At 40.6% G+C, this 115,343-nt stretch carries 99 protein-coding genes, 2 tRNA genes, 1 rRNA gene, 1 other RNA gene and 2 pseudogenes; 68 read left to right on the top strand and 37 right to left on the bottom strand.

Features of this window, described 5'->3' with window-relative positions; genetic code table 11:
- Positions 1–13 precede the first annotated feature (13 nt).
- The gene (locus CZ809_RS15560) at positions 14–724 is read right to left on the bottom strand and encodes a tRNA1(Val) (adenine(37)-N6)-methyltransferase (RefSeq protein WP_080158486.1); all 711 of its coding nucleotides are present in this window, start codon (positions 722–724) and stop codon (positions 14–16) included.
- A gap of 398 nt (positions 725–1,122) precedes the next feature.
- On the opposite strand from CZ809_RS15560, the gene brnQ reads away from it, so the two are divergent.
- Positions 1,123–2,442 (top strand): branched-chain amino acid transport system II carrier protein, encoded by a 1,320-nt coding sequence (gene brnQ, locus CZ809_RS15555; protein ID WP_080158485.1) that lies wholly within the window; start codon positions 1,123–1,125, stop codon positions 2,440–2,442.
- An 81-nt stretch (positions 2,443–2,523) separates the two neighbouring features.
- Here brnQ and fldB read toward each other — a convergent pair whose 3' ends face one another.
- The gene (gene fldB / locus CZ809_RS15550) at positions 2,524–3,045 is read right to left on the bottom strand and encodes a flavodoxin FldB (protein WP_080158484.1); all 522 of its coding nucleotides are present in this window, start codon (positions 3,043–3,045) and stop codon (positions 2,524–2,526) included.
- A gap of 212 nt (positions 3,046–3,257) precedes the next feature.
- Between fldB and xerD the strand changes: the two genes are divergently transcribed.
- From xerD to CZ809_RS15520, 6 genes are all read left to right on the top strand, one after another.
- Positions 3,258–4,154, top strand: coding sequence for a site-specific tyrosine recombinase XerD (gene xerD, locus CZ809_RS15545; protein WP_080158483.1), 897 nt, complete (start codon positions 3,258–3,260; stop codon positions 4,152–4,154).
- 159 nt (positions 4,155–4,313) lie between these two features.
- On the top strand, positions 4,314–5,042 hold the full coding sequence (gene dsbC / locus CZ809_RS15540; protein WP_080158482.1) for a bifunctional protein-disulfide isomerase/oxidoreductase DsbC: 729 nt from the start codon (positions 4,314–4,316) through the stop codon (positions 5,040–5,042).
- Positions 5,043–5,164: 122 nt separating this feature from the next.
- Positions 5,165–6,889, top strand: coding sequence for a single-stranded-DNA-specific exonuclease RecJ (gene recJ, locus CZ809_RS15535; protein WP_080158481.1), 1,725 nt, complete (start codon positions 5,165–5,167; stop codon positions 6,887–6,889).
- A gap of 168 nt (positions 6,890–7,057) precedes the next feature.
- A protein-coding gene (gene prfB, locus CZ809_RS15530; protein WP_107276911.1) for a peptide chain release factor 2 occupies positions 7,058–8,156 on the top strand; the annotation gives its coding sequence in 2 pieces (ribosomal slippage) (positions 7,058–7,132 and positions 7,134–8,156; 1,098 coding nt in all).
- A gap of 32 nt (positions 8,157–8,188) precedes the next feature.
- Complete coding sequence (gene lysS / locus CZ809_RS15525; protein WP_080158480.1) at positions 8,189–9,697, top strand: lysine--tRNA ligase; 1,509 nt, start codon at positions 8,189–8,191, stop codon at positions 9,695–9,697.
- A gap of 233 nt (positions 9,698–9,930) precedes the next feature.
- Positions 9,931–11,274, top strand: a complete 1,344-nt coding sequence (locus tag CZ809_RS15520; protein ID WP_210434292.1) for a sigma-54-dependent transcriptional regulator — start codon at positions 9,931–9,933, stop codon at positions 11,272–11,274.
- Positions 11,275–11,297: 23 nt separating this feature from the next.
- Here CZ809_RS15520 and mutH read toward each other — a convergent pair whose 3' ends face one another.
- Positions 11,298–11,978 (bottom strand): DNA mismatch repair endonuclease MutH, encoded by a 681-nt coding sequence (gene mutH, locus CZ809_RS15515; protein ID WP_199190797.1) that lies wholly within the window; start codon positions 11,976–11,978, stop codon positions 11,298–11,300.
- A gap of 730 nt (positions 11,979–12,708) precedes the next feature.
- Between mutH and rppH the strand changes: the two genes are divergently transcribed.
- The 4 genes from rppH (at position 12,709) to CZ809_RS15495 (ending at position 17,328) form a co-directional block, all read left to right on the top strand.
- Positions 12,709–13,230: an RNA pyrophosphohydrolase gene (gene rppH, locus CZ809_RS15510; protein WP_080158479.1), complete on the top strand. Its 522-nt coding sequence runs from the start codon at positions 12,709–12,711 to the stop codon at positions 13,228–13,230.
- Between the two features lie 44 nt (positions 13,231–13,274).
- The gene (gene ptsP, locus CZ809_RS15505) at positions 13,275–15,533 is read left to right on the top strand and encodes a phosphoenolpyruvate--protein phosphotransferase (protein WP_080158478.1); all 2,259 of its coding nucleotides are present in this window, start codon (positions 13,275–13,277) and stop codon (positions 15,531–15,533) included.
- Between the two features lie 37 nt (positions 15,534–15,570).
- Positions 15,571–16,374 (top strand): sulfite exporter TauE/SafE family protein, encoded by an 804-nt coding sequence (locus CZ809_RS15500; RefSeq protein WP_080158477.1) that lies wholly within the window; start codon positions 15,571–15,573, stop codon positions 16,372–16,374.
- Positions 16,375–16,476: 102 nt separating this feature from the next.
- Positions 16,477–17,328: a thymidylate synthase gene (locus CZ809_RS15495; RefSeq protein WP_080158476.1), complete on the top strand. Its 852-nt coding sequence runs from the start codon at positions 16,477–16,479 to the stop codon at positions 17,326–17,328.
- 121 nt (positions 17,329–17,449) lie between these two features.
- Here CZ809_RS15495 and CZ809_RS15490 read toward each other — a convergent pair whose 3' ends face one another.
- A complete protein-coding gene (locus CZ809_RS15490) occupies positions 17,450–18,592 on the bottom strand; it encodes a Na/Pi symporter (protein WP_080158475.1) in 1,143 nt (380 codons plus the stop codon).
- A 525-nt stretch (positions 18,593–19,117) separates the two neighbouring features.
- Here CZ809_RS15490 and nhaA point away from each other — a divergent pair.
- The 3 genes from nhaA to nhaR all read left to right on the top strand — a co-directional run bounded on the left by nhaA (position 19,118) and on the right by nhaR (position 21,522).
- Positions 19,118–20,275: a Na+/H+ antiporter NhaA gene (gene nhaA / locus CZ809_RS15485; protein ID WP_080158474.1), complete on the top strand. Its 1,158-nt coding sequence runs from the start codon at positions 19,118–19,120 to the stop codon at positions 20,273–20,275.
- A gap of 1 nt (position 20,276) precedes the next feature.
- Complete coding sequence (locus CZ809_RS15480; protein WP_080158473.1) at positions 20,277–20,519, top strand: hypothetical protein; 243 nt, start codon at positions 20,277–20,279, stop codon at positions 20,517–20,519.
- 118 nt (positions 20,520–20,637) lie between these two features.
- A complete protein-coding gene (gene nhaR, locus CZ809_RS15475; RefSeq protein WP_080158530.1) occupies positions 20,638–21,522 on the top strand; it encodes a transcriptional activator NhaR in 885 nt (294 codons plus the stop codon).
- 72 nt (positions 21,523–21,594) lie between these two features.
- Here the strand turns inward: nhaR and CZ809_RS15470 are convergent, their stop codons facing one another.
- Both CZ809_RS15470 and rpsT read right to left on the bottom strand, forming a co-directional pair.
- Positions 21,595–22,248, bottom strand: coding sequence for a DUF502 domain-containing protein (locus CZ809_RS15470; protein WP_080158472.1), 654 nt, complete (start codon positions 22,246–22,248; stop codon positions 21,595–21,597).
- Positions 22,249–22,397: 149 nt separating this feature from the next.
- Entirely contained in the window at positions 22,398–22,658 is a 261-nt protein-coding gene (gene rpsT / locus CZ809_RS15465) for a 30S ribosomal protein S20 (protein WP_036796485.1), read from the bottom strand.
- 207 nt (positions 22,659–22,865) lie between these two features.
- Here rpsT and murJ point away from each other — a divergent pair, with 207 nt between their 5' ends.
- From murJ to CZ809_RS15410, 11 genes are all read left to right on the top strand, one after another.
- Positions 22,866–24,428, top strand: a complete 1,563-nt coding sequence (gene murJ / locus CZ809_RS15460; RefSeq protein WP_199190798.1) for a murein biosynthesis integral membrane protein MurJ — start codon at positions 22,866–22,868, stop codon at positions 24,426–24,428.
- Between the two features lie 186 nt (positions 24,429–24,614).
- A complete protein-coding gene (gene ribF / locus CZ809_RS15455; protein ID WP_080158528.1) occupies positions 24,615–25,577 on the top strand; it encodes a bifunctional riboflavin kinase/FAD synthetase in 963 nt (320 codons plus the stop codon).
- A 5-nt stretch (positions 25,578–25,582) separates the two neighbouring features.
- On the top strand, positions 25,583–28,423 hold the full coding sequence (gene ileS / locus CZ809_RS15450; protein WP_080158471.1) for an isoleucine--tRNA ligase: 2,841 nt from the start codon (positions 25,583–25,585) through the stop codon (positions 28,421–28,423).
- Entirely contained in the window at positions 28,423–28,947 is a 525-nt protein-coding gene (lspA, locus tag CZ809_RS15445) for a signal peptidase II (protein ID WP_080158470.1), read from the top strand. The genes ileS and lspA (CZ809_RS15445) overlap by 1 nt, the downstream gene beginning before the upstream one ends.
- Positions 28,948–29,105: 158 nt before the next feature.
- Positions 29,106–29,612 (top strand): signal peptidase II, encoded by a 507-nt coding sequence (lspA, locus tag CZ809_RS15440; protein WP_080158469.1) that lies wholly within the window; start codon positions 29,106–29,108, stop codon positions 29,610–29,612.
- A 112-nt stretch (positions 29,613–29,724) separates the two neighbouring features.
- A complete protein-coding gene (fkpB, locus tag CZ809_RS15435; RefSeq protein WP_080158468.1) occupies positions 29,725–30,159 on the top strand; it encodes an FKBP-type peptidyl-prolyl cis-trans isomerase in 435 nt (144 codons plus the stop codon).
- A gap of 12 nt (positions 30,160–30,171) precedes the next feature.
- Positions 30,172–31,116 carry a 4-hydroxy-3-methylbut-2-enyl diphosphate reductase gene (gene ispH / locus CZ809_RS15430; protein WP_080158467.1) on the top strand — a complete coding sequence of 315 codons (945 nt, stop codon included), beginning with the start codon at positions 30,172–30,174 and terminating at the stop codon, positions 31,114–31,116.
- 113 nt (positions 31,117–31,229) lie between these two features.
- A complete protein-coding gene (gene dapB / locus CZ809_RS15425) occupies positions 31,230–32,039 on the top strand; it encodes a 4-hydroxy-tetrahydrodipicolinate reductase (protein WP_080158466.1) in 810 nt (269 codons plus the stop codon).
- A gap of 567 nt (positions 32,040–32,606) precedes the next feature.
- Positions 32,607–33,746 carry a glutamine-hydrolyzing carbamoyl-phosphate synthase small subunit gene (carA, locus tag CZ809_RS15420; RefSeq protein WP_080158465.1) on the top strand — a complete coding sequence of 380 codons (1,140 nt, stop codon included), beginning with the start codon at positions 32,607–32,609 and terminating at the stop codon, positions 33,744–33,746.
- Between the two features lie 17 nt (positions 33,747–33,763).
- On the top strand, positions 33,764–36,982 hold the full coding sequence (gene carB, locus CZ809_RS15415; protein WP_080158464.1) for a carbamoyl-phosphate synthase large subunit: 3,219 nt from the start codon (positions 33,764–33,766) through the stop codon (positions 36,980–36,982).
- 566 nt (positions 36,983–37,548) lie between these two features.
- Complete coding sequence (locus CZ809_RS15410; RefSeq protein WP_080158463.1) at positions 37,549–38,406, top strand: magnesium transporter; 858 nt, start codon at positions 37,549–37,551, stop codon at positions 38,404–38,406.
- A gap of 154 nt (positions 38,407–38,560) precedes the next feature.
- On the opposite strand, the gene dacB is transcribed toward CZ809_RS15410, so the two are convergent.
- A complete protein-coding gene (dacB, locus tag CZ809_RS15405; protein WP_080158462.1) occupies positions 38,561–39,964 on the bottom strand; it encodes a serine-type D-Ala-D-Ala carboxypeptidase in 1,404 nt (467 codons plus the stop codon).
- Positions 39,965–40,118: 154 nt separating this feature from the next.
- Complete coding sequence (locus tag CZ809_RS15400; RefSeq protein ID WP_080158461.1) at positions 40,119–41,183, bottom strand: porin; 1,065 nt, start codon at positions 41,181–41,183, stop codon at positions 40,119–40,121.
- A gap of 607 nt (positions 41,184–41,790) precedes the next feature.
- Here CZ809_RS15400 and greA point away from each other — a divergent pair.
- On the top strand, positions 41,791–42,264 hold the full coding sequence (greA, locus tag CZ809_RS15395; RefSeq protein WP_080158460.1) for a transcription elongation factor GreA: 474 nt from the start codon (positions 41,791–41,793) through the stop codon (positions 42,262–42,264).
- 145 nt (positions 42,265–42,409) lie between these two features.
- Here greA and yhbY read toward each other — a convergent pair whose 3' ends face one another.
- On the bottom strand, positions 42,410–42,706 hold the full coding sequence (yhbY, locus tag CZ809_RS15390) for a ribosome assembly RNA-binding protein YhbY (protein ID WP_080158459.1): 297 nt from the start codon (positions 42,704–42,706) through the stop codon (positions 42,410–42,412).
- 212 nt (positions 42,707–42,918) lie between these two features.
- On the opposite strand from yhbY, the gene rlmE reads away from it, so the two are divergent.
- The 15 genes from rlmE (at position 42,919) to nlpI (ending at position 59,131) form a co-directional block, all read left to right on the top strand.
- Positions 42,919–43,548, top strand: coding sequence for a 23S rRNA (uridine(2552)-2'-O)-methyltransferase RlmE (rlmE, locus tag CZ809_RS15385; protein WP_080158458.1), 630 nt, complete (start codon positions 42,919–42,921; stop codon positions 43,546–43,548).
- Positions 43,549–43,597: 49 nt separating this feature from the next.
- The gene (gene ftsH / locus CZ809_RS15380; protein WP_080158457.1) at positions 43,598–45,541 is read left to right on the top strand and encodes an ATP-dependent zinc metalloprotease FtsH; all 1,944 of its coding nucleotides are present in this window, start codon (positions 43,598–43,600) and stop codon (positions 45,539–45,541) included.
- Between the two features lie 69 nt (positions 45,542–45,610).
- Positions 45,611–46,444: a dihydropteroate synthase gene (gene folP / locus CZ809_RS15375; protein WP_080158456.1), complete on the top strand. Its 834-nt coding sequence runs from the start codon at positions 45,611–45,613 to the stop codon at positions 46,442–46,444.
- A 96-nt stretch (positions 46,445–46,540) separates the two neighbouring features.
- Entirely contained in the window at positions 46,541–47,878 is a 1,338-nt protein-coding gene (gene glmM / locus CZ809_RS15370) for a phosphoglucosamine mutase (protein WP_080158455.1), read from the top strand.
- A gap of 266 nt (positions 47,879–48,144) precedes the next feature.
- Positions 48,145–48,537 (top strand): preprotein translocase subunit SecG, encoded by a 393-nt coding sequence (gene secG / locus CZ809_RS15365; RefSeq protein ID WP_080158454.1) that lies wholly within the window; start codon positions 48,145–48,147, stop codon positions 48,535–48,537.
- Between the two features lie 11 nt (positions 48,538–48,548).
- Positions 48,549–48,633: transfer RNA gene (locus CZ809_RS15360), tRNA-Leu, on the top strand.
- Positions 48,634–48,690: 57 nt separating this feature from the next.
- Positions 48,691–48,767, top strand: a tRNA-Met gene (locus CZ809_RS15355).
- Positions 48,768–48,955: 188 nt separating this feature from the next.
- Positions 48,956–49,411, top strand: coding sequence for a ribosome maturation factor RimP (gene rimP, locus CZ809_RS15350; RefSeq protein ID WP_080158453.1), 456 nt, complete (start codon positions 48,956–48,958; stop codon positions 49,409–49,411).
- 22 nt (positions 49,412–49,433) lie between these two features.
- The gene (nusA, locus tag CZ809_RS15345) at positions 49,434–50,921 is read left to right on the top strand and encodes a transcription termination factor NusA (RefSeq protein WP_080158452.1); all 1,488 of its coding nucleotides are present in this window, start codon (positions 49,434–49,436) and stop codon (positions 50,919–50,921) included.
- A gap of 28 nt (positions 50,922–50,949) precedes the next feature.
- Complete coding sequence (gene infB / locus CZ809_RS15340; RefSeq protein WP_080158451.1) at positions 50,950–53,682, top strand: translation initiation factor IF-2; 2,733 nt, start codon at positions 50,950–50,952, stop codon at positions 53,680–53,682.
- 98 nt (positions 53,683–53,780) lie between these two features.
- Complete coding sequence (gene rbfA, locus CZ809_RS15335) at positions 53,781–54,182, top strand: 30S ribosome-binding factor RbfA (protein WP_080158450.1); 402 nt, start codon at positions 53,781–53,783, stop codon at positions 54,180–54,182.
- 2 nt (positions 54,183–54,184) lie between these two features.
- Entirely contained in the window at positions 54,185–55,132 is a 948-nt protein-coding gene (truB, locus tag CZ809_RS15330) for a tRNA pseudouridine(55) synthase TruB (RefSeq protein WP_080158449.1), read from the top strand.
- Between the two features lie 198 nt (positions 55,133–55,330).
- On the top strand, positions 55,331–55,600 hold the full coding sequence (gene rpsO / locus CZ809_RS15325) for a 30S ribosomal protein S15 (RefSeq protein WP_006646210.1): 270 nt from the start codon (positions 55,331–55,333) through the stop codon (positions 55,598–55,600).
- A gap of 393 nt (positions 55,601–55,993) precedes the next feature.
- The gene (pnp, locus tag CZ809_RS15320; RefSeq protein ID WP_080158448.1) at positions 55,994–58,117 is read left to right on the top strand and encodes a polyribonucleotide nucleotidyltransferase; all 2,124 of its coding nucleotides are present in this window, start codon (positions 55,994–55,996) and stop codon (positions 58,115–58,117) included.
- A gap of 111 nt (positions 58,118–58,228) precedes the next feature.
- Entirely contained in the window at positions 58,229–59,131 is a 903-nt protein-coding gene (nlpI, locus tag CZ809_RS15315) for a lipoprotein NlpI (protein ID WP_080158527.1), read from the top strand.
- 89 nt (positions 59,132–59,220) lie between these two features.
- Here the strand turns inward: nlpI and CZ809_RS15310 are convergent, their stop codons facing one another.
- The 3 genes from CZ809_RS15310 to CZ809_RS15300 form a co-directional block, all read right to left on the bottom strand.
- Positions 59,221–60,096 carry a U32 family peptidase gene (locus tag CZ809_RS15310; protein WP_080158447.1) on the bottom strand — a complete coding sequence of 292 codons (876 nt, stop codon included), beginning with the start codon at positions 60,094–60,096 and terminating at the stop codon, positions 59,221–59,223.
- A gap of 9 nt (positions 60,097–60,105) precedes the next feature.
- Complete coding sequence (gene ubiU, locus CZ809_RS15305; protein ID WP_080158446.1) at positions 60,106–61,113, bottom strand: ubiquinone anaerobic biosynthesis protein UbiU; 1,008 nt, start codon at positions 61,111–61,113, stop codon at positions 60,106–60,108.
- Positions 61,114–61,254: 141 nt separating this feature from the next.
- Positions 61,255–63,294 (bottom strand): sensor domain-containing protein, encoded by a 2,040-nt coding sequence (locus CZ809_RS15300; RefSeq protein ID WP_080158445.1) that lies wholly within the window; start codon positions 63,292–63,294, stop codon positions 61,255–61,257.
- Positions 63,295–63,516: 222 nt separating this feature from the next.
- Here CZ809_RS15300 and ubiT point away from each other — a divergent pair, with 222 nt between their 5' ends.
- From ubiT to rimI, 5 genes are all read left to right on the top strand, one after another.
- Positions 63,517–64,038, top strand: coding sequence for a ubiquinone anaerobic biosynthesis accessory factor UbiT (gene ubiT, locus CZ809_RS15295; protein ID WP_080158444.1), 522 nt, complete (start codon positions 63,517–63,519; stop codon positions 64,036–64,038).
- Positions 64,028–64,534 (top strand): GNAT family N-acetyltransferase, encoded by a 507-nt coding sequence (locus tag CZ809_RS15290; RefSeq protein WP_080158443.1) that lies wholly within the window; start codon positions 64,028–64,030, stop codon positions 64,532–64,534. Before ubiT ends, CZ809_RS15290 begins: the two co-directional genes overlap by 11 nt.
- Before the next feature lie 237 nt (positions 64,535–64,771).
- Positions 64,772–65,869, top strand: coding sequence for a glycerol dehydrogenase (locus tag CZ809_RS15285; RefSeq protein WP_080158442.1), 1,098 nt, complete (start codon positions 64,772–64,774; stop codon positions 65,867–65,869).
- 161 nt (positions 65,870–66,030) lie between these two features.
- Positions 66,031–66,432, top strand: coding sequence for a DNA polymerase III subunit psi (locus CZ809_RS15280; RefSeq protein WP_080158441.1), 402 nt, complete (start codon positions 66,031–66,033; stop codon positions 66,430–66,432).
- Positions 66,422–66,877: a ribosomal protein S18-alanine N-acetyltransferase gene (gene rimI / locus CZ809_RS15275; protein WP_080158440.1), complete on the top strand. Its 456-nt coding sequence runs from the start codon at positions 66,422–66,424 to the stop codon at positions 66,875–66,877. The genes CZ809_RS15280 and rimI overlap by 11 nt, the downstream gene beginning before the upstream one ends.
- Before the next feature lie 91 nt (positions 66,878–66,968).
- On the opposite strand, the gene prfC is transcribed toward rimI, so the two are convergent.
- Positions 66,969–68,558 (bottom strand): peptide chain release factor 3, encoded by a 1,590-nt coding sequence (gene prfC / locus CZ809_RS15270; protein WP_080158439.1) that lies wholly within the window; start codon positions 68,556–68,558, stop codon positions 66,969–66,971.
- A 101-nt stretch (positions 68,559–68,659) separates the two neighbouring features.
- Between prfC and CZ809_RS15265 the strand changes: the two genes are divergently transcribed.
- The 6 genes from CZ809_RS15265 to deoD all read left to right on the top strand — a co-directional run bounded on the left by CZ809_RS15265 (position 68,660) and on the right by deoD (position 76,135).
- Entirely contained in the window at positions 68,660–69,529 is an 870-nt protein-coding gene (locus tag CZ809_RS15265; protein WP_235865961.1) for a TatD family hydrolase, read from the top strand.
- 218 nt (positions 69,530–69,747) lie between these two features.
- Entirely contained in the window at positions 69,748–71,040 is a 1,293-nt protein-coding gene (locus tag CZ809_RS15260) for a NupC/NupG family nucleoside CNT transporter (protein ID WP_080158438.1), read from the top strand.
- Between the two features lie 603 nt (positions 71,041–71,643).
- A complete protein-coding gene (gene deoC, locus CZ809_RS15255; protein ID WP_080158437.1) occupies positions 71,644–72,420 on the top strand; it encodes a deoxyribose-phosphate aldolase in 777 nt (258 codons plus the stop codon).
- A gap of 228 nt (positions 72,421–72,648) precedes the next feature.
- Positions 72,649–73,980 carry a thymidine phosphorylase gene (gene deoA, locus CZ809_RS15250; RefSeq protein ID WP_080158436.1) on the top strand — a complete coding sequence of 444 codons (1,332 nt, stop codon included), beginning with the start codon at positions 72,649–72,651 and terminating at the stop codon, positions 73,978–73,980.
- A 10-nt stretch (positions 73,981–73,990) separates the two neighbouring features.
- Positions 73,991–75,211, top strand: a complete 1,221-nt coding sequence (locus CZ809_RS15245) for a phosphopentomutase (RefSeq protein ID WP_080158435.1) — start codon at positions 73,991–73,993, stop codon at positions 75,209–75,211.
- 204 nt (positions 75,212–75,415) lie between these two features.
- Entirely contained in the window at positions 75,416–76,135 is a 720-nt protein-coding gene (deoD, locus tag CZ809_RS15240; RefSeq protein ID WP_080158434.1) for a purine-nucleoside phosphorylase, read from the top strand.
- A 99-nt stretch (positions 76,136–76,234) separates the two neighbouring features.
- Here the strand turns inward: deoD and CZ809_RS15235 are convergent, their stop codons facing one another.
- Positions 76,235–76,849, bottom strand: coding sequence for a YtjB family periplasmic protein (locus CZ809_RS15235; protein WP_080158433.1), 615 nt, complete (start codon positions 76,847–76,849; stop codon positions 76,235–76,237).
- A 266-nt stretch (positions 76,850–77,115) separates the two neighbouring features.
- Between CZ809_RS15235 and serB the strand changes: the two genes are divergently transcribed.
- Positions 77,116–78,081: a phosphoserine phosphatase gene (gene serB / locus CZ809_RS15230; protein WP_080158432.1), complete on the top strand. Its 966-nt coding sequence runs from the start codon at positions 77,116–77,118 to the stop codon at positions 78,079–78,081.
- 80 nt (positions 78,082–78,161) lie between these two features.
- Here the strand turns inward: serB and CZ809_RS15225 are convergent, their stop codons facing one another.
- Positions 78,162–80,516, bottom strand: coding sequence for a PilZ domain-containing protein (locus CZ809_RS15225; protein WP_080158431.1), 2,355 nt, complete (start codon positions 80,514–80,516; stop codon positions 78,162–78,164).
- A 151-nt stretch (positions 80,517–80,667) separates the two neighbouring features.
- On the opposite strand from CZ809_RS15225, the gene radA reads away from it, so the two are divergent.
- Entirely contained in the window at positions 80,668–82,059 is a 1,392-nt protein-coding gene (radA, locus tag CZ809_RS15220) for a DNA repair protein RadA (RefSeq protein ID WP_080158430.1), read from the top strand.
- Positions 82,060–82,151: 92 nt separating this feature from the next.
- Here radA and CZ809_RS15215 read toward each other — a convergent pair whose 3' ends face one another.
- Together CZ809_RS15215 and ettA are read right to left on the bottom strand one after the other, a co-directional pair.
- Complete coding sequence (locus tag CZ809_RS15215) at positions 82,152–83,129, bottom strand: M23 family metallopeptidase (RefSeq protein WP_080158429.1); 978 nt, start codon at positions 83,127–83,129, stop codon at positions 82,152–82,154.
- 268 nt (positions 83,130–83,397) lie between these two features.
- Positions 83,398–85,065, bottom strand: coding sequence for an energy-dependent translational throttle protein EttA (gene ettA, locus CZ809_RS15210; protein WP_080158428.1), 1,668 nt, complete (start codon positions 85,063–85,065; stop codon positions 83,398–83,400).
- 289 nt (positions 85,066–85,354) lie between these two features.
- Between ettA and sltY the strand changes: the two genes are divergently transcribed.
- On the top strand, positions 85,355–87,292 hold the full coding sequence (sltY, locus tag CZ809_RS15205) for a murein transglycosylase (RefSeq protein ID WP_235865960.1): 1,938 nt from the start codon (positions 85,355–85,357) through the stop codon (positions 87,290–87,292).
- 156 nt (positions 87,293–87,448) lie between these two features.
- On the opposite strand, the gene CZ809_RS15200 is transcribed toward sltY, so the two are convergent.
- Positions 87,449–88,336, bottom strand: coding sequence for an ATP-grasp fold amidoligase family protein (locus CZ809_RS15200; protein WP_080158426.1), 888 nt, complete (start codon positions 88,334–88,336; stop codon positions 87,449–87,451).
- A gap of 572 nt (positions 88,337–88,908) precedes the next feature.
- Between CZ809_RS15200 and trpR the strand changes: the two genes are divergently transcribed.
- Complete coding sequence (trpR, locus tag CZ809_RS15195; RefSeq protein WP_080158425.1) at positions 88,909–89,226, top strand: trp operon repressor; 318 nt, start codon at positions 88,909–88,911, stop codon at positions 89,224–89,226.
- Positions 89,227–89,283: 57 nt separating this feature from the next.
- On the opposite strand, the gene yjjX is transcribed toward trpR, so the two are convergent.
- The 6 genes from yjjX to CZ809_RS15165 all read right to left on the bottom strand — a co-directional run bounded on the left by yjjX (position 89,284) and on the right by CZ809_RS15165 (position 94,941).
- Positions 89,284–89,799 (bottom strand): inosine/xanthosine triphosphatase, encoded by a 516-nt coding sequence (yjjX, locus tag CZ809_RS15190; protein ID WP_080158424.1) that lies wholly within the window; start codon positions 89,797–89,799, stop codon positions 89,284–89,286.
- Positions 89,800–89,925: 126 nt separating this feature from the next.
- Positions 89,926–90,564, bottom strand: coding sequence for a helix-turn-helix domain-containing protein (locus CZ809_RS15185; RefSeq protein WP_080158423.1), 639 nt, complete (start codon positions 90,562–90,564; stop codon positions 89,926–89,928).
- A 761-nt stretch (positions 90,565–91,325) separates the two neighbouring features.
- Positions 91,326–92,906 carry an alkyl hydroperoxide reductase subunit F gene (gene ahpF, locus CZ809_RS15180; RefSeq protein ID WP_080158422.1) on the bottom strand — a complete coding sequence of 527 codons (1,581 nt, stop codon included), beginning with the start codon at positions 92,904–92,906 and terminating at the stop codon, positions 91,326–91,328.
- Between the two features lie 253 nt (positions 92,907–93,159).
- Positions 93,160–93,717, bottom strand: a complete 558-nt coding sequence (gene ahpC / locus CZ809_RS15175; RefSeq protein ID WP_080158421.1) for an alkyl hydroperoxide reductase subunit C — start codon at positions 93,715–93,717, stop codon at positions 93,160–93,162.
- A gap of 278 nt (positions 93,718–93,995) precedes the next feature.
- Positions 93,996–94,412, bottom strand: coding sequence for a universal stress protein (locus CZ809_RS15170; RefSeq protein WP_080158420.1), 417 nt, complete (start codon positions 94,410–94,412; stop codon positions 93,996–93,998).
- Positions 94,405–94,941 carry an HPP family protein gene (locus tag CZ809_RS15165; RefSeq protein WP_080158419.1) on the bottom strand — a complete coding sequence of 179 codons (537 nt, stop codon included), beginning with the start codon at positions 94,939–94,941 and terminating at the stop codon, positions 94,405–94,407. The genes CZ809_RS15170 and CZ809_RS15165 overlap by 8 nt, the downstream gene beginning before the upstream one ends.
- Positions 94,942–95,158: 217 nt before the next feature.
- Between CZ809_RS15165 and CZ809_RS15160 the strand changes: the two genes are divergently transcribed.
- Positions 95,159–95,536, top strand: coding sequence for a hypothetical protein (locus tag CZ809_RS15160; protein WP_080158418.1), 378 nt, complete (start codon positions 95,159–95,161; stop codon positions 95,534–95,536).
- Between the two features lie 597 nt (positions 95,537–96,133).
- Here CZ809_RS15160 and CZ809_RS15155 read toward each other — a convergent pair.
- Genes CZ809_RS15155 through CZ809_RS15150 form a run of 3 tightly spaced genes read right to left on the bottom strand, consistent with a single transcriptional unit; the run spans position 96,134 to position 97,143 of the window.
- Entirely contained in the window at positions 96,134–96,826 is a 693-nt protein-coding gene (locus CZ809_RS15155) for a hypothetical protein (protein ID WP_080158417.1), read from the bottom strand.
- A 59-nt stretch (positions 96,827–96,885) separates the two neighbouring features.
- Positions 96,886–97,020 (bottom strand): hypothetical protein, encoded by a 135-nt coding sequence (locus CZ809_RS21485; RefSeq protein ID WP_258179316.1) that lies wholly within the window; start codon positions 97,018–97,020, stop codon positions 96,886–96,888.
- 3 nt (positions 97,021–97,023) lie between these two features.
- Positions 97,024–97,143, bottom strand: coding sequence for a hypothetical protein (locus tag CZ809_RS15150; RefSeq protein ID WP_045032638.1), 120 nt, complete (start codon positions 97,141–97,143; stop codon positions 97,024–97,026).
- Positions 97,144–97,521: 378 nt separating this feature from the next.
- Between CZ809_RS15150 and CZ809_RS15145 the strand changes: the two are divergent.
- Positions 97,522–98,129 (top strand): annotated as a pseudogene (locus CZ809_RS15145) (recombinase family protein).
- Between the two features lie 82 nt (positions 98,130–98,211).
- On the opposite strand, the gene CZ809_RS15140 reads toward CZ809_RS15145, so the two are convergent.
- From CZ809_RS15140 to smpB, 6 genes and pseudogenes are all read right to left on the bottom strand, one after another.
- A complete protein-coding gene (locus tag CZ809_RS15140; RefSeq protein WP_080158416.1) occupies positions 98,212–99,195 on the bottom strand; it encodes a GTP pyrophosphokinase in 984 nt (327 codons plus the stop codon).
- Positions 99,192–100,292, bottom strand: a complete 1,101-nt coding sequence (locus CZ809_RS15135) for a nucleoid-associated protein (RefSeq protein WP_080158415.1) — start codon at positions 100,290–100,292, stop codon at positions 99,192–99,194. Before CZ809_RS15135 ends, CZ809_RS15140 begins: the two co-directional genes overlap by 4 nt.
- A 3-nt stretch (positions 100,293–100,295) precedes the next feature.
- A complete protein-coding gene (locus tag CZ809_RS15130) occupies positions 100,296–100,787 on the bottom strand; it encodes an SLATT domain-containing protein (RefSeq protein WP_080158414.1) in 492 nt (163 codons plus the stop codon).
- Positions 100,788–101,028: 241 nt separating this feature from the next.
- Positions 101,029–101,535, bottom strand: a pseudogene (locus CZ809_RS15125) (tyrosine-type recombinase/integrase); the annotation flags it as partial.
- A gap of 168 nt (positions 101,536–101,703) precedes the next feature.
- Positions 101,704–102,073: a transfer-messenger RNA gene (ssrA, locus tag CZ809_RS15120) on the bottom strand.
- Positions 102,074–102,184: 111 nt separating this feature from the next.
- A complete protein-coding gene (smpB, locus tag CZ809_RS15115; RefSeq protein ID WP_036795915.1) occupies positions 102,185–102,661 on the bottom strand; it encodes an SsrA-binding protein SmpB in 477 nt (158 codons plus the stop codon).
- A 205-nt stretch (positions 102,662–102,866) separates the two neighbouring features.
- Here smpB and CZ809_RS15110 point away from each other — a divergent pair, with 205 nt between their 5' ends.
- Both CZ809_RS15110 and CZ809_RS15105 read left to right on the top strand, forming a co-directional pair.
- Positions 102,867–103,301 (top strand): SRPBCC family protein, encoded by a 435-nt coding sequence (locus tag CZ809_RS15110; protein ID WP_080158413.1) that lies wholly within the window; start codon positions 102,867–102,869, stop codon positions 103,299–103,301.
- Entirely contained in the window at positions 103,291–103,599 is a 309-nt protein-coding gene (locus tag CZ809_RS15105; protein WP_080158412.1) for an RnfH family protein, read from the top strand. The genes CZ809_RS15110 and CZ809_RS15105 overlap by 11 nt, the downstream gene beginning before the upstream one ends.
- Positions 103,600–103,685: 86 nt before the next feature.
- Here CZ809_RS15105 and bamE read toward each other — a convergent pair whose 3' ends face one another.
- The 3 genes from bamE to nadK form a co-directional block, all read right to left on the bottom strand.
- Positions 103,686–104,042 (bottom strand): outer membrane protein assembly factor BamE, encoded by a 357-nt coding sequence (bamE, locus tag CZ809_RS15100; protein ID WP_036795911.1) that lies wholly within the window; start codon positions 104,040–104,042, stop codon positions 103,686–103,688.
- Positions 104,043–104,212: 170 nt separating this feature from the next.
- On the bottom strand, positions 104,213–105,880 hold the full coding sequence (recN, locus tag CZ809_RS15095) for a DNA repair protein RecN (protein WP_080158411.1): 1,668 nt from the start codon (positions 105,878–105,880) through the stop codon (positions 104,213–104,215).
- 181 nt (positions 105,881–106,061) lie between these two features.
- Entirely contained in the window at positions 106,062–106,943 is an 882-nt protein-coding gene (gene nadK / locus CZ809_RS15090) for an NAD(+) kinase (RefSeq protein WP_045032489.1), read from the bottom strand.
- 193 nt (positions 106,944–107,136) lie between these two features.
- On the opposite strand from nadK, the gene grpE reads away from it, so the two are divergent.
- The 3 genes from grpE to dnaJ all read left to right on the top strand — a co-directional run bounded on the left by grpE (position 107,137) and on the right by dnaJ (position 111,146).
- A complete protein-coding gene (gene grpE, locus CZ809_RS15085; protein ID WP_080158410.1) occupies positions 107,137–107,751 on the top strand; it encodes a nucleotide exchange factor GrpE in 615 nt (204 codons plus the stop codon).
- Between the two features lie 235 nt (positions 107,752–107,986).
- Positions 107,987–109,903, top strand: a complete 1,917-nt coding sequence (dnaK, locus tag CZ809_RS15080) for a molecular chaperone DnaK (protein ID WP_080158409.1) — start codon at positions 107,987–107,989, stop codon at positions 109,901–109,903.
- A 100-nt stretch (positions 109,904–110,003) separates the two neighbouring features.
- Positions 110,004–111,146: a molecular chaperone DnaJ gene (gene dnaJ / locus CZ809_RS15075; RefSeq protein ID WP_080158408.1), complete on the top strand. Its 1,143-nt coding sequence runs from the start codon at positions 110,004–110,006 to the stop codon at positions 111,144–111,146.
- Positions 111,147–111,417: 271 nt separating this feature from the next.
- On the opposite strand, the gene CZ809_RS15070 is transcribed toward dnaJ, so the two are convergent.
- Positions 111,418–111,813: a type IV pilin protein gene (locus tag CZ809_RS15070; RefSeq protein WP_080158407.1), complete on the bottom strand. Its 396-nt coding sequence runs from the start codon at positions 111,811–111,813 to the stop codon at positions 111,418–111,420.
- Positions 111,814–111,947: 134 nt separating this feature from the next.
- Here CZ809_RS15070 and CZ809_RS15065 point away from each other — a divergent pair, with 134 nt between their 5' ends.
- The 5 genes from CZ809_RS15065 to CZ809_RS15045 form a co-directional block, all read left to right on the top strand.
- Complete coding sequence (locus tag CZ809_RS15065; protein WP_080158406.1) at positions 111,948–112,520, top strand: GspH/FimT family pseudopilin; 573 nt, start codon at positions 111,948–111,950, stop codon at positions 112,518–112,520.
- Positions 112,492–113,121: a PilW family protein gene (locus CZ809_RS15060; protein WP_080158405.1), complete on the top strand. Its 630-nt coding sequence runs from the start codon at positions 112,492–112,494 to the stop codon at positions 113,119–113,121. Before CZ809_RS15065 ends, CZ809_RS15060 begins: the two co-directional genes overlap by 29 nt.
- Complete coding sequence (locus CZ809_RS15055; RefSeq protein WP_080158404.1) at positions 113,121–114,383, top strand: hypothetical protein; 1,263 nt, start codon at positions 113,121–113,123, stop codon at positions 114,381–114,383. The genes CZ809_RS15060 and CZ809_RS15055 overlap by 1 nt, the downstream gene beginning before the upstream one ends.
- Positions 114,373–114,804: a type IV pilus modification PilV family protein gene (locus CZ809_RS15050; protein WP_080158403.1), complete on the top strand. Its 432-nt coding sequence runs from the start codon at positions 114,373–114,375 to the stop codon at positions 114,802–114,804. The genes CZ809_RS15055 and CZ809_RS15050 overlap by 11 nt, the downstream gene beginning before the upstream one ends.
- A gap of 424 nt (positions 114,805–115,228) precedes the next feature.
- Positions 115,229–115,343, top strand: a 16S ribosomal RNA gene (locus CZ809_RS15045); the annotation flags it as partial.

Below are 115,343 nucleotides of genomic sequence, written 5' to 3'. Positions count from 1 at the left end.
ATACGTTAACCGATTACATTTTTAAGTAAAAATCTTTAGTAAGTTTAATAAAATCAGTGGAATAGGTGTTATCAGTATGAATGCAAAGTTGTTGTTGCTCAGTAATGACGCAATTTTTAGTTAATTCGATTAATGTGCGCATTATTGGTTTATGCATGGTTGTGCGAACGTCGCAACGACGCTGGCAGTATAACCCATAAGCAGATGTTTGGTTGATCAGTTGTTGACCTTCATAGGCGGGTAGAATAATGCTAGCACTACCATCTGTTGTTAATAAATAGCGAAGGGTTTCTAGTAATTGTTGATGACTAAAGCTGTCGGTATGACGTGCTGTGGCGCGATGTTGCTGGTGTGCTTGTTGACCTGCATTAAAATAGGGTGGGTTACAAATAATACTATCAATAGATGCTGGGGCAATATGCTGACACCAATGGGTAATGTTATTTTCAATACATTGTAAGCGTGATGACCATGGCGACGCGGAAAAATTTGCCGTTGCTGCCATTGCCGCGTTGGAATCTAATTCAATGGCAGTGATTGTTGTTGCTTGGGTGCGCTGTGCCGCCATTAGTGCTAATAAGCCACTACCTGTACCGATATCAACAATATGCCCTTGCTGCGGTAAACCTGCCCATGCACCTAATAAAACGCCATCAGTACTAATAGGCATGCCGCAACCATGATCATTGATGGTGAATTGTTTGAAGTTAAAGCTGCGACTCATTGTTTATTCCCTTGGTTTTTGGATAGTTACCATGTTGATAAAACACACAAAAGCATATAAAGCGAAGGTTATATAATCAAACTATAATTAATGACGTTGATTTTGTTAAAATTCTGTTTTTATATCGATATTTAAGTGTTATGTGTTTTTTATAAGTATGGTTGTTTTACTCTGTACTGGTTTTTTGTTTTGTTTTGATTTTAAAAACCAGTGTTTAGTTCTGGTTTTTTGGCGATCAAGCTGAATTATATGGTGTTTTTCGCTACTCTATTGCTAAGGTTAACCTTTTTGGTCATTATGCTGCAAGGCACGTAATTAATAGCAACATATAACTCGTGCTACTTATTATAAAAAATGCAGACACAATATATAACCCATTAGAGAGTGGAAGGTGCAGTTTGAAAAAAACACTCAAAATAACAGATATCATTGCGCTAGGCTTTATGACCTTTGCGTTCTTCCTTGGTGCAGGTAACATTATTTTTCCACCGTTAGCCGGACAGCTTGCGGGTGAGAATATGTTATCAGCAATGTCAGGGTTCTTAGTAACAGCCGTAGGCTTACCGTTAATTGGAATTATCGCGGTAGCAATAGCGGGTGGTGGTTGGACGGGACTGACTCGTGATTTACCATCAAAGGTCGCAACGTTAATGGCGGTATTGATTTTTATCATTATTGGCCCTGCGTTTGCCGCTCCTCGTACCGGTCTTGTTGCTTATGAAATGGCAGTAAAACCTTTTCTTACTGATGCAAGCCAAACCAGTTTAACCCTCTTTTCTATTATCTTCTTTTCGGTAGCACTGTTCTTTGCTTGGTCTCGCGGTAAATTAATCGACATGATTGGCAAATTTTTAACTCCCGCTTTATTTGTGGTGTTAACGGTGTTGGCGATTGCGGTCTTTATTAATCCACAAGGAACCATCATTGCAGCACAAGGTGAATATATCTCTCAACCGTTTACTACTGGTTTCCTTGAGGGTTATAACACCATGGATACCTTTGCTGCACTGATGTTCGGTATGCTGATTGTTGATGTTATTCGTAGCAAAGGCGTGACGGATGATAAGACAACTTGTACTTACCTTATTTATGCAGGCTTGATTGCAGCTGCCGGTTTAGCCTTTGTTTATGTGTCATTATTTTATCTTGGCGCAACCAGTGCAGGCATTGCTGCTGGCGTTGGTAATGGTGGTGCAATTTTAACGACTTATGTGATGGCGCTGTTTGGTTCAACCGGACAAATTATTTTATCAACGATTGTATTACTTGCATGTTTAACAACGGCAATTGGTTTAATCAGCGCGTGTGCTGATTACTTTAGTACCCTAACGCCAATGTCTTATAAAAAGTGGGCTGTGTTGTTAGCCATAATCTGTGCGGTAGTCGCAAATGTTGGCTTAAATATGCTGATTTCTCTGTCGATACCAGTGTTGTTTGCATTGTACCCTGTTGCTATCGCATTAGTGGCATTGACCTTGATTCGCAAGTGGTTGCCTAATCCACGCTTAGCATACCGAGTGGTGTTATTGGTATCACTGATTTTCAGTATGATTGATGTGGCTAAATACCTGAAGTTTGATATGTCGTTGTTTAGTTCATTGCCAATGTTTAATTATGGTATGGCATGGGTATTACCAACGGTTATTGCTTTAGTGATAACGCGTTTCATCGGTGGTAAACAATCTAAAGATGAAAATAAGCACACCGTTGTTATATAAAACAGTGCAATAACAATGTAGCTGTTGAAATATAAAAAAGGGATGCATGAGCATCCCTTTTTTTATGAATATGATCCAAGTTTAGATAAGTTGAGCGTATTCGAGCATGATTTGCTCACACCATTGATGAATACGATCATCACTTAATTCGTATTGGCTATCTTCATCTAAAGCGAGACCCACAAACAATGATTCATCGGCTGTTAATGCTTTTGATGCCTGAAATTGATAGCTATCATCATTAGGCCAATAACCGATAAATTGTACTCCAGTTGAGCTGAGTTGGTCATGCAACATACCCATTGCATCTAAAAACCACTCGGTATAGCCTTCTTGATCACCGAGCCCAAATAAGGCCACGGTTTTTTGTTGTAATTGTAAGCCATCTAATTGTTGCCATACCGCTTCCCAGTCTTCTTGGATTTCACCAAAATCCCAAGTTGAAATGCCTAAAATTAGCATGTCATACTGGTTCATTTCCGTTAATGGCGTGTGTTTAATATTGTGTAATTCAACCAGATCAGCCCCTAGGCATTCACGAATTTTTTCTGCCGCCATTTCGGTATAACAGGTCGTTGAGCCATAAAACAAACCAATTTTCATGCTGTGTATCCTCTGTTTTTATTTTTAACCAAAGTGTACTCGCTATTGATCGTTGAGCTCAAGGTTAGCGTGGTCTTGAACGGTATAATATTCCGTTGAATTAATAGATAACGAGGTTACTTTTTAGTACAAATATCCTATCATGCGCTGAGTACTGTGTTTTTATCCATGTATTTAAACCGTCTTATGACACAGCTTATGATGAGGTAAAAATGGTAACCGACGATGTTATTATTGAACGCTTTCTTGATGCGATGTGGATGGAACGAGGGTTATCCGACAATACTCTTGCCTCTTATCGTAATGATTTAAAAAAATTACAACAATGGATGCAGCAACAAGCGATTACTGTTTCTCACGCCTCGGTTGATGATTTACAACGTTATCAATTATGGCTGTTTGATCAAAACTATAAGCAAACATCACGCGCACGTATGGTGTCGGCGATTCGACGTTTATTTCAATATTTATACCGTGAAAAAGTACGGATTGATGATCCGAGTGCAATGTTAGTAACGCCTAAGTTACCTAAACGGTTGCCAAAAGATCTCAGTGAAGCACAAGTAGATGCGTTATTAGAAGCCCCCGATGTTAATGATCCACTTGAATTACGCGATAAAGCGATGCTGGAATTGTTATATGCCACCGGATTACGTGTGACCGAATTAGTTACATTAACCATGGATAAAGTTAGCTTGCGCCAAGGTGTGGTGAGAGTGACCGGTAAAGGTGATAAAGAACGTTTAGTACCGATGGGGGAAAATGCCGTTGATTGGATTGAACAGTTTATTGAAAGTGGGCGCCCCGTATTATTAGGCGAGAAAAGCTCAGATGTATTGTTTCCAAGTCGACGCGCACGTCAAATGACCCGCCAAACATTCTGGCATCGAATTAAATATTATGCCGTATTAGCCGGTATTGATGCTGATACATTATCACCCCATGTCATGCGCCATGCTTTTGCTACCCATTTACTTAATTATGGAGCTGACTTACGAGTGGTACAAATGTTGCTGGGTCATAGTGATCTCTCAACAACCCAGATTTATACTCATGTCGCCACTGAAAGATTGAAACAATTGCACCAAAGTCATCATCCTCGTGCATAATTATGAGATGTTGTTAGCTAAAACTAGCGATAATATTTGTATTTAGGGATACTTCATTTATGCTGCGCGGATAAAAATAATAGCGCAATTGAAACTATTTAGTCGAAATCTCGGTCTGTTTTATATCGAGATTGTCATCATTTGAAAAGGGATAACAAGATGCATTTTATTCGTCGCACCGTGCTAGCCACTACTATTGCACTCACTGCTTTTTCTGCGGTAGCAAAGCCTGACGTAACGGCTATCACCAAGCAACTATCAACCATTGGTTTAACGCCAAGCTCAATTACGGCTTCGCCAATGGCGGGTGTAAATGAAGTTGTGACTGAACGTGGTGTTGTTTATACCTCTGATGACGGACAATATTTTTTAGCGGGTCATTTATACCAAAACACGGGGGCTGAGCCTGTGAATTTAACTGAGCAAAAAATGGCACAGTTAAACAAAGCTAAATTAGCGGGAATGGATAAAGACATGATTGTTTATCCAGCTAAAAATGAAAAATATGTGGTAACCGTGTTTACTGATACTAGCTGTGGTTATTGCCGTAAATTGCATAATGAAATGCAAGGTTATAACGATGCTGGCATTACGGTACGTTACCTTGCTTTCCCTCGCGGTGGTGAGCGTTCAAGTAACTTCAATCAAATGAGTGCTATTTGGGGAGCGAAAGATCGTGTTAAAGCTATGCATGATGCAAAGAGCGGTACTTTTGATGAATCAAAAATTACTCCTCGTCCTGATTTAGTGATGGAACAATACCAATTAGGTGTTGCGATGGGCGTGAATGGTACCCCTGCAATCGTGCTTGAAGATGGCACTATGATTCCAGGTTACCAACCGCCAGCAGCATTACTGCAATTATTGGATAGCAAAGCGAAAAGCTAATCACGACCATTAATTAACATTGGTCATCGTGAATAAAAGCCTGATAGTGATATCAGGCTTTTTTGTTGGCGGTGATTTGGTTAAGATGAAAAGATAATCATTCCACTAAAGAAGCCGTTATTATGATAGAAATCAAACGTCGTCCTGTTGTCGATCCTCAAGGCTTCTCGAATGAGATCCCCGCTATTTTACAACGCATTTATGCGAGCCGTGGCATTACAAATGATGCAGAACTTGAACGCGGCGCGAAAGGATTACTTAATTATAATCAGCTTTATGGTATGGCTGATGCAGTAACATTATTAGTTACCGCACTTACCAATAATACTCGCATTATAATTGTGGGTGACTTTGATGCCGATGGTGCCACCAGTTCTGCATTATCAGTGTTGGCGTTGAAAATGTTGGGGTGTCGCAATGTTGATTACCTAGTGCCAAATCGTTTTGATGATGGTTATGGTCTTAGTCCTGAAGTGGCGCAGCAAGCGATTGATCGTGGTGCAGAACTTATCATGACGGTGGATAATGGCGTCTCTTCGATTGCTGGTGTGGCAGCAGCAAAGGCACAAGGGGTACAAGTGCTGGTTACTGATCATCACCTACCGGGGGACTGTTTACCTGCTGCTGATGCGATGGTGAATCCTAACCTTGATCAATGCGGTTTTCCCTCAAAAGCATTATGTGGGGTTGGGGTCGCGTTTTATTTGATGCTGGCTTTACGAGCAGAACTGCGTAATAACTGTTGGTTTGAACAACAAGCGCTGGCCGTGCCTAATTTAGCTGAACTGCTTGATTTAGTGGCACTGGGTACGGTTGCTGATGTGGTGGCTTTAGATGGTAATAACCGCATTCTCGTCCATCAAGGTTTACAACGTATTCGTGCTGGTAAATGCCGCCCTGGTATTCAGGCATTAATCGAAGTGGCTAATCGTGATCCTGCTCGATTAGTGGCGAGTGATCTTGGCTTTGCACTTGGGCCGCGAATTAATGCTGCAGGACGATTAGACGATATGTCATTCGGAGTGGAGTTACTGCTGTGTGACAATATTCAAGCAGCACGACGTATGGCGTCAGAGCTTGATGCGCTTAATCAAACTCGTAAAGAAATAGAACAAGGGATGAAAGAAGAAGGTCTCGCGATTTGTGAACGGTTACAGTTTAATCAGCAAGATATGCCTTATGGTTTAGTGCTGTTTCAACGTGATTGGCATCAAGGGGTGATCGGTATTTTAGCCTCGCGGATCAAAGATAAATATCATCGCCCAGTGATTGCTTTTGCTGATGCAGGCAACGGTGAAATTAAAGGATCTTGTCGCTCTATTGTCGGATTACATATGCGCGATGTGTTAGATGTGGTTGATACACAACATCCTGGTATGATTTTAAAATTTGGTGGTCACGCGATGGCGGCTGGATTGACCATCCCTGAGTCTCAATTGGACGCCTTCAGTCTCGCTTTTGATGCCGCAGTACGTAAAGTGTTAGATGAAGATGCATTGCAAGGTGTATTACTCAGTGATGGTGAACTACAACCCCATGAACTAACGCTTGAGACTGCTGAAATATTACGCGCAGGTGGGCCATGGGGACAACAATTTCCTGAACCGACGTTTGATAGTTCGTTTCGATTATTACACCAAAAGCTGGTGGCAGGAAAACATCTAAAAATGATGGTTGAGCCGTTAGCGGGGGGAAGTGTGATCGATGCGATAGCATTTAATGTTGATCTTAAACGGTGGCCAGATGCTTCAGTACAGCAAATTGAATTGGTGTATCGCCTCGATGTTAATGAGTTTCGCGGCAATCGTAGCGTGCAATTGATGGTTGAACATTTAGTTGCAAAATAATGCCAGCATGAGAACTTAGCCGAAAGTGGTGAGGATCTTGGCGTCGACAGCCTAGATTGTCACCATATTTCGATTAATTTTCTGATAACCTTTCACTCCCCCTGTATATTCTATCTACAATTCGATAGAATCTTGCGGTTATGTCCATTTCGGTAATGAAGCGTGGCGATGTTCGAAATTAATCCTATTAAAAACCGACTTGAGGATGTGTCAGCACGTACTGACATCCTTAGGGGGTACCTTTGACTATGATGCTAAAAAAGAGCGTCTAGAAGAGGTCAATGCAGAGTTAGAGCAACCAGATGTATGGAGTGAACCTGAACGCGCTCAAGCGTTAGGTAAAGAACGTGCAGCACTGGAAGCGGTAGTTGAAACGATTGACTTATTAGACCAAGGCGTTGAAGACGTTGCGGGTCTACTTGAGTTAGCGGTTGAAGAAGACGATCAAGAAACCTTTGATGAGATTGAACCTGAGTTAGCTGAGCTTGAAGCTAAGTTAGCTAAGTTAGAATTTCGTCGAATGTTTGCTGGTGATCATGATAGTTCTGATTGCTATCTTGACCTTCAAGCAGGTTCTGGTGGTACTGAAGCACAAGATTGGACATCAATGATGCTCCGCATGTATTTGCGTTGGGCTGATGCCAAAGGCTTTAAGAGCGAGATCATTGAAATTTCTGATGGCGATGTTGCCGGTCTGAAATCTGTCACAGTACGTATTAGCGGTGAGTATGCTTATGGTTGGTTACGTACCGAAACAGGTGTTCACCGTTTAGTGCGTAAATCACCGTTTGACTCAGGCGGCCGTCGTCATACTTCGTTCGCATCAGCATTTGTGTATCCAGAAATTGATGACAATATCGTTATTGATATCAATCCTTCTGATTTACGTATTGACGTATACCGCGCATCAGGTGCGGGTGGTCAGCACGTAAACACCACTGAATCTGCGGTACGTATTACACACTTACCAACAAACCTTGTTGTACAGTGTCAGAACGATCGCTCTCAGCATAAGAACAAAGATCAAGCAATGAAGCAATTAAAAGCGAAATTGTTTGAATATGAAATGCAGAAGCAAAATGCTGAAAAGCAAGCCAGTGAAGATACCAAATCAGACATTGGCTGGGGCAGTCAAATCCGTTCTTATGTATTGGATGACTCCCGCATAAAAGATTTACGTACTGGGGTGGAAAATCGAAACACCCAAGCAGTATTGGACGGTGATTTAGACCGTTTTATTGAAGCTAGCTTGAAATCAGGTCTTTAACCGAATTTCAGTAAAATTTTAAGGGATACCCCATGACTGACCAAGTACAAGATGAGAATAAACTGATTGCTGAACGTCGTGCTAAATTAGACATGATCCGCAAAGGTTGTAAAGCAAATGGCCACCCAAATGATTTCCGTCGTGATAGCTTAGCGGCAGATCTAGAAGCAAAATACGGTGAGATGACTAAGGAAGAGCTTGAACAAGCCGGTCATGTGTTTGCAATCGCTGGCCGTGTAATGGCTAAGCGTGGTCCTTTCCTTGCAATTCAAGATGTATCTGGCCGTATTCAGGCTTATGCATCTAAAGATGTTCAGAAAGAGCTAAAAGAAAAATATTCTGGTCTAGATATCGGTGACATCATCGGTGTTAAAGGGGCGCTACATAAATCTGGTAAAGGTGATCTTTACATCGAAATGGATAGCTACGAGTTGCTAACAAAAGCACTGCGTCCATTACCAGAGAAATTCCATGGTCTAACTGACCAAGAAATGCGTTACCGTCAACGTTATGTTGATCTGATTGTAAATGACGATTCTCGTCGTGCATTTATCATTCGTTCAAAAGTGGTTTCAGCGATCCGTAATTTCATGGTAACAAAAAACTTCATGGAAGTTGAAACGCCAATGATGCACGTGATCCCTGGTGGTGCAACAGCACGTCCATTTGTGACTCACCATAATGCATTAGACATCGACATGTACCTACGTGTTGCGCCTGAGCTTTACCTTAAGCGTCTAGTGGTTGGTGGTTTTGAGCGTGTATTTGAAATTAACCGTAACTTCCGTAATGAAGGTCTATCTCCACGTCATAACCCTGAATTCACTATGATGGAATTCTACATGGCGTACGCTGATTACCATGATCTAATGGATCTTACTGAAGAAATGCTAAGCAGCGTTGCGATTGACGTTCTAGGTTCTTCAAAAATGCCTTATGGTGAGTTTGAAGTTGAATTTGCTGGCCCTTACGCGCGTATCAGCATGCTAGATGCAATCAAGCAATACAACCCAGATCATGCAGAAATCCAAGCATTAACTTACGAAGGCGTTGCTGATCGTGAGCTAATGGTTAAGATTGCTAAGTCTGTGCATGTTGATGTTGAAAGCTTCTGGACGTGTGGTCAGTTATTAGAAGAGATCTTTGGCGAAACCGCTGAACCTCAACTAATGCAACCAACATTCATTACTGAATACCCAGCAGATATCTCACCACTTGCTCGTCGTAACGATGAAAACCCATTCATTACTGATCGTTTTGAATTCTTCATCGGTGGTCGTGAAGTAGCGAATGGTTTCTCTGAGCTTAACGATGCTCAAGACCAAGACCAACGCTTTAAAGCACAAGTTAATGCTAAAGATGCGGGCGATGATGAAGCTATGTACTATGATGCAGACTACATTACTGCGCTAGAGCATGGTTTACCGCCAACAGCAGGTCAAGGTATCGGTATTGACCGTTTAGTAATGCTATTTACTAACACACATACAATTCGTGACGTTATTTTGTTCCCGGCAATGCGCCCACAACTAAATAATTAATCGTGTCGTAATATAAAAAAACCATCGCCTAATGCGGTGGTTTTTTTTTGTCTCGAAAAAAGAGTCAAAAAAGCGACAAATAGCGATTTGTTTTATAAAAATTCGAGTTACATCAACAGATTATATTACCAAAACCACATTATACTAAACAAGTTGCACTTGTTCGTATATTATTAATAAAGCAGTTGTTAAATACCACTAAAGAGATAATTGCGTTATTAATGGAGGGAAGAATGACTATCGGGATGGTAAAAAAAGCTAAGGCTGTTATTCCTAATACCTTAGTTATTTTTGGCGGTAATAATCAGCAGTGGTTACCAGCAATGGAAAGTGCTGGTTGGTTATGTCATCGTTGTTATGATTTACGAACAGCAGAAACATTACTGTTAGAAATCGGCCCTTGCATTGGTGTTGTTGACCTTAGCCATGATGATTTTAGTATTCATAGCTTTTCTGCAATGGTAAATCGTAATAAACAAGTACGCTGGATTGCGATAGTGCGTGATGAGCAACTTGCCAATGAAGCGATAGGCCAATTTATCGTTAATTTCTGTCTTGATTATTTTTCAGTCCCCGTTCCGCCAGAGCGATTATTACAAACGATCGGCCATCAGATTGGTATGCTTAATTTAGAGCGTAAGGTATGGCCACAATTAGGTAATTTTGGCCAGCAAGGGCTACAAGGCTCTACGGCAGTGATGAAAAAATTGCGCGATCAAGTAAAGCGGATTGCATTAAGTGATGTCTCTGCTGTGATTAGTGGTGAAATTGGAACCGGAAAAATATTAGTTGCTGATGCTATTTTTAAAGCTTCAGCGCGTGCAAAACAGCAGGTAATACGGGTTAACTGTGAAACCATGACCGCTGATTGGATAATAGAGACAGAACATGGTCCCCAATCTGTTTTTGAAGCGGCCAATAATGGGGTGTTAGTGCTTGAAGAGTTTACCGTATTAACAGACGCTTGCCAGCAATCTCTGTATCAAGTGTTAGCTGAAGGGAGTTACTACGACCCTGATGGTAATGCGATTGCCGTTGATATGCGGGTTATCTCAGTAACACATCACTCGCTTGATAATCTGGTGACATTAGCGACGTTACGACGTGAGTTATATTTCCGCTTAAATGTCGTTTCTATTACTGTGCCGCCGCTACGTGAGCGCAGTGATGATATTATTTTCTTGGCTGAGTTTTTATTATTAAAATATGCACGTCAATATAACAGCGTCGCTAAATACTTATCTGAACAGGCGCAAGCGATGTTATTACAATATCCATGGCCGGGTAATGTGCAGGAGCTTATTTGCCAAATAAAGCGGGCAGTATTGCTTGCGGAAAATAAATGCATTGAAGCGGATCAGTTAGATATTCCTCGCGTAATTGACGATAAATTAAGTTTAAAAAAAGTGCGTGAAGAATCTGAGCGAAATGCATTATTAACCGTATTAGAAAATAATAAAGGGCAGATATCAGCAGCGGCACGTGAACTTGGTGTCTCACGTGCGACGATGTATCGTTTATTAAATAAGCATCAATTAATTCCACCACCGCGGTGTTTTCGTCAAAGTCACGCCTGATTAATCTATTGGAATCAATATGACTAAATAAAATGCCGTTGCAGCAATTGCGCGGTAAATTGTTTTTTTAAGTAGAAGCCACGCGGTAAGGTTTTAATCGGTTGACCATTTGCGCCATAAGCTTCGGTGAGGACTTTACTGTTGGCGGCTTTTGGGCGTAATTGCAGTACTTCACCATGACGGGCGGTGATGGTTTCTACTTGCCCTAACACGATCATATCCATTAACTCTTCCCAATCTTGCTGTAGTTGTGCTTCTTCTTCGGCACTCGGACTCCACAGTAATGCTGAACCAACATGGCGATCTTCAAGTGGAATATCCCGCTCTCCTTCGACGGGGACCCACAATACCCGTGCCAGTTTTTGTCTGATATGACTGCTGTGCCATTGTAAGCCCTGCACTCCAATCAAAGGGGCAACACAAACAAACGTTGTCTCAAGTGGCTTCCCCTGATAACTGATCGGTATGGTTTTTAGTTCTATGCCGAGCTCAATAAAATCGGGAACCGGTTTACTGCCCGCCGTTGCACCGAGGTGCCATTCTAATAATTGACCAACCCAACCTTTATCACGTTTAAGATCCGGAGGGGGAATGATGCCCGCGATTGCGGCTAATTCACCAAGAGTCATGCCAGCCAATTGTTGGGCTCGATTGAGTAATTCAGCTTCTGTTTTTGGCGTTGAACGGATGATTTTTATATTCATAAAGTGTCGTGATAGTCAGTTATATTCAATTTTTTATCGCAATTAATACTATCATATTCGTATGGGTTGGTGGATGAGGATCGGTGTTGATCATTGGTAGTGAATGTTGATTGTGGTTGATCATTGCTGCTGAATAGGCGTTGTAGCAGGGGTTGAGGCTTTTATCTTTGATGACAGGTCGATGTTATTTAATACGAAGTTTAAAATAAAAAGATATCCACAGCTTTTTTTTTGAAAATATTTCATAATAGTATAACTGAGTATTTATACAGTAATAAGTTGTAAAAATAACCATTGTGATGCGGTGTTGTTCACAGTGAGGAGGCGGTAATTGTGGGTAACGTCATTATTGGTTGATATTTAACCGATCGTTTTTTGGTGATGTGAAAGTTGTCTTTATTTTATTTTATTATAGAGGTGAGTTGGTTTTATATTGATGTTTTTAATGATAAAAATAAAAATTAATTCAATTATAGTGATGCGTGACTAAGGTGTCGTTTGTTACTAAAATCGGCTTTTTTTAGGTTTCTGCACAAATCTATCCACAGAAAGAGTGAATAAATGTGGGACATGTCTCATTTGGCTGTCTGTAAAGTAATCAGTGTGCAAAGTTATCCAGAATCTGGTTTTTATTGTGTAAAACTCGGCGATATTGATGAATGTTTGTTTACCGATCACGTCTACTATGAAAAAATCACTATTAATAGATATTTATACTTGAGGTCGTCCAGTGATTGATGGCGATGGATACCGCCCTAATGTAGGGATCGTTATCTGCAATGGCCATGGCCAGGTATTTTGGGCTCGACGATATGGACAACATTCTTGGCAATTTCCGCAAGGTGGCATTGATGAAGGTGAAACCCCTGAGCAAGCTATGTACCGTGAATTGTATGAAGAAGTAGGATTAACCAAAAAAGATGTCAGGATAATTGCGTCAAGCCGACACTGGTTACGTTATAAATTACCGAAGCGTCTTGTGCGGTGGGATTCAAAACCTGTTTGTATCGGTCAAAAGCAAAAGTGGTTTTTGCTGAGTTTGGAATGCGATGAGTCCAAGGTCAATATGCAGCGTGGTGTAACACCTGAGTTTGATGGTTGGCGCTGGGTAAGTTATTGGTACCCAGTAAGGCAAGTTGTCTCTTTTAAGCGTGACGTATATCGTCGAGCATTAAAGGAGTTTGCAGCTGTTGCAATGCCATTTAAAGAATGGAAAGAACGTAAATTTAAGCGCATTAAAAAACGTAATTAGCAAGTCGAGGTTATTGGCTCACAGGGAACAATTAAAGGCTCGTTATGCTGACACAGCTAAGAGAAATTGTTGACAAGGTTGTCAGCGCCCACACATTGATTGATGCATTGGATCAATTAGTTTCCAATACTACTTTGGTAATGAAAACCGATTGTTGTTCGGTGTACATTGCCGATCATCAGCGTCAGGTTTATACCCTGATGGCGACACAGGGATTGAATAAATCTCGACGACGCATTAGCTTACGCTTTGATCAAGGATTAGTAGGATTAGTGGGTCAACGAGCTGAGCCATTAAATGTTGCAGATGCTCGAGTACATCCCCGCTTTAAACATTTACCAGGGATCGGAGAGGAATCTTTTCGATCTTTTTTTGGTACTCCCATTATTCATCAACGCCAAGTTCTCGGCGTTATTGTTGTCCAGCAGCGCGAGCAACGTGAATTTACCGAAAGTGAAGAGTCTTTTTTAGTTACGCTAGCAGCTCAGTTGGCGGGTATTTTAGCGCATGCGAAAGCACAAGGGATGTGGTTTGAAAAAGGCCACCGATTACACCTCACGGGATCAGCTGCATCAACTGGGGTCGCGATTGCCAAAGCATGGTGGGATGACACACAGCCATTATTAGAGCATGTAGCGCCAGCATCATGTTTAGACTGCCATGCTGAACAAGAACGCTTAACCATTGCGATAGATTCTGCGGGTAAAGAATTTCGACGGTTGCGAAAGCGGTTTGATAGCGACTTACAAAAAGAAACTCTCGCCATTTTTGACTTATTTAGTCACTTGCTTAATGATCCTTTGTTACGTAAGGATCTTAAACACCATATAGCTGGAGGGGATCAAGCCGAATGGGCTGTACGGCAAGTGGTTGAAACATATTCAAACCGTTTTGCTAACATGAAAGATCTTTATCTTAAAGAGCGCGCGCGTGATATTCGTGAGTTAGGACAACGGCTATTATATTTTTTATGTGATGATAAGCCTAATGAACAACAATGGGATGAACCGATTGTCTTGTTGACTCGTGAATTAACGGCGGCAATGTTAGCCACTGTACCTGCTGGAAAACTAGCAGCAGTGGTTGCTCAAGAAGGCGCGGCTAACTCTCATGCCGCCATTTTATCGCGAGCATTAGGTATTCCGACCATCATGGGAGTCGATTTTACACCTCAAACTGTACACAACAATTTGGTGGTGGTTGATGGTTATCGTGGCGATTTACTGGTTAACCCTAATCGGCATGTGTTGGCTGAGTATCGTCGTTTATTGCGTGAAGATGATGAGCTTGAAAAGATCGTTGAATGCAATCAACAGCAACATGCAGTAACCAAAGATCAGCAGCGGATCATGGTACATATTAATGCCGGATTAAGTGCTGATTCACATTTAGCATTAAACAAAGGCATTGATGGGGTGGGTTTATACCGCACTGAAGTGCCGTTTTTGCTACAACGCAGTTTTCCTTCCGAAGAAGAACAAATTAACCAGTATCGTGCAATTTTGCACACTTACCCCGATCAACCCGTGGTGATGCGAACATTAGATATTGGTGGCGATAAACCATTACCTTATTTATCCATTGAAGAAGATAACCCGTTTCTTGGTTGGCGTGGCATTCGGTTTACGCTTGATCATCCTGAAATATTTATGATTCAAGTACGTGCCATGCTGCGAGCCAGTATTGGGCTGACTAATTTAGATATTTTATTGCCGATGATTTCGGGGATAAATGAACTCGATGATGCTAAAGCCATAATTGAACGAGCATATACCGATGTCGCTCAAACGGCATTAGCGGCAGGACAACAGCTGCATAAGCCTCGAATTGGGATCATGATTGAAGTGCCGTCGATGTTATATCAATTGCATGCTTTAGTTGGACGGGTCGATTTTATCTCAGTGGGGAGTAATGATTTAACCCAATATTTATTGGCTGTTGATCGTAATAATGCGCGGGTAGCGAATGTCTATGATGCGCTTCATCCTGCAGTTTTACATGCCTTAAAACATATTGTCGATAGTGCTAAACGGTATCAATTACCTGTGTGTGTCTGTGGTGAGTTGGCAGGCGATCCTGTTGGAGCGGTGTTGTTAGTCGGTATGGGATATCGTTCGTTGAGTATGAATGCGCGTAATGTCGCGAAAATTAAATATATTTTACGGCATATTAATGGTTCAGATATGACATCATTAGCAACTCAGGCGCTACAAGTTGATGTTGCTGATGATGTTCGTCAATTAACGACAGCATTTATTGAACAATATCAGCTGGGTGGTTTTATTCGTGCAGGTAATAAATAACGGTGGTGTAGTGTGAAAAAATGTGTGGGTGATTATGATGCATGAAAGCGTGATGTGGCTGTTTTTGATGTGTTTAATCTTAGGCTCCGTTGTCGGTTTATTAGCTGGATTATTGGGCATTGGCGGTGGTTTGCTGGTGGTACCAGCATTGGTATGGTTGTTACCGCAAATAGGTATTGAGCCAGCAATGTTAATGCATATTGCACTTGCAACTTCACTCGCAAGTATCGTAATGACATCAATGGCTTCTGCCCGCAATCACTTTAGATTGGGAAATGTTGATTTTTCAGTAGTTAAAGTGTTGGCGCCTGGCATTATTATTGGTGGCCTTGGCGGCAGTGTGGTGGCGGAATTAGTGCCTGCGCAGTATTTGCCAAAAGTGTTTGCAGTGATCGTATTGCTGCTTGCTCTACAAATGATGTTATCGTTGCGAGTTACCCATTCTCGACCACTTCCGAGTCCGCTGGCATCAGCGATTGGCGGCGGTGTAATTGGCTTATTATCTAGTTTAGCGGGTATTGGTGGCGGGTCATTAACTGTGCCGTATTTAAGCTATTTTGGCATTGAAATGCGACGAGCTATTGGTTCGGCCTCACTGGTTGGGTTCTTGATTGCCATTTCGGGCATGATTGGTTTTATTTTTGCTGGTGTCGGTAGTGCCGATTTACCGGCATATAGCCTTGGTTATGTATATTTACCTGCATTAGTAGGGATTGCCGCCACTTCAATGATGACCACGCGCTATGGTGCGGCATTGGTGACGCGTTTACCAACAGCAACGCTTAAAAAGCTGTTTGCGATACTGCTGCTTATTATCAGTATTAAAATGTTCTTGAGTTGATATCGGCTAGATTTAATTTTGTTATCTTCTGATAGAATTAAGAGTAACGACTTTTCGACGCCTAGCTTTTGCTGGGCGTCATTAATTTAACGGGTAGGATAAATGAAACAGTACTTGGCGTTGTGTCAGCGGATCGTTGATGACGGTGTGTGGATTGAAAATGAACGAACTGGCAAACGTTGCCTGACAGTGATTAATGCTGATTTAACCTATAATGTTGCTAATAATCAGTTTCCGCTAATTACTACCCGTAAAAGCTTTTGGAAAGCCGCGATTGCTGAATTGCTAGGTTACTTACGCGGTTATGATAACGCGGCACAATTTCGTGCTATTGGTTGTAATACGTGGAATGCCAATGCCAATGATAACCAAGCATGGCTCGATAATCCGCACCGTAAAGGCGCAGATGATATGGGGCGCGTTTATGGCGTTCAAGGTCGTCGCTGGCAAAAAGCCGATGGTACAGTCATTGATCAATTAAAAAAGATTGTTGATGATTTAACCAAAGGCATTGATGATCGTGGTGAAATTCTGACGTTTTATAATCCAGGTGAGTTTGATATGGGTTGTTTGCGTCCATGTATGCATACCCACACGTTTTCATTGTTAGGGGATACGTTGTATCTCACCAGTGCTCAACGTTCTTGCGATGTGCCGTTAGGGCTTAATTTTAACCAAGTCCAAGTATTTACTTTGTTGGCGTTAATGGCGCAAATTACGGGTAAAAAACCAGGTCAGGCTTACCATAAAATTATTAATGCTCATATTTATGAAGATCAATTACCATTAATGCGCGATGAGCAACTAACCCGTACACCATTTGCATCACCACAATTAATTATTAACCCTAAGATCACTTCGTTAGAAGATTTAGAAACATGGGTAACCTTAGATGATTTTGAGGTGGTGGGTTATGAGCATCATGCGCCAATTCAATACCCATTTTCAGTATAACAATACGATTATCTAGCTCGATGATCATAATTTATTGATGGTGAATTAGAGATAACAAAAAGCCCCGCACAATTACTTGTGCGGGGCTTTTTATTTTGTGCTATTTAACTTAGCGTAACGATTAAGCAGTAAACGCTAGGATTGAACCTGGGATTGCAATGAACACTAGGCCAAGGTAACCCGCAACAGCGGCTTTATTCTTCGTTGCTAAATCGCTAAGGAAGAACGCGCACTTAAGTGGAATTTCACGTAAGAACGGTACGCCGTAAATCAATACTGTCGCTAACACGTTAAAGCATAAGTGCACCAGTGCAATCTGTAGTGCAAACACTGAATGTTCGCCTGATACTGCCGTTGCTGCTAGTAGAGCTGTGATACACGTACCGATATTTGCACCAAGGGTAAACGGGTAAACTTCACGTACTGTTAATACACCTGTACCAACAAGAGGTACCATCAAACTTGTTGTTGTTGATGATGACTGCACAAGTACGGTTACCGCAGTACCAGAAGCAATACCATGTAATGGACCACGACCGATTGCGCTCTTTAGAATATCACGTGCACGACCTACCATTAGGCCTCGCATTAGGCGACCCATTAACGTGATAGAGACAAAAATTAACGCAATACCTAGAACGATCAGACCAAAACCACCGTTATGACCAAATACTTCTAGTGGACCTTTTACTAAATCAACGGCTGGTTGCGTTAACGGCTTCATGAAATCCATGCCGTTCATGCTCATGTCACCCGCTTTTAAGAACGGTGACACTAACCAACCTGATAACTTATCAAGAATACCAAACATCATTTCCAATGGTAGGAAAATGGCAACCGCTAATAAGTTAAAGAAATCGTGTACCGTCGCACTTGCAAATGCGCGGCGGAATTCTTCTTTACAACGAGCGTGACCTAAACTAACTAATGTATTTGTTAATGTGGTGCCAATGTTAGCACCCATTACCATTGGAATAGCCGTTTCGACAGGTAAACCACCCGCCACAAGACCAACGATAATTGAGGTTACTGTACTTGATGATTGAATAAGTGCGGTAGCAATCAGACCAATCATTAAGCCTGCAACAGGGTGAGAGGCAAACTCAAATAATGTTTTTGCTTGTTCGCCTACAGACCATTTAAAGCCGCCGCTGACCATAGATACAGCAACGAGTAACAAATATAGCATGAACGCTAGGTTGGCCCAGCGGACCCAACGCATAGAGCTGAACTTAGATGCAGCAGTAGTGGCTTGGGTAGTCATAATCATTTCTCCATGACAGGAATATGTCGTTTTGGTGTCATTTTGTTGAAATCTGCGTGAATAGTAGTTTGGTTATATTTCAGAAATATTACACTGAGTGTCATAAATGGATATTTGTTTGGGGTTTGTCAGGGAAATGAGAGGGCAACCGATTAAATTATACAATGTCAGGTTGCATTAATATGCCCTAGTAGATTGTTTCTAATTGGTTTTTAATAGTTTTCAATATTTTTTGTTTTTAGCGTTAAAAATTACAAAAATATACTTATTAAAAGTAAAATTTTGCGATTTATTTTGTTTTTAGTATAAAGATAATGAAAAACGACAACTTAACAGTACGGATATAGTAGCGCTATAACCACAACCTTTCGGTTTTACCGAGTATTTATATCTATACAAACGATTTTTCAGTTAGTAAGACTGCCGTTTACACTAAATTTAATTGAGATGACCAAGTATTTAGCTAACCTATAAGTTAGGGTTGCTTGGATCGCGTGAACAATATAGTTAAAGGAGTAACGGTTGATGACCGATGCTATTCGTAAGTTTCTTAAATTAGAATCAGCTGGCGGTATTATTCTTATTATCGCCGCATTAATTGCAATGGTTATTGCTAACTCACCATTGGCATCGTTATATACCGATACGCTACATAGCTATATTGCAGGATTATCAGTAGCACATTGGATCAATGATGGTCTGATGGCGATTTTCTTTTTCTTGATTGGATTAGAAGTGAAGCGTGAGCTGATTGAAGGTGCGCTAAATACTAAAGAAAAGGCTATTTTTCCTGCTATTGCTGCGGTGGGCGGTATGATTGCCCCTGCGTTAATCTATACCGCATTTAATTACGGCGATCCAATGGCGGTTAAAGGCTGGGCGATTCCAGCGGCAACCGATATTGCTTTTGCATTGGGTGTGATGGCATTACTGGGTAACCGTGTTCCGGTAAGTCTAAAAGTGTTCTTATTAGCATTAGCCATCATTGATGACTTAGGCGTGATTGTTATTATCGCTTTATTCTATAGTTCTGATTTATCAACTATTGCGCTCACCGTGGCCTTTGCTGCAACAGCGACACTGGTTATTATGAACCTGAAGAATATCACCAGCATTCCACTGTACTTAATTGTCGGTGCTATTTTATGGTTCAGCGTGCTGCAATCAGGTGTTCACGCCACATTAGCGGGTGTTGTGTTAGGTTTTGCAGTGCCATTAGCGGGCAAAGATGGCCGTACAGATACCCATTCACCGCTTAAAACAATTGAGCATGCATTACACCCTTATGTTGCTTTCTTAATCTTGCCATTATTTGCATTTGCAAATGCGGGAATTTCATTAACAGGGGTATCACTGGCAAGCCTATCGTCAATGTTACCTGTGGGTATTGCGGCTGGATTATTTATTGGTAAACCTGTCGGCATATTTACTGCATGTGTTATTGCAGTGAAAACAGGATTAGCTAAATTACCAGATGGAATTAACTTTAAGCATATTTTTGCAGTGTCAGTACTGTGTGGCATCGGTTTTACCATGTCGATCTTTATTTCATCACTGGCATTTGTTGGTGCAGACGAGAGTTTTGCAACTTATTCACGACTTGGAATCTTATTAGGTTCAACAGTTGCCGCTGTCGTTGGTTACATAATGTTGAGTAAAACACTACCTAAATCAGAGGTGTAATATGAAAACGTTGCTAGTTATTATCACGTGTTTATTTTCACTACCCAGTGTTGCTGCAGATTATCAGCAGTGTATTAATGGCGATCGTTCTGAGTTATGCCAAGCGTACTTACAAGGGATCAACGACGCCAAAGCGACAGTCGTTAAAACCACGACAGTTGATAATGAAAGTACATTTCGTCAACGAGCATTAGAACAGCGTGGCGGCGAACGAGTACGTAACTTAGAACGACAGCAACGTTAATTATAATTTAAATACGATCTTGGTTTGATTTTATTGTAATTTATGCCGTCAAAGATTGAACAGCCCAGAGGCACAGCGTAAGCTTTGCCGCTGGGTTTTTTTATTTAAAATAGCGGCAATGTCTCACTTAAATTATAACCATCTTTATTATTTTTGGATGGTCTGCAAGCAAGGTTCAGTAACGAAAGCTGCTGATGCATTATTTCTAACCCCACAGACGGTGACGGGTCAGATTCGATCATTAGAAGATCGCCTCAAAGGTAAGCTAACTAAACGCGTTGGACGTAATATTGAACCAACAGAGCTTGGTCAATTAGTGTTTAAATATGCTGATAAGATGTTTGATTTAAGCTATCAAATGCTCGATCGCATTAATTACACTCAACGAGATAACCAATTATTTGAAGTGGGCGTGGCTGATGCGTTGTCAAAACGGTTAGTGAGTCAAGTGTTGTTAGAAGGCATTCCTAACGATCAACGCATTCAATTAAGTTGCTTTGAATCAACCCACGAAATGTTGTTAGAGCAGTTATCTCAACATAAATTGGACATGATTTTATCGGATTGTCCGGTGAGCTCGACCCAAAATCCAGGTTTATACAGTAAAAAATTGGGTGAATCAGCGATGAGTTTTTTTTGTACCGACGATTTATCTGATGCAGATTTTCCGGCGTGTATTGAAGATTATAAGTTGTTGGTACCTAGTCGCCGTTCCGCAATGGGACGCAAATTGCATCAATGGTTTGATCAACAAGGTATTACGCCAAATATTTTAGGTGAGTTTGATGATGCTGCGCTAATGAAGGCGTTTGCCTGTTATCATAAATCGATGTTTATCGCGCCGTCTATTTATGCCGATGAATTGACTAGCAATAGTCGCCTTTATGAAGTAAAGCGAGTGACAGATATTTGTGATGAATATTTTGTTATTTTTGCTGAGCGAATGATCATGCACCCAGCAGTAAAACGCATTTGTGCCGCTGATTTTAGTACATTATTTTAATGTATTGATGATCTATTAACGCCTTATACATTTCAATTAGAAACAATAATAGTAAGGCGTTAATCGTTGCTACTATAACGGTGCTTTTGTCGTGGTAGCGTCGGTAGTGGTTTTTTCTTTCTCTTTCTCTTTCTCTTTCTCTTCTTTATCTTTGGCTGAAATTGAAATGCCGGCCGTTAAGTTATAACGCATTGCATCTTCAAACGACCAATCAACGAGCGTTAAGTCCTCACGTTTCACCAGCGTTGTAATCCCCGCGATTTGATAGCTAAGTGGAAACAATACCGGTACCCAATTTCCATCAGGTAATGCGTTTGTAAGCGGTTCTGGCGTGTCGTTAGACATAATGAACCCTACTACGTAGGTATTATTAGCTTGATGCACTAGCACGGTTTGCTGGCTCTTATTTTTATTGTCACTGCTCATCAGTGAGGCAATATCATTAATACTGCTATAAACCGTTTTAAAAAATGGAAATCGCATCAATTGGCGAATCACAAAATCATATAGCCATGCGATAGGGCTGACAGAAAAAAGTAATCCAGCAACGAACAATAAGATCAAAATGAGTAAAAAACCCGCACCTTTGAAGAGTTCGGTAATGTGAACTAGACCAAATAAAAAATTGCCTACTTCATCTAATGACTCAAAAAGTGACCAGAATAACCAAATACTTAATACTAGCGGCAGAACGTTGAACAAGCCGCGTAACAGCGTTTTTTTCATTTTATGCTCGAAGATGTGAAATAAATTCAGCTATAAAATTAACAAGATTTTGTCTCTAAATGCTAGTTTTATAGGCAATGGTTAATAAATAGACATAAAAAAACCGACCCTAAGGTCGGTTTTTTTTAATCTAGACTCATTAATTAAAATTAAAGAGCTTTGATTTTCGCTGTTAGACGAGCTTTGTGACGTGCAGCTTTGTTCTTATGGATCAGGCCTTTAGTAGCCATGCGATCCATAACAGGTTGCATTTCAGCGAAAGCTTGTGTTGCAGCTTCTTTATTACCAGCTTCAATAGCGATAATTACTTTCTTGAAGAAAGTGCGCATCATAGAACGACGGCTAGCGTTATGCTGACGACGTTTTTCTGAAGTTAGTGCACGTTTCTTAGCAGATTTGATATTTGCCAAGGGTGTAACTCCCAAATCTTGGTATGGTGACAATTTAAGGCCGAGGACTATGCCCTTAATCTTAATCATTGTCAAATGATTCGTGCAAATAACCGCCATACCAATCTAGTTGGCACTTGCGGATTAACACGGTTAATATGGCGACAGATTTTACCAGTATTTCGATTCAGAAGTCACCTTTCTGAACATCTTTTATGAGGTTTTTTTGTGAGTAAGCGTCTTTTACGCTCTGGAATGATAGTTAGCGCCATGACTTTAGTGTCTCGCGTGCTCGGTTTGGTCCGAGATGTGGTAGTGGCTAACCTCATGGGAGCAGGGGCTGCGGCCGATGTTTTTTTCTTTGCCAACAAAATTCCTAACTTTTTACGCCGTCTTTTTGCTGAAGGGGCTTTTTCGCAAGCCTTCGTACCAGTATTAACTGAGTACCATGCAGCTGGCGATGTTGATCGAACCCGATTATTAATTGCACGTGCTGCAGGTACACTGGGTGGTATTGTTACCATAGTGACCTTGCTCGGGGTATTAGGATCTGGTGCCGTTACGGCATTATTTGGTTTTGGTTGGTTTTGGGATTGGATGCAAGGGACGTCTCCCGGAGCTGAAAAATTTGAGTTAGCCAGTTTATTGCTGAAAATTACTTTTCCCTATCTGTGGTTTGTGACTTTTGTAGCATTATCAGGTGCTATTTTAAACACATTGGGTAAATTTGCGATTTCATCGTTTACGCCGGTGTTTCTTAATATCGCCATTATTGGCTGTGCGGTATTTATTGCGCCTCATCTAGCCAAGCCAGAAATTGGTTTAGCACTTGGTGTTTTTATCGGTGGTTTAGTGCAGTTTTGTTTTCAATTGCCATTTTTATATCGAGAAGGGTATTTAGTTCGACCACAATGGGGCTGGAATGACCCTGGGGTGACGAAAATACGTAAATTAATGCTACCAGCACTGTTTGGTGTTTCGGTTACGCAAATCAATTTATTGCTCGATACGTTAATTGCCAGTTTTCTAATGACCGGTTCAATCAGTTGGTTATATTACTCTGATCGTTTATTAGAATTCCCGTTAGGTTTATTTGGTATTGCGATTGCCACCGTGATCTTACCTGCCTTGTCGCGTAAACATGTTGATAAATCACCTCAACAATTTGCAGATACGATGGATTGGGGAGTGCGAATGGTGTTGATCTTGGGTATTCCTGCGATGCTCGGTATGATCACCTTAGCCAAACCGATGTTGATGGTGATGTTCATGCGCGGTGAATTTGATCTTTATGATGTCAATCAAACCGCAATGTCACTGTGGGTGGTATCAGCTGGTTTACTTAACTACATGTTGATTAAAATTTTTGCCCCTGGTTATTACGCTCGTCAAGATACCAAAACGCCAGTGAAAATTGGTATTATTGCCATGGTTAGCAATATGGTCTTTAACGGTATCTTTGCACCATTTTATGGTTATGTCGGCCTTTCCATTGCGAGTGTGTTATCAGCATTGCTAAATGCAGGGTTGTTATACCGAGGTTTACATAAAGAAAATATTTACCGAGTGAGTCGCCAGACATTATTGTTTGTACTGCGATTAGTCATTGCAGGCGCAGTCATGGTCAGTGGATTATTATGGTTCAGTCCTTCTACCGAGCAATGGCTAGCGTTCCATTTATTTGAGCGTGTTGTATGGCTCTTTGGCTTGATTTTAGGCGGTAGTAGTATTTATCTGTTGTGTGCCATTGTTTTGGGTGTTCGCCCGCGTCATCTGCGTGCAGAGAGCTGATTGAAACCGCCGAGTAGTATATAATTCACCAGCGTTACGCTAAAAAGTGGTTTTTAACCGTAATGGTGGTGGATTAGTTACCGCAGTTATTAATTTTTTTGGCTGTTATTGGTCATCATATAAACAAGTGATCTTATTGTAGGATGAGCAAATAGCCTTATGAGTACTGACATAGTTAAATTACCTATGGAATTAATTCGAGGTATACCCAATATTCAGCCACGCCATCATGGTTGTGTGCTGACCATTGGCAATTTTGACGGTGTCCATCTTGGCCATCAAACGTTGCTTAAACAAGTCATAGCCAAAGCGCACTCAATGGGGTTAGCCGCCACGGTAATGACGTTTGAACCGCAACCACAAGAGCTTTTTGCGGGTAATAAAGCCCCAGCAAGGTTGACCCGTTTTCGCGAGAAATATGTAGAATTGAAAAAAGTCGGTATTGATCGATTATTGTGTGTTAATTTTAATCATCATTTTGCATCAATGACTGCTGAATATTTCGTCGAATGCTTGTTGGTAAAGCAATTGGGTGTTAAATTTCTGGTTATTGGTGATGACTTTCGTTTTGGTCAAGAGCGACGTGGTGATTTTGCGATGCTGGTGGCCGCTGGTAAGAAATACGGATTTGAAGTAATTAGTACAACAAGTTTTTGTGTTTCTGAGCAGCGAGTAAGCAGTACTGCAATTCGTCACGCTTTAGCGAATAATGAATTAGATCAAGTAGAACAAATGCTTGGTCGACCATACAGTATTCGTGGCCGTGTCTCACACGGAAGAAAATTAGGCCGTACTATCGGCTTTCCAACAGCGAATATTCCACTTAAACGTCGCGTAACACCTGTCGCAGGGGTTTATGCGGTTGAAGTATTGGGTATTACCGCCGCGCCTATTGCTGGTGTGGCTAATGTTGGCCACCGACCAACGGTAAAAGGTGTACGACAGCAACTTGAAGTACACCTATTTGATTATCAAGCGGATCTTTATGGTCGTCAGCTTGAAGTCGTGTTGCGCCATAAGTTGCGTGACGAAAAAAAATTTGAATCATTCGATGCGCTGAAATTACAAATCGAACGAGATGCTCAAGCAGCACGGGTGTGGCTGTCTGAGCGTAATAATGTCCAACTTCGCCCAAGTAACGGAATCTAGAATCCATGAGTGACTATAAAGATACCCTGAACCTGCCTGAAACAGGGTTTCCGATGCGAGGCAACCTAGCTCAACGTGAGCCTGCAATGCTTAAGCGTTGGTATGATGAAGATCTTTACGGTGAAATTCGTAAAGCTAAGAAAGGTAAAAAATCTTTCGTATTACACGATGGCCCTCCTTACGCTAACGGTGATATTCACATCGGTCACGCGTTAAACAAGATTCTTAAAGATATTATTATTAAATCAAAGACGCTTTCTGGCTTTGATTCACCGTATATCCCAGGTTGGGACTGTCACGGTCTACCAATTGAATTAATGGTAGAAAAGAAATTTGGTAAGCCGGGTCAAAAATTAACGGCAGCTGAATTCCGCGAGAAATGTCGTGCTTACGCGGCAGGCCAAGTTGAAGGTCAAAAAGAAAGTTTCATGCGTCTAGGTGTTCTAGGTGAGTGGGACAAGCCATACCGTACAATGGATTTCGGCACTGAAGCGAACATCATTCGTGCACTAGGTAAAATCGCAGATAAAGATCACCTACTTAAAGGTTTTAAACCTGTTCATTGGTGTACTGATTGTGGTTCTGCATTGGCTGAAGCTGAAGTTGAATACCAAGATAAAGTATCGCTATCTATCGACGTTAAATTTAAAGCGGTAGACGAAGCTGCGGTATTAGCGAAGTTTGGCTGTGTTGCTGACCAAGGTGAAGGCGACGTGTCGATTGTTATTTGGACAACGACACCATGGACAATGCCTGCTAACCGCGGTGTTGCTGTGAGTGCTGATCTTGAATACGCATTGGTACAAACACCTGTTACAGATGTACACACTCAACCACAACGTTTAATCGTAGCGGCAGAGCTTGTAAAAGAAGTAATGGCACGTGTTGGCTTTGAAGAGTCAGAAATCCTAGGTTTCTGTAAAGGTGAAGAATTAGAGCTAATGCGCTTTAATCACCCATTCTACAGCTTTGATGTACCAGTTGTGCTTGCTGATCACGTTACCACTGAATCTGGTACAGGTTGTGTACATACTGCACCTGGCCACGGTCAAGAAGACTTCGTGGTAGGTCAAAAATACAATCTTGAAATTGCTAACCCTGTAGGTAGTAACGGTGTTTACTTACCTGATACTGAGATCTTTGCTGGTCAACACGTATTTAAAGCAAACGAAGTGGTTGTAGATGTATTACGTGAACATGGTTCATTATTACATTTCTCTAAGATCACTCACAGCTACCCACATTGCTGGCGCCATAAAACGCCAATTATCTTCCGTGCAACGCCACAGTGGTTTATCTCAATGGAGAAAGCTGGTCTGCGTGCAAAAGCATTAGGAGAAATCAAGAGCGTACAATGGATGCCTGAATGGGGCCAAAGCCGCATCGAAGGTATGATCGAAGGTCGCCCTGAGTGGTGTATCTCTCGTCAACGTACTTGGGGTGTGCCAATTGCCTTATTTATCCATAAAGAAACGCAAGAGCTTCACCCACAAACATCTGAGCTAATTGAAAAAGTAGCACAGCTTGTTGAGCAAAAGGGTATTCAAGCTTGGTGGGATCTAGAACTGACTGACGTAATGAGCGCAGAAGATGCAGCGATTTACGAGAAAGTACTTGATACTCTTGATGTATGGTTTGACTCAGGTGTTACCCATTTCTCTGTGGTTGATAGCCGTCCTGAATTTCATGGTCATTCAGCAGATCTTTACCTAGAAGGTTCAGATCAACACCGTGGTTGGTTCCAGTCATCATTGATTTCATCTGTAGCGATGAAAGACAAAGCCCCGTACAAGCAAGTGTTAACACACGGCTTCGTGGTTGATGGTCAAGGCCGTAAGATGTCGAAATCAGTGGGCAACGTGGTTGCACCGAAAGATGTCACTAACAAGCTTGGCGCTGATATTCTTCGTCTATGGGTTGCATCAACTGACTACACGGGTGAAGTGGCTGTTTCTGACGAAATTCTTAAGCGTTCAGCAGATGCTTACCGTCGTATTCGTAACACTGCACGTTTCTTCCTTGCTAACTTAAATGGCTTCAATCCTGAAACTGATTGTGTGCCTGTTGAAGAAATGGTTGCACTGGATCGCTGGGCTGTAGGTCGTGCAATGGCGGCTCAAGAAGAGATCGTTAAAGCATACGAAGACTACAATCTACACACAGTAACTCAGCGTTTAATGCAGTTCTGTTCAGTGGAAATGGGTTCTTTCTACTTAGACGTGATTAAAGACCGTCAGTACACAGCAAAACGTGGTGGTCATGCACAACGTAGTTGTCAAACTGCGCTTTACTATATCGTAGAAGCACTTGTTCGTTGGATGGCACCTATCATGTCATTCACAGCCGATGAAATCTGGAACGAAATGCCAGGTAAGCGTGATCAATTCGTGTTTACTGGTGAGTGGTTCGACGGTTTATTCGGTCTTGCTGAAAATGAAGAGCTAAACAACGATTTCTGGGCTGAGATTCAACAAGTTCGTGGTGCTGTGAACAAGTTACTTGAAACTGCACGTAGCGAAAAAGTTATCGGTGGTTCACTACAAGCAGAAGTAACGCTAGCTGCAAATGCAGAGCTTGCCGCTAAACTGAATAAGCTAGAAGACGAATTACGTTTTGTATTGCTAACATCAAAAGCACACGTTGTGGTTGCTGATAGCAAGCCTGAAGGCGCACAAGAAACAGATATCGAAGGATTATTTGTGACAGTGAATGCTTCTGAAGCGGCGAAGTGTGAGCGTTGTTGGCACCATGTTGCTGATGTAGGCACTATTGCTGGACACGAAGAAGTGTGTGGTCGTTGTGTAACTAACATCGATGGCGACGGCGAAGAGCGTAAATTTGCCTAATGACTAATTCAGCACCTCAGCAAGCGTTGACGCTTAAACAATCGGGTATTCGCTGGCTATGGTTAGCGATTCTGGTATTTATTATCGACAATGGCACTAAGCTATTGGTGATGGACACGATGGGCTATGGCTGGCCAAACCGGATTGAGATCACGCCGTTTTTTAATTTACTGTATGTGCACAATACTGGTGCCGCATTTAGTTTTTTAAGTAGTGCGGGTGGTTGGCAACGATGGTTGTTTGCAGCGATTGCGTTTGGTGTTTGTGGCTTATTAACATTGTGGATGCGTCGTACGCCAGTAACCAATAAAATGGCTAATATTGCGTATGCGTTGATCATTGGTGGCGCGTTAGGTAACTTATTTGATCGCCTTTACCATGGTTTTGTGGTCGATTTTCTTGATTTCTATTACGGTAGTTATCATTGGCCTGCATTTAATATTGCCGATTCAGCCATTTGTTTGGGTGCTGTATTGTTAATTCTTGATGGCTTTAAAGCTGATAAAGCAGTTAAAGCTCACTAAGTTTTAATTCGTTATTAAAATAAAACGCTACCTGTTTTGACTGGTGGCGTTTTTTTTTGATTAATATTCTGATGGTTTATGTTTGGAAATAACACATTGCAGGTAGTAACGCTGCCAGGTTGTCGCGGCGCTCCTATGGCATCATTAAGGAGTATCAAATGTCTAACGTAAAGTTACACTCAAAATTTGATCAACGCTCAGGCCTTCGCTGGCTATGGTTGGCCATAATTATTTTTATGATTGATTACCTGAGTAAGGTTTTTATTATTGGCACAATGACGGTTAATGGCTCAACGCCGATTACGGTATTGCCATTTATGAGTCTGTATTATGTTCATAATACGGGGGCCGCGTTTAGCTTTCTTAGTACTGAAGGCGGTTGGCAACGATGGTTGTTAGCCCTGATTGCTGTCGTTGCTTGTGGTTTTTTAAGTTATAAAATGCGACAGGCTTCAATTACTCAAACGGCACATAATATTGGTTGTGCTTTTATTATTGGCGGCGCACTGGGTAATCTTTTTGATCGTATACAGTATGGATTTGTGATTGATTTTCTAGATTTTCATTATAAAAACCATCACTTTGCTATTTTCAATTTAGCCGATGTGGCTATTTTTTGTGGCGTAATATTATATCTATTAAGCAGCTTGAAAAAGACGAGTTGAGGTTTGAAAGCGGATTGTTATTCGTGAGTAGCGATAAAACCCTAGTGTCCATACGTTGATACCCGCGGCACTTTGTTGTTAAATAGTAGTAACTAAGAGTAGGGAATAATATATGTCAGTGATCAAGGATAATAGTGAAGTGTTGATGCACTTCTCAATCAAATTAGCTGATGGGACGGTGGCTGAATCGACGTTCGCTAATGCTAAACCGGTCATTTTTCGTATCGGTGATGGTAGTTTAACTGAGAACTTTGAAAAATGTTTATTAGGTTTAGCAGCGGGACAAAAAAAACAGTTTGATTTAGCGCCTGAAGATGCTTTTGGCCCTTCAAATCCCAATAATATTCACCATGTCGAATTGAGTAAGTTTAGTGCTGATACTCCCGCTGAAGTGGGGCGTATTATCGCTTTTACTGGCCCTGATGGACATGATATTCCTGGAATAATTACACAAGTAGTGGGTGATTCTGTCACCGTTGATTTTAATCATCCATTAGCAGGCAAAACAGTTACCTTTGAGGTCGAAGTTGTCTCCATTGAACGTTAAGAGCCATTATTGATGAAAATCTTACTCGCAAATCCCCGTGGTTTTTGTGCTGGTGTTGATCGTGCGATTAGCATTGTTGAACGTGCATTAGAAATGTATCAGCCACCTATTTACGTGCGTCATGAAGTGGTTCATAACCGTTTCGTTGTTGAAGGGCTAAAGCAGCGCGGTGCTATTTTTGTCGAGAATCTAACCGAAGTGCCTGACGACAATATTGTTATCTTCTCAGCTCATGGGGTATCACAAGCGGTTAGGAATGAAGCGAAAGCACGTCAATTAACGGTCTTTGATGCAACCTGTCCGTTAGTGACTAAAGTTCATATGGAAGTTGCACGTGCAAGCCGTAAAGCGATGGAAGTGGTATTAATTGGTCATGCGGGTCATCCTGAAGTGGAAGGCACCATGGGACAATATGCTAATCATGACGGTGGTATGTATTTGGTTGAAAAACCAGAAGATGTCGATATGCTCGTCGTAAAAGATCCGTCAAACTTGCATTTTGTTAGTCAAACAACGTTATCGGTTGATGAAACTGCTGATGTTATTGATCGTCTACGCCAGGTGTTTCCAGAGATTCAAGGCCCGCGTAAAGATGACATCTGTTATGCAACCCAAAATCGTCAAGATGCGGTGCGTGAAATGGCTGCAACTGTTGATGCTATGATTGTTGTCGGTTCTAAAAATTCATCAAATTCAAATCGATTACGTGAACTTGCAGTGAAATTAGGTACACCCGCTTATTTAACTGATAGTGCTGAAGATATTGATCCACAATGGCTTGAAGGTCTGAATGTCGTGGGTGTTACTGCGGGGGCCTCAGCGCCTGAAGAGTTAGTGAACCAAATCATTACACGAATTAAACAGCTCACTAATGCCGCTGATGTTGAAGAATTATCCGGTCGAGAAGAAAACATGTTCTTTGAAGTACCACGAGAATTACAAGTGAAAAATATCTAAGACAGTGTTTGTTAGTTAACGATGAGCCTCAGTGAAAACTGGGGCTTTTTTTATCATAGTCAACAAGCTACAGTGGAACATATTATTATGAATAGTGTAGGAGATGCACGTTAATGGTCAGAATTGCGATAGCCGGTGCAGCCGGACGAATGGGGCGTCAACTAATTAAAGCCACTGCATTATCAAATGCAACGACATTAACGGTTGCAACTGAGCGTGCTGGTTCAAGCTTGGTAGGGGCCGATGCTGGAGAATTAGCGGGTATTGGTTTAGCGAATGTAGTGATTATTGACGATTTACGTCAAGCAATTGATGACTTTGATGTGTTAATTGATTTCACGGCACCCGTTGTGACGCTAGCGAACCTTGAATTATGCCTACAACATCATAAAAAAATTGTTATTGGCACAACCGGTTTCACTGAGTCACAACGTCAATTGATTGATGCTGCCGCGGAGCAGATAGCTGTTGTTATGGCGCCTAATTACAGTGTCGGTGTTAACCTGGTGTTTAAATTGCTAGAGAAAGCTGCCAAAGTGATGGGTGACTATTGTGATGTTGAGATCATTGAAGCACATCATCGCCATAAAGTTGATGCACCATCAGGAACAGCCATTGGTATGGGTGAAGCAATTGCGGGAGCGATGGGGAACAAGCTCAGTGATGTTGCTGTGTATTCACGTGAAGGCATTACAGGTGAACGCAGTCGTGATGAGATTGGTTTTGCAACTATTCGAGCTGGCGATATTGTGGGCGAACATACCGCAATGTTTGCTGATATTGGTGAGCGAGTTGAAATTACCCACAAAGCGACTGATAGAATGACATTTGCCAATGGTGCAGTACGTGCAGCGGCATGGTTAAACCAAAAACAAATGGGTTTTTATACTATGACTGATGTACTTGATTTAGATCGATTATAAAAAGCACATCAATAACTGTCGATAACCTGCCTAATGGCAGGTTTTTTTATATCTAAATTAATAAGAACACCATTGTTGTTTATGTAAATTAACAGGATAGTTATGCATAAATTGTCACTGTGGAGGTAAGGTTGTTGTTTGAAATGTCAACTAGAGTAAAAGGCTGAAATAACGCTGGCTTTTGTTGTAATAATTAGCGTTTGGTGCTTGTTTTGATTATTTTTGATTGTTTGTATTACTTAAGTTTGGTTATTTTATCGTTTGCGTGTGATTTTAATTTAGATTAACGTATTTGCAACCTAGGCAATCGATTACATTTTAACTAATGTTATTCGATAGTCCTAAACCTGCAATGAAAGTTGTTATTTACAGTGTTTGAGCCAGAAAGTGGTGATTGTGTGTGATTTTTTAAATTTAATTACGGTTAAATGTTGACAGATTGCTAACTGATCCATAGAATTTGCGCAATTTGTCAAAAATCAGTAGTTAAGGGTTTTTGGCGTTAAATGGAATGGGTAGTTGCAAATTTATCTGTTTTAATTGCATTTTTATTTTTTGGAGGTTGTCTTGAGCAAATCTGCGCTGTTAGTCCTTGAAGATGGGACAGTGTTCCGCGGCGTGTCCATTGGGGCAGATGGTTCGGCTGTTGGTGAAGTTGTTTTTAATACCTCGATGACGGGGTATCAGGAAATTCTCACTGACCCCTCTTACTCGCAACAGATCGTTACTCTTACCTATCCCCATATTGGCAACACCGGCACTAATACTGAAGACGAAGAATCAACGGCAATTCATGCTCAAGGTTTGGTAATTCGTGATCTTCCTCTTATCGCTTCTAATTTCCGCAGTGAACAATCCCTTTCTGACTATCTTAAATCGCAAAATATTGTCGGTATCGCTGATATTGATACTCGCAAATTAACGCGAATTCTACGTGAAAAAGGCGCTCAAAACGGTTGTATCGTTGCAGGTGACCATCTTGATGAAGCTGCGGCACTCGCTCAAGCTCAAGCATTTCCCGGTCTTAAAGGCATGGATTTAGCGAAAGAGGTGACTACAACTGAAACATATAGCTGGAAGCAAGGTTCATGGACATTAACGGGCGGTTTACCCGCAGCGAAAGATGACAGTGAGCTACCGTACCATGTTGTTGCCTATGACTTTGGTGCTAAACGCAATATTTTACGTATGCTGGTTGATCGTGGCTGCCGTCTAACGGTTGTTCCTGCGCAAACAACAGCGGAAGAAGTGTTAGCATTAAATCCAAATGGTGTTTTCTTATCAAATGGTCCTGGCGATCCTGCGCCATGTACTTATGCGATTGAAGCGACCAAAGTATTTCTAGATAAGAACTTACCTATTTTTGGTATCTGTCTTGGGCACCAGATTTTAGCTTTGGCGAGTGGTGCTCAAACGGTGAAAATGAAATTTGGTCACCATGGTGCAAACCATCCAGTAAAAGATCTTGAACGTGATGTGGTAATGATCACTAGCCAGAACCACGGTTTTGCCGCTGATGAAGCAACATTGCCTGATAATTTACGTGCAACACATAAATCCCTGTTTGATGGCTCTCTACAAGGTATCCATCGTACCGACAAGCCTGCATTTAGTTTCCAAGGCCACCCTGAAGCAAGCCCTGGTCCTCATGATGCAGCACCACTATTTGATCACTTTATCGAATTAATTAAGAAACACAGCGCTTAAACCGGGAGTAGTAAAAAATGCCAAAACGTACTGACATTAAAAGTGTATTAATCTTAGGTGCTGGTCCGATTGTTATCGGTCAAGCGTGTGAATTCGACTACTCTGGTGCACAAGCATGTAAAGCGCTGCGTGAAGAGGGTTACCGCGTTATTCTGGTTAACTCTAACCCTGCAACGATCATGACCGACCCTGATATGGCGGATGCTACATATATAGAGCCTATTCACTGGGAAGTAGTACGCAAGATCATCGAAAAAGAACGTCCTGATGCAGTATTGCCAACGATGGGTGGCCAAACTGCGCTTAACTGTGCCTTAGATCTTGAAAAGTATGGCGTATTAAAAGAATTTAATGTCGAAATGATTGGTGCAACAGCTGACGCAATTGATAAAGCTGAAAACCGCTCTCGTTTTGATAAAGCAATGAAAGCGATTGGCCTTGAGTGTCCTCGTGCTGATACTGCAACCACCATGGACGAAGCGTATAAAGTGCTCGATATGGTAGGTTTCCCTTGTATTATTCGTCCGTCATTTACGATGGGTGGTACTGGTGGTGGCATTGCATACAATAAAGAAGAATTTGAAGAAATCTGTTCTCGCGGTCTAGATTTATCACCAACAAGTGAATTGTTGATTGATGAATCACTGATTGGCTGGAAAGAATATGAGATGGAAGTGGTTCGTGATAAGAACGACAACTGTATCATCGTGTGTGCAATTGAAAACTTTGACCCGATGGGGATTCACACGGGTGACTCAATCACGGTTGCGCCAGCGCAAACATTAACCGATAAAGAATACCAGCTAATGCGTAATGCATCGCTAGCAGTATTACGTGAGATTGGTGTTGAAACGGGTGGTTCAAACGTTCAGTTTGGTATCAATCCTGAAGATGGCCGTATGGTTATCATCGAGATGAACCCACGTGTTTCTCGTTCATCAGCATTAGCATCTAAAGCGACGGGTTTCCCTATTGCTAAAATAGCGGCAAAACTGGCGATTGGTTTTACCCTTGATGAACTGATGAATGATATTACAGGTGGTGCAACCCCTGCGTCATTTGAACCGACTATCGATTATGTTGTAACGAAAATTCCACGTTTTAACTTTGAAAAGTTTGTCGGTGCCAATGACCGTCTTACCACCCAGATGAAGTCGGTGGGCGAAGTAATGGCTATTGGTCGTAACCAACAAGAGTCATTACACAAAGCATTACGTGGCCTCGAAGTGGGTGCTAACGGTTTTGACGAGATGGTTGATCTTGAAGAACCGGATGCAATGAGTAAAATTCGTTATGAATTAAAAGCCGCGGGTGCTGAGCGTATTTGGTATATCGGCGATGCGTTCCGTGCGGGGATGTCTGTTGATGGTATCTTTAATCTAACCGGTATTGACCGTTGGTTCTTGGTTCAAATCGAAGACATTATTAAAGATGAAGCACGCGTTAAAGCGGCAGGTTTTGCGGGTTTAAATGAGCAAGCACTGCGTAGCCTAAAACGTAAAGGTTTTGCAGATGCACGTTTAGCGAAACTACTTGGTGTTGCTGAAGCTGAAATTCGTAAACTGCGTGACCAATTTAATATTCACCCAGTGTATAAGCGTGTTGATACTTGTGCAGCTGAGTTTTCATCAGACACGGCTTACATGTACTCATCATACGATGAGGAATGTGAAGCAAATCCAACCACTAAAGAAAAGATCATGATTCTTGGTGGTGGCCCTAACCGTATCGGTCAAGGTATTGAATTTGATTACTGTTGTGTTCATGCATCACTAGCATTACGTGAAGATGGTTATGAAACTATCATGGTTAACTGTAACCCTGAGACGGTATCAACTGACTACGATACTTCTGACCGTTTATATTTTGAACCCGTTACTCTGGAAGATGTATTAGCGATTGCACGTGTTGAAAAACCTAAAGGTGTGATTGTTCAATACGGTGGTCAAACACCACTTAAACTTGCTCGCGCATTAGAAGCGGCTGGTGTGCCAATTATCGGTACGAGCCCTGATGCCATTGACCGCGCTGAAGATCGTGAACGTTTCCAGCAAGCTGTTGACCGTTTAGGTTTATTACAACCAGAAAACGCAACAGTTACGACGATGGAACAGGCGATTGAGAAATCAAAAATCATCGGTTTCCCGTTAGTTGTGCGCCCATCGTATGTACTTGGCGGTCGCGCAATGGAAATTGTATACGATGAGCAAGATTTACGTCGTTACTTTAATGAAGCTGTTAGCGTTTCAAACGAATCTCCTGTATTGCTTGACCGTTTCCTTGATGATGCCATTGAAGTTGACGTTGATGCGATTTGTGATGGGGAACAAGTTGTTATTGCTGGCATCATGGAGCACATTGAGCAAGCGGGTGTTCACTCTGGTGACTCAGCCTGTTCATTGCCAGCTTATACGCTGAGCAAAGAAATCCAAGACGTGATGCGTGAGCAAGTGAAGAACTTGGCGTTTGAACTTGGGGTTCGCGGGTTAATGAATACTCAGTTCGCCGTTAAAGATAACGAAGTTTACTTAATTGAAGTTAACCCTCGTGCTGCGCGTACAGTACCCTTTGTATCAAAAGCAACTGGCGTACCTGTTGCAAAAATTGCGGCACGTGTAATGGCGGGGCAATCACTGCAATCACAAGGTTTTACGAAAGAAGTTATTCCACCGTATTACTCAGTAAAAGAAGTGGTATTGCCGTTTAATAAATTCCCAGGTGTTGACCCATTGTTAGGCCCAGAAATGCGCTCAACAGGTGAAGTAATGGGTATTGGTAATACGTTTGCAGAAGCGTTTGCTAAAGCTGAACTAGGTTGTGGAAAAGAGTACCCTGAAGGTGGTCGTGCACTACTATCAGTACGTGAAGGGGATAAGAAACGTGTGGTTGATTTAGCGTCTAAATTAATCAAACTTGGCTATCAACTTGATGCGACTCACGGTACCGCGGTGATCTTAGGTGAAGCGGGTATTAATCCTCGTTTAGTTAACAAAGTACATGAAGGCCGTCCTCATATTCTTGACCGTATTAAGAATAATGAATACACCTACATTGTTAATACAGCGGAAGGTCGTCAAGCAATTGAAGATTCAAAAGTACTACGTCGTAGTGCTCTCGCTGAGAAGGTAAATTACACCACAACCTTGAATGCTGGTTTTGCTGCTTGTTTGGCGCATACTGCCGATGATCGTAATACGGTAACCTCTATTCAAGAGCTACATGCAATGATCAAATAACCACATAGCAGAATTGTTATCGGTTATAAAATAGCACTGATGGTGTCACTGTTAAGAAGTCGATCATGAAAATGATCGGCTTTTTATTTTTTATGGCATTATTTTAAATTACGCGATACCTGAAAGAGTTAACTATTAATGTTATTGCTTTTTGTGTTTTAGAAAAGGCCAGATTTAGTTGCAGCAATGTACTAATAGCGTACAATGCAGTCGTCGCAGTAGGCGATATATTTTTGGAGATGTAAGTGAACGATACCGACCAGCCCCCGAGTATGATGGTGGAAAATCAAGCCTAGTAACGGTATTCGTAACAGTTCCGTGCTGCCAGGCTCGGAATACTATGTCCTTCTTTTTGTGCGATAGCCTATCCACGACATTCTTCCTCGATTTTCCCGTTTATATTTCAGTGCAATTTAATTATTGAATACCCTCACCATCAGTCAATTAATGGCTGTTATTCGCGGTAGGCCTAATGGCATGCCTGAAATTGTGTGGTTCAAGTTTTAAATTGCGACGGTCGCTACTTATTACTCTTGTTTGAGTATCAGTTAACCGGATAAAACGCCATGACAGTAATGAATTTTGCAGCCTATGCTGCCGCAACAGGTGCCCACTTAGATCAACGTGATGCACTGGCTGTGCGTAATGCTTTTCTAAAATATGATTTAGATGAGCAAGCACAATTATTAGCTAAAATGCCCTTGTCTGAAGCCTTAGTTATGCTTCATGAATGTCCTTTACGCCATGTTCAATTATTACTTGATCGGCTTGATGAACGTAAAGAAGATGTCAAAGTGCGCCAACTCGCTAACGGGCTAGGTTTGATCTGCTCTGAAGTTGAACCTGTGGGGCATTATTTACAAAATAGTGTCTTTAACCATGTGCGCGAACGTATAGGTTGGATTGTTGGCCTAGCGCTGATGGGGATTGTATCTGGGCTGATTATTTCTCATTATCAAGATACATTGAGCCAGTTAGTCTTGTTGGCTATTTACATGCCCGTGATTGCAGCTGCGGGAGGGAATACCGGATCACAAGCGGCAACGTTAGTGGTACGCGCATTAGCGATGGATGAAATACGATCCCGTGACTGGATAGCGGTATTATGGAAAGAATTTCGAGTGTCGCTAGTGATTGCTATTGGGTTAGCTGCTGTGATTGTTGGGCGGGTGGTCTTTTTTAGTGGGCATGTGCTATTACCCACAGGGATCAGTCTTTATATGGTTGCGCTAGCCATTGGTATTGCTATTTCTATTCAAGTCGTGGTATCGACCAGTGCTGGTGGGTTATTACCGTTAATTGCGCGTGCATTTAATTTAGATCCAGCGGTACTTGTAAGTCCGGTGCTAGCATCAATGGTGGATATTACGGGAATGGTTATTTATTTTAGTACTATTAATTGGATTTTAGGTTTAGGCCATTAATTGTGGTACTTGATGCTGAATATGTGATTAATGGTCATAACTGCTGTTATTAAAGATAAAAAAAGCCCCATTTATTGATAACTACTTTTTAAGGTATCGTCAATAAATGGGGCTTTTTAGTTGTTACGATTAGCTTAATAACAGCGACAGTGAATCAGTAATTATTATACAGAGATGTATAGTATTGCTTTTCAAATTGATTGATTGGTGGCAGTGGACTGTTTTTTACTTCAGCCGCAGTTGGGTAATAGTTGGTGACCAACTGTACAAACAATAATGGTTGACCTGATTTGGTTTTAATAATACCTGCAAGGTTATAAGTACCAAATAACGATCCTGTTTTAGCAATAATATGATCTTTTAATGGTGCGTTACGGACGCTTTTACGATATTGAAGGGTGCCACTTTTGCCTGCAACGGGTAAATCGGTCATTAATCCTAGTTTAGGGTGATGATAAATGTAAGTAAGCACTTCCATTAAATCATGCGTATTTAAACGGTTATTGCGTGATAAACCTGAGCCATCAACCATGATGGTGTTTGATAAATCAATATTGGCTTTTTGTTTTAGAATTGCCTTAATAGCAGCTACACCATTGGTATAACTACCTGCTTGATTAAAGAATTTAGCGCCCATGGTTTTCGCAAGGTTATCGGCAAATAAATTATCTGAGCGTTTAAGCATAATATACAGCAGAGTGGTTAACGGTGCTGATTGATGAGTGGCAACAACCTTTCCTGTAATGGTGTCATTACGTAAAATTTTACCGTCTAAATGTATACCTGCACGTTTTAATTGCTGCTTAATAATTGCTGTTGAATACAACGTGGTATTTTGAACTGCGAACCGAAGTGGTAGTGGATCTTTCTTTGGTTGAATACAACCCGTGATATGGTAGTGGTTGCTATCATTTGCTTGTAATGATAGTTCACATAATTGTTCTTTTTGCTGAGCTTTCGTTACTACAATCGCATCATTTGTTGCCGTTACTGGTTGATGGCTTGGAATATTTAAACGTGTTTTAGCACCAAAGGCCATATTTGAATATAACGCCCCCTCAAAACAGTTATGTTCTAACGTAATACTGCTTGATGGCGCACTGTAGCATTGTGTCAGCATATCCCATGGTGAGCCAACGGCATGTTCAAAGCCTGTAAAATGGCCACCATTAAGGTAAAGATTGCCTTTGATGGTGTTTGTACCTTGCTGTTTGAGTTGGCGCAGCAGATTAGCAATATCAGTGCTTTTTAATGTTGGATCACCATTAAAGTCTAAAATAACATTATTACCTTGAGTCTCAAGGTTAGTGCTAAAACGGAAGTCATTACCTAAATACAATTTAGCTGCAAGTGCAGTTAATAGCTTTTGTGTACTCGCTGGGGCTTGTAAATGGCTTGCTTGGTGCTGGTAGATGACTTTATTGGTCGTTGGGTTAACAACTAATAGTGAGGCGTCACTACCTGTCGGTAATTGCTTGAGGGCTTGCTGAGGCGAAAATGCAGCAAATGAAGGCATGCTTGTTAATAGCAAGGCTGAGCAAATAAGTCGTTTTAGCATATCAGAATACAATTGTATAAATAGAGTTAATTGTAATGATAGCTTTTTTAATGTCTTTAGTAAAAATGTACTGCCTAAGTGTTCAGTTACGATTAAATAACAAAAAGCGCCGACCGAAGTCGACGCTTTTGGGGTACGCTTTTAATTATTAAAATTAGAAGTCGTAACGAGCACCTAGAACAACTTGGTCAGAAGCAGCAACTTTACCTACTTCGTTCTTATCAAGCATGTTGAATGTGTAAGAAGCGTAAGTGCGGAAGTTACTGTTGAAGTAGTAAGTACCGTCTACAGATAGTTGGTTTGCTAACTCATCGTAAGCACCGCTTGTATTACGCTCATCTTTCATGAAGCCGTAAGTAGTAGTGAATACTGTTTTGCCCATAGTATATGCAGCTGCGAATTCGTAACCTTGAGAGTCAGTTAGATCGCCATTTACTAGGTTAGCTGCATCACGATGACCGTATTTGTATAAACCACCGAAGTATAGATCGCCAATAGTGTAAGATGCTACTGCGAAAGTTTGCTTAGATGTGTCATTTACAGCGTTAGTAGATGCAGTTTGATCTTTTTGTTGAGTGTAACCAACACCAAGAGCAAGACCTGTATCACCTACAGTGTATTTAGCAGCAGTAGAGAAACCAGATTGGTCTGTTTTCTTACCTGCAGCATTGTATGCCGCGCCATCAAATACGTAGTTTGCTCTGAAAGTTAGGTTGTTGAATGTACCAACATAAGAAAGGTTGTTTGAAGCGCGGTCTGATACTGCTAGTTTAGTACCACCAACTACAGAACCTGCATATGCCATGATATCAGTGAAATCAGTTAGCATAGCTAGTGAACCGTCAGCCTTACCGTAAACGATTTGACCGTACTGGTCACTGTTTACACCAGCGTATAAGTAACGAGTTTCTTCTGGAACGTTGTCGCTGTCGCTACCAAATTCTTTTTCTACAAAACCAATGCCTTGTACGCCATCAGCAATTTGTGTTTTTGCATCAATGTTTACACGAACACGTGAGATGTCAGTTACATCATTACTTGTTTGTTGTGAAAGAACAGGTGCTGTTTCATTTTTAGCGTTATCAGAAAGTAGTGCACGAGCTTCTACACGGCCGCCGATAGCTAGGCTAGAAGTGTCGTCTGAATAAACTGTTGCTGCTGATGCTGCGCCAGAGAAAGTCGCTGCTGCTACTGCTAGAGCAATTAGGTTCTTGTTCATTGCCGAATCCTTTATATATAGTTTTTTTATAAGTTGCATTTCGATGCTGAATGCTATGGCGTTCTTTTTACTTGTGTCATTGATAATATGTTAGTAAAAAAAACTGAAAAATAGTTTACATGCAGCATTTTTAGGTTTTTTTTGTCGTTTATTATTTTATTAATCAGTGTGTTATTATAATAAGTAAAAGTTCTAATTATTTTTTATATTTTAGCTCTATTTAGAAATTAATATATTTTTTATGCTTAAAAAAAATATTTTTATTTCAAATAGTGTGATTTGACGCGCTTTTTAATGTTGATTAAGCAAGGTGTCTTTTTTGTATTTAGAGATAAAGCCAGAAGGGATAGTAAGCGCTAACAACAAATAAATACTGATTATTATTATCGTCAATATTCAGCTTTGGTGTTTTAATCGCGGTATAACAAAATAATTCGTCGATAAATAACAGTTAAATGCGGATTATCATTTATCAATGATGATCTCTGGGTCATCTTTGTTTAAAATAAACCAAATCATTTTTATTCTGTCAGGCTAGCTTAATGTTAGGTTGACTATTTTTACCTGAAATTGGCGAGCGCTATCAGGTTACAGAGGCTATTTATTTATGGAAAAAGTACCAATGACTGTTCGCGGTGAACAGAAGCTACTAAAAGAACTTGAGGTGTTATTGAAGCGTCGTCCGCTGATTTCTCAAGCAATTGCCGAAGCTCGCGAACTTGGTGACTTAAAGGAAAACGCTGAGTACCATGCTGCACGTGAAGAACAGGGTATTTGTGAAGCGCAAATTCGTGATATTGAATACAAACTATCTGTTGCTCAAGTGATTGATGTAACAACCTTAGCGAATACGGGCAAAGTTATTTTTGGTACGACTATCAAACTATTAGATTTAGATAGTGATAAAGAAATGACATATTGTATCGTGGGTGATGATGAGGCCGATATTAAGCAAAACTTGATATCAGTAAACTCACCGATTGCACGCGGTTTAATTGGTAAATTAGTCGGTGATGAAGTTCAAATTACAACCCCTGGTGGTTTAAAAGAATTTGAAATCATGGATGTACAATACGTTTAATAATTAATTGCTGTTTGTCGTAACTAAAAATATAGACTATGTTTGACAAATAAGCGTTAACTTATTAATAACGGTAGAGTTTGTCGTTAGCAAAAAGAAATTATTGCCAACGACAGCAATAAAAAAGGCCGCTAGGCGGCCTTTTTTATTTGCGAGGAAGTTCGATTTTACGATCTTCGCTTGGGCGGTAAATCACTAAAGTTTTACCAATCACTTGTACTTTTTCCGCTTTAGTTTCGCGAATAATAGCATCAACGATTAAAAGTTTAGTTTCACGATCTTCAGACGCTACTTTTACTTTAATCAGTTCGTGGTGGTTTAGAGCAAGGTCGATTTCGGCTAATACTGCTTCAGTAAGACCATTCGCACCCATAAGAACAACAGGTTTTAGGTTGTGAGCTAGACCTTTTAAGAATTGCTTTTGTTTTGTGCTTAGATTCATGATGACTCTATTTTTTTAGTTACAAGGGTTGAAAACGCGACATTCTACCGCCATCTAGTCTAGAAGACTAATTTGTTTAATAGATGAGAGTCGGAAAATTTACAGTGATTATGTTGCACTGCACATTTTTAGGGCGCAATCTAGTGAATTAGGTGCGATAAAGTCTTTAGCCGACGTATACTTACTAAGTATGGCAACGCATTAGGTTTAGCATGAGTAGAAAAAAACAATCCGCTAGCTCCGGCCGGTGGTTAAAAGAACATTTTGACGATAAATATGTACAAGAAGCGCAGAAACGAGGTTATCGTTCTCGTGCTTTCTTTAAAATTGAAGAAATTCAAAATAAAGATAAATTATTAAAACCTGGCATGACTGTAGTTGACCTTGGTGCTGCACCTGGTGGTTGGTCACAGTATGCGGCAGAAATTGTAGGTGATGATGGACAGGTCATCGCTTGTGATATTTTACCAATGGATTCACTACCTGGAGTTAGTTTCCTTCAAGGTGATTTCCGTGAAGAAGCAGTATTAGATGCTTTATTGGCACGCATTAAACCAGAAATGGTCGATGTGGTAATGTCTGATATGGCACCTAATATGAGTGGTAATCTTGCATCCGACCAACCTCGAGCTATGTACCTTGTTGAACTTGCATTAGATATGTGTCGACAAGTACTTGCACCGAATGGCAGTTTTACGGTAAAAGTTTTCCAAGGCGAAGGCTTTGACCAATATCTCGCTGATATTCGTAGCATGTTTAAAGTGGTCAAAATTCGTAAACCAGATTCCTCGCGAGATCGTTCGCGTGAAGTCTATATTGTGGCTACAGGTTACAAACTGTAGTAATCTACATTCATCTTTTAGTTATCGCGAGGTTAACACCTTGAGTGACATGGCAAAAAACTTGATTTTATGGCTGGTCATTGCTGTTGTTCTTATGTCTGTATTCCAGAGTTTCGGAACCAATAGTAATAGTACCAAAGGCCAAGTCGATTATACGACATTTGTCCGTCAAATCGGTCAGGATCAGATAAAGGAAGTACGATTCAATGATCGTGAAATCACTGTAACCAAACGTGATAATGCGAGCTATGTAACATACTTACCTGTCGCAAATGATCCTAAACTGTTAGACGATTTAATTAACGCAAATGTAGCTGTTGCGGGTACACCTCCTGAAGAACCAAGCCTTTTAGCTTCAATCTTCATTTCGTGGTTCCCAATGTTGTTACTAATTGGTGTTTGGATCTTCTTTATGCGTCAGATGCAGGGCGGTGGTGGCAAAGGTGCCATGTCGTTCGGTAAATCTAAAGCACGTATGATGGGTGAAGACCAAATCAAAACAACCTTTGCTGATGTAGCGGGTTGTGATGAAGCTAAAGAAGACGTTAAAGAATTGGTTGATTACTTACGTGATCCAAGCCGTTTCCAAAAGCTAGGTGGTAAAATCCCAACAGGTGTGTTGATGGTTGGTCCTCCTGGTACGGGTAAAACTTTATTAGCAAAAGCGATTGCTGGTGAAGCTAAAGTACCGTTCTTTACTATCTCTGGTTCTGACTTTGTTGAAATGTTTGTCGGTGTGGGTGCATCCCGTGTCCGTGATATGTTTGAACAAGCGAAGAAAGCAGCGCCTTGTATTATCTTTATCGATGAAATCGATGCTGTAGGTCGTCAACGTGGTGCTGGTGTTGGTGGTGGTCATGATGAACGTGAACAAACACTAAACCAAATGCTGGTTGAAATGGATGGCTTTGAAGGTAATGAAGGTATTATCGTTATTGCCGCAACTAACCGTCCCGATGTACTTGACCCAGCTTTACTTCGTCCTGGCCGTTTCGACCGCCAAGTTGTTGTTGGTCTTCCAGATGTACGTGGTCGTGAGCAGATTCTTAAAGTTCACATGCGTAAAGTACCGCTAGACGGTGATGTGAATCCATCATTGATTGCACGTGGTACACCAGGTTTCTCTGGTGCCGATCTTGCAAACCTTGTTAACGAAGCTGCGTTGTTTGCTGCTCGTGGTGATAAGCGCACTGTTTCAATGGTTGAATTTGAACTAGCAAAAGACAAAATCATGATGGGCGCAGAGCGTAAGTCAATGGTGATGTCTGAAGATCAGAAAGCATCAACGGCATACCATGAAGCCGGTCACGCAATTATTGGTCGCTTAGTACCGGATCACGATCCTGTGTACAAAGTATCCATTATTCCACGTGGTCGTGCGTTAGGTGTGACAATGTACTTACCTGAACAAGATCGTGTAAGTCATTCTCGTGAATTCTTAGAATCTATGATTTCAAGTCTTTACGGTGGTCGTCTGGCTGAAGAACTTATCTATGGTCGTGAGAAAGTATCAACAGGTGCATCAAACGACATTGAACGCGCTACTGATATTGCACGTAAGATGGTGACTCAGTGGGGCTTCTCTGACAAGTTAGGTCCATTATTGTACGCAGAAGACGAAGGTGAAGTATTCCTTGGTCGTTCAGTAACACAAAGTAAGCATATGTCTGATGACACAGCGAAGCTGATTGATACTGAAGTTCGTATTCTGATTGATCGTAACTACCAACGCGCACGTCAGATTTTGGTTGATAATATGGATATCATGCATGCAATGAAAGATGCATTGATGAAATATGAAACCATTGACGCAGGTCAGATTGATGACTTAATGGAACGTAAAGCTGAAATTCGAGCACCAAAAGGCTGGAGTGATGATGGCGATACGTTGCGAAATGCACCTGAAACTGAACTTGCTCCTGATGAGCCAGTTGGCGACGGTATCGATGCGCTATCTGAGAAAGATGATACAGATAGTACGCCTCGAGCATAATTGCTAAGTAAATAGAAAACCCTGACTTAGGTCGGGGTTTTTTTTTGTTGAAATTTGCGGAGTCATAATATGCAACTAATCAGTAAAAGTAAGATTCTTGATCTTACAACGCCTCAAGTGATGGGGATTGTTAATATTACGCCAGATTCTTTTTCTGATGGCGGTAAATATCACCAGTTAGATCACGCATTACGTCATGTTGAAGCTATGATTGAGGCTGGCACGACGATCATTGATATTGGTGGTGAATCGACGCGACCAGGGGCGGCTGATGTTAATGTTGAGACGGAACTGGCTCGTGTTATTCCAGTAATAGAGGCAATTCGACAACGGTTTGATTGTTGGATTTCAATTGATACTAGTAAAGCGCAAGTGATGACTGAAGCGGTTAATGCGGGGGCTGATTTAATTAATGATGTTCGCGCATTACAAGATTTAGGTGCATTAGACGCTGCGGCACAAGCAAATGTTCCTATATGCTTGATGCATATGCAAGGCCAACCGCGTACAATGCAGTCCGATCCAAACTATGACGATTTGATTGTAGACGTTAATCAATTTTTGATTGAACGGATTCAAGCTTGTGAACAGCATGGGATTACTCGTCAACAGCTTATATTAGATCCTGGTTTTGGATTTGGTAAAACAGTGGCGCATAATTATCAACTATTAGCACAACTTGAACAGTTTCATCAGTTTGGCTTGCCGCTATTAGCGGGAATGTCTCGTAAGTCAATGATTTCGAAATTATTAAATAAGCCTCCCGTTGAGTGTGTTGCTGGCAGTCTAGCGTGTGCGACGATTGCAGCAATGAAAGGTGCGCAAATAATTCGAGTTCATGACGTACAAGAGACAATTGATGTTATTAAAGTCTGTAATATGGTGATGAATTATTCCAAATAATGCAGATATAACCTTATTACAGTGAATGATTGTAACAAAAAGCACTAAGCTAATTACAATCAATATACTTATAAAAAAGAAAGCTAGGAGTGTAAAATGGCTGAACGTAAGTTCTTTGGTACTGATGGTATTCGTGGTTTTGTTGGTGAAGGTCCGATTACACCTGAGTTTGTAATGAAATTGGGTTGGGCGGCTGGTCGTGTATTATCACAAACGGGTACTAAAAAAGTATTAATCGGTAAAGATACTCGAATTTCAGGTTACATGTTGGAGTCTGCATTAGAAGCAGGCCTTGCAGCTGCAGGTCTAAAAGCGGCTTTTACTGGTCCAATGCCAACACCCGCGGTTGCTTATTTAACTCGCACGTTCCGCGCTGAAGCGGGTATTGTGATTTCTGCATCACATAACCCTTATCACGATAACGGCATCAAATTCTTCTCTGCGCAAGGTACAAAGTTACCCGATGACGTTGAAGCTGCAATTGAAGCTGAAATGGAAAAACCATTAACGTGTGTTGAGTCTGCATTATTAGGTAAAGCTTACCGTATTGATGATGCGGCAGGTCGTTATATTGAGTTCTGTAAAGGCACATTCCCTAATCATTTAAGCCTTGAAGGTTTTAAGATTGTTGTCGATTGTGCCCATGGTGCAACTTACCATATTGCGCCTAAAGTATTTAGTGAACTAGGTGCTGAAATTATTACTATTGGTTGCGAGCCTAACGGTGTCAATATTAATGATAAAGTAGGTGCAACAGATGTTGCTGCATTACAAGCTAAAGTATTAGCAGAAAAAGCTGACTTTGGTATTGCACTTGATGGTGATGGTGACCGTGTGATCATGGTTGACGAGCTAGGTAATAAAGTTGATGGTGATCAGATCGCTTACATCATTGCTCGTGATGCATTACGTTGTGGTGAGCTAAAAGGTGGTGTGGTTGGTACATTAATGACCAATATGGGCATGGAAGTTGCACTTAAAAATCTAGGCATTCCTTTTGTACGTGCAAAAGTGGGTGACCGTTATGTAATGGAAGAGCTAATCAAAAATAACTGGCTAATTGGTGCTGAAAACTCTGGCCACGTTATTTTACTTGATAAAGTAACAACCGGTGACGGTATTGTAGCGGGTCTACAAGTTATGGCTTCTATTGTATCTAGCAAAATGAGCTTAAAAGAGCTGAGTGATGGCATGACAATGTTCCCACAAGTGCTAGAAAATGTTCGCTTTAAAGGTGAAAGCGATCCATTACAATCAGCTGCTGTTATTGCTGCAACTCAAGCAGTTGAGAAAAAATTAGGTGATAATGGTCGCGTATTATTACGTAAGTCAGGCACAGAGCCATTGATTCGTGTTATGGTTGAAGGCCAAAATGCAGTTGATGTTAAGCAATATGCATTAGATATTGCAACAGCAGTAAAAGAAAACTGCTAAGTGCAATTGTTGATAACTGCTTAATTCTTTAAGTGTTATTAATAACGGTGAAGGCTGGCTAATAAAATATAGTCAGCCTTTTTATTTTGATGACTTTGTTTTTGGCTAAATGTTGTGCAAGTGGTTCGGAATATTCACTTTTTGAGTAAATATTACTTGTCACTGTCACAGGGTTTCGCTAGTATTCATTCGCTCTCTAGATAAGAGGAATGCGCTGGCGCTGCTAAAGCAAAGTCGGTATAGCAATTTTACCATAGGTGGAACCCATGTACGAAATTCTACTTGTGATTTATCTTGTCGCTGCGCTTGGTGTAATTGGCCTAGTAATGATTCAACAAGGTAAAGGCGCAGATATGGGAGCTTCATTCGGGGCTGGTGCATCAGGAACTTTGTTCGGCTCTAGCGGCTCAGGAAATTTTCTAACTCGAATGACAACACTTTGTGCAATCATTTTCTTTGCGATTAGTCTTGTACTTGGCAATATTAGTACTAAGAAATCAGCAGAAACAAGTGGTTGGGACGACCTTTCGGCTCCAGTTACAACACAAACTGTTGAACAACCAAAGACTGCAATCTCTACTGATAAAGTAGTTGCAGCAGAAAAAACGACTGAGAACACTGCTGAAACAACACCAGCAACAAGTGAAAAATCTCAGTAAGTAAAGATTTAGCCGAGATGGTGAAATTGGTAGACACGCTAGCATGAGGTGCTAGTGCCGCAAGGTGTAGGGGTTCAAGTCCCCTTCTCGGCACCATTATACTGGTTACTTGTAATAGTAACATCTGAACGGTATACTCTGTTCAGAATCGGACGCGGGGTGGAGCAGCTTGGTAGCTCGTCGGGCTCATAACCCGAAGGTCGTTGGTTCAAATCCGGCCCCCGCAACCACTTTCCTGAAAATAGACTATTCTTATTTTTGAATGTTTGTTTTCTTACTGAGACTCTTGCTTGCATGAGCTTAGTAATCAGGGTCCAGTAATAAAAAACCCCGTATTCGGGGTTTTTTATTATCTGAAACATGACCATTCAGGTATTTACTGGGCTTTATGCCCTTTTTTTGTTTCCGGGGGGTTGTCTTGACAGCTTTAGAGACACAATTAACCGACTTACTTGAGCCTTCTGTTCAAGCTATTGGCTTTGAACTTGTTGGTTTAGAGTTTATCCGTGCTGGTGCACACTCCACACTTCGCGTGTTTATTGACCATGAAAATGGTATTAATGTAGACGGTTGTGCTGAAGTGAGCCGCCAGATTAGTGCAGTAATGGATGTTGAAGATCCTATTACTGTTGCTTACCACTTAGAAGTGTCTTCCCCTGGATTGGAAAGACCACTCTTCAAAGCTGCACATTACCAACAATTTATTGGTCATGAAGTTAGCTTAGTATTAAAAATGGCGATGGGTAACCGTCGTAAGTGGAAAGGTGACATTGTCGCTGTTGAAGGCGAACTGATCACACTTAACGTAGATGGCAATGACGAGTCCTTTGCACTTAGCAATATCTCCAAGGCCAACCTAGTTCCAAAATTCTAACCGCTAAATTGGGGCATTAGAAATGAACAAAGAAATTTTGGCTGTCGTAGAAGCGGTATCCAACGAAAAAGCTGTTCCTCGCGAGCGTATTTTTGAAGCGCTTGAAATTGCATTAGCGACAGCAACTAAAAAGAAACACGAAGCAGAAATTGAAGTTCGTGTTGTTATCGATCGTAAAACAGGTGAATTCGAAACTTTCCGTCGTTGGAAAGCAGTAGAAGAGGTAACTCAACCAACACTTGAAATTACGTTAGAAGCGGCACAGTATGAAGATCCAACAATCTCCGTTGGCGATTATGTTGAAGATGATATTCAATCTGTAACGTTTGACCGTATTACTACACAAACAGCTAAGCAAGTGATCGTACAAAAAGTACGTGAAGCTGAGCGTGAGCAAATTGTGGCACAGTTTATTGACAACGAAGGTGAGCTAATCACTGGTATTGTTAAGAAAGTAAATCGTGACGCAGTAATCATTGATTTAGGTAGCAACGCAGAAGCAGTCATCCAACGTGATGATCAACTTCCTCGTGAAAACTTCCGTCCAGGCGACCGCGTTCGTGGTCTATTGTACAAAGTTGCACCTGAAGCTCGTGGTTTCCAGTTATTCATGACGCGTTCTAAGCCAGAGATGCTATCTGAGCTGTTCCGTATTGAAGTGCCAGAAATGGGCGAAGAACTGATTGAACTTATGGGCGCAGCTCGCGATCCTGGTTCTCGTGCGAAAATCGCAGTAAAAACTAACGATAAGCGTATTGACCCAGTGGGTGCGTGTGTTGGTATGCGTGGCGCACGTGTTCAAGCTGTTTCTAGTGAGCTTGGCGGTGAGCGTATTGATATCGTATTGTGGGATGAAAATGCTGCACAATATGTGATCAATGCAATGGCTCCAGCGGAAGTTGATTCAATCATTGTTGATGAAGACAACCACACAATGGATATTGCTGTACAGAAAGATAATCTGGCACAAGCAATTGGTCGTAACGGTCAAAACGTACGTCTAGCATCACAGCTTACTGGCTGGGAACTAAACGTAATGACAGTTGAAGACTTACAGAAAAAACACCAAGCAGAAGCACAAGCATCAATTGAAGTGTTTACTAAGCACCTTGATATTGATGAAGACTTCGCAACTGTATTGGTGGAAGAAGGCTTTACTACACTAGAAGAAATTGCTTACGTTCCATTAAGTGAATTAATGGATGTTGACGGTCTTGATGAAGAGACTATCGAGCAATTACGTAGCCGTGCAAAAGCTGCATTGACTACATTAGCGCTTGCTAAAGAAGAAACGCTTGACGGTGTAGAACCTGCAGAAGATTTATTAAGTCTGGAAGGTCTTGAGCGCGAGTTAGCGTTTAAGTTTGCAGCAAAAGGTATTTGTACGCTTGAAGATCTTGCTGATCAAGGAACTGATGACTTGACCGACATTGAAGGCGTGGACGATGCAAAAGCGGGTGAGCTAATTATGGCTGCGCGTAATATTTGCTGGTTCAGCGACGAAGCGTAATCAAAAAATAAAGCAAGGGAGGAGCATTATGTCAGAGGTTACAGTTAAAACATTGGCGGAAGAAATTGGTACGCCAATTGACCGTTTACTTCAACAGCTTTCAGATGCTGGGATTGCTAAGAATGTTGATGAAAATGTAAGCCAAACCGAAAAACAGGCGTTACTTAACCATCTCCAAAAGGAGCATGGTAGTGACGGCAATACTGACGGCGCTCCAACTCGTCTGACTCTGCAGCGCAAGACACGTAGTACATTAAGTGTCTCTGGCAACGGTGGTAAGAGCAAAAATGTTCAAGTAGAAGTGCGCAAAAAGCGCACCTACGTGAAACGTTCAGCACTTGAGGATGAACAACGTGCAGCAGAAGATGCTGTTAAGCGCGAAGCAGAAGCTGAAGCGCAACGTGAAGCTGATATGATTGCTCACCAAGCCGCAGAAGAAGCAGCGAAACGTAAGGCAGAGGAAGCTGCATTACGTCAAGCTGAAGAGCAGCGTAAGGCAACAGAAACTGCTGAGCGTGAAGCAGAACAGAAATTGAAGCGTGACGCTGAGGATAAAGCGAATCGTACCGAACAGGATAAGCGTAAAGCTGACGAAAAAGCTAAGCGCATCGTCGCTGACAAACAGGCTAAGTTAGATGCTGAAGTACTACAGCGTCGTCTGGAAGAGGAAGCCAAGCGAAAAGCCGAAGAAGAAAGTCAGCGTCAGCTAGAAGAGGCTCGCAAAATGGCAGAACAGAACGAGAAAAACGGGATAAAACCTGAGCAAGCAGTAAGTATGGAAAAATCTGATTACCATACAACGACATCAACATATGCTCGTGCTGCAGAAGACGAACAAGACCGCAAAGAAGAAACTTCTCGCCGTCGTAAAAAGAAAAAGCCAGCGGCTAAGCAAGACGAACGTGGTGGCCGTGGCGGTCGTAACCAACGTGGTCGCGGTAAGCCTCAAATGAACAAACCTGCTTCAATGCAGCATGGTTTTGATAAAACAGCACAAGTTGCTAAGCAAGATGTTGTTATCGGTGAAACGATTACCGTTGCTGAGCTAGCGAACAAAATGTCTGTTAAAGGCGTTGAAGTTATCAAGGTAATGATGAAGATGGGCGCTATGGCGACTATCAACCAAATCATTGACCAAGAAACTGCATCACTAGTTGCTGAAGAAATGGGTCACAAAGTTATTCTACGTAAAGAAAACGAGCTTGAAGAAGCAGTGCTTTCTGACCGTAATGCAGAAGACTTATTAAAAGTTTCTCGTGCACCTGTTGTTACTATCATGGGTCACGTTGACCACGGTAAAACATCAACACTTGACTACATTCGTAAAGCACACGTTGCTTCAGGCGAAGCTGGTGGTATTACACAGCACATCGGTGCTTACCATGTTGAAACTGAAAACGGCATGATCACGTTCCTTGATACTCCTGGACACGCAGCGTTTACTGCTATGCGTGCTCGTGGTGCTCAAGCGACAGATATCGTTGTACTTGTAGTTGCAGCAGACGATGGCGTAATGCCACAAACAATCGAAGCAATTCAGCACGCAAAAGCGGCTGGTGTACCTTTGATCGTTGCGGTAAACAAGATCGATAAAGAAGATGCAAACCCAGACAACGTGAAGAATGAGTTAGCTCAATACGACGTTATGCCTGAAGAGTGGGGCGGTGAGAACATGTTTGTTCACATCTCTGCGAAACAAGGTACTAACATCGATGGTCTACTAGAAGCAATTCTACTTCAGTCAGAAATTCTTGAGCTAACAGCAGTTGAAGAAGGCATGGCATCTGGCGTAGTTATCGAATCACGTCTTGATAAAGGCCGTGGTCCTGTAGCAACTGTACTTGTTCAAGAAGGTACGTTGCGTAAAGGCGATATCGTTCTTTGTGGTCTAATGCATGGTCGTATTCGTGCAATGCGCAACGAACAAGGTCAAGAAATTGAATCAGCAGGTCCATCTATTCCTGTTGAGATCCTTGGTCTTTCTGGTGTTCCATCATCAGGTGACGAAGCGACTGTTGTACGTGATGAGCGTAAAGCACGTGAAGTTGCACTTTACCGTCAAGGTAAATTCCGTGATGTTAAACTAGCACGTCAACAAAAATCTAAACTAGAAAACATGTTTGCTAACATGGAAGCTGGTGAAGTTGCTGAGCTAAACGTTGTGCTTAAAGCTGACGTTCAAGGTTCTGTTGAAGCAATTGCTGACTCACTACGTAAACTTTCAACTGATGAAGTTAAAGTTAACATTGTAGGTTCAGGTGTTGGTGCAATCACTGAAACTGATGCAGTACTTGCAGCAGCTTCTAACGCTATCGTACTTGGTTTCAACGTTCGTGCTGATGCGTCTGCGCGTCAAACAATCGAAAATGAAAACCTAGACTTACGTTACTACTCAATCATCTACCAACTAATCGACGAAGTTAAAGCGGCGATGGGCGGTATGTTGTCTCCTGAGTTCAAGCAAGAGATCATTGGTCTTGCTGAAGTACGTGACGTATTTAAGTCACCTAAGATCGGCGCAATCGCGGGTTGTATGGTTACTGAAGGTACTATCAAGCGTAACAACCCTATTCGTGTTCTACGTGAAAACGTAGTTATCTACGAAGGTGAGCTTGAGTCACTACGTCGCTTTAAAGATGACGTGCCTGAAGTTAAGAACGGTTACGAGTGTGGTATCGGCGTTAAGAACTACAACGACGTTCGCGTTGGTGACCAGATCGAAGTATTCGAAATTATTGAAATCCAACGTACACTTGATTAATAATCAGTGTAGATAGTTGTTTTTCAACATGATAATGATAATGGGGAGCTTCGGCTCCCCATTCTTTCAAGAGCATTATTCTTAGAGAGAGCAAGAAAATGGCAAAAGAATTTAGCCGTACCCAACGTGTAGCGCAACAGCTACAAAAAGAATTGGCTGTAATTTTACAGCGTGAGATCAAAGATCCTGCGATTGCAATGACTACTATTTCAAGTGTTGATGTATCGCGTGATATGAACTACGCCAAAATTTATGTAACGTTTTTCCCAATTGGTGAGCAAACTGCTGAAGGTAGTTTAGAAGCATTACGTGAAATGGCACCTTACATCCGTTCACTACTAGGTAAAGAGATTCGCCTACGTGTGACACCTGAACTTAACTTCATTTTCGATCAGTCGTTAACTGAAGGTATGCGTATTTCAAACCTAGTATCTAAAGCGGTACGTGACGATGAAGATCGTCGTGGTGATGAAGACGAAGCAGAAAAAGGCGAGGAGTAAACATGGCACGTCGTCGTAAAGGTCGTCCAATTAACGGTGTGATCTTGGTTGATAAACCAACAGGCATTAGTTCTAACGATACCCTGCAAAAAGTGAAACGTATCTTTTTTGCACAAAAAGCGGGCCATACTGGTGCGCTTGATCCTTTAGCGACGGGCATGTTACCGCTTTGTTTTGGTGAAGCGACCAAGTTTTCACAATTTTTATTAGATTCAGATAAGCGTTATCGTGTGGTTGCTAAATTAGGCGAGCGTACTGATACCTCTGATTCTGATGGTGAAGTGGTTGAAACCCGCGCTGTAAATGTTGAACGCGATCAACTTGAAGCTTGTATTGATAGCTTTCGTGGCACGACTGATCAAATTCCATCGATGTACTCAGCATTAAAGTATCAAGGCCGTAAATTATATGAATACGCGCGTGAAGGAATTTCTATTCCTCGTGAATCGCGTAAGATTACCGTGTATTCAGTTGAGTTACTGCGCTTTGATAACAACGAAGTTGAAATGGAACTGCATGTGTCAAAAGGCACATACATTCGTACTATTGTTGATGATCTTGGTGAAATGCTAGGTTGTGGCGCTCATGTGACTTACTTACGTCGTACTGGCGTATCTAACTTTCCTTATGAGCGTATGGTAACGATTGAGCAGCTACAGGCGATGCTTGACCAAGCTATAGCGGATGAAATTGAACCCGGTACAGTATTAGATGCATTATTATTGCCAACTGATACTGCGGTACAAGATTTACCAGCAGTAAATATTACAGCAGAAGCGGCTGTGCATGTACTACATGGTAATCCTGTTGCTGCCGAGGTTGTTCCCGCTGAAGGCACTTTAGTGCGTATTACCGTTGGGGATACTGCTGAGTTTATTGGTGTTGGTACCATTGATGCAAAAGGCATGTTGGCACCAAAACGAGTAATGGCAAACGAACAAGAACAATAATGATACCAGCCGATCGCTCGTTATTATGCACACGAAATCATCATGATTATTGTGTGTGAGTTGCTTGAGATTAAAAATAAAACTGGTTAATTATTCGCTTGTAGTTAGTTCCGCTGATCAGTATAATCCGCGGCTTGGGTGTCGGCTGAATCAGAGATTGGCGGCACAAATTAAAACATCTTGTATTAGGAATGAGTTATGTCTCTGAATGCAGAAACTAAAGCAGCAATCGTTGCAGATTACGCACAATGTGAAAATGATACTGGTTCTCCTGAAGTTCAGGTTGCACTTTTAACAGCGCAAATCAACCACCTTCAAGGTCACTTTGCTAACCACAAGCATGACCACCACAGCCGTCGCGGTTTACTACGCATGGTTTCTCGTCGTCGTAAGCTTCTAGATTACCTTAAAGGTAAAAACCTAGATCGTTACCAAGACTTGATCAAGCGTCTAGGCCTACGTCGCTAAGATTGCTTTAAGAAAGGAGCCCTAGGCTCCTTTCTTTTTATCTGCTCTTTTTATTATAGATACCGCTATTATTTATACGTCCCCCTGTCATCTTTCATAATTTCGTCTACTATCTGTACCGGAGTTAAGCTCAAGTTTGTTGTATGAATGCTTTCGCAGAGATATGATGGGTGCCGAGTAAATAACTGCCTATTTCCACTTGTTATGACTTTGCGAGTCGTTTTCCTCGACCTTCAGGTCGCGGCTAATAAAAGTTTTTCTTGATTATGAGAACTTTCATTAGTCGCGATACGTAAATCATTACAAAAGTGGACATCATTACATGACGCTTATGTTTGTGTTGGTTATAATTGACCTGCAAATAGAAAGCGGAATATATTTAAGGAAATTCACGTGAATCCTATCGTAAAGACTTTCCAGTACGGTAACCACACGGTTACTCTAGAGACTGGTGTTATAGCACGTCAAGCGACTGCTGCAGTAATGGTTAGCATGGACGACACTTCAGTGTTCGTTTCTGTTGTTGGTAAGAAAACAGCAGTAGAAGGCCAAGACTTCTTCCCGCTAACAGTAAACTACCAAGAGCGTACTTACGCTGCAGGTAAAATCCCTGGTGGTTTCTTCAAGCGTGAAGGCCGTCCTTCTGAAGGCGAAACACTGACTGCACGTCTAATCGACCGTCCAATCCGTCCGCTATTCCCTGACGATTTCAAAAACGAAGTACAAGTTATTGCAACAGTGGTTTCTGTAAACCCTGCTGTTAACCCTGATATGGTTACAATGATTGGTACTTCTGCAGCACTTGCTATTTCTGGTATTCCATTCAATGGTCCTATCGGTGCGGCACGTGTTGGTTACATTAACGATCAATTCGTTCTTAACCCAAGCAATGAAGAGCTAGAAGCAAGTCGTCTAGATCTTGTTGTTGCTGGTACTAAAGACGCAGTGCTAATGGTTGAATCAGAAGCTGATCGTCTATCTGAAGAGCAAATGCTACAAGCAGTTGTTTTCGGTCACGATCAACAACAAGTTGTTATCAATGCAATCAATGAGTTTGCTGCTGAAGTTGCAACTCCTGCTTGGGATTGGGCTGCACCTGCTGAGAACACAGCGCTTAAAACTAAGATCGCTGAGTTAGCTGAAGCTAAGCTGGTTGAAGCTTACCAAATCACTGAAAAAATGGCGCGTTACGATCGCATCCACGAGATTGCTGCTGAAGTAAACGACGCGATTCTTGCTGAAGATGTTGATGCAAACGCAAAAGAAATCCACACTATCTTCCACGATCTAGAGAAGACAGTTGTACGTGGCCGCATCATTGCTGGTCTTCCACGTATCGATGGTCGTGAAAAAGACATGGTTCGTGCGCTAGACGTACGTACTGGTGTACTTCCACGTACGCACGGTTCTTCACTATTTACTCGTGGTGAAACACAAGCACTTGTTACGGCAACGCTTGGTACACAACGTGATGCACAAATCATTGATAGCATCATGGGTGAGAAGAAAGATCACTTCCTTCTTCACTACAATTTCCCTCCATACTGTGTAGGTGAAACTGGTTTCGTTGGTTCGCCTAAGCGTCGTGAAATTGGTCACGGTAAGTTGGCGAAGCGTGGTATTGCTGCAGTAATGCCATCTGTTGACGAATTCCCATACACAGTACGTGTAGTATCAGAAATCACTGAATCTAACGGTTCATCTTCAATGGCTTCTGTATGTGGTACTTCACTAGCACTTATGGATGCTGGTGTGCCAATCAAATCATCTGTTGCGGGTATCGCAATGGGTCTTGTGAAAGAAGGCGATGATTTCGTTGTTCTTTCTGACATCCTTGGTGACGAAGATCACCTAGGTGACATGGACTTTAAAGTTGCGGGTACTGACGACGGTATCACAGCACTTCAGATGGATATCAAGATTGAAGGTATCACTAAAGAGATCATGGAAATTGCACTTAACCAAGCTAAAGGCGCGCGTAAGCACATCCTTAGCGTAATGGATAATGCAATTAACTCTCCTCGTGAAGAGATCTCTCAGTTTGCTCCTCGCATTCACATGATGAAGATCAACCCTGAGAAGATCAAAGATGTTATCGGTAAAGGTGGTGCAGTTATCCGTGCACTTACTGAAGAAACTGGTACTACAATCGAAATCGAAGATGATGGTACAGTGAAGATCGCTGCGACTGAAGGTACTGCTGCACAAGAAGCAATCCGTCGTATCGAAGAAATCACTGCTGACGTTGAAGTTGGCCGTGTTTACACTGGTAAAGTAATGCGTATCGTTGATTTCGGTGCGTTTGTATCAGTTATCGGTACTAAAGAAGGTCTAGTTCACATCTCTCAAATCTCACAAGATCGTGTAGAGAAAGTGTCTGATTACCTACAGATGGGTCAGGAAGTTCAAGTTAAAGTACTTGAAATCGACCGTCAAGGCCGTATCCGTCTAAGCATGAAAGAAGCAGTAGAAGCGCCAGCCGCAGCTCCTGCACAAGACGAACAGCCACAAGGCTAAGCGTTTTGCTAATATCATGATATAAAGGGGCTTAATAGCCCCTTTTTTTGATCTAAATATTGTCATAGACGCTGGATCGTCATTAATGTCACAGGGAGAACTGAGTTGATAATACGTCATATTCGATATGCTGTAATTGCTACTGCACTGGTTATCAGTGGATGTTCAACAGCACCAACCCAATGGACTCAGCCTCCGATGGCTGTCCCTTATCAAGCTAATTTTCAACAACAGATTCAGTTGGCACGGATTGAACAAATATTACAACAACCCAATATTCCGCCAACAACACTAGCCACTATTTATTATGATCGTGGTTTGTTGCATGACAGTTTAGGTCTACGTGATTTGGCGCGACTTGATTTTAATAAGTCACTCACGATTAATCCAAACCAGCCGGATTTATTTAATGTAGCTGGGGTGATTTTTACTCAAATGGGCATGTTTGATTCTGCTTATGAATCGTTTGATTCAACGTTAGATTTAGCCCCTGAGCATCCTTACGCTCACCGAAATCGTGGTATAGCGCTTTATTATGGCGAACGTTATACACTTGCAAATGAAGATTTATTGCCTCATTACCTGCTTAATATAAATGATCCTTACCGTGTTATTTGGTTATACATTAATGATTTGAAATATACGCCAGAGCAAGCTAGAACCTTACTTCAACAACGTTATGCGGTCAGTGATAAAAAAGATTGGGGTTGGCAGATCGTTAGAATGTATCTTGGTGAGATCACTGAAGAGCAGTTCTTAACCGAGATTGCCGAGCAGAGTAAAGATAATCAACAATTAGCACTGCGACTGACGGAAGGGTATTTTTATTTAGCACAGACCTATCAAAATAAACAAGATTATCCAACGGCGGTGATGTTATATAAGCTTGCTTTAGCGGGAAATGTGTATGAATTTGTTGAACATCGATTCTCTATATTAGAGCTAAATCGTATTTTTACAGCAGAAGAAAATGCAGCCGCGGCGTCTTCTTCGCCAAGTGCATCAGTGAAATAATGTCGATAAAAATAGCCGCTATCATCAGCGGCTATTTTTATTCTTTTCGAACCTCGAACCTCGAACCTCGAACCTCGAGCCTCGAACCTTTAGCGAATATCCAATCCGGCTAGATTATGCCAATAGCCATTACATTGATGCCCATCCGCAAGTGGGTGACGAATCGTACCTTGTTCATTAGCACGGAAGTCATCAATCAATGTCAGCGTGTCTAACCCCATTGGGCTTAATCGCACCACATCGACCATGTCTTTCATACCTTTCAAATCATTAATCAAGTTATAACAGTAACCCGATTGAGTTTGAATGCCATTAAGCGTAAAGATTTTTTGATCTTCTTGGCTATTAACTGTGATCCCTTGCGGGTATTTAATACAGCAAGTTTCGCAATCATCTTTGGCTTTATTTTCAGCACGAGCAGTAAAGCAGCGGGCAGAATAAGCTAATGGTAGATAGCCATAACTAAAGACCTCAGTTTCAAATTGTTGGCGGATCCCCAGTTTTTCACATTCGGTTAGCGTATTACTTAACCAATCACGAGACAGTTCTACCGGCATACACCAGCGAGTCATGCCTTGTTTAACAAACAGTTGTAGCGTTTGGGCGTTATAGCAATTAACGGCGGGTCCAACCACAAACGGAACTTTGTTTTGTGAAGCTAACTGAATAGCAGATACATCGTTAGCTTCTACAATAAAGTCGCCATTATCGATATATTTTTTCATGATGTTAACTTCGCTAGGGGCTTCTAGCAATGCCATGGTTGATAGCACGACTTGCTTACCATTGGTGGCAAGATCTTTTGCAATATCAATCCATTGTGCCGCTTTAAGTGCGCGACGCTTAGAGCATACTGTTTCCCCTAAATAAATAATATCAACGTTGCTATGCTTAGCTTGTTGATAGAAGGTTTCAACATCATGCTGAGGCCAAAAATAGAGTAATGGCCCAAGTGAATATTTCATAATGATCCCTTATTGCCATTTACGGTGGTATGCACCTAATGTTGTTTGTTTGCCTTCTGACAGATTACCTAAACATGCATTCCATGCTGGATTAACACTGTAGCCTTCAGGATTAGCTAAATAGTGATCAATCGCCGCGCGCCAAGTACGTGTCACTTGTTCAACATATGCAGGGCTACGTTGACGACCTTCAATTTTGACTGAGGCGATATTGGCTTTAAATAACTCAGGCAAAATATCAAGTGTGTTAAGGCTGGTTGGCTCTTCAAGCGCATGATAACGCTTTTGTTCACCATCGATATTAATATCAAAACGGCCTTTGCATAGGGTTGGATAGCCTGCGTTTTCGCCTTGGGCATAGCGATCAATTAAGATTTCATTTAAGCGCGATTCTAACCCTTGAGGCGTTTCTTGCCAGCGTACATACTTTGCGGGTGAACAAGCCCCAACAGTATTTGGCGATTCGCCTGTCATGTATGAAGATAAATAACAGCGACCTTCTGACATAATACATAAGCTACCAAATGCAAATACCTCTAACTGCATATCAGTGTTACGGGCTAATTGCTTTACCTGATGCATGGACAATACTCGCGGCAGTACCACGCGTTTAATATTGAAATTCTGTTTATAGTAATCAATCGCGGCAGTGTTAGTCGCTGATGCTTGAACAGAGAGGTGTAATTCTAAATCAGGGTAAGTTGTTGCGGCATATTCAAGTACGCCAATGTCAGCCACAATCAGCGCATCAACACCCATTGCCGCCGCATTATCAACCGCTTTTGCCCAACGATTAAAGCCATCAGGATGAGCAAAGGTATTTAAAGCAACATGCAATTTACGATCATGATCTTTAACATACTGCACTGCTTTTTCTAGTTTGCGCTCAGTGAAGTTTAAACCAGCAAAGTGGCGGGCGTTAGTATCGTCTTTAAAACCGATATAAACCGCATCCGCACCATTATCAATGGCGGTTTTTAATGCTGGAAGATTACCAGCAGGGCAAAGAAGCTCCATGTTATTTAATTATCCAATCTTTGCGTAAAAACGATAGCTTCATAGTAGAAGTGTTTAGGCCTATAGATCTTGATGCGAGGCAGGTTTTGTTGATATTAAACAATAAAATTGTTACTAAATAATAGTGTTTTTAGACTTATATCAACCGTTGAGATAAATTTTTTCTTTTAATAATAAGCTTTCTAATTCTTGCTTTGGCATTGGGCGATGAAAATGAAACCCTTGAATATAATCACAATTTAGGTTTGAAAGTAAGGTGGCTTGTTGATGGGTTTCAATGCCTTCAGCGACAACACTCATATTAAGTGATTTACCAATATTAATGATATTTTCAATCAGAATAATTTGTTTAGGGATGGTGTCGATATCTTTAATAAACGCGCGATCAATTTTAAGTTCATCAAGGGGAAAGCGCGCTAAATAAGACAATGATGAATAGCCAGTACCAAAATCATCAATAGATAACGCAAACCCTTGTTGCTTAATTGCATTTAGCATTTGGATGGTATGCTCGCCATCACTCATTACCGTACTTTCGGTGAGTTCAAAGGTAAAATCATCAGCATTGATCCCTGTTGATTGGCGTAATTTATCAACAAAACTAATGAGATTCGGATTCTCAAACTGTTGTGATGACAGGTTTATCGCGACGCGACCTTTTAGTAACTGTTGTTTTTTCCAGTGATTAACTGTGGTAAATACTTCTCGCATAACAACACGACCAAGTTGTTCGATCAATCCTGCCCGCTCAGCAATGGGAATAAATTGTGCTGGGCTAATATAACCTTCAACGGGGTGTTTCCAGCGTACTAATGCTTCCGCACCGTCAATCTCAAAGTTTTTGGCATTGACTTTAGGTTGATACCACACTTCTAAGCCATTATTTTGCAATGCTTTTTGAAGTTCTATTTCAAGCCATAAGCGCATTCTTGCTTCTTTGCTCATCGCTTCACTAAAAATGACGAGTCGATTACGACCACGATTTTTTGCTTCATACATGGCGGTGTCGGCATTTTGCAGCATCATTCGAGCATCATGGCCATTACCTGGTGATTTGACCATGCCGATTGAGCATGAAAGGTGCTTACTGAAATAACGTAGATCAAACGGTAAATTAACCAGTGCAATAATCTGCTCTGCGATCATTTCACCACTGTTTTCATGTTCTGGGTTAGTCAATATAACCGCAAACTCATCACCACTTAGATGACCAATAATGGCATCTTCAGGTAACAGTTGCTGTAGTCGTTGAGCTATTTCTTGTAATACTTTGTCACCGATATGGTGGCCTAATGAATCATTAATATTTTTAAAGTTATCAATGTCTATATAGAGCATGAACAGCGGTGTATTGGCTTTCATTAATTGCTCTAGCTGGCGACTAAAACCATAGCGATTATAGAGCCCTGTTAATGGATCAAGTTGAGTAAGTTGTTCTATTTTATGTTGTTGATCATTGGTACAGAATACAGGTGTTAGTTTGATCAATAACGCTGACTCACCGAGGATGGTTATTGGTATCGTTGTGATGGTTAATGGCGCACGCTCAATATTATTAATGGCATAATAATGCTGATTAGTATCCTGGAATGCTGAGATGAATTTTTTACTGTGGCAAGGTTGGTGGTTATTATCTAACAATAAGTGCTCAAGTTGTTGTCCAACTAAAGCTGGCTTAGATGTCATACCTAATAGATCGACAGCATGTTGATTGGCATTTTTGATGATATTTTTTTCTACAATGCAGATTCCATCGGTCATTAGGTTTTGAAGTTGGATTAATTGATGCTCAGATTCTTGTAATGAATGAATTAAAATATGACGTTCTGAGGTATCAATTGAATGCGAAATAATATGACTGATTTTACCTGAGGTATTTGTCAAAGGCGCCAGACTGATATGTAAACAGGTGTGATGTGGCGTGTCATTGATGGTCACTTCCGCTTCAATAACTTCACCATTAAATGCTCGCTCATAATACGGTTTTAAACATTGGTAATAATAGTGACCAAGGGTATCTGTGTCGTTACTGCCAATTAATTGATGCTGTGATTTACCACTAATATCACTATAACGATTATTCACTCGATGGTAACAGTGTTGATCGTCAATAATCGCAAACAGGAAAGGACTATTATTTGTTAAAAGAGGGAACCAATAGTCAAGTTGCTCTATCTGCATCAATGTTTAATCCTTGGCTCTATGAGTTGAATGTTAATAATAAGGTGCGATTAATTGATAACTAGTGTAAATGTTAGTAGGCGTAAATATAACGCTTATTAACAAAATAATGACTTGTTTTAGTGAGGCAATTGCTTTTTTTTGACTTAAGGCATAAAACAAATGGTTAAGATTGCCATACAATTCATTTTTAGCGTTCGACTTTAAACGGGAATACAAATAGTGATTGCTCAACTTAGAAAACAATTGGTTCAACATGGTCCGGCATTATTACGTGTCCCTGCAAAATTGACACCTTTCTCTATTCAAAAAAAGATCATGTTAGATAGCCTTGCGATGGTTTTCAAAGAAGCATTGGCCGATGGCGATTTTGAATTTCTGGAGGATCGCTGGTTAAAAGTTGAAGTGCGTGATTTAGGATTACAGTGGTTCATTAGTTATCAAGATGAAGCATTGGTAGTAACGGAACACTGTGAACACCATGATGTGAGCTTTAGTGGCGAGTGTAATGACTTAGTGTTAATTGCAGCACGTAAAGAAGATCCTGATACACTGTTTTTCCAACGTCGCCTTCGTATTGAAGGTGATACTGAATTGGGCTTGGAAGTGAAGAACTTGATGGACAGTATTGATCTTGATTCTTTGCCTTCTGCCGTGAAATTTGTGTTACAGCAATCAGCTGATTTTATTCATCAGGGAATGCAGGCTAACGTGATTGATAAAGAGGTTACACATGCTCATTAGATCTGAAGCACCCGCTGATATTTTATTGATCGATGCATTATTAAAATCAGTGTTTGATACCGATGCCGAAGCGAACTTAGTGATGCGCTTGCGTGAAAATGGTTGCCGAACCTTATCATTAGTCGCTTGTACTGACGAAGGTGAAGTGATTGGGCATGCTTTTTTTAGCCCAGTAACGGTGGCAGGACAAGAAACAAATTGGCAAGGGCTTGCACCTTTATCTATTCATCAAGACCATCGTAATCAAGGGGTTGGCTTAGCATTATTAGCAGAAGCGCAAGCAACATTAGCTGATTTTGATTATCCTGCGGTGGTGGTATTAGGTGATCCTAATTATTACCATCGTGCTGGCTATGAAGCAGCTTTACCACATGGTTTAACTTGCCGTTGGCCAGGAACAGAAGCTGCCTTTATGGTATTAGAAATTGCGCCGGGTAGTGTACAGCAACATCAAGGATTGGTTGAATACTGCGAAGAGTTTAATGCTTTAGCATAATAAATGAAGTACTGACTTTTCGGCAGTAACTAATAAGCCACGCTCTTCCTTTTAATACGATAGTTTTATTACTATCTGCGAGGAGGAGCGTGGTTTTTTTATATCCATTAACAACCTATTAATATTGCACTGCAATAAGGTTAATATTGAGAAGTAAGAACTCTTTATTTGTCATTTAGCTTAATATTTGGTGGTGGTATTTTATTGCTAATAATAAATCATTAAGGAATGACATTCATGATCCCTCGTAGTATTACCTCACCAAAAAAATTCATTATTGGTCAAAACCTATTGCCACAACTTGGCGGTTTTATTAAAGATTTTGGTAATAATGCTGTATTGATTTGTGATGAATTTATTCTTAATAAAGTTAAAGAAGAAGCACTACCAGCGTTACAACAAGCGGACATTACTGCTCATGCAGAACAATTTCAATATGAATGTACTGATACTGAAATTGGTCGTATCCATGAGATCGTAAAACACCTTGGCGCAAATGTAGTTGTGGGTATTGGTGGTGGTAAAACCATGGATGTGGCTAAAGCGGTTGCGCATTTTGCTCACATTCCCGTTATCATTTTCCCAACTATTGCGTCAACAGATGCACCTTGTACTGCGTTATCTGTGGTATATAAAGATGACGGTGAATTTGACCGTTACTTATTCCTACCTCAAAACCCAGATGCTGTTATTGCTGATACCGGTATTATTGCAGCAGCGCCAACTAAGTTCTTTGCCGCAGGTATTGGTGATGCGCTAGCAACCTTCTTTGAAGCTCGTGCATGTTGTTATGCTGACGGTTTAAACCTAGTACAAAAACGCGTATCACGTACCGGTCTTGGCATGGCGCTTATGTGCTATGAGTTGATCGTTGAAAACGTAGAAATGGCAATGGATGCCGCGCGTCGCCATGTAGTGACTCCAGCATTAGAAGAAATGGTTGAAGCAACGATTTACCTCAGTGGTATCGGTGCTGAATCTGGTGGTTTAGCGGCTGCGCACGCTGTTAGCAACGGTATGTCTTCATTACCACAATTACACCATATTCAGCATGGTGAGAAAGTAGCGTTTGGTTTGCTAACTCAATTAGTGCTTGAAAAAGCCGATGCTGAAGAAATTGAAAACGTTATTTATGTAATGAAAACAGCTGGTTTACCATTAACTTTAGCTGATTTCGGTATTGAAGAAATGGTGGAATCTGAATGGCGTCAAGTGGCTGAGATTGCCTGCGCTGAAGGTGACACTATGTGTAATATGGCGGTTAAGGTCAATGCTGACCGCGTCTACCAAGCAATGGTTGCTGCTGATGCATTAGCACAACGTTACCATGACTAAAATGTCATGCTGATAATGGCTGAATAATAATAATCAATGCCGACATTATGTCGGCATTGTTGTTTTTAAACCATTAGAGACAGAAGATGATAGTTTATGAGTACAAAGCAGTGCGGATTTGCTAGGATCAGCCTCCATTTATATTCCATAGCAGGTAGGGTATGAAGCAACGCGATATTCAGGTGTTACAGGAAATGGGGATCACTTATTGGCAAGTGCGAAAGCCTGAGCTTTTTCCTAACCAAGTGCTACCTGTGATCAATCTGCCCGCTGAGTGTAAGCTGCTTTTTATTTCGGCTGAGGAATTGAATGAGCATGATGCTTGGTTGTTTGGACGTATTTTATCAAGTATGAAATTGACGCCAGAGCAAGCATTATCCTTGCCGCTATCGGCACTTGATCAAATCGCAGCGCATCATTTAACGTGGTGTTGGTTTGCGGGTTGCCAAGGGACATACCCGACGGGTTGTCAGGTTCTGAATTCGGTCTCATTAAAACTTATGCATAATGATCCTTCATCTAAGAAAGCATTATGGCAACAGATTTGTAGTTATGACTCATAAAATTATTCCATTAGAAGCACACCATACCGATGATGTTTGGCGTATAGAACAAGCAGCGAATACCTTTCCGTGGGCAGAATCAATGATTCGCAAAGAGCCTAACCGAATTGCGGCCAACTATGTATTAGTGGTTGATGAGCAAGTGGTTGGATATTGCTTTGGCCAAGTTGTCGCAGGTGAAGGTACTTTATTGAATATTGCCATTGATCCAGCTCAGCAACGTAAAGGCTACGGTAAGTTATTACTTAATGGTTTTATTGATGCGTTAGAAGCAAAACAAGCGGAAGAAATTTGGCTTGAAGTACGTGAGAGTAACATTGGTGCGTATAAGCTTTATGAAGCAACCGGATTTAATGAAACCAATCGTCGTGTTGGTTATTATCCTGCGGTTGATGGTCGTGAAGATGCGTTGATCATGGCGTATATGTTTATGCCTTTTGGCTGATTTACTTATAAAGTACCTATAAATAAAGACCAATAAAAAGGCCGTATCCAGATGAATACGGCCTTTTTGGTATTAGTAACCTGTGAGGGGATTAGTGTTCGCGAGTGGCGCGGAAATCACCTTCAGGGAAACGTTCTTTAGCAAGGTTTAGGTTAACCATGGTTGGTGCGATGTAAGATAAGTTATCACCGCCATCGAGTGCTAGGTGAGATTGGTTTTTACGCTTGAATTCTTCAAGTTTCTTCGCGTCATCACATTCAACCCAACGTGCAGTTGCTACGTTAACGCCTTCATAAATCGCTTCAACGTTGTATTCAGCTTTAAGACGTGCCACAACCACATCAAACTGAAGTACACCAACCGCACCAACGATAAGATCGTTGTTTTGTAGTGGACGGAATACCTGTACCGCACCTTCTTCTGAAAGTTGTACTAAGCCTTTTAGCAATTGCTTTTGCTTTAGTGGATCTTTTAGACGAATACGACGGAAAAGTTCAGGGGCAAAGTTTGGAATACCAGCAAACTTCAAATCTTCACCTTGAGTAAAGGTATCACCGATTTGAATCGTACCGTGGTTGTGTAAACCAATAATGTCACCCGCATAAGCGACTTCAGCACGTGAACGGTCACCCGCCATAAAGGTTACGGCATCAGAAATGCTGACGTTTTTACCAGTACGAACATGGTTCATCTTCATACCTTGGTCGTAAGTACCTGACACAATACGCATAAATGCAATACGGTCACGGTGTTTAGGATCCATGTTTGCTTGGATTTTAAACACAAAGCCTGAGAATTTCTCTTCCGTTGCTTCAACTTCACGGGTATTGGCTTGGCGAGGTAATGGTGCTGGAGCCCATTCAGTTAAGCCGTCAAGCATATGGTCAACACCAAAGTTACCCAGTGCAGTACCAAAGAATACGGGTGTTAGTTCACCGGCTAAAAAGAGTTCACGATCAAATTCATTTGATGCGCCAATAACTAACTCTAGTTCTTCACGTAAGTTAGCCGCAAGGTCGCTACCAATTGCAACGTCTAGCTCAGGATTCTCTAACCCTTTGATGATACGTTGTTCTTGAATAGTGTGGCCTTGACCTGTGCTGTAAAGAATCGTTTCATCACGGTGAATATGGTAAACACCTTTGAATTCTTTACCACAACCAATCGGCCATGAAATTGGCGCACATGCCATACCTAATTCAACTTCAACCTCATCAAGCAATTCCATTGGATCACGTGTTTCACGGTCCAATTTGTTCATGAAGGTAACAATAGGAGTGTCACGTAGACGGGTTACTTCCATTAACTTACGAGTACGATCTTCGACACCTTTCGCGGCATCGATAACCATTAGACAAGAGTCAACCGCAGTTAGGGTACGATAAGTATCTTCTGAGAAGTCTTCGTGTCCAGGAGTATCAAGTAAGTTAACTAAACAAGCATTGTAAGGAAACTGCATCACTGATGTAGTTACCGAGATACCACGTTCTTTTTCCATCTCCATCCAGTCAGATTTTGCATGCTGGTTAGAGCCACGACCTTTTACGGTGCCCGCTTTTTGGATCGCGTTTCCGAACAACAATACTTTTTCAGTAATGGTGGTTTTACCCGCATCGGGGTGGGAGATAATAGCGAAAGTACGACGTTTCGATACTTCGCCTTGAAACAGTGTTTGCGACATTAGCATGTTCTTTTTGAATGGAGTGCGTTATTCACTATTGTCGCTGATTTTATCCTTATACTCAATCTAGCCGCAGCGAGAATTACTCACAAAGGTAAATAATGACCCGTTTGATGGTTAATTCACGGCATAATATGCATCACCTTCTTAATATAGAGACTCAAATTATGGCAGTAACCACCAAACAACCGGTTGTGATAGATAGCCATTGTCATTTTGACTTTGCACCATTTGCAGCCGATCCCGCTCAAGCATGGACACAAGCGCAGCAAGCGGGAGTGAAAGCGTTGGTTATTCCAACGGTCGGTAGCAGTAATTGGCACACGGTTGCAACCCTATGTCAGCAATTTTCAGGCTTATATTATGGATTAGGTATTCACCCTTTTTTTAGTCATCAACATACAGCAAATGTGGTGGCTGAATTAGCGTGTCTGCTCACTAGCGCCAAGAATGATGAGCAGTGTGTGGCAGTGGGAGAGTGTGGGTTAGATTTTGCTGTGGCGAACGTTAATCGAGACCAACAATTACAATGGTTACAAGCGCAACTTCAATTAGCCAATGAGCATGATTTACCTGTGATACTACATTGCCGTAAAGCCTTTGCTGAATTGGTTACATTATTGCGTCAGCAGCCACCTAAAATGGGCGGTGTTTATCACGGATTTAGTGGCAGTTACCAACAGGCAACGCAGCTTGTTGATCTCGGTATCAAAATTGGGGTTGGTGGTACTATTACTTATAGTCGCGCTCAAAAAACCCGCGCGACTATAGCGAAATTACCATTATCAGCACTGTTATTAGAGACAGATGCCCCTGATATGCCAGTGTCAGGCTATCAAGGTCAGCCAAATCGACCTGAGCGTTTAGTCGATATTGTTACAACATTGGCGGATATAAGAGGTGACACCTATGCACAAATAGCACAAGCAACAACCTTAACATGTACTGAATTATTTCAAATAAAGGTGTGATTTTGCTGCCAAAGCCAAACGTTTGCGTTGATCGCAAGGCTCTTTAAATAAGGGTTATGTGATACGAGTCACAATAGCTGATTATGGTACATCAAATTTCCTCATAAACTGTGATCTTTGCATTACATCATCAGGAACTCCATGAGTATAATGCGCCGACTCTATAAAAGAGCCTAACTGTCAATACGCCAAAACTTAACTATAGGATTCCATAAATCATGAGCCTGCTAATGAGCCTAGTTGGGATGGTGGTACTGCTATTACTTGCCGTACTTCTATCTGATAACCGTAAAGCGATCAACTTACGTACTGTTGGTGGTGCATTTGCTATCCAATTTCTTTTAGGTGCCTTTGTTCTTTATGTGCCTGTAGGCCGTGATGTGCTGTATGGCATGTCGCAAGCAGTAGCTAACGTTATTGGTTATGGTAATGACGGTATTAACTTCTTATTTGGTGGCTTAACATCAAACAAGATGTTTGAATTATTTGGCGGTGGTGGTTTTGTCTTCGCATTACGCGTACTGCCTGTTATCGTCTTCTTCTCTGCACTTATCAGTGTGTTGTACTACATCGGCGTTATGCAAATTGTTATCAATGTACTAGGTGGCGGTTTACGTAAAGTTCTTGGCACTTCTCATGCAGAATCAATGTCTGCAACAGCTAATATTTTTGTAGGTCAAACGGAAGCACCATTGGTTATTCGTCCGTTCGTACCTAAGATGACTCAGTCTGAGCTGTTTGCGGTAATGTGTGGTGGTTTGGCGTCAGTAGCTGGTGGTGTACTTGCAGGTTACGCACAAATGGGTGTGCCTCTAGAATACTTGATTGCCGCTTCATTTATGGCAGCCCCTGGTGGTTTACTGTTTGCTAAAATCATTAAGCCTGAAACTGAGCAGCCTATTGAGCAGATTGCGGGTAACGATGAAGATGAAAGTGAAGAAAAACCCGCTAACATTATTGATGCAGCAGCAGCAGGTGCATCATCTGGTATGCAACTAGCGCTAAACGTAGGCGCAATGTTACTTGCATTCATCGGTCTAATTGCACTAATTAACGGTATGCTTGGTGGTATCGGTGGTTGGTTCGGTATGCCTGAACTAACACTAGAACTGATTCTAGGTTACGTATTCTCACCACTTGCATTCCTTATTGGTGTGCCATGGGGTGAAGCACAAGTTGCTGGTTCATTCATCGGTCAGAAGATTGTTGTTAACGAATTCGTTGCTTACTTAAATTTTGCCCCTTACCTAAAAGATGTAGCTGATGGCGGCATGTTAGTAGCACAAACTGGTGCTGAAATGTCTGATAAGACTAAAGCTATCATCTCATTTGCATTGTGTGGTTTCGCAAACCTATCTTCAGTAGCAATTCTACTGGGTGGTTTAGGTGGTCTAGCTCCAACGCGTCGTGCTGAAATCGCTCGCTTTGGTATGAAGGCTGTTGCGGCAGGTACATTATCTAACCTAATGTCAGCAACAATTGCAGGTTTATTTATTACACTAGCATCATAGTTATAAATAAAGACTAACCTCAGATAAGAAACGCCATGGCTGATGCTGTGGCGTTTTTTTTATTCGTCAAAAGTCATGAAATTTAAGTTTGGTTTAATGTAATAAAATCGATTGCGTTCCCCTTTCTTAATTTTCACTCTGTTATTATTCTCTTATAGAAACAGTATCGCGGTTGTAATTGATAACGTTATTGCTGTTATTTGCATCACCAATAACTGTTATGCAAAAAACGGCTTTTTTTATGTTTAAGTTGCATGAGTTGCGAAAACACTTTTTATTTCAGTAAACATATTATCCACCACAGGAAACACGAGATTAATGGTCGAGTCGTGGTTGAGTTGATATTATAAGTGAAGTAAAACCTTAACTGGTTAAGGCGACTTAATCTTGTTTGGGGTAAGTTTACGCGGTGAAAAGGATAGCAACTAGAAGGGGTTTATTCTCTTCTGGGTCTTCAAGGAATAACGTCCGCTCATAGATGACAATGGCAATGAATGCTGTTGCACCGCAGTGAAGTTAATGAGGTCACTGCTGAATTCATATCGAGTATTCAGGTAGTAATATTAATACTACCGCGATCAAACATTACGACTGGAGAAAGTCATGAGCGATTTAAAAGCTGCAGCACTACGTGCATTAAAATTAATGGACCTTACAACATTAAATGAAGACGACACTGACGAAAAAGTGATCGCGCTATGTAAGAACGCAAAAACAGTTGTTGGTAACACTGCTGCAGTATGTATTTACCCTCGTTTTATTCCAGTCGCTAAGAAGCAACTACGTGAGCAAGGTACACCAGATGTACGTGTTGCAACAGTCACTAACTTCCCACACGGTAATGATGATATAGAGATCGCTGTGGCTGAAACAAAAGCGGCTGTTGCTTACGGCGCAGACGAAGTAGACGTTGTATTCCCATACCGCGCGCTAATGGCTGGCAATGCTGAAGTAGGCTTTGAGCTTGTGAAGCAATGTAAAGCAGCGTGTGGTGACAATGTATTGCTTAAAGTTATCATCGAAACTGGTGAGCTAAAAACAGAAGCACTTATTAAGCAAGCATCTGAAATTTGTATTAATGCTGGCGCTGATTTTATTAAAACATCAACAGGTAAAGTGCCTGTAAACGCAACACCTGAATACGCTGAAATCATGTTGAATGTAATTAAAGACATGGGCGTAGCAAAAACAGTTGGTTTTAAACCTGCTGGTGGCGTGCGTACTGCTGAAGATGCACAACAATATTTAGCAATGGCAAACACTATTCTTGGTGATGAGTGGGCAGATAGCCGTCATTACCGTTTTGGTGCATCAAGCCTACTTGCTAACTTACTTCACACATTAGGTGAAGGCGAGCAAGCTGCACAAGGCGGTTACTAAGCTTTAGTTAAATAAGGTGGTGTCATGCCACCTTATTATTTTCAACGCTTATTATTGATGCTAATCGTTATATATTAGCCATAATTATTTTATTTAGTGTGCTTTTCAATGATGTTTTGCCATCACTGACAGCTTTCGTGCACGTAAAATTTAACGTAATAATAGTTTGGTTTTATAAATAAATAATTAATTTTCCCTATTAAAATCCATATCAGTAAGAGGATCGTCATGTACTTACCTCAAGAAATTATTCGTAAAAAACGCGACAATATTGTTTTAACTGCCGATGAAATTAATTTTTTCATTCAAGGTGTTGCTAAAAATACTGTTTCTGAAGGTCAAATCGCAGCCTTTGCAATGGCGATTTATTTTAATGATATGACCATGGATGAGCGTGTTGCTTTAACATGTGCAATGCGTGACTCAGGCATGGTGATCGATTGGAGCCACATGAATTTTGATGGCCCAATTGTTGATAAGCACTCAACCGGTGGTGTGGGTGATGTGACCTCTTTAATGCTGGGCGCTATGGTAGCGGCATGTGGTGGCTATGTACCAATGATCTCCGGTCGTGGTCTTGGTCATACGGGTGGTACGCTAGATAAACTGGAATCAATTCCAGGTTACAACATTACGCCAAGCAATGAAGTGTTCGGTAAAGTAACCAAAGAAGCGGGTGTGGCTATTATTGGTCAAACGGGCGATTTAGCTCCTGCTGATAAACGTGTTTATGCGACCCGTGATGTCACAGCGACAGTGGATAATATTTCATTAATTACTGCATCTATTTTGTCGAAGAAGTTAGCGGCAGGTCTAGATTACTTGGTGATGGATGTAAAAGTAGGTTCAGGCGCATTTATGCCAACTTACGCAGCATCAGAAGAATTAGCCAAATCTATTGTTGCGGTTGCTAATGGTGCGGGCACTTGTACCTCTGCATTGTTGACTGATATGAATCAAGTGTTAGCATCAACCGCGGGTAATGCACTTGAAGTGCGTGAAGCGGTACAGTTTTTAACGGGCGAATACCGTAACCCTCGTTTATATGAAGTTACCATGGCATTGTGTGCTGAAATGTTAGTTATCAGTAAACTAGCATCAGATTTACCGCAAGCACGTGCGAAACTTCAAACAGTGTTAGATAATGGTCAAGCAGCAGAACGTTTTGGCAAAATGGTGGCAGGCCTTGGTGGTCCAACTGATTTTATCGATAATTATGATAACTATCTTGATAAAGCAGAGATCATTAAACCTGTATTTGCTGAAACAACCGGTTTTGCAACTGCGATGGATACCCGTGGTTTAGGTATGGCTGTTGTTGGCATGGGTGGTGGTCGTCGTGTTGCTAGCGATAGCATTGATTATGCTGTTGGTTTATCAAATATGATTCGCCTTGGTGATGAAGTATATGCAGATACTCCATTAGCAATGGTACACGCACGTACTGAAGCGCAATGGCAAGAAGCAGCTAAAGCGGTTCGTGCCAATATCAGTATTGCTGATACACAGTCAGAGCCAACCCCTGAAGTATACCGTCGTATTGGCGAACAAGACGTATAACGGAGCAAACATGAAACGTTCAATTATTTTAGTTTTAGATTCTTTTGGTATCGGCGCGACGGAAGATGCGGTTGATTTTGGTGACGTGGGTGCAAACACCCTTGGTCATATTGCCCAAGCATGTGCACGTGGTGAAGCTAATAATGGTGATCGTAGTGGTGCCCTTTATCTGCCTAACCTAACTAAATTAGGTTTAGCAAAAGCATGTGAAGAGTCATGTGGTCATTTTCCTGAAGGTATGGACACTGATGTTGAAATCGTAGGTGCGTTTGGCCATGCGAAAGAAATTTCATCAGGAAAAGATACACCTTCTGGTCACTGGGAAATTGCGGGCGTACCAGTATTGTTTGATTGGGGTTATTTCAGCGATAAGACTAATAGCTTTCCAAAAGAGCTAACTGATCGCATCCTTGAGCGTGCAGGTTTAGACGGTTACTTAGGTAACTGCCATGCATCGGGTACACAAGTACTGGATGATTTGGGCGAAGAGCACATGCAAACAGGTAAACCAATTTTCTATACATCTGCTGACTCTGTATTCCAAATTGCATGTCACGAAGAGACTTACGGTCTTGATAAGTTGATGGAACTTTGTCATATCGTGCGTGAAGAGCTAGAAGATTATAATATTGGTCGTGTTATTGCGCGTCCATTTATTGGTGCTGGTAAAGGCCAATTTGAGCGTACGGGTAACCGTCGTGATTTATCACTTGAGCCACCTGCAACAACTATTCTGCAAAAGTTAGTTGAAGAGAAGCAAGGCGAAGTGATTTCTATCGGTAAGATTTCTGATATCTATGCGGGCTGTGGTATTTCTCGCAAAGTAAAAGCAACCGGTATTCCTGCTTTATTTGATGCAACGTTAGCACAAATTGATGTTGCGGGTGATAACAGCATCGTGTTTACTAACTTTGTTGACTTTGACTCAGCTTACGGCCACCGTCGTAATGTTGCAGGTTATGCTGCGGCACTTGAGTATTTTGACCGTCGTTTACCTGAAATTTTAGCCTTGCTAAAAGAAGACGATGTGCTAATTATTACCGCTGACCATGGTTGTGATCCAACATGGCCTGGTACTGATCATACACGTGAGCACATTCCAGTGATCGTAACTGGACCAAAAGTTCAAGCGGGCTCATTAGGTCGTCGTGAAACATTTGCTGACATCGGTCAAAGCTTAGCAACACATTTTGGTACTTCTGATATGGATTACGGTAAATCGTTCTTATAAAACGTAATACTGTGACTTTATCTTGAACATCAAGGCGACTAATCATGAGGTTAATCGCCTTGCGTAGTAAAAAATGGACATATTTGTACGATAACGATCGTTATTAGATCGATATTAAACGATGATCAGCAAGAGACAGCTGATAAGCATAAACATAGCTTGTCATCATTGAGTGCTGATTCAATTAACAGAAAGGATATAACTATGGCTACTCCACATATTAATGCTGAAATGGGCGATTTTGCAGACGTAGTACTAATGCCGGGTGATCCGCTACGTGCTAAGTTCATCGCTGAAACATTTTTAGAGAATGTGACAGAAGTATGTAACGTTCGTGGCATGCTTGGTTTCACTGGTACTTACAAAGGTCGTAAGATCTCTGTTATGGGCCACGGTATGGGTATCCCTTCTTGTTCTATTTATGCGACAGAGTTAATTAAAGACTTTGGCGTGAAGAAAATTATCCGTGTTGGTAGTTGTGGTGCGGTACGTGATGACGTTAAATTACGCGATGTTGTTATCGGTATGGGCGCATCAACAGATTCTAAAGTAAACCGTATCCGTTTTGGTGGCCATGATTTCGCAGCAATTGCAGATTTCGGCATGGTACAAAATGCAGTAGATGCAGCAAAAGCAAAAGGTATTCCGGTTAAAGTAGGTAATATCTTCTCAGCTGATTTGTTCTACAACCCAAATTTCGATTTCTTTAAAACAATGGACAAATATGGCATTGTTGGTGTTGAAATGGAAGCGGCGGGTATCTACGGTGTTGCGGCAGAGTTTGGTGCTAAGGCACTGACTATCTGTACTGTTTCTGACCATATCCTACGTGGTGAAGCAACTACATCTGAAGAACGTCAATTAACGTTCAACGAGATGATTGAAATTGCACTAGAATCAGTATTACTTGGCGATGCTGAGTAATAAAATGCTTGATTGACACTGTATATCAGTCGTCATAAGTATTAAAAAAAGCGGTAACAGTTCAGGCTGTTGCCGCTTTTTTATGGGGGTAAAATACTATTACTGATGCTGATTATGCAGAAAAGGAAAACTGCCTTGATAACGTTGACGACTAAAGACGACGGTCAGTAAGATTCCAATAAGCAGTGCCGCAATAATCAGCCCGCGAATAATCGCTGTCATGGTCGACATTTGATCAATGGCATGCGTGAGTAATTTATCGCGTTCCAGCGTGATGCGCATAAATCCAATAATATGGTTATTCATCAACACTGGCTCTGCAATTTGTTGGCGACCAATACTAGCCATGGCTAATGGTGTCGATAATCCTGTCAGTTGCTCTAATGGCAAGGCCGTTTTTGTTTTTGCAAGTGCTACCCCTTCAAGATTATAGATAGTCGCATCTAAGATGAGAGGTTCAGCCGCTAAATTATTGACTAATAATTGCAGTTGGCGCTGATCTTTATTTTTAATATCAGCGGCGGCATTTTTAGCGGCTTGACGAACAATAACTTGCGATAAGGTTTGAGTTTGCTCACTGAGCATTTGATAATTTTGTTGGCTAAGGATCGCGCCATATTGCAGTATGCCAATAGATATTAATAGGCATACAAACAAGATCATGGCTTTTTGTAGCCGTTGACGTTGCCACCGCTTAGTGTTCCATTGGATCATTCATATCACCCGATTACTCTGATTAAGGTTATTCTACACTAAAAAAATAACGGATGATTATTTCCCCCCGCTAAGGATTTGTTACTGTTTATTAACACACTTCCCCGTAAAATGGATAATAAATAAAATAAGATATAAGCTTATGATTTAAAATAAGTTAATTGACGTTTATTAGTTATTGATATAACAATAAGTTTACAATTGAACTTGCTCTTCATGTGCACAATCGTTAGGTTTATAGTAATTAAATTGTTAAGGATGACGCAATGGATGTTGCTAACGTACTCAAAATCAATAAACACCCGACCTTATATAAACGCTTTCCAGAAATATTATCCGTTACTAATACCAGTAAACGCCAAGCAAATTGGTTGGTATATGGTCCCCATATCACACTCGATAATATTGACGCTATTAATGCTGTTGCCATCACTAATATTGAGATTGTCGCAGCTTGGAAAGTGGGATCGTATGATGTGATTTTGATTGCCAGCGAGCTAACACCGGTCCAACAACAGATCGTGATTGATCTGCAATTAGATGTCGCTTATGTTAGTGATATTCCTGATTTATCAATGCCAGGGATTGTGGTGTTAGATATGGACTCGACCGCGATTGAAATTGAATGTATTGATGAAATCGCCACCTTAGCAGGGGTCGGTGAAGAGGTTGCCGCAGTGACTGAACGGGCGATGTTAGGCGAGTTAGATTTTGAACAAAGCTTACGTCAACGGGTTGCAACGTTAGCTGGAGCTGATGCAGCGATTCTAACGCAAGTACGGGATACGTTGCCGTTAATGCCAGAATTACCACAACTTATTTCCACTTTGTACCATTATGGCTGGCAAGTTGCGATTGCATCGGGTGGGTTTACCTATTTTTCTGATCACCTTAAACAGCAGTTTAACTTGGTGTCAGCGACATCAAATACCCTTGAAATTATTGATGGTAAGCTCACAGGTAAGGTGACGGGGAAAGTCATTGACGCGAAATCAAAAGCGGAAATTTTACTGGCTCTGGCTGAAGAATTTGATATTGAGCCCCATAATACGGTGGCGGTTGGTGACGGTGCTAATGATTTGTTGATGATGGATATTGCTGGATTAGGCATTGCTTATCATGCGAAACCCAATGTTGAGCAGCAAGCTGATGTAGCGATTCGACATGCTAATTTAGGCGCGATTATTTGTATTTTATCGGCATCGTTAGCCGAACAACGCTTAGCATGGTAACCGTTAAGCTAGTGATTTTGTTATTACATTAAATTATGCAAAATACTCCGCACTTGAGTGAGTGCGGAGTATTATTAGACTTAATGTATTTCAAGCCGAATTAAGACTTCATCGGTAATATCAAAAATCTCACCACAGCCAATTAATGACGTAAATTCCATTTCTAATGCACGTGCACGGTGTAATGTTAAACGGGCTAATTTACTGAGTTTTTCACCAATTAATGCCGTCAGTGGATTTAATAATGGTAGCGCTGTAATACGCACTGCAAATAGATCGCCGTGTTGCCGAGCGTTCTGAATATAATCCCGTTGTGCGGTCAGATCATCGAAATCACTGCGCAGTTTAGTCTCAATGCTATGTACCTGCTTATCACGATATTCAACCGCTAAATATAACTCATGAATAAACGGCTGTTGTTGCTGTTGTTTATCCCGTGGTCGCATGGGATCGGCGAGCATTTGTTTAACCCGTTGCTTAAAAATCACATCAAGATCTAAACGTTCATTGTCACTTAGCTGATGCAACATGGTTGCTAGGGGTGATAATGGGAAATTGGATCCGATGGCTTTAACTTTTATTTTATGATCTATCTTTTCTGCAAAATATGGCAAGCTATGCAACCGTGTCAGTAGCATTTGATGCATGGTTAGCAACAGTGCTGTTGATGGTTGTGGCTCCTTGCACAGGGCTAATTTTTCAAGGTTTGACTCAATTAAAGAACGAAGAAATTGGCCACCTAATAATCCCTCTTCATTTTCAATGGTTATCAACTGAATATTTTTACCATTAGGACTCGTGCGAATAATCTGATAAGGCATTTTTTTTAGAATATCGTTTTTAGTGCTGCGGGCTAATTGTGTAAATTCAATTTGGACCGTGTCACCTTGTTTGCATCGTAAAGGCTGATGTAAATTGATATTCAGTCCTCGACTAGAAAAATCGATGGAAGTACCACTGATGGTCTCATGATCTTGCTGTAATGTAATTGCTGTTTTATAACGAAATCGGTCTTCGCTACGTAGCGGTTTGGGATCAAAATGAATCGCTTCCGCTTGGCTGATAGGGTTTCGTTGATGACGGAATTGATTCAACGCTTGCGGGGTTAAGGTTGATGTCACACCACACAGGTAATCAGACTGAACCTCTTGATGGGTTAAATCTTCTAACGTCCCTATATGCGATAAATCCTGACAGTAAGGCATCATTTCAGGGGGTAGCTGTGCCAATGCTTGCATGTCATTTGGGGCTAATGGGTACATGGTTAACCGCATAACGCGCCAGCTATCACGCTTAGCGCCTATCTGCCAAAATAACAGCCGTTGTTGGCGTGTCATTTCAGGAAGGGCTGCCGAATAAAAGTAGCGTTGGCCTTGGTGCTCATGAAAGAAGCTATAAATTAAGGTACTGGTATGAGAAATACCACTTAGTTCAAGGTTATTGATTCGCGTTGCAGACAACAGATGATTGATCACGGGTTGATTGCGTTCATCATGCCAGTATTGCCATTGATGTTGATTATGGTCAGTCAATAAACTGTATTTTAAATGCTCACCTGCAAAAAATAACGGCATCGTAAGGGTATGTTTAAGATAGCAATGCTCATAACCTTGGGTGCGCAGTTGAATGATTTTGTCATCGTGGTTGTTACGGCTTAACGATTGGTGTTGATCATGCTTAATGATCGCTTGCAAGGCAGTATTGTCTGTTAATGCCAATAAACGTAACCATTTTATATTGTCGTTATCTTGAATATCATCAATGCCTAAAATACGGTAATGGTGGCTTTGATTGAGGCGAGCATCTTGGTATTGTTGTGCCAGTTGAGGAAATGATGCCGTAATGGTTTGACCTAATTGATAGTCAAATGCGGCGGGTACCTTACACTTCGCGCCCGAAAAAGACAGATCAACCGTGGTGGCTAACACCTGTTGCTCATTACTCAAGGTTAATGCGATTGGCGTGGCAATACTGAGTCGCTTTTCTTCGCGGCTAAGGTAGTATCCAAATCGAATTAGCTGGGCTTGAAATAAGCTACATGGATTATCTTTTGGTGTAGTGTAGATCGGTGGCATTTTTTGTTGCTGGTGAAGAATACGAAAATTATTGTGAGTATTAATTAATTCTTCATACAAGCCATAGCAATATTGTCCAGCAAACACCGCTTTACGGTGATGATAAATGTTAATAGCCACATCATCTAACCAATGGCTATGACCACTAAAGATATATTCTCGACATTGACCTTTAACCCGTCCTCGCAGATCAATAATTTTATTGCAAGGGGTCATTAAGCGATTGATTTCCATTTTTATTTGGAGTCGCACTGGACCTGTTTCGTGGTCAGTTAATGATTTGAACGCGACCTCAAAATCGGGATGGTTATAAATTGGCAATAATTGCTCAATCAATGTTTTATAATTGTCGAGATGCATGATTTGGATCTATTGATGAATGGCTAGTTGTATCATCGACCAACAGCGTAAAAAATTTAGGGGTAACTGACATATATTTGTCGTTATTCGATAGTTTATTGACTCTAAAATGGTTTGTGATTGTGAATAATAAACTGATGTAGGATATAGAATGGCAAAAGCAGCAAAACGAGCATACGTATGTAGTGATTGCGGAATGGATTTTGCGCGTTGGCAAGGCCAATGTTCAGGGTGTAAATCATGGAACACTATCACTGAATTTACTATTCCAAATACCAAAAGTGGCGTCGCAACCTCAGCTCGTTCAAGTCTGTCTGGATACGCAGGTATTGCGGGCGGCGGTTCTAAAAAATTACATGAAGTTGAAGCGGTTGATGCCCAAAAAATGCTAACAGGCATCGGTGAGCTTGATCGCGTGTTGTGCGGTGGATTAACCACTGGCTCAGTCAATATTATTTCAGGTGATCCAGGAGCGGGTAAAACTACCTTGTTATCTGATTTAGTGGCAAGAATGTCGAAATTAATGCCATCGTTGTACTGTACTGCGGAAGAATCATTATCACAGTTTAAAAACCGTGTTAATCGTCTCAAACTAAGCTGCAATGAAGATAACTTATATCTAATGGCAGAAACCAGTGTTGAAGCGATCATCGCTGAATTAGATGCGAAACAGATTAAGTTTGCGGTTATTGACTCCATTCAAGCGGTATCAACCGAATTGGCCAATGGTAGCCCAGGTTCACCGTCACAAGTAAAAACTGCGGCGCAATCATTGACGCAATATTGCAAACAAAACAACGTTACTATGTTTTTGATTGCCCACGTTAATAAAAATAACGAAATAGCAGGTCCACAGACATTGGTTCATATTGTCGATGCATTATTGCATATCGATACGAATGATGGTCAAGTCCGGACATTACGCGCCAATAAAAACCGTTTTGGTGATGTTGATACGGTCGGTATTTTCCGTATGACCGAGCGCGGAATGCTCAGTGTTGATAACCCTAGTGAAATTTTCTTATCGGGGTCAACCACTGAATCATCAGGCTCTGCAATTACCTGTATTCGTAAAGGTAACCGGAATATTTTACTTGAGATCCAATGTTTAACTACTGAAACTGAAGGGGAGTTTCCTCAGCGGGTTTGTGTTGGTTTAAACATGAATCGTATTAAAATGCTAACGGGTATTTTACGCAAGCATGCGAAAACTAAAATCTTCCATGATACTTTTTTCAATATTGTCGGTGGGTTAAAAATTGATGAGTCAGAAACCTGCATTGATTTGGCGTTAGTGGCGGCATTACTCAGTAGCCTAAATGAGTTTGTGGTGCCACGCACAACCTGCATTATGGGCGAGCTAAGTCTAAATGGTGATGTGCGCCCAATAGACAGTGGTGTACCGCGAGTAAAAGAAGCGGCGCAACATGGATTTACGGAAATCTTTATTCCTTATCGTAATTACCATAAATCAATGGAAGGGTTGGGTGCAAAAATTGTGGCGGTCAAAACTATCCATGAATTGATTGAACTGATTAATTAATATTAATAGCGTCAATTAAGGTCAACAAAAAGGCCAATCACGATAATGTGGTTGGCCTTTTTATTATTCGTTGTCGGTGAAATTGTTCTTGCTTATAGGTCGCCTTGGTTTGGTGATGGTTCAGTATGACTTGCGGTGGTAATACCAAGGTCGTGATTTTCATCCCCAGTCAATTGCACCTGCATTGCGACCATACTATTGATGGTATTTAACAGTGATGCCCATTGGACATTTTTTTCTTGTTTAAATAAAGCATCAAAATTTTCAATATCCCATTTCACGAATGGTCGTGGATTTAATGGTTTGCCTAAAAAGCGAATTTCATAATGTAAATGGGGGCCTGTTGATAATCCTGAATTGCCAGTCCACCCAATAAGTTGGCCTTTTTTAACAAACTCGCCTTGTTTCACTTTAAATTTACTTAGGTGTGAGTAAGTCGAAATAAACCCCATCGTATGATTAAGGGTTAATTGATTACCATAACCATAATTACTGCTACGGGCTCGTTCAATAACTGCATCGGCAGGGGCATAAACTGGAGTGCCAATTTTAGCCGCAAAATCAAGGCCATCATGACGTTTGCGTTTTTTAGTGATCGGATGAACACGTGTTCCAAAACCAGATGTTAATTGAACATTAGGGGTTGGAGCACCATTGGGAATCAATTGAAACAAGGTCGCTCTAACGGCCGAGTTAATGGCTGCGGTATCGACCCGTTGGGTGATGGTTTGGTTATCAGCTGGTGGTTCAATACCCAATACAGTTTCCATATCATCAATCCGCTGATTCAGTGCAATTAATGATTTTTTCTTGGCGGCTAATGCTTGATTGAGATCTTGATTCATTGCCGTTTCTTCTGACAGTGATGCACTCAATGCTAATGCTTGTGCACTGAGTTTTTGGGCTTTGATCTGTGAAATTTTAGCGTTTTGGTAAAGGTGGAACATTGAATAGCCACCATAACTAAGCAGACCGCATACCGCAAGGATGATCACAGCACGGTAATAGTGCTGTCGCGGACGTGAAGGTTTAGTGCTGGATGGTGATACTGATGGTTCTAAATGAGGCATAATAGACAGTTATTATTGATAAATAAGATAAAGTTGGTCAAACAGCAGGCTAAAATACCATTGTAGAGGGGGATTTGTACCAACGAGAGATAAATAATAAGCTACTGAGTCTATGTCTTTGGTGAAATGATTGCTAGTTATCACGTCACAAAAATGAGGCGATACAGTCTCTATTTATGCAACAATAATAAAAGCCATTGATTTAACAGTTGATTTTTTGTGATAAAAAAAGAGCTGTTGAAACAGCTCTTTGGTTAGATGAAATAGATTATTTAGCGATACGCTTGTACTTAATACGGTGAGGATCAGCGGCATCAGCCCCTAATGTTTTCTTCAACCAATCAGTGTATTCAGTAAAGTTGCCTTCAAAGAAACTCACTTTACCTTCGTCGCGATAATCAAGAATATGCGTAGCTACACGGTCTAGGAACCAACGGTCGTGTGAGATAACCATGGCACAACCAGGGAACTCAAGTAAGGCCTCTTCCAATGCACGTAAGGTTTCTACGTCAAGGTCGTTGGTTGGTTCATCGAGCAGTAATACGTTACCGCCTGATTTTAGTAGTTTCGCTAAGTGAACACGGTTACGTTCACCACCGGATAAATCACCAATGCGTTTTTGATGATCACTGCCTTTAAAGTTAAAGCGTGATACATACGCGCGTGCTGGAATCTCAAAATTGTTGATTTTAAGAATATCAGCGCCTTCAGAGATTTCTTGGTAAACCGTGTTGTTGTCGTTCATGCTATCGCGGAACTGATCCACTGACGCCAATTTCACCGTTTCACCTAGCTCAATAGTGCCAGAATCCGGTTGTTCGTCACCACTTAGCATCTTAAATAGGGTAGATTTACCCGCGCCGTTAGCACCGATAATACCGACGATTGCGCCTTTAGGCATACTGAATGACAAATCATCAATCAATACACGATCACCAAACGATTTGGTTAGATTTTTAACATCAATGACTTTATCGCCTAAACGCTCACCTGGCGGAATGAAAAGCTCATTGGTTTCATTACGTTTTTGGTGATCGCTAGTATTAAGCTCTTCAAAACGCGCCATACGTGCTTTTGATTTAGCTTGACGACCTTTAGGGTTTTGACGCACCCATTCTAGTTCTTTTTCAATGGTTTTTTGCAAAGCACGTTCTTGAGATGATTCTTGTTTTAGACGTGCATCTTTTTGCTCAAGCCATGAGGTATAGTTACCTTGCCATGGAATGCCTTCACCACGGTCAAGTTCTAGGATCCAGCCCGCTGCGTTATCAAGGAAGTAACGGTCGTGGGTAATTGCCACAACTGTACCACTGTAATCAACCAAGAAGTGCTCTAGCCACGCCACTGATTCAGCATCCAAGTGGTTAGTAGGTTCATCAAGTAGCAGCATGTCGGGCTTATCAAGTAATAAACGACAAATAGCGACACGACGACGCTCACCACCAGAAAGATTTTTAACCACAGCATCCCAATCGGGTAGACGCAGTGCATCGGCAGCACGCTCAAGTTGCATGCCAAGGTTGTGGCCATCTTTGGTTTCAATTAACGATTCCAAATCGCCTTGTTCTTTTGCGAGTGCATCAAAATCAGCATCAGGTTCAGCGTAGGCTGAATAGACTTCATCGAGACGAATGAGCGCCTCTTTAACATCTGAAACAGATTCTTCAACAATTTCACGTACCGTTTTGGTTTCATCCAATACCGGCTCTTGAGGTAGGTAACCGACTTTAAGACCTGCTTGAGGACGTGCTTCACCTTCAATATCAGTATCGATGCCTGCCATGATGCGCAGTAAGGTTGATTTACCTGAGCCGTTAAGACCAAGGACACCAATTTTTGCACCAGGGAAAAAACTCAGTGAAATATCTTTTAAGATTTGACGCTTAGGTGGGACAATTTTGCCCACTCGCGACATGGTATAGACGTAATCAGCCATATCCGTGTGTGATCTCTACTCTGAAATGAAGCTTACTATAGTACCTATAATCTTTAAAAGTTCACTTGAATTGTTATTAATTTCGCGGCTAAGTAAGGTATTTTAGCGTTAGAAAGAGATTGTTTATTATCATGGTTACTATCACAATCAGATTCCACCGTAATCATAGTTCCGTGAATGCATAGAGTGTCTATGCAATAACTTGATTTTACATTGATGTGGTTTTTTTTTGCTATTATTGAGCAAGGATTGTACACGCTTTATAGCGTTTTTTGATATGGAGTTAATCGTGGCACGTCTATTTAGTTATTCTCGCGTTTTTTCATTTGCTTTGTTGACGGTCGGATTAACAAGCACTGTAACAGCCCAAGCGGCTTCTTTAGATCAACAACGCACATGGTATGAGCAAGCGCAAAATGCGTTTTCAGCTAATGATATGGCCGTGTTTCATCAAAAAAAGGCTCAATTAGGGGGATATCCACTTTACCCTTATTTGGAGTACCGTGAATTTAATGCTCAACTAGCAACGCAAAGGCCAAGTCAGGTTCAGGTTTTTGTTGATAAATATAAAATGTTGCCGTTTAGCCAGACGATTAAAAACCGCTATTTAAACCAATTGGTGAAGACTGGGCAGTGGCGTGACTTTTTAATGATGCAACCAGCGGTACCACGTAATACTGATCTTCAGTGTGCATTTTATTACGCTAAAGAAAAAACAGGCCATGCTCAATTAGCGTGGCAAGGTGCTGATAAGTTGTGGCAAACGGGCCGTTCGTTGCCTGCTGGATGTGATAATTTATTAGATAGCTGGAGTTCTGCGGGTAAACGTACTAATACGATGGTACTTGATCGTATGGTGTTGGCATATGCTAAAGGGAATAAAAGCTTATTAAATTACCTGGATAAGCTCTTAACTGGTGATGCCCAAGCAACTGGTGAGGCTGTGTTAGCGTTATATGATCAACCGCAAAATGTGGGGGCATTTGCGAAGAAAAGTAAAGTAACGCCGTTTAATCAAGCGTTGACTCAGAATGCTTTTTTATTGCTTGCCCGTACGGATACTAAACAAGCGGTTGCTGAGTATGACCAAGTGGTACGTGGACAACATTTTGACAAAGCTACCAAGCAAACATTGGCTGATGCGGTCGCTTCTCGATTAATGTCGACATCAGACACGGCATTAGCAAAATGGCGTGATAGCAAATTAGCACAGAGTGACAATGCTAGCCTGTTAGAGCGTCGTGTGCGTAATGCAATTCGTGAGGCGAACTGGAAACAGACCCAGTTGTGGATTGATCGCTTACCAAAAGAAGCGCAACAGACGCCGCGTTGGACATTTTGGAAAGCGAAGTTGTTAGCGCAAAATGGTAAGAAAAAACAAGCGGATAAAATTTACACGTCACTATTAGGTGAGCGTGATTTTTACAGTGCCGCAGCGGCAACAATATTAAATAAGCCGATTGTATATCCACTAACCAATGCACCGACATCAACCGCGTTATTAAAGCCTTATAAAAAGAGTTTAGCGCGAGTTAAAGAATTGATTGCACTTGATAAAGTTACCGCGGCTAATCGTGAATGGGGATATTTATTATCAAAAATCACCAATGTTCAAACTAAGCGTCAATTAGCGGTTTATGCTGATAAACATCAATGGCATTACCTTGCTGTTCAAGCTACGATTTCGGGTAAGTTATGGGATCATATGACATTGCGTTTTCCATTGGCACATAAGTGGCTATTTGATTTCTTTAGTGAACAGCGGAACATTCCAGCATCGACGATGATGGCGTTGGCGCGTCAAGAAAGTGCGTTAAATATTCATGCTCGATCGCATGTTGGTGCGAGTGGCTTAATGCAACTTATGCCCGCGACAGCAGCAGAAACAGCTAAAAAACTTGATTATAAATATTTAGGCAAACAAAGCTTATTTGATCCTAGCGTTAATATTCGTTTAGGCAGTGCCTATTTGAAAATGATGTTAGAGCGTAACGATAATAACCGTGTCTATGCTTTTGCATCTTATAATGCAGGCCCTGGCCGCGTGTCACAATGGAAAAAAGTGACTGATGGTAAACTTGATGTATATGCTTTTATTGAACAAATACCATTTAATGAAACCCGTGGTTATGTTCAAAATGTATTGATGTTTGATATTTATTATAATGAATTGATGGGACGTAAAGGGGTATTATTTAGTCCACAAGAACTAACTGCTCGTTATTAACAATTTAAATAATAATTAGATATAATGTATTTAAGAAACTTATTAAATATATAAATTAATAAGAAAAGAAGCCGCTACTGTTATGCAGAGATGTGATAGTAGCGGCTATATAAATAAGAGCAAAAATAATTTTATTTGATATATGAAAACGTATGATTATTTCTTTTGAGAAAAGGTTGGATAATCTAATATCCAGCGTTCACCAAATTTATGGTTCCATTCATCAGGGAACATAGAGAAGCCAGCCGCTGGGTACATGGTTAGTTCGCTGAATGTGACCTGATTATTGTGGAAATAAAGGTCAACACGAACCATGTCATAATATTTACCAATGCGTTCTGCTATTTCAATCATTTGATCAATGAACGGTGGTTTTTCAGGTACTGGCAGTAAGCGTGGTTTTTTGTTTAAGACAAAACCAAGTTCATTCCAATCTCGATCAAACATATTTCGATAATGCTGTTCAAAACGTCCTTGATCTAATTGGATAAATTCTACTTTTCCATCAATTACATGCAGTTTGTAATCATCAGGAACCGTGCCATTAAAGTCTAGAAACTCTTCAACAAAAACACGTGGTGGAATATTTTTATATCCCCATTCGCCTAGCGATCCTGATTGATCTTTCTTAAACCAACGAGATGCGAAATTTTTCATCTCTTGTTTAGATAAGTGATTATTATCACGAACAAATTCAATGGTTTGACTTGTATGGTTTGCCTTTAATACATAATTACTTGGCATTTCTGAAAATGGGAATGTATCAAAATCAGCAACGTACTTAGCAACCCATAATGTTTCTGGAATGTATAGTTCTGGTGCAATTTCTTTAACAAACTTTTTAGCTGCTAATTTATCGGCACCAAGAGTTAGATATTCACTGCGGTCATGAATTTTTTTTAATTGTACTTTTTCATTAAATGTCTGTGGATTCGAATAATTAATGAATTTTTTAAATTTTCTAAAATATAGTAGTTGTAATCTTAATTTTATTGGTAGTTTGGATACTATTCCTGAAAATAATCGATATTGTAAACTTTCCATTTTAGGTTCTCTGCCTGTTATTTATCTAACTTATAAATGTTATTTGTATATTTTATAATTAACATTAATATATTTATTCGTGTTTTTATATATCAACCGATTAAACAGTGTCATTTACGAATACCTAAGTATAACTAACTTAATGATTTTGATCTGTTATCTCTATGTCAAGTTTTTATTTGCAATCAACATATTAAACGGGTGAATCATAAATATTTCATATTAGATATTGTCTGTTTGATAAAATATTTACTGCTTTTGCTATATATTATGTGTGTTTCCTTTTTTTAACACTAAAAAAAAGAAATATTTTTATAGGTGGCCTGTTTTATCAAAAATCATATGCTATAAAAAGAAATAATTATGCTGTATATGGCTATTTTTATTCTTTCTGATTTCATCATCATTATTAATTTGGTAAATAATAATGATGATTTTTGGCATAGGATCGGGGAATGATAGTGATGATTTACTTATCTGTTTATGCGCTATAAATAGCACCGTTACTTGGTCTGATGTAGAAATCGCGGTACACTGCACCGCGTATATAATGCCTTACGGGATAAACGAAAATGGCTGTAGACTCACCAAAGTATACTGATTGGCAACAGATTCTAGATTTACTCCAGCAAGCTTCTGCGGAACAACGTGATCAGTTACTGTTTAAAGTATTACTAACTCATGATGAAAGAGAAGCATTAATCGCACGAGTGAACATAGTACATGAGCTACTAAATGGTGAACGTAGCCAACGTAAAATTAGTGAGTTACTTGGTGTCGGCGTTGCTACTATTACACGTGGCTCAAATGAACTAAAACATCAAGATGATGCAACCAAAGCATGGTTAGCTGATTTTCTCGCAAAAAATGTCCCTTCTGCCTTTGAATAATAATCATAAGCTTCATGAATATATCGCGCATTAGTTATTACTACTAAATTGTATTTATTAATATAATTCAGGATGTAAAAAAGGAATTAATGCGAGAATTAAAGCTTGTTGATAAACACTGCTACGGCTCAATAAATGGTGGGTTAGCATCGCAATAGCCCCCCCTTTTTGTTTAATGTTTTGTTGAGCAAACATCTCATCCATCACATCTCCTAGCTCCATTCCTTGGGCTATTTTTTCTAATGCCAATGGCGGCAACGGTAACGAAGCCGAACGGGCAGTAGATTTTCGTCCTTGATGTTCTATCACCATCCACGCAAATGTAAAATTGTCATCGAGCCCAGCTTCTAAGCCAACGATGTAATCGGCATTGGGATAACGTTCGCGACAAGAAATAACACGATTATTTGCTCCTAGTAATGTTTCATCACAGGTTAATGGCTGATCGCGTACACCACTGTCAGTGCTGACACCCGTGGTGGTAAATATCTGTTGAGGAAAGGCCGCTGTAAAGGCATCGGTAACAGCAGTGATTTTTGCAGGGTTGGTTGAGGCGACAATAATGGTGGGCATAATGATAAATTCGGTTAAATAGAGTATTGAATAACTTAAAAATAACCGCTTTATGTTGAAAACAAAAGTAATAAAAAGCCCATCAATCGATGAGCTTTCTAAACCCTAATTGAGCAGTGGTCGTGATTAACGATCGTAAGCCCAGTCTGATTGGATAATGTAACCGTGAATTTGAAATTCACCGTTATTTACAAACAGGTTTGGAAAATCAGGTTGTGAGGTTGAGAATACAACGCCATCAGCCAATTGTGTCATGTGGTAAAAATCAGGCTCACTACCGCGTACAGAAGCAAAGACAGGTTGCTTTGGACGGTAAGCCGCTTCTTTGGTTGCTAATGCATAGCTACCCACTGGTGCACAATGTGAGATATTTTCATTATCAATGAATAAACCTAGGCAAGCATCACGCTCTAAATGCTGGGGGATCGCACGTTTACTGATCACCTCAACTGAATCACCTAAATTGTAAGCTGAAAAATCTTTACGGTGGATCACTGGAATATAGGTGCACGTTGCAGAGCTATCGTGTTCAGTGCTGATAGTTGTCGTTGCTTGCGTACCAGTATCAATTTGGCCTGTTAGGATATAACCAATTGATGTATTAAGTGTCTCAGCGATTTTTTCTAATTCGCGAACTTCAATACCGTATTTACCTGAAAGCTTACGGCTCATTGTGCCTTGTTGAAGGTTTAATGCTTCACCAAGTTGCTTTTGGCTGATGCCTTGAACTTTAGCTAAACGCTTAATTCGCTCTAAATATTCCATGTAACTAGCTTCCTGCTTCAAATAGGGGGGATGAATAAAATATGAATTCTCAATAGTTATAAAAGATATTACTTAAAAGTGTAGAAAAGGAATCATTGTTACTTAAAAAGTGCGATTGATTTGGTTAAAGAAATATACCCCACAGGAAAGATGGGTAAAAAAGGGAACAAAATACGCAGAAAGAAATAAGTTTTGATTCTAAAATGGTGTCGCTTGATTCTGCAATTATGGATGAAGGTGGAGATCAGAATAGACAAAAGAAAAACGGCGTATTGTTATAAAGGTTTGATTTTAAATGTTTTAAAAGTAAACTCTAAAGTGTTAAAAAATATGATAGCATATGTTTTTTTATTTTTGTAAATTGGGATTTAATTTGTAAAATAACCAATGTAATTGATAGTTAAGTCAATAATAAAATGAAGTAGTTTTTATGGGTATTAATTTTATTATTGATGCATTACAGAATAATACGAGTTTGAGGAATGTTAAATATAGCGTTATATGTGCAATAGGCATGTAATTGGTGGGTTTGAATATAATATAAGATTATGAATCTTGTTGTTCTATATAAAGGATAATAAGACGAATTATCGATAAACTATTTATAATAAAAATCATTCCTCGTTCTTTTTTATAAATAAGGCTTATATCTTGTTTCATTAGTGAGGATTATTACTGTGTTTAGAGAGATAAAAAGCAAAAAGGCCTATTCTTTAAGAACAGGCCTTTACTATTATTTTCTTATTGTATAAATAAAAGAATTATTTAGCAGTTGGTGTCGGAGTACGAATTAAGTAATCAAATGCACCTAAACTTGCTTTTGCACCTTCACCCATCGCAATGATGATTTGCTTGAAAGGCACAGTTGTTACGTCACCCGCAGCAAAGATGCCATTAACGTTAGTATTACCGTGAGCACCAATTTCGATTTCACCACGTGGTGTTAAGGCAACGGCTGACTCTTTTAGCCATTCAGTGTTTGGCACTAAACCAATCTGAACAAAGATACCTGCAAGTTCAATGTGTTTGATTTCATCAGTGTTACGATCTTTGTAGCTAATACCCGTTACGCGAGTACCATCGCCAACCACTTCTGTGGTTTGTGCCATTTTAATAATGTCGATATTCGGCATGCTTTCTGCTTTGTTGATCAACACTTGGTCAGCACGTAGGGTGTCAGCAAATTCAAGCACCGTAACATGCTCAACAATACCCGCAAGGTCAATTGCCGCTTCAATACCTGAGTTACCACCACCGATAACCGCAGTACGTTTACCTTTGAATAATGGACCATCACAGTGAGGGCAGTAAGCCACACCTTTGTTACGGTATTCTTGCTCACCAGGGACGTTCATTTCACGCCAGCGAGCACCTGTACTGATGATCACGCTGCGAGATTTTAAAATTGCGCCACTTTCTAAATAAATGTGGGCATAACCATCATCTGTATCTGTTGCAGCAACGATATTCTTAACACGTTGTTCGCTCATGATATCAACGTTATATTGTTTTACATGCTCTTCTAAGCTTGCCGCTAAATGAGGGCCCGTTGTTTCTTTAACAGAAATAAAGTTCTCGATAGACATGGTATCCATTACTTGGCCACCAAAGCGCTCGGCAACAACACCAGTACGAATACCTTTACGTGCAGCATAGATAGCAGCTGATGCGCCAGCAGGACCACCACCAACGACTAATACGTCAAATGGGGCTTTATCATTAAGGCTTGCTGCTGCTTTTTTAGCGGCGCCTGTGTCTAGCTTATTTAAAATTTCAGTTAGCGACATGCGGCCTTGACCAAAGACTTCACCGTTTACATAAACAGTCGGTACCGCCATGATATTACGTTCAGTGACTTCAGCTTGGAAAGCTGCGCCATCAATCATGCTTGCTTTAATACGTGGGTTAATCGCTGCCATCATGTTGAATGCTTGCACAACGTCAGGACAGTTTTGGCAAGAAAGTGAAATGAAGGTTTCAACAACGATGTCTTGATCTAATGCTGCAATTTGATCGATAACTGGTTGTTCTAGTTTCATTGGGTGACCACCGCTGTGCAGTAGTGCTAATACCAATGAAGTAAATTCGTGTCCCATTGGCAGACCAGCAAAGCTCATTGAGGTCTGTTTGGTTGGGTTAACCACTTGCATTACAGGTTTGCGTACGCTGGCATTACTGTCTTCAATAACACTCACTTTATCGTTTAGTTCTGCAATTTCGTAAGCTAATTCATGCAGTTTTTGTGCAGTGTCACTATCATCTAAACTTAATACCAGTTGTACATCTGTTTTTAAATTTTCTAAATACGCTTGTAGCTGCTGCTTCATATTTTGTTCTAACATAATCTTGCCTTTTTAATTTGTTCACGGCTTAACAGTAGATAATCAATGCGGGTCTACTGTAATACGACATATTGCCTATATAAAAAGGCGTAAATATGTTTGAAGGTCTTCTAATTAATAAGGCACCAAACATGCGATATATGTTTGATGCCTTATTACTTTTAAATAAATAATTTACTTAAAAGCAGGATGAACAATATTTATTTCAGATTCGGCGTCAAAAATGAATATTGTCATCAAAGGTTAAATAAGATTAGATCTTACCAACTAGGTCTAGAGAAGGTGTTAGTGTTGCTTCGCCTTCTTTCCATTTTGCAGGACAAACTTCACCTGGGTGTGCTGCAACATATTGTGCTGCTTTCACTTTACGCATTAGGTCTTCAGCTTCACGGCCAATACCTTCTGCAGTGATTTCCATTGCTTGGATAACACCTTGTGGGTCGATTAGGAAAGTAGCGCGGTCTGCAAGACCTTGACCTTCACGCATAACGTTGAAGTTATTAGTGATGTTACCTGTTTGGTCGCCTACCATGAAGTAGTTGATTTTACCGATTGTGTCAGAGCTGTCGTGCCATGCTTTGTGAGTGAAGTGAGTATCAGTTGATACAGAGAATACTTCAACACCGCGAGATTGTAGATCTGCGTAATGGTCAGCTAGGTCGCCAAGCTCAGTTGGACATACGAAAGTAAAGTCAGCTGGGTAGAAGAAGAATACTGCCCACTTACCTAAAACATCTTTTTCAGTGATGTCTACGAATTTGCCTTCTTTGTATGCTGTAGCGCTAAATGGCTTGATTTCAGTGTTAATCATAATATGGAATCCTTTTGAAAATAATTTTAATTTCTTATGCTGTAGTGCAAATCAAATCTCTGAAGCCATTATTGTCAAAACAGGGATATTAAGGAAATCGTTAAAGCCGATACATTCAATAGCCAAAACCTATTATTGATAAAGGTGTGTTTTAAAGGGGAGGTGATGATTAGTAACAGCGGTAGTTAGGTATGAATAATAAATGAAGTGATTCGGTTAATGAAAAGGTCCTATTTGACCATCAAATAAGACCTTTAATAGAGGTAATACGCTTACCATCAAGACAAACTTAAAAAATCATGGTGAGTCGCTAATTTTATGAGAAGCGCATTTTTAGATAAAAAACTAAAATAATGGTGAGAGTTAGCCATCACCACTAAATCAACCTCTAAATTTGTCGCCAATCGTTCAATAGCCATACCCACAGGTCCATTAACAATATAAACATGATCTCTATTTAAGGTCGTGTCTGTAATTAACGCCTGTATTTTTGCTTCTAGCTCGGCTTTTTCTGTATTAACAATACCATCCCCAACTTTATTTCCTAAATAGGCATCATCAGAAAATAGTTGTTCATCAAGGTTGGTTGCATAACCGACAAACAGTTCTGCATTAAGTTGATCAGCTAAAGCCATCGCTTTGAGAAGATAGGGCTTAGAATCGATATCTAGCGCATACAATACTTTTTTATACATCTTTGCCTTCTTTAGGTTTATTAACCCATGCATATTCTAGACGAGAGACTAACGCATGGTACAACAGTGCAATGAGAACAATGATGCAGCTACCTGCAAAAATGGGATAAAACGCAAACAGAATGCTGGTATGGGCACCTAACATGATCAATAACGGGTTTCCGCCTGCGGGTGGGTGGGTAACATTGAGCATAATCATCATGAAAATCCCCACACCTACAGCCAGCCCAAGAGACCAAAACGTTACCGGTAAAAGATTGGCAAAGATAATGCCGATGATCGCTGTTGTTAAGTGACCGAATACGACATTTTTAGGATGAGCTAAAGGACTTTGTGGTAAACCAAAGACCAACACCATGGTGGCACCAAACGGTGCGACTAATAAATAGTCACCTTTAGCAACGCCATCGACAAAGGCAAGAATACCAATACATAATGCAGATCCTGCTGCGGCAACTAACGCAATCATCCATAGTTTATGAGCTGGGTGGGTGATCTTATAATGGATCCCCTTTTGCATATTATCCATTCGTAATACTTACTTATTAGTTCAATTTATTAATATTATATGCCAATTATAGTTAAATGAGCGGGTTATTAATGCCTCATAAGTATTATCTAAGAATGCGGTGATGATAGTTATTTGCTTCTCAGCAAGAGTTTTTATCTTCAATGGCTATTGAGATAGTATTTTTTGAGAAAAACCTCATAATCGTGTAATACAAAACTTAAAGAAGAAATGACTCATGACTAGCTTTCAATATTACTTTCATAAACTGCCTTGTTATAAATGCAACAAAAATACAGTAAACGCAGATCTTGGTTGGTTAACACCAGCAATGAAAGAAGAGGTTGTCGCACAAGTAACAGCGATGATCGCACAAGGCAATGTTGATCCAGAATTGTTGGTGAACGTGACTTGTACTAAAGATGAAGCGCGTGATTACTTATTACTAAACTTCTACGGTTACTCAGAAGAAGCACTAGCAAATCAAGTGAAAGCAGAAGATGAGCAAGAAGTAGCAGAAGAAATCGCAGAGCTACTAGCTGATGGTAGCGAGACCGCTGTGTTTGAACACGAAATCGTATTACAAAGTTGTACTGATTGCGGCATTGATGAGTAGTCACTCAATGTAATCATTAAACCACCATGTGCGCTATACGTAATATGATGGTTTATTTAAAGCGCTAGCAATGTAGATTTGCTGGCGCTTTTTTTATTTAATAGTTAAACCTTTGACTTTAATTCGCTCAATTCTCTTAATAATACAACTTTAACGTTGTATTTGTTGTTCAATATTCTTTTATATCAATCAAAGATTTTATGGCAAATGAGGTCGCACACTATTTTCGTATGACCTTTTAGGTTTGTGGTAAGTGATTGCTTTTGTACCATGACTCATGGCGGATTGTTTTAGTATTAAACTGTTTGCTAAATGCAAAAAAGCCAGACGATAAGTCATAAAGACAAATGGTCTGGCTTTACCCACCCCTATCCCATATTACTAAGGATTATTTCGGCTACTTGGCTCACCGTTTTCACCTAGCCAGTGGCAAATCACTTAGTACCGGAAATGCTTTAACACGACCTAACACCATTTAGGCAATTAGGTGGTGTGGCTTATTGCCTTCGCATTTATTGTAAAGTTGTGTGTCCAACTTCATGTAGGAGATCAGCTCTCCTCGGGCTATTTGGGTTCGGTTATTATCAGCATATCTACTTAAAGATCAACTATATCATTGATAGTGTATCCATTTTTAAGTAACAATTGTCTGATTATGTACTTAAGATAAAGTGCATCATTACGTATATTTCTGGCTAACTTATTTTCTGAATGACAGAATGTATTCACAATATAATCTATGGTATCCACAAGTTCTTGCGGTGATAAATTTTTATGTGTTTTTACTAAATACCAGTTGGCTTGTTCATTATTGCTTATTTTCTTATTTTTTAATAACTTATCAATATTTGAACCATCATCATCTAAGCCTACTTTTTTTTGTTCTAATAGATGAAAAACACTACCTAAATTAAGTATGACAAACTTACAAACTCCAACTTTTTCTATTGGTTTCGATCTGCTATTTCTGTAGTTTAAGGTGTGAGTTAAGAGTATTTCACCCTCTATTTTATAATAAATAAATTCATATGGGTTTTCTGTTTGGTTATAAAAAAGATGTTCCATCTTTCGCTTCAATAGGTGTCCAAATTCATTGATGAAAAACTGTACTTGGCGCTCAGTTGCCAGTGCTTTTCCATTACGCCAACGTGATACTACAGCGATTGATTTTGAGCTCAAACCTGATTTTACTGCAATCTCTTGATTTGTATAACCATTTTCGATAGCTAGTTTGATTAACTGTTTTGTATAGCGATACGTTTTTTTTGTGTTTTCTTTTTGTTCTGTCATTGTCTTACTAACCATTGAAAATGGCTGGTAGATTGATTTTATATCCACCAGCGAAGTACTTAATTATCTAGATAATCATCATTATTTGGATTATGTGCATCAGCCCAATCATCCATATCAGCATCATTATTAGGGTTGTTGATATCAGACCAAATATCTAGTTCATCTTGAGTCATATCGGATGAGTCTGGCATAGCTTACTCCTTATCTTTTAATTGGCGGCTACGGTTATCTAAAACTTTTTGATAAGTTTTATTCGTGCCTGTTGTTCCTTTGTTTTTATTTGCTTGATCTGCTTTGTGATTGTTATTGCTCATAATGTGTTATCTCATTCGTTTCGTTGAGGTAACTATATGACTATAAAGAATAAACATTAAGTGATGAGATGGTGATAGATCAGTGATATTTAGTGATTATCAGTGATACACAATCAACTGACTAAAAAACAAGCAATAAAAAGACTATAGGTAAGTGCCTATAGCCTTAAATATTATGATGTCAGGGTTTATTACTGTCCCTTCAACATATCAAACACTACCCGAGCAAAGCCTTTCGCCAGTTCTGGGTTGGATAGGTATTACATCATCACTTCTTGATGTGACTCATTACTATCCATTACCGCATCATCAATCGCTTTAAACAATACACTGAATACCTCCGTTTATTGATACCAATTTGGAGGGGGTTTAACGAAGATGCGAACTTTTGCTTATTGTCGAGTATCAACAACAGAACAAACAACACAAAACCAAATTATTGCCATTCGTCAAAAAGGTTATGACGTTTCTGATTCACGGGTAGTAAGTGAAACGGTTTCAGGCTCAGTGGAAGCAATGAAGCGAGAGCAATTTAAATGCTTATTAATCACCAAATGGAAGCGGGTGATATGTTAATTGTTTTAAAATTAGACCGTTTAGGGCGTGATAATATTGACGTACAAAATACGATTAATTTATTAACTAAAAAAGGGGTTAAGGTCGTTTGCTTAGATTTACCTGTTGCTGATTTATCTAGTGCCGAAGGAAAGCTAATGCTACAAATGTTTGCTACCTTTGCTACCTTTGCTACCTTTGCTACCTTTGCTGAGTTTGAACATAATCGAATAAGGGAACGTACTAAAGAAGGAATTGAACGGGCAAAAGTTCAGGGTAAGAAGTTGGGTAGACCAGAAGCTCGTAATACGACCATCGCTGTACAAGCAAAAAAGGCTAGTGGGTTGTCGCAAAGCAATGTGGCGAAAGAATTAGAAATTAGTATTGCAACGGTTAAAAGGCATTGGAATAAGTCGAATGCTAATTATTAGATAAATGTATTTAAACCTTTTTTATTTAGAGTAAAAGTTCGTTCACATACTGTTAATGGTGGTTTTAACTGCATGTAAAGAGTTAATACATATCCATTGATACTGATAACGATGAAGCTAAGTTTTGAATTATTGATGAATCTAAAGGCCAATCATTGCTAAGTCTGGTTCTTCTTTCAAGTATTAGCCAGCATGTAAAAATTGAAATACTTTGTTTAAAAAAAGGACTACTACTTTTATCTTTAATTAGATCTATCAAACAATATTCATCATCCATCAATAAATTCCGTATCTGACTCTGGGTCTTATTGTTAAATAAATCCTCGAAGGTGTCTAAAATAACAATAGAAGATTTTTGAATCTTTAAAGGAGGTTGCCCTATAAATTCTTTGTAGAGTGAATCTAGCATACTGATTATATCAAGAGTTTCGATTGGGCCAGCAAGCTTATTATTTACGTCGGAAAAGAAATCGTCTGTAGTTTCAATTAAAGCCATACTTTTGGCTACAGTTCGGTGAACCTCTGGTTGAACGATCTTCTTCGCTTTATATATTGAGTCGTGTGTAAGTTCAGCATAAGCGTGCTGTAATAGTGTTCGAATTTGTATCTCACAAGGCGTTCCCTCTGGTATGGTAATGCCTTGATATTTAATGGACGCTTTGGCTCTGACAATATAGTGTACTGATTGATATGTGAATAGTAGAGGATCTTTTGTTCGTTCCTCGCTGAAATGTCTACATTCTAGAGAACTCCAAGAACCTTCGGCTCTTATCATTTCTGCAATAGCATTTACATGGTCAATAAGGAGTAAAACAAAACGACATCCAACCTTATCTTCGATTTCGTTATAGGGATCGGTGTAGTTTTTATTTGGGCGATAAAATGCCTTGTCGATTAAAGAGTTATCTCCTTTAATACGAGCTTTTGGCGGCAATTTTACAAAACTATCAAAATCATAACCAGAAGATGAAATTGCATCGGTGATTTTCGATACAACATAGTCTCCCCATCTTTGATAGGCTTGTTTTTCCTTTTGCCATTTAGTTAAAAAATCAGTTTCGTTCACTGTGGTATAGTCATTTTTTCTTTTATAAGAATTTTAGTCCAATTGACATTGTTTCCATCGCTATCTATTTCTATTGGCTCAATAATTACAAGTTTCTTAAATTGTTCTGCTGGCGCAGTTAATTTAATACTTTTTCCAAAAGATACTTTCTGTAATTTTAGTTTACTAATAATGTATTGAGTATCTTTTGCAAAAGATGTTTTCGGTAGACCAGATTCAGCTAAAAATGAGGTGTACTCATCGGTTGTATTTGCATCAAAATAAGATTGAGCAAACTTATTTGGATCAATTACACCTGATTTGTCTAACTTTAAATAACAAGTTAAAGCACTATTTAGTTCGTGTTTTTCTTCGTTAGATATATCTAACCGTTTTATGAAAATTAGTGTTTGTTCGTAGAATGTTTTGGTATTCCTCGCACTTGACTCAGGGTATCCGCATCCTAAAAATTTCTCATAGAAATATTGAGCGGCAACTTTACCATCAGCCTGACTGATCTGATGATCGGATATAGATACTTGCCATGTATTGTTTAAATTATCATTAATAATTATTGGATTTTTAATTTCTGTAAAAGCTGCGGTTTTGAACAACTTTGTTGATGGAGTTAGAAGTGCTTCTTTTACATAGTTTAGTGAAATCTCTTTGGTTTGTGGATCGGTTATTTTTTGATATGCGCTGTATATATCAGCTTTTATTATACCAATTATAGATCTAGTTTTTTTTGCATCAGGTGAACCAAAGGTTCCTCTGAACACAACAACAATACCACCTTGTAAGTTTTTACGCTTTTGAGCTTCTGCGAGGTTATCTGCAATTTTATATGAAATATTAATAAACTCATTGTCTAGAGCTGTTTTTAGAGATGTAAATAGGCTTGGAGTATCTGTAGCTGCCTGATTAACAATCATCATCTCTATAGCTTTAGATTGAGAACCTAATGCATCAATTACTCGTTGTTTAAATGTCTCCATCGCAGATGGTGAAAAATTTACAAAGTCAGAACTTTTTTCGGGTGTTTTCTTCGATCCATCATGGTTGCGTTGGAATATTTGGTGGATGCAAATTTTTTCGATGTTTAGATGCACTAGTTGCATATATTAGTTCTCTTGTGTGGGATCTGGTGATACGCGTGATGATGTGTGCGTAGGGATAGTACGGACGATGCTTCGCCATTCAGTACCATTTTCTTCCCAAATTATTTGATATCGTTTAAATAAATCATCCCATTTCCCTTGGTGTTGTTGCTCGAGTGACATAGTAAATAGTATTTCATTTTTAAGTTGGTAAAGATCTAATAGAGTTGATTTTTGCCGATGCCATAGCTTTTTATAGTCAAAAATAGTACTCCATCCATTTACGGCTGTGAGTAATGCACTAAGTAGAAGCGCTATGTTTTGTTGCTGGCTTTCTATACTTTCAAAAGATAGACCAAGGGTAAGAGTAATAGCAGCCCCTAAACCAATGCTAAGGAATTGTATACGCTTGGTGTTTTTTTTCTGGCTATTTACTTTGGTTTTTAGCGTCTTAATGTTTTTTTCAACTTCTTGAAGCAAGTAAGTTTGAGGTGTGTGTATTGACTCTGTTCCCACGCTAAATGCTTAATATTGCTCTTATGGTGGCGGGATTATGCCTGTATATACTGGATTTGTGAATCTTATTGCGTAATAGATTGTGAACTATTTGACAATAATTTTAGAAAAGTAATTGGCAGGTGTTTGTCTAATAAGGTTTGAAGATATATTGAAATCACAGAGGTATACATGAGCTGAGTTAGTTATAGAAGAATATGATAAATCTTCGGTATGTCCATGGTGAGTTTGCCGCGGTAAATTAAATTGTTGGCTTCAAGCCTAGAGTACTTGTCACCGAGAGGCTACCTAATGAAGCCTTTTCTATATGCTCACTCCACCAGACCATCATAGGAATGCGTCTTTCTAAGTAATCGGTACGGTTATAAGTACTACGCACTTGGTTCTTGTCTACATGCGCTAATGCAGCTTCAACTAAATCGGCCTCAAAAGCTTGCTCATTGAGTGTCGTGATTGCCAGTGAACGTAGCCCATGACTTACCAACCTGCCTTCAAATCCCATGCGTTTAAGTGCCATATTTACGGTTTGGTTATTACACGACTTTAATGGGTCTCTATCTGATGGGAACACAAATTCACGATGCCCGCTAATTGGTTTCATTATCTCCAATAGGGCAATGGCTTGCTTAGTTAATGGAATACGATGCTCACGACGTTTTTTCATTCTTGCTGGTGGAATCGTCCATACTTTTACTTCTAAATCTATTTCGTCCCAGCGGGCTCCTGCTGCTTCTGATGGGCGCGTCATTAAAACAAATGAAAACAAAGGACAGCCATAACTTTGCACATCAATGGTGAGCTAAAGTAAATCTACTGAAGGAAATAGAAGGAACTAAAACAAGCTAATATGATGATTTTACTGAATTTTAGGTATTAAAAAAGGCCACTTCCAAAGAAGTGGCCCTTTCCAAACGTTTGGTGGAGCTGGCGGGATTTGAACCCGCGTCCAAAATCAGTCTAACAGATGGCGCTACATGCTTAGTCAATCTTTATTCTCGTATCGTCACTGCGAATTGACACGCTATGCTAATACATACCAGAATTCTATTTCGCGGTTCATCTCTCTAGTCAAAGAATCCCTCGCTATCTCGTTTGGGTTTGAACCCCTGTTATTCCCCGTCTTACAAGCGGAAGCTAGGGCAGGAGCGCTCTTAGCAGGGTATTAAGCTGCTAGTGCGAAGTTTTCGTCGTTTGCGACTATTTTTTTGCGGTTGTTTAACGAGGCAAACCGCACCTCGACATGCTCCACAAGCCTTCGTGATCCTGTCGAATCCTGAATCAGCCCCAGATGCGTTTGATGTTAGCAGAATATTTAACTAGGTCAATAGCTTTATTATTATTCACTGACCAAGTGATTGATTACTATTCAAATGCTAACATCATGTTGCATAGGTGTCTTAACGGTTATTGCCTTTCATGATACGGGCTTTATCACGTTGCCAATCTTTGGCTTTGCTGTCAGCGCGTTTATCATGCAGTTTCTTACCGCGTGCAGTACCGATCTTCACTTTTACGAAAGAAGTGCTCCAGTACATCACCAATGCCACGATAGTATCACCTTCGCGGTTCACTGAATCTTCTAGTTTTCTCAGTTCACGACGGTTAAGCAATAGCTTACGTACACGGGTTGGATCAGCCACAACGTGGGTTGATGCCGCGTTTAATGGCGCAATGGTTAAGCCTGAAATGAATGCTTCACCGTTACGTAAGAAAACATAGCTTTCAGTCATGTTTACTTTACCGTCACGGATAGCTTTTACTTCCCATCCCTGTAATACCATACCTGCTTCGTATTCGTCGCCGATGGCAAATTCAAAACGAGCGCTTTTATTTTTGGCAATAGTATTGCTACTTTGCTTTGGTTTTTTAGCCATGTTGACCTCGTAGAGTCATTGTTGCAGTCCCAGAACAAAATCTAATATCAGTGATTTTTCTGGTCGAATAAGCTATTGACGTTACCATAATACCGCTTGATGGTAACTGTTATTTTGGTCGATAGCCCAGTAATGGTATCATTGACTAAACGCAGCGAATAGATTTTATCTTCAGAGTGAGGATGCGTTCGATGAAGGAGAAGCTATGCCACAAATTAGTCGTTCGGCACTGGTGCCTTTTAGTGCCCAACAAATGTTTAACTTGGTGAATGATGTTGAGTCTTACCCGATGTTTTTACCCGGTTGTGCGGGCAGTAAGATCATTGAGAGTTCTGCCAGTCATATGATGGCGTCGGTTGATGTTGCCAAAGCCGGTATACGCAAAACATTTGTGACGCATAATAAATTGGTCGATTTTAACCAGATTCAAATGCAACTGGTGGATGGACCTTTTCGAAAATTAGTCGGCGGATGGACATTTACTGAACTTGATGCGACAGCGTGTAAAATCGAATTAAACTTAGAGTTCGAATTTACCAGTGGCTTGATTGATGTTGCCTTTGGTAAAGTTTTTCGCGATCTGACCAGTAATATGGTGCAGGCGTTCACACAGCGAGCAAGAGAAGTGTATGCATTCTGATCAACCCTTAATTCATGTTGAGGTTGTTTTTGCACTGCCCAACGTGCAGCGGGTGTTAAAGCTGGCGGTTGTTGCTGAAACCCCGATTCAAGCGATCATTGAGCAATCAGGGATATTAACCATGTATCCTGAGATTGATCTAAACATCAATAAAGTCGGTATCTACAGTCGTAATGTGAAATTAGATGCGACCGCGCGCGATGGTGATCGGATTGAAATTTATCGTCCATTAGTGGCTGATCCACGAGAGATCCGCCGCAAGCGTGCAGAACAAGCTAAAAAAGACGCTGAAAAGTAATACTTATTTTATTGCAGACAACAAAAAGCTCGCCATTAGCGAGCTTTTTTTATTACTTTGAAAACAACCATTTTCTATGAATAGAATTAATTCATAGGATCCATGAAGTTAGGGCCTTGTTTGTAATCACCTTTCATACTAACAAGCTGTGCCTGTTGGTTGAAAGTTAAGAACAAGTTCTTTTGAACCGGCTTATCATGACCATTTTGTTCGTAGAAAATGTAGTTCCATGTGTTGGGGTAACTTGGGTCAACTAACATAGGTGTACCCAGCACATATTGAACTTGCGTTTTCGTCATGCCAACACGCAAGGTATTAACACTTTTTTGTTCTACATAGTTGCCTTGGTCAATATCAATACGATAAACCAAACGTTCAGCGACCGAACAGCCGCTAAGTAAGCCCAACACTAAGGTTAGGGCTGCAATGTTTTTCCAACTCATAGCATCCTGGCTTTTTAGCTTTAACTGCTGCGATGATAAACAAGGTCTTGGCAGAAGTAAAAAGCGGTAAAGAAAAAAAGTAATATATTTTGATATTCGACTACTGCTGGCCGCAATAGTTGCATCAAGGTTTTAGTTTATTTCATATTCGCGCAAGATGCGAAATTAAATCATGCCGCAACCAGCAGTTCTTTCGCATTTGCGAGAGTGCGCTCAGTAATCTCACTGCCGCCTAATAGACGTGCTAGTTCAGCAATACGATCATCAGTGCTTAATGGACGCATCTGTGTTTCAGTTTGACCATCAGTGGTTTTCTTGGCGACAAACATTTGCTGGTGACCACAACCCGCGACTTGCGGTAAGTGAGTCACACACATTACTTGGGTTGATGCCCCTAGTTTGCGTAGCATTTTACCGACGATAGCGGCTGTTGGACCACTGATACCCACATCGACTTCATCGAAAATCAAACTTGGCGTTTCAACTTTTTGAGCGGTGATCACTTGAATCGCAAGTGAAATACGCGAAAGCTCACCACCTGAGGCCACTTTGCCTAATGGCTGTAATGGTTGGCCGGGGTTAGTTGAAACTAAGAAATTAATGCTGTCGTAACCTAATGGGCTTAACATACGATCAGGATCACTGGTCAGTGCAATTTCAAATTCACCGTGTTCCATACTTAACATATGCATACTTTCAGTGATTTTTTGGTCAAGCTCTTTGGCGTAACGTTGGCGGCTTTTACTTAGCTTTTCAGCCGCTTCAATGCATTGTTGACGTAGATTTTCAACGTTAGCCGCCATGTCTTCTAGGCGTTCATCGCTACAATCAAGGTTATCAAGTTCTTTCAGTAAATCATGGTGCTTTTGATAAAGCTCGGCTGGCATTACATAGTGTTTACGTGCCATCGACATGATTTTAGCTAAACGTTCTTCAAGATAAATTAACCGATGTGGGTCCATGTCTAAATTATCAAGATAGCTACGTAGCTCTTGGCTTGCTTCTTGAACTTGAATAATCGCTTCTTCCAGCATTTGCGGAATCGCACTTAAACTGCTGTCATATTCACCAAGATTGTTCACTTGCTGACAAGCCATTTGTAACAGTTGCAGCGCGTTACCATCATCGTTGTCATAAAGCATCGATAAGGCGGTTTGACTTGAAATAGCCAGTTCACCTGAATTTGATAGACGCTTATGTTCTTCTTCGATCTCAATGAATTCTTCTTCGCCAAGGGCTAATTCATCAAGCTCTTTAACTTGGTATTGTAAGAGTTGTTTTTGTGCTTCGTTTTCATCACGGCTTTGGGTTAAGCGTTTTAGCTCGTTATGTGCTTGACGCCAGCGTTGATAAGCACTGCGAGTACGATCAATTAAGAGATGATGACCTGCATATTGATCAAGCATGTGTTGTTGATATTCAGGGCGCATTAGCTGTTGGTGTGCGTGTTGACCATGAATATTTATTAGCAATTGCCCTAATGCTTTTTGCTGCGATGCAGGAACAGGGCTGCCATTAATAAAACCACGTGAGCGGCCTTCTTTGGTGATCACACGGCGCAAAATACACTCTTCACCATCAATGAGCTCATTATCTTCGAGCCAACGTCGAGCAGCTTGGTTATTTGCCAATAAAAATGCGGCTGAAATTTCAGCTTTATCTTCATTTGGTCGCACCATAGAGGCTTCAGCGCGATCACCTAAACATAAACCTAAGGCATCAATAGCAATAGATTTACCTGCACCGGTTTCACCTGTAATGGTGGTCATGCCGGGTTTTAGTTCAAATTGAAGAGTTTTGACAATAGCAAAATTAGAGATCGTCATATGCGCGAGCATTGTGTTCACCTGTTTAAATCAACACCTGTTTTTTCATACAGTATATACTGTATCTATAACCAGTAAAGTACTGGGGCGATAATTATTCAGATAAAATGTGACTTAGATTAACTTTTTGAGTAGTTACAAAAAACCAGCCGCTAAAATGTGCTGGTTTTGAGGGGGAAAAGTGGTGTTTATTTTAAAATAGTCGACTCGACCAGCCTAATTTGCCACGTAGGACATTGTAGTAGCTGTAATTCTTAGGGTGGATCAGTTGCAGGCGATCTTCACTTTGATAAATATGAATTTCATCACCAGGACTTACGGGAAGCGATACTTGACCATCACAACTGACTTCTAGGGTGCTGCCATTATTGGGGGACACCAGCAGTTTAATACAACGATCGCCATCAACGACTAATGGGCGAGATGACAGGGTGTGAGGAAACATTGGCACCAGTGCAATAGCGTTTAAACTGGTTGATAAAATTGGGCCACCACCTGACAGTGAATAGGCTGTTGAACCTGTTGGGGTCGCAATAATTAAGCCATCAGAACGTTGCGAGAAAGCAAAGCAATCATCAATATAAACTTCAAATTCTATCATATGGGCAATTTTATCTGGATGTAACACCGCTTCGTTTAAGGCGGCATTACGGCTTTTTATTTGCCCGTGACGATGCACTTCAGCTTCAAGTAAAAATCGATCTTCTTTGATAAATTCGCCAGCCAATACGAGAGCAAGCTGTTGCTCAAAATCTTCAGGATCAAGATCAGTCAGGAAACCAAGATTGCCACGGTTAACGCCAATGACTGAAATATCAAACCGTGATAAAACGCGAGCGGCACCGAGCATATTGCCGTCACCACCAACAACAACCGCGAGATCTGCTTTATCACCAATGGTGAGCAAATCACAAAAACAATGCTCAGGTACGTCAATATCGTTGGCTAATCGATGATCGACTAACACGTTATAGCCTTGCGCGGTTAACCACTCATATAAGCTTGAGTGAGTTTGTAATGCCTCAGGATTACGTGGTTTGCCAATTAACGCGATAGTATCAAAAATACGCTTCATGTCCCTGTTCCGACAAATGATGGTGGGTCAGTATAGCCTTAGAAAAAACAACTTGTCGTGGTTTGTTGTCAATATTGGCTTGAATCATTGAACTTCATCCCCATAATATGCTCAAGACTATTTTAAAAGTGGCACTTATCTAATAAGGCTACTGAGTGAATAAAACCCTTTTATCTTGGCGGAGAACCAACGCATGACTAACAAAAAACACGATGTACAGGATGAGCAGCTAAACGATACAGTTGAAGCTGTTGAAGTCGAAGCTGTCGAGGGTGAGTTTGTTGAATCTGAGCAAGAGTTATACGTAGCTCGTATTGCAGAACTTGAAGCTGCTTTATTAGCAAAAGATGCAGAAGTTAATGAAGTAAAAGATGCGGCATTGCGCGCACGTGCTGAAGGCGAGAATGTTCGTCGTCGTTCTGAGCAAGAAATTGATAAAGCACGTAAATACGCATTAAACAAATTTGCTGAAGAATTATTGCCAGTTATTGATAACCTTGAGCGCGCTATTGAAATGGCCGACAAGAATAACGACGCAACCAAAGCAATGATGGAAGGTGTTGAATTGACATTGATGACAATGACAACAACCGTTGGTAAATTTGGCCTAAAAGTGATTGATCCACAAGGTGAAGCTTTTAATCCTGAATTCCATCAAGCAATGGCGATGCAAGAAAGTGCTGATTTTGCACCTAATACAGTCATGGCTGTAATGCAAAAAGGTTACGAGCTAAATGGCCGTGTGATCCGTCCAGCAATGGTAATGGTATCAAAAGCCGCTGCGGGTAACGTGAATACTCAAGCGTAATTTACAGCGAATGATTCAAGACTTACTTGATAATGACGTAAAATAAGACCCACTTTGGTGGGTTTTTTTATTTTTTTGCATTTTTTTTGGGATCGCCCCTTGAAAAGTAATCTGGCGACCTTATCTAGTAGTCATAAGACATTAAATGTATTTGTCACGGGTTTATCCCGAACCGCTAACCCATTTGATATATGGGTGTAGTTAAGAACATATAACGAATTTCGGAGATTGTCTGATGGGTAAGATCATTGGTATTGACTTAGGTACAACTAACTCTTGTGTAGCAGTACTTGACGGCGACAAGCCACGTGTAATTGAGAACGCAGAAGGCGAGCGTACAACAGCATCAGTTGTTGCATACACGCAAGATGGTGAAACACTAGTTGGTCAACCTGCAAAACGTCAGGCGGTAACTAACCCTGAAAACACATTATTCGCTATCAAGCGTCTAATTGGTCGTCGTTTTGAAGACGAAGAAGTTCAGCGTGATATCGAAATCATGCCTTACAAAATTGTTAAGGCTGACAACGGTGATGCATGGGTAGAAGCGAAAGGCCAAAAAATGGCTGCTCCTCAAGTATCTGCTGAAATCCTAAAGAAAATGAAGAAAACTGCAGAAGACTTCCTGGGCGAACCAGTAACTGGCGCAGTTATCACAGTACCTGCATACTTTAACGATGCACAGCGTCAAGCAACAAAAGATGCTGGCCGTATCGCAGGTCTAGATGTTAAACGTATCATCAACGAACCAACTGCAGCTGCTCTAGCTTACGGTCTTGATAAGACTGGCGGCGACCGCACTATCGCTGTTTACGACCTTGGTGGCGGTACTTTTGATATCTCAATCATCGAAATCGATGAAGTTGAAGGCGAGAAAACATTTGAAGTTCTAGCAACTAATGGTGATACACACCTTGGTGGTGAAGACTTCGATACACGTCTAATCAACTACTTAGCAGACGAGTTCAAAAAAGAGCAAGGTATCGATCTTAAGCACGATCCTCTTGCAATGCAGCGTCTAAAAGAAGCAGCAGAGAAAGCGAAAATCGAACTATCTTCTGCACAGCAAACTGATGTTAACCTACCTTACATCACAGCTGACGCGACTGGTCCTAAGCACATGAACATCAAAGTGACTCGTGCGAAACTAGAATCTCTAGTAGAAGATCTAGTACAACGTACTCTTGAGCCACTTAAAGTAGCTATCTCAGATGCTGGTCTATCTGTTAGCGACATCAACGACATCATCCTTGTTGGTGGTCAAACTCGTATGCCAATGGTTCAGGCTAAAGTAACTGAATTCTTCGGCAAAGAGCCACGTAAAGACGTTAACCCTGATGAAGCTGTTGCTGTAGGCGCTGCTGTTCAAGGTGGTGTACTTGCTGGTGACGTTAAAGACGTGCTACTTCTAGACGTTACTCCACTATCTCTTGGTATTGAAACCATGGGTGGCGTAATGACTAAGCTTATCGAGAAGAATACAACTATCCCAACAAAAGCGAACCAAGTGTTCTCTACTGCTGAAGATAACCAAAACGCGGTAACTATCCACGTTATTCAAGGTGAGCGTAAGCAAGCAAGCTTCAACAAATCTCTAGGTCAATTTAACCTAGAAGGTATTCAAGCTGCACCACGTGGTATGCCTCAAATCGAAGTAACGTTTGACCTAGATGCCGATGGTATCCTAAACGTTTCAGCGAAAGACAAGACTACAGGTAAAGAGCAGAAGATCACTATCCAAGCGTCTGGTGGCCTAAGCGATGCTGACATCGAGAAGATGGTTCAAGAAGCTGAAGCTAACAAAGAAGCGGATAAGAAGTTTGAAGAGCTAGTAACTGCTCGTAACCAAGCTGACCAACTTGTTCACGGTACTCGTAAGCAAATTGAAGAAGCTGGTGAAGCACTTCCTGCTGATGAGAAAGCAAAAATCGAAGCTGCTGTTGCTGAACTAGAAGAAGCACGCAAAGGCGAAGATAAAGAAACAATCGATGCGAAAGTACAAGCGGTTGTTGCAGCATCTCAAAAGTTAATGGAAATCGCTCAACAAAAAGCGCAAGCACAACAAGCTGATGGCGCAACTGGCGAGCAACAAGCTAAGCAAGACGACGACGTTGTTGATGCTGAGTTTGAAGAAGTTAAAGACAACAAATAAGACGTTATTAATATCTATTAATTAACATCTTGTTTAAATTACGGGCGTTTGAGGTTACTCTAACGCCCGTAACTATATCTAGCTAGGTGACAATCAAGTTATGTCGAAACGTGATTTATACGAAGTGTTAAGTGTGGCTCGTGACGCAAGTGAGCGTGACATTAAAAAAGCTTATAAGCGCTTAGCAATGAAGTTCCACCCCGACCGTAACCAGGGTGATGCGGAATCTGCTGAGAAATTCAAAGAAGTGAAGTACGCTTATGAAATTCTAACAGACGACCAAAAGCGCGCTGCTTACGATCAATACGGCCATGCAGCCTTTGAACAAGGTGGTATGGGCGGTGGCGGCGGCGGCTTCGGCGGCGGTGCAGACTTCAGTGACATCTTTGGTGATGTGTTTGGTGATATCTTTGGTGGTGGCGGTGGCCGTCGTCAACAACGCGCACAGCGTGGTTCAGATCTTCGCTACAACATGGAACTAACGTTGGAAGAAGCTGTTCGCGGTTGTTCGAAAGAAATCCGTGTACCAACATTAGTTGGTTGTGATTGCTGTGACGGTTCAGGCGCTAAAAAAGGTTCATCTGCAACAACATGTGGTACCTGTCATGGTGCTGGACAAGTGCAGATGCGTCAGGGCTTCTTTGCGGTTCAGCAAACATGTCCACACTGTCATGGTCGTGGCCAAATTATCAAAGATCCATGTGATAAGTGTCATGGCGAAGGCCGTGTAGAAGAAACTAAAACGCTTTCAGTTAAGATCCCTGCGGGTGTCGATACTGGCGATCGTATTCGCTTAAGCGGCGAAGGCGAAGCTGGAGAACTTGGCGCACCAGCGGGTGACTTGTACGTTCAAGTACATGTTAAAGATCACCACATTTTCCAGCGTGAAGGTAATAATCTACATTGTGAAGTACCTGTAAGTTTCACTATGGCAGCATTAGGTGGTGAAGTTGAAGTACCAACCCTTGATGGCCGTGTAAGCTTAAAAGTACCGGCTGAGATGCAAACGGGCCGTATGTTCCGTATGCGTGGTAAAGGTGTTGATTCGGTTCGTGGTGGTTTACGCGGTGATCTTATCTGTAAATTGGTGGTTGAAACACCAGTACATTTAAGCAAGCGTCAAAAAGAACTACTGCAAGAACTGGAAGAAACATTTGGTGGTAAAGATGCGAGTAAGCACAAGCCAAAATCAGAAGGTTTCTTTAACGGTGTAAAGAAGTTTTTCGACGACTTAACCAACTAATTCGTCGCAAACAAGAATAAATAAAAACTGCTATTAGTGAATGCTAATAGCGGTTTTTTTATACCAAGAATATCCGTCATTCCTTACAGTGAATACCCGCGAGGGCGATAGGGTATCGAGCTTTTTAAAAAATATGACCACTTAATTAGTGGAATGAGTAGAACTAAGTTCCTCACCATAAAGGAAATAATCCGTCATCTCGGAAGAGAGGCACGAGCTATCCGTGATCTATTTATCACGCGTTTGAGCATAAAAGAAGCCAGTGAAAATATTACCAACACTTCGCTGGTGATCCTTTACTGGTTTGATCTACTGATAATAGCCCACACTCATCGTTTTGTTGTGTCAGTTTGGGTAACGCTTTTATTGCGTAGCTAACCGCTGTAGCTTCAATCTCATAATTATAACGTTCATCATTGGCACAAGCTGGGCATAACGAACTAATGATTAGAGAATGTCCAATACCATTATGATCTGAATAATCCGTTCCACCTGTGCGTTTATCTTCCATAGCTAGCTGGATCATAATCAGATCCCCCATAGCCTGAGTACGATGCCCCTTCAATACATGATCCTGATATGAAGGATAAGCAATGGCTGTTAATACTCCAATGACTGCCACTACAATCAACATTTCGATCAGCGTCACGCCTTTTTGTTTAATCATCTTCCGTAATCTCTTAAATATTCGAGTTGTCTCGATAACTGGTTGATATCCTTATTCTGCTATTTTGCGGTGGTGATAAACTCTGAATCAAGTTGTTCTTAGGGATCAGAATAACGTTAATAGGGATTTGGGGAATGGCTCGCGAAATTACCACGCATTTTCATCACATACATCACAATGGTGACCGTCAGCGGGGATTTACTCTGTTGGAATTGGTGTTCACGGTGGTGATCATCGGCATTGTTGCGGCAATGGCAGCCCCAAGTTTCAGTGGCCTCATTGAATCGAATAAAATTAAGCGCTTGGCAACAGAAATAGAATGGTTATTGGTGCAAGCCAAATCAGAAGCTGTGATGAGTGGGGAAAATGTTGAGGTTCAGGTCGTGGTAGATGGTGCTGGAACGCCTATATGGTCGATAACATTGAACACAATATCAGGTGCAACATCGAGTACAACGGTTGATGTGGTTACGTTAGCAGAAGTCTCTAGTGATAATTTTTCAAATATTGAATTAGATAAAACATTTACATCATCAAAATTGGTATTTGATAAACTGAATGGCAAACCTAATTTAGCTGGTGGGTATCAATTTAATATACCAACAAAAGATAAAGTAAAAGTAACTGTAAATACAATGACTGGACGTATTTATTCTTGTGGCGTTGATGGAGTAGTTTATGGCTATAAAAAATGCTACTCAAAATAAAGGTTTTTCGTTAATTGAATTACTTATTGCCTCATCTGTTGGTCTTATTGCGATAGGTGTTGTTGGATCGGTTTTTTTATCAGGGTATAAATCAGCAAATCAACGTTCTTTAGAATTACTACTACAACAAGATGTAAATGATGCATTGTCATTATTAAAGCAAGATATTTTAAGAGCGGGCTATCAATCTGGTGCATCCTCTAGTTATATAATTAGTGGTGCAACAGATATTGTTACTTTAGGCGCTTCAAGTTCAGGTGAACAATGTATTAGTTATGCTTATTATGATGGTACAGTTCAACATTTACGATCTTTTTATAGTGAAATTAGAACTGATTCATCTGACACTCCAGTTAAAGTTCTAAAGTTTTATACAACAACGTCAGCAGGAGTAAATATATCTGGCACTTGTAAAAATGGTCAGTCAGCACTTGATCAAAACCAGATAGAAGTTAAGGAATTTAGTATTGTTGAACGGGCTTTATCTTCGGCTAGTGCAACCAGTAAGTTACTTACTATTAAATTAGCCGCCAGCTTACGTGCTAATCCATCAATTAGTACCGCGAAGTCGATTCAGATTAAAACAAGGAATTGGCAATAATGAATAAACACCAACAGTCAGGGATGACGACATTATTAATTACCAGCATGTTATTAATTGTGGCGCTGTTATTTTCATTGGCTTCATATAAGAATTTATTTTATCAGATTAAGCGTACGCAAAATGAAGTACTAGCGAGACAAGCGCACTGGGCTGCTGAAGGTGGGTTGGAGTGTGGTTTTGCTGCCATCCAAGATGCAGGTAGTATTTCTGGAGCAAGACCAACATTTAATGCTTGTGAGACTTCATTAAAATTAGCAGATGTAGATGTAGATGTAGATAATTACATTAATAGTGAGTATGACAATATCTCAAGTAAAGCTCTAAAGAAAAAAATAAAATTATCGTCATCAATAGCTGGAGCTATTCAATCAAGATCTGATTTGAAATTAGTTGGAGCATATACTATAAGCCCAGATGTTGAAGATATAAATTCAGATAATAAATATAAATGTGTTGCCATTAGATTTAGTAAAGAAATAACAATAAAAGGAGCGTTAGTTAGTAGTATTAACCCAACAGGGACAGGGAAAGTTTCATATGATAAATTCCCTCCGGGGGGGGAGTGCTCTGCTTCATATCAAACAGATACGAATAAGGAGACAGGTAGTTGGGATATAGATAAAAGCACAAGTACTGATAACCCATCAGAAAGTGGGGTATTTAGATTAGATTTAGTTAGAGATAAACTATTCGATCCATTTGAAAGTTTTTTTGGTGATAAGAGAAGTGAATTAGAAAATATAAAAAAAGAATTTGAGGTTATTGCTGGATCAAAAAGCAATGAAATTAATAAGCGCTGTGATAAATTAATATCAGTAGCATTTACATTGAATGATAAAGTTTGGGTTGAAGGTGATTGTGACCTATTAGATGCAGATTATTTAAATAAGATGGATGTAATACATAAAAACAAACCTAAAGTTTTAGTAATAGAAAATGGAATTATTGCCAAATGGGCTTCTGCTGATTTTACGGGTTCAGTATATCATTTAATAGATCCTATAATTTATCCCGTTTCTGACTTAAAAAGTAAATGGAATGTAATGCCGACCAATACTCAAATTTCTACTTTCGTAGAAAATCATTCAGTATATATTGATGGTGGCTCTTTTAATACGACTGGTGGAATTGTTTTTGATACTCCTGGCGGATTAACAACAATCATGGGCGGGATGAATTTATCCTATGATAGGGGAAAAAATCCATTACCAATAAATAATAAAATAACTTGGCAACAAGGATCTTGGCATGACTTCTAATATAAAAAAAATAAAAGGCTTTGGCTTATTAGAAGTGGTGATTGCTCTTGGTGTGCTTTCTGTTGGCGTGTTGGGCTTGGTTAAGATGCAAGCCTATATGGAAGTAAAAGCAGAAAACGCGTTAAAGACTCTAGATGCGCTCCATATAGCAGAAGCGCAGATGGAGTTTTACCAAACTCGCGCCAGTAATATTAGTGGCGCGACTGGATTGATTGCTTTTGAAAGTATGGCTGCACCAACTAATTGTCTGCAATCGATGGTGAGAGGCACTGATTATACGCTGACTTGTGATGCCGACACTTTATCGTTATCTGATGCACTGCGAACTATTGATGTTAGTGTCAGTTGGGCTGATCGCCGTGGTGTATCTCAGGCGGTATCTCTAAAAACCGCTATCTCTAAATACAGTGAATTTGATTAAACAACGGCTATCATCGCTAAAAAGATATAATTTAAACCAAATTAAATCGTTTTGAACAAAAAATGTTCGAACGATTTTTTTTTGTAAAAAAACAATTGTCAGGATCAAAAATATCCCTATAATGCGACCTCACTGACACGGACAACGGCGCAAGCAGTTACCGAAAGTCAGTATTGTTCTTTAACAATTTGACCATGCAATCTGTGTGGGCACTCACTGAATAGTTAAGTCGAAAGATTTATCAATAAACTGAGTGACCAATACAAAATGACCCAATCTATTTATAGAGAAGATTATTTTGGCACAGTTATTTAATTATCATTTTTTAAATGATAAAAAGCTTTAAAATTACACTTTTTATTTATAAAGAGTTGGTATTAAAGTCAGTATTTATTGAGCCGTTTCGAAAGAAACAACAAAACTTTAATTGAAGAGTTTGATCATGGCTCAGATTGAACGCTGGCGGCAGGCCTAACACATGCAAGTCGAGCGGTAACAGAAAGAAAGCTTGCTTTCTTTGCTGACGAGCGGCGGACGGG

Source organism: Photobacterium piscicola (genome assembly GCF_900166965.1).
Classification (GTDB): domain Bacteria; phylum Pseudomonadota; class Gammaproteobacteria; order Enterobacterales; family Vibrionaceae; genus Photobacterium; species Photobacterium piscicola.
The sequence above is the reverse complement of the archived record's forward strand: the minus strand, read 5'-3'. Positions and strand labels throughout refer to the sequence as shown.

Excerpts from the sequence above, each read along its gene's own strand:
- CZ809_RS15560 (WP_080158486.1), bottom strand. The coding sequence starts at position 724 with ATGAGTCGCAGCTTTAACTTCAAACAATTCACCATCAATGATCATGGT.
- fldB (WP_080158484.1), bottom strand. The coding sequence starts at position 3,045 with ATGAAAATTGGTTTGTTTTATGGCTCAACGACCTGTTATACCGAAATG.
- xerD (WP_080158483.1), top strand. The coding sequence starts at position 3,258 with ATGGTAACCGACGATGTTATTATTGAACGCTTTCTTGATGCGATGTGG.
- dsbC (WP_080158482.1), top strand. The coding sequence starts at position 4,314 with ATGCATTTTATTCGTCGCACCGTGCTAGCCACTACTATTGCACTCACT.
- recJ (WP_080158481.1), top strand. The coding sequence starts at position 5,165 with ATGATAGAAATCAAACGTCGTCCTGTTGTCGATCCTCAAGGCTTCTCG.
- lysS (WP_080158480.1), top strand. The coding sequence starts at position 8,189 with ATGACTGACCAAGTACAAGATGAGAATAAACTGATTGCTGAACGTCGT.
- CZ809_RS15520 (WP_210434292.1), top strand. The coding sequence starts at position 9,931 with ATGACTATCGGGATGGTAAAAAAAGCTAAGGCTGTTATTCCTAATACC.
- mutH (WP_199190797.1), bottom strand. The coding sequence starts at position 11,978 with ATGAATATAAAAATCATCCGTTCAACGCCAAAAACAGAAGCTGAATTA.
- ptsP (WP_080158478.1), top strand. The coding sequence starts at position 13,275 with ATGCTGACACAGCTAAGAGAAATTGTTGACAAGGTTGTCAGCGCCCAC.
- CZ809_RS15500 (WP_080158477.1), top strand. The coding sequence starts at position 15,571 with ATGCATGAAAGCGTGATGTGGCTGTTTTTGATGTGTTTAATCTTAGGC.
- CZ809_RS15495 (WP_080158476.1), top strand. The coding sequence starts at position 16,477 with ATGAAACAGTACTTGGCGTTGTGTCAGCGGATCGTTGATGACGGTGTG.
- CZ809_RS15490 (WP_080158475.1), bottom strand. The coding sequence starts at position 18,592 with ATGACTACCCAAGCCACTACTGCTGCATCTAAGTTCAGCTCTATGCGT.
- nhaA (WP_080158474.1), top strand. The coding sequence starts at position 19,118 with ATGACCGATGCTATTCGTAAGTTTCTTAAATTAGAATCAGCTGGCGGT.
- CZ809_RS15480 (WP_080158473.1), top strand. The coding sequence starts at position 20,277 with ATGAAAACGTTGCTAGTTATTATCACGTGTTTATTTTCACTACCCAGT.
- nhaR (WP_080158530.1), top strand. The coding sequence starts at position 20,638 with ATGTCTCACTTAAATTATAACCATCTTTATTATTTTTGGATGGTCTGC.
- CZ809_RS15470 (WP_080158472.1), bottom strand. The coding sequence starts at position 22,248 with ATGAAAAAAACGCTGTTACGCGGCTTGTTCAACGTTCTGCCGCTAGTA.
- ribF (WP_080158528.1), top strand. The coding sequence starts at position 24,615 with ATGGAATTAATTCGAGGTATACCCAATATTCAGCCACGCCATCATGGT.
- ileS (WP_080158471.1), top strand. The coding sequence starts at position 25,583 with ATGAGTGACTATAAAGATACCCTGAACCTGCCTGAAACAGGGTTTCCG.
- lspA (WP_080158470.1), top strand. The coding sequence starts at position 28,423 with ATGACTAATTCAGCACCTCAGCAAGCGTTGACGCTTAAACAATCGGGT.
- lspA (WP_080158469.1), top strand. The coding sequence starts at position 29,106 with ATGTCTAACGTAAAGTTACACTCAAAATTTGATCAACGCTCAGGCCTT.
- fkpB (WP_080158468.1), top strand. The coding sequence starts at position 29,725 with ATGTCAGTGATCAAGGATAATAGTGAAGTGTTGATGCACTTCTCAATC.
- ispH (WP_080158467.1), top strand. The coding sequence starts at position 30,172 with ATGAAAATCTTACTCGCAAATCCCCGTGGTTTTTGTGCTGGTGTTGAT.
- dapB (WP_080158466.1), top strand. The coding sequence starts at position 31,230 with ATGGTCAGAATTGCGATAGCCGGTGCAGCCGGACGAATGGGGCGTCAA.
- carB (WP_080158464.1), top strand. The coding sequence starts at position 33,764 with ATGCCAAAACGTACTGACATTAAAAGTGTATTAATCTTAGGTGCTGGT.
- CZ809_RS15410 (WP_080158463.1), top strand. The coding sequence starts at position 37,549 with ATGACAGTAATGAATTTTGCAGCCTATGCTGCCGCAACAGGTGCCCAC.
- dacB (WP_080158462.1), bottom strand. The coding sequence starts at position 39,964 with ATGCTAAAACGACTTATTTGCTCAGCCTTGCTATTAACAAGCATGCCT.
- CZ809_RS15400 (WP_080158461.1), bottom strand. The coding sequence starts at position 41,183 with ATGAACAAGAACCTAATTGCTCTAGCAGTAGCAGCAGCGACTTTCTCT.
- greA (WP_080158460.1), top strand. The coding sequence starts at position 41,791 with ATGGAAAAAGTACCAATGACTGTTCGCGGTGAACAGAAGCTACTAAAA.
- yhbY (WP_080158459.1), bottom strand. The coding sequence starts at position 42,706 with ATGAATCTAAGCACAAAACAAAAGCAATTCTTAAAAGGTCTAGCTCAC.
- rlmE (WP_080158458.1), top strand. The coding sequence starts at position 42,919 with ATGAGTAGAAAAAAACAATCCGCTAGCTCCGGCCGGTGGTTAAAAGAA.
- ftsH (WP_080158457.1), top strand. The coding sequence starts at position 43,598 with ATGGCAAAAAACTTGATTTTATGGCTGGTCATTGCTGTTGTTCTTATG.
- folP (WP_080158456.1), top strand. The coding sequence starts at position 45,611 with ATGCAACTAATCAGTAAAAGTAAGATTCTTGATCTTACAACGCCTCAA.
- glmM (WP_080158455.1), top strand. The coding sequence starts at position 46,541 with ATGGCTGAACGTAAGTTCTTTGGTACTGATGGTATTCGTGGTTTTGTT.
- secG (WP_080158454.1), top strand. The coding sequence starts at position 48,145 with ATGTACGAAATTCTACTTGTGATTTATCTTGTCGCTGCGCTTGGTGTA.
- nusA (WP_080158452.1), top strand. The coding sequence starts at position 49,434 with ATGAACAAAGAAATTTTGGCTGTCGTAGAAGCGGTATCCAACGAAAAA.
- infB (WP_080158451.1), top strand. The coding sequence starts at position 50,950 with ATGTCAGAGGTTACAGTTAAAACATTGGCGGAAGAAATTGGTACGCCA.
- rbfA (WP_080158450.1), top strand. The coding sequence starts at position 53,781 with ATGGCAAAAGAATTTAGCCGTACCCAACGTGTAGCGCAACAGCTACAA.
- truB (WP_080158449.1), top strand. The coding sequence starts at position 54,185 with ATGGCACGTCGTCGTAAAGGTCGTCCAATTAACGGTGTGATCTTGGTT.
- rpsO (WP_006646210.1), top strand. The coding sequence starts at position 55,331 with ATGTCTCTGAATGCAGAAACTAAAGCAGCAATCGTTGCAGATTACGCA.
- CZ809_RS15310 (WP_080158447.1), bottom strand. The coding sequence starts at position 60,096 with ATGAAATATTCACTTGGGCCATTACTCTATTTTTGGCCTCAGCATGAT.
- ubiU (WP_080158446.1), bottom strand. The coding sequence starts at position 61,113 with ATGGAGCTTCTTTGCCCTGCTGGTAATCTTCCAGCATTAAAAACCGCC.
- CZ809_RS15300 (WP_080158445.1), bottom strand. The coding sequence starts at position 63,294 with ATGCAGATAGAGCAACTTGACTATTGGTTCCCTCTTTTAACAAATAAT.
- CZ809_RS15290 (WP_080158443.1), top strand. The coding sequence starts at position 64,028 with ATGCTCATTAGATCTGAAGCACCCGCTGATATTTTATTGATCGATGCA.
- CZ809_RS15285 (WP_080158442.1), top strand. The coding sequence starts at position 64,772 with ATGATCCCTCGTAGTATTACCTCACCAAAAAAATTCATTATTGGTCAA.
- CZ809_RS15280 (WP_080158441.1), top strand. The coding sequence starts at position 66,031 with ATGAAGCAACGCGATATTCAGGTGTTACAGGAAATGGGGATCACTTAT.
- rimI (WP_080158440.1), top strand. The coding sequence starts at position 66,422 with ATGACTCATAAAATTATTCCATTAGAAGCACACCATACCGATGATGTT.
- prfC (WP_080158439.1), bottom strand. The coding sequence starts at position 68,558 with ATGTCGCAAACACTGTTTCAAGGCGAAGTATCGAAACGTCGTACTTTC.
- CZ809_RS15265 (WP_235865961.1), top strand. The coding sequence starts at position 68,660 with ATGACCCGTTTGATGGTTAATTCACGGCATAATATGCATCACCTTCTT.
- CZ809_RS15260 (WP_080158438.1), top strand. The coding sequence starts at position 69,748 with ATGAGCCTGCTAATGAGCCTAGTTGGGATGGTGGTACTGCTATTACTT.
- deoC (WP_080158437.1), top strand. The coding sequence starts at position 71,644 with ATGAGCGATTTAAAAGCTGCAGCACTACGTGCATTAAAATTAATGGAC.
- deoA (WP_080158436.1), top strand. The coding sequence starts at position 72,649 with ATGTACTTACCTCAAGAAATTATTCGTAAAAAACGCGACAATATTGTT.
- CZ809_RS15245 (WP_080158435.1), top strand. The coding sequence starts at position 73,991 with ATGAAACGTTCAATTATTTTAGTTTTAGATTCTTTTGGTATCGGCGCG.
- deoD (WP_080158434.1), top strand. The coding sequence starts at position 75,416 with ATGGCTACTCCACATATTAATGCTGAAATGGGCGATTTTGCAGACGTA.
- CZ809_RS15235 (WP_080158433.1), bottom strand. The coding sequence starts at position 76,849 with ATGATCCAATGGAACACTAAGCGGTGGCAACGTCAACGGCTACAAAAA.
- serB (WP_080158432.1), top strand. The coding sequence starts at position 77,116 with ATGGATGTTGCTAACGTACTCAAAATCAATAAACACCCGACCTTATAT.
- CZ809_RS15225 (WP_080158431.1), bottom strand. The coding sequence starts at position 80,516 with ATGCATCTCGACAATTATAAAACATTGATTGAGCAATTATTGCCAATT.
- radA (WP_080158430.1), top strand. The coding sequence starts at position 80,668 with ATGGCAAAAGCAGCAAAACGAGCATACGTATGTAGTGATTGCGGAATG.
- CZ809_RS15215 (WP_080158429.1), bottom strand. The coding sequence starts at position 83,129 with ATGCCTCATTTAGAACCATCAGTATCACCATCCAGCACTAAACCTTCA.
- ettA (WP_080158428.1), bottom strand. The coding sequence starts at position 85,065 with ATGGCTGATTACGTCTATACCATGTCGCGAGTGGGCAAAATTGTCCCA.
- CZ809_RS15200 (WP_080158426.1), bottom strand. The coding sequence starts at position 88,336 with ATGGAAAGTTTACAATATCGATTATTTTCAGGAATAGTATCCAAACTA.
- trpR (WP_080158425.1), top strand. The coding sequence starts at position 88,909 with ATGGCTGTAGACTCACCAAAGTATACTGATTGGCAACAGATTCTAGAT.
- yjjX (WP_080158424.1), bottom strand. The coding sequence starts at position 89,799 with ATGCCCACCATTATTGTCGCCTCAACCAACCCTGCAAAAATCACTGCT.
- CZ809_RS15185 (WP_080158423.1), bottom strand. The coding sequence starts at position 90,564 with ATGGAATATTTAGAGCGAATTAAGCGTTTAGCTAAAGTTCAAGGCATC.
- ahpF (WP_080158422.1), bottom strand. The coding sequence starts at position 92,906 with ATGTTAGAACAAAATATGAAGCAGCAGCTACAAGCGTATTTAGAAAAT.
- ahpC (WP_080158421.1), bottom strand. The coding sequence starts at position 93,717 with ATGATTAACACTGAAATCAAGCCATTTAGCGCTACAGCATACAAAGAA.
- CZ809_RS15170 (WP_080158420.1), bottom strand. The coding sequence starts at position 94,412 with ATGTATAAAAAAGTATTGTATGCGCTAGATATCGATTCTAAGCCCTAT.
- CZ809_RS15165 (WP_080158419.1), bottom strand. The coding sequence starts at position 94,941 with ATGGATAATATGCAAAAGGGGATCCATTATAAGATCACCCACCCAGCT.
- CZ809_RS15160 (WP_080158418.1), top strand. The coding sequence starts at position 95,159 with ATGACTAGCTTTCAATATTACTTTCATAAACTGCCTTGTTATAAATGC.
- CZ809_RS15155 (WP_080158417.1), bottom strand. The coding sequence starts at position 96,826 with ATGACAGAACAAAAAGAAAACACAAAAAAAACGTATCGCTATACAAAA.
- CZ809_RS21485 (WP_258179316.1), bottom strand. The coding sequence starts at position 97,020 with ATGCCAGACTCATCCGATATGACTCAAGATGAACTAGATATTTGGTCT.
- CZ809_RS15150 (WP_045032638.1), bottom strand. The coding sequence starts at position 97,143 with ATGAGCAATAACAATCACAAAGCAGATCAAGCAAATAAAAACAAAGGA.
- CZ809_RS15135 (WP_080158415.1), bottom strand. The coding sequence starts at position 100,292 with ATGCAACTAGTGCATCTAAACATCGAAAAAATTTGCATCCACCAAATA.
- smpB (WP_036795915.1), bottom strand. The coding sequence starts at position 102,661 with ATGGCTAAAAAACCAAAGCAAAGTAGCAATACTATTGCCAAAAATAAA.
- CZ809_RS15110 (WP_080158413.1), top strand. The coding sequence starts at position 102,867 with ATGCCACAAATTAGTCGTTCGGCACTGGTGCCTTTTAGTGCCCAACAA.
- CZ809_RS15105 (WP_080158412.1), top strand. The coding sequence starts at position 103,291 with ATGCATTCTGATCAACCCTTAATTCATGTTGAGGTTGTTTTTGCACTG.
- bamE (WP_036795911.1), bottom strand. The coding sequence starts at position 104,042 with ATGAGTTGGAAAAACATTGCAGCCCTAACCTTAGTGTTGGGCTTACTT.
- recN (WP_080158411.1), bottom strand. The coding sequence starts at position 105,880 with ATGCTCGCGCATATGACGATCTCTAATTTTGCTATTGTCAAAACTCTT.
- nadK (WP_045032489.1), bottom strand. The coding sequence starts at position 106,943 with ATGAAGCGTATTTTTGATACTATCGCGTTAATTGGCAAACCACGTAAT.
- grpE (WP_080158410.1), top strand. The coding sequence starts at position 107,137 with ATGACTAACAAAAAACACGATGTACAGGATGAGCAGCTAAACGATACA.
- dnaK (WP_080158409.1), top strand. The coding sequence starts at position 107,987 with ATGGGTAAGATCATTGGTATTGACTTAGGTACAACTAACTCTTGTGTA.
- dnaJ (WP_080158408.1), top strand. The coding sequence starts at position 110,004 with ATGTCGAAACGTGATTTATACGAAGTGTTAAGTGTGGCTCGTGACGCA.
- CZ809_RS15070 (WP_080158407.1), bottom strand. The coding sequence starts at position 111,813 with ATGATTAAACAAAAAGGCGTGACGCTGATCGAAATGTTGATTGTAGTG.
- CZ809_RS15065 (WP_080158406.1), top strand. The coding sequence starts at position 111,948 with ATGGCTCGCGAAATTACCACGCATTTTCATCACATACATCACAATGGT.
- CZ809_RS15060 (WP_080158405.1), top strand. The coding sequence starts at position 112,492 with ATGGCTATAAAAAATGCTACTCAAAATAAAGGTTTTTCGTTAATTGAA.
- CZ809_RS15055 (WP_080158404.1), top strand. The coding sequence starts at position 113,121 with ATGAATAAACACCAACAGTCAGGGATGACGACATTATTAATTACCAGC.
- CZ809_RS15050 (WP_080158403.1), top strand. The coding sequence starts at position 114,373 with ATGACTTCTAATATAAAAAAAATAAAAGGCTTTGGCTTATTAGAAGTG.